Genomic DNA, 87,164 nt, shown 5'->3' on the forward strand with positions numbered 1-87,164 from the left:
CTGGTCGCCGTGGACGTGCGCCTTCCGGTGCAACGGGACCGGAATGTCGCCCCCGCCCCGTAGGGTGGAAGGGCCATGACGAACGACTCCGAACCCCTGCCCGCGACGGACCTCGGCGACGAGGCCGAGGAAGCCGTCGCCGTCCCGCGCTCGCGGATCCCCGAACTGCTGCACGCCGCGGTGGCGGCCGTCGGCGGCGTCGAGCGCCCCGGCCAGATGCGGATGGCCGAGGCCGTCGCCGACGCCGTCGACCACAGCGAGCACCTGCTCGTCCAGGCCGGCACCGGCACCGGCAAGTCCCTGGCCTACCTGGTGCCGGCGCTCGCCCACGGGGACCGCGTGGTGGTCGCCACCGCCACCCTGGCGCTGCAACGCCAGCTGGTGGAGCGGGACTTGCCGCGCACGGTCGAGGCGCTGCACCCGGTGCTGCGCCGCCGCCCGCTGTTCGCGATGCTCAAGGGCCGCTCCAACTACCTGTGCCTGCACCGGGCCAACGAGGGCACCCCGAGCGACGAGGGCGAGGGCCTGTTCGACCCGGTGGACGCGCTCGGCGGGCCCGCCGGCAAGCTCGGGCAGGAGGTGCTGCGGCTGCGCGACTGGGCGGACGAGACCGAGACCGGGGACCGCGACGACATGAGCCCCGGCGTGTCGGACAAGGCCTGGGCGCAGCTGTCGGTCAACTCCAAGGAGTGCCTGGGCGCGACCCGCTGCGCGTACGGGCAGGAGTGCTTCGCGGAGAAGGCGCGGGAGCGGGCCAAGCTGGCGGACGTCGTGGTCACCAACCACGCGATGCTGGCGATCGACGCGATCGAGGGCGCGCCGGTGCTGCCCGAGCACGGGCTGCTGATCGTGGACGAGGCGCACGAGCTGGTCAACCGGGTCACCGGCGCGGCCACCGCCGAGCTGACCGTCGGCGCGGTCAACCGGGCGGTGAAGCGGGCGGCCCGGCTGGCCAACGAGAAGGCCGTGGACGCGCTGCAGGCCGCCGCGGAGAACTACCACGGCCTGATGGAGACCGCCCAGCCCGGCCGGGTCGAGGAGCTGCCCGAGTACCTGGCGTACGCGGTCACCGCGATCCGGGACGCCGCCCGGCAGGTGATCACCTCGCTCGGTGAGACCCGGGACAAGGGGCTCAGCGACGAGGACGCGGTGCGCAAGCAGGCGATGGCCTCGGCCGAGACGCTGCACGAGACCGCCGAGCGGCTGCTGGAGGACTCCGAGTACGACGTGGTCTGGATCGAGCGCAGCGACCGCTACGGGCTGGGCACCGCCTCGCTGCGGGTCGCGCCGCTGAGCGTGTCCGGGCTGCTGCGCGAGGGGCTGTACAAGGAGCGTTCGGTCGTCCTCACCTCGGCCACGCTCAAGCTCGGCGGGGACTTCAACGGCGTGGCCGGCTCGCTCGGCCTGCCCAAGGAGACCCGGCTGCCGGACGAGCGCACGCCCGGCGACAACCCGGAGCCCGGCTTCGGGGAGGATGCCGTCCCGTACTGGCGGGGGATCGACGTCGGCTCGCCGTTCAAGTACCCCAAGCAGGGCATCCTGTACGTCGCCAAGCACCTCGCAGACCCCGGGCGCGACCCCGAACGGCCGGACATGCTGGATGAGTTGGCCGAGCTGATCGGCGCGGCCGGCGGTCGGACGCTGGGCCTGTTCTCCTCGATGCGCGGGGCCCAGGCGGCCGCGGAGGCGATGCGGGAGCGGCTGGACCACCGGATCCTGCTCCAGGGGGAGGACACCCTGGGCGAGTTGATCCGCGAGTTCGCCTCGGACGCGACCACCTGCCTGTTCGGCACGCTCTCGCTCTGGCAGGGCGTGGACGTGCCCGGCTCGGCCTGCCAGCTGGTCGTGATGGACCGCATCCCCTTCCCGCGCCCGGACGACCCGCTGATGAGCGCCCGCCAGAAGGACGTCGAACAGCACGGCGGCAACGGCTTCATGGCCGTCGCGGCGACGCACGCGGCGCTGCTGATGGCGCAGGGCGCCGGCCGGCTGGTGCGGGCGGCGGACGACCGGGGCGTGGTCGCGGTGCTCGACCCGCGGGTGGAGACCAAGCGGTACGGGGGCTTCTTCCGCTCCTCCATGCCGGAGTTCTGGTACACCACGGACCGCAACCAGGTGCGCCGCTCGCTGGCGGCGATCGACGCCTCGGCGGCGCCGGTGCGGCCGGTGGTGAAGCGGGGCTGAGCGCCGCTGCAGCCGCCGCTGCCGTACAACGACGGAGGGGCTCCCCGCTGACGCGGTGGAGCCCCTTCCCGGGTTGCTGCCGCCCGCGGCGCCTCCCGCGGTGTCGGCGGCGGCGCGTCCGTGGTGTCGGAGGCGCCGCGCCCGTGCGGTCAGAGGCGGCGCAGGACCGCGACGACCTTGCCCAGGATGGTCGCGTTGTCGCCGTTGATCGGCTCGTACGCCGGGTTGTGCGGCATCAGCCAGATCCGGCCGTCCTCGCGCTTGAGCCGCTTCACGGTGGCCTCGCCGTCGATCATGGCGGCCACGATGTCGCCGTTCTCGGCGACCGGCTGGCGGCGCACGGTGACCCAGTCGCCGTCGCAGATGGCCGCCTCGATCATCGAGTCGCCGCGCACGGTGAGCGCGAACAGCTCGCCCTCGCCGACCAGCTGGCGGGGCAGCGGGAAGACGTCCTCGACCGTCTGCTCGGCCAGGATCGGACCGCCGGCGGCGATCCGGCCGACCAGCGGCACGTAGGAGGTGGACGGCCGCCCGGCCGTCTCGGCGGTGTTGGGGCGGGCCACCTCGACGCCGCGGACCTCGTAGGCGCGCGGGCGGTGCGGGTCCCGACGGAGGAAGCCCTTGCGCTCCAGGGCCATCAGCTGGTGGGCGACCGAGGAGGTGCTGGACAGGCCGACGGCCTGGCCGATCTCGCGCATGGACGGCGGGTAGCCCCGGCGCTGGACGGAGTCGCGGATGACCTCGATCACCCGGCGCTGGCGCTCGGTGAGGCCGGCCTCGTCGGTTCGGATACCGGGGGGGCGTCCGGGCATCGCGCGGGCGGGGGAGGGGTGGCTGTCGTCCATTGCGGGGGAGTGTTCGATCGGCTGGTCGGGAACGCGGCTCGCGGTGGAAAGGGCCGCGCCGGAGAGGCGGTGGTCTTCGCTACGGTCCATGCTGATGTCCACACTCTGCTGATTCGTGGGGCGCTGCCCCACCTTGAACTGGGAGTGTTCCTGCACCGGGATGGTGTTGGTTTCGATGGTGTTCACGGCGGCCCCTCTCGACGGCTGTCCTCTCCCTTTTCCAGCCCAACGCACCTCCTATCGAAAGGTTGCGCCAAACACACGTTCGAGTGAATTATTCGGGAGTTGGCTGACTCGATCAAGGCTTTGTTGTACATCGAGTAAATGTTCGACCGGATGTCGACTCCGGAAGTCTAATCGGCGCCGACACGCCAGGGGTGTCACTTCCCTCTGAGACCTAGATGTAGTGGCTAGAGTCCTCTCCGTGCCCAGTACTAGTGGTCGCGTCGCATGATCAGCTTGCCGAGGCCGGGGGCGCATCGCTTAGACTCGACTAGTCCGCACGTCCTGCCAGGGAGGGATCCCCAGGTGCACTGCCCCTTCTGCCGGCACTCCGACAGCCGCGTTGTCGACAGCCGGACCACCGAGGACGGCAGCTGCATCCGCCGTCGTCGACAGTGCCCGGACTGCGGCCGCCGTTTCACCACCGTGGAAACGGCCGCGCTCATGGTCGTCAAGCGCAGCGGCGTCACCGAGCCGTTCTCCCGGCAGAAGGTCATCACCGGCGTCCGCAAGGCCTGCCAGGGCCGCCCGGTCACCGAGGACGCCCTCGCGCAGCTCGGCCAGCGGGTCGAGGAGTGCGTGCGCGCCAGCGGCAACGCCGAGCTGACCACCCACGACGTCGGGCTGGCCATACTCGGCCCGCTCAAGGAACTCGACGTGGTCGCGTACCTGCGCTTCGCCAGCGTGTACCAGGCCTACGACGGACTCGAAGACTTCGAGGCCGCCATCGCGCAACTCCGCGCCGAGCGGCCCGTTTCCGAGGCGGACGGCACCCCCGTGCCCGTTCCCGCCGCCGCGCCCTAGGAGGCGCCGGGCCCGCGCGGGCCCGCCTGTCAGTGCCACACGGCCCCACGGGGCCCACGCGTGCCCGAAAACTGGGCACGAAACACTACGAACCATGCGTAAGCAGGCAAGGTCTCCGCCTGCCCGCACACCAGAAGTACGAACCAGCGGTGCCCGGATTTTTCGGGGCACTTCGGGCGTTTGCCCAGGAGGAGGAGCGAGAAGTGACAGACACCACGAGCGGTTCCGCACGCGGGTCGAAGTCCGAGAAGGTCGCGGCCAAGGGCGCCAAGGCCCCGAAGGGCGGCCTCCGGATGGAACGCATCTACACCACCCCTGGCGTGCACCCGTACGACGAGGTCCGCTGGGAGCGGCGTGATGTCGTCATGACCAACTGGCGCGACGGCTCGATCAACTTCGAGCAGCGCGGTGTCGAGTTCCCCGACTTCTGGTCGGTCAACGCCGTCAACATCGTCACGTCCAAGTACTTCCGCGGCGCCGTCGGCGCCCCGCAGCGCGAGTGGAGCCTCAAGCAGATCATCGACCGCGTGGTCCTCACCTACCGCGCGGCCGGCGAGAAGCACGGCTACTTCGCCACCAAGGACGACGCCGAGATCTTCGAGCACGAGCTGACCCACGCCCTCCTCCACCAGGTGTTCAGCTTCAACTCGCCGGTCTGGTTCAACGTCGGCACCAAGCAGCCCCAGCAGGTCAGTGCCTGCTTCATCCTGTCCGTCGACGACTCCATGGAGTCGATCCTCGACTGGTACAAGGAAGAGGGCATGATCTTCAAGGGCGGCTCCGGCGCAGGCCTGAACCTCTCCCGCATCCGCTCCTCCAAGGAGCTGCTCTCCTCCGGCGGCAACGCCTCCGGCCCGGTCTCCTTCATGCGCGGCGCCGACGCCTCGGCCGGCACCATCAAGTCCGGCGGCGCCACCCGCCGCGCGGCCAAGATGGTCGTGCTGGACGTCGACCACCCGGACGTCGAGGCCTTCATCGAGACCAAGGTGAAGGAGGAGGAGAAGATCCGGGCCCTGCGCGACGCGGGCTTCGACATGGACCTCGGCGGCGACGACATCACGTCCGTCCAGTACCAGAACGCCAACAACTCGGTCCGCGTCAACGACGAATTCATGACCGCCGTCGAGAACGGCACCGAATTCGGCCTGCGCGCCCGGATGACCGGCGAGGTCATCGAGACCGTCGACGCCAAGAAGCTGTTCCGCAAGATGGCCGAGGCCGCCTGGGCCTGCGCCGACCCCGGAATCCAGTACGACACCACCATCAACCACTGGCACACCTGCCCGGAGTCCGGCCGCATCAACGCGTCCAACCCGTGCTCCGAGTACATGCACCTGGACAACTCCAGCTGCAACCTCGCCTCGCTGAACCTGATGAAGTTCCTGCGCGAGGACGACTCCTTCGACGCCGCGACCTTCGCCAAGGTCGTCGAGCTGGTCATCACCGCGATGGACATCTCCATCTGCTTCGCCGACTTCCCCACCGAGAAGATCGGCGAGACCACCCGCGCCTTCCGCCAGCTCGGCATCGGCTACGCCAACCTCGGCGCCCTGCTGATGGCCACCGGCCACGCCTACGACAGCGAGGGCGGCCGCGCCCTGGCCGGCGCCATCACCTCGCTGATGACCGGCACCGCCTACCGCCGCGGCGCCGAACTCGCCGGCGTGGTCGGCCCGTACGACGGCTACGCCCGCAACGCGGCCGCGCACCAGCAGGTCATGAAGCAGCACGCGGACGCCTCGCTGGACGCCGTCTCCTTCGACGACCTGGACGCCCCGGTCTGGCTCGCGGCCAACAAGTCCTGGCAGGACGTGCTGCGCATCGGTTCGCAGAACGGTTTCCGCAACGCCCAGGCCTCGGTGCTCGCCCCCACCGGCACCATCGGTCTGATGATGGACTGCGACACCACCGGCGTCGAGCCCGACCTCGCCCTGGTCAAGTTCAAGAAGCTGGTCGGCGGCGGCTCGATGCAGATCGTCAACGGCACCGTCCCGCGCGCCCTCAAGCGCCTCGGCTACCAGGACGAGCGGATCGAGGCGATCGTCGCCCACATCGCCGAGCACGGCAACGTGGTGGACGCGCCGGGCCTGAAGACCGAGCACTACGAGGTCTTCGACTGCGCCATGGGCGAGCGCTCCATCTCGCCGATGGGGCACGTGCGGATGATGTCGGCGATCCAGCCGTGGATCTCCGGCGCCATCTCCAAGACGGTCAACATGCCGGCCAGCGCGACCGTCGAGGACGTCGAGGAGATCTACTTCGAGGCGTGGAAGATGGGCGTCAAGGCGCTCGCCATCTACCGCGAGAACTCGAAGGTCGGCCAGCCGCTCTCGGCCAAGAAGAAGGAATCCGAGGCCAAGGCCGAGGAGACCCCGGCCGCCGTGGTCGAGAAGGTCGTCGAGTACCGCCCGGTCCGCAAGCGCCTGCCCAAGGGCCGCCCGGGCATCACCACCTCCTTCACGGTCGGTGGCGCCGAGGGCTACATGACCGCCAACTCCTACCCGGACGACGGCCTCGGCGAGGTCTTCCTGAAGATGTCCAAGCAGGGCTCGACCCTCGCGGGCATGATGGACGCCTTCTCCATCGCCGTCTCGGTCGGCCTGCAGTACGGCGTGCCGCTGGAGACCTACGTCTCGAAGTTCACCAACATGCGCTTCGAGCCGGCCGGTCTGACCGACGACCCGGACGTGCGGATGGCGCAGTCGATCGTCGACTACATCTTCCGCCGCCTGGCGCTGGACTTCCTGCCGTTCGAGACCCGCTCGGCGCTCGGGATCCACTCCGTCGAGGAGCGCACGCGCCACCTGGAGACGGGCTCGTACGAGCCGCTGGAGACCGAGGAGCTCGACACCGAGTCGCTGGCCCAGTCCGCCCCGGTGGCCGCCGCTAAGCCGGTCGCGGCCGTCGAGGCGCCCAAGGCGGCTCCGAAGCAGGCCCACAACTCCACGGAGCTGATGGAGATCCAGCTCGGCCTCAACGCCGACGCGCCGCTCTGCTTCTCCTGCGGCACCAAGATGCGTCGCGCCGGCAGCTGCTACCTCTGCGAGGGCTGCGGCTCCACCAGCGGCTGCAGCTGACGATCCCGGTGTTCACCTCGGTGAGGTGAATCACTGAAGCGGGGCGAGGACTTCACGGTCCTCGCCCCGCTTTTTCGCGTTCCCGGGGAAGCCGATGTCACGGATGCGGGCGGTGTCCGGTCCGTAGGGGGTGACGGCTTTTCCCGAGAGGAGCGGTGTGGTGACGGGGACGGTGCTGGTGACCGGGGCGGCGGGGACGCTGGGGCGGGAGGTGGTGCGGCTGCTGGTCGCGCGTGGGGTGGCGGTGCGGGGGTTGAGCCGGCGGGCGCGCGGCGGGGGTGACGGGGTCGAGTGGGTGGTCGGGGACCTGGTGACCGGGGCCGGGATCGCGGAGGCGGTCGCCGGGGTCGAGACGGTGGTGGACTGCGCGACCACGCAGGGGAAGCAGGACGTGGCCGGAGTCGAGCGGCTGGTGGCGGAGGCCCGGCAGGCCGGGGTGCGGCACCTGGTGTACGTGTCGATCGTGGGGATCGACCGGGTGCCGATCGCGTACTACAAGGCGAAGCTCGCCTGTGAGCGGGTGGTGCGGGAGTCGGGGCTGGGGTGGACGGTGCTGCGGGCGACGCAGTTCCACGACCTGCTGTTCAAGGCCTTCGGGGTGAGCGCGAAGCTGCCGGTGTTCCCGGTGGTGACCGGCACCCGGATCCAGCCGGTGGACGTCCGGGAGGTGGCGGTGCGCGTCGCGGGGCTGGTGGGGGAGGAGCCGGCCGGGTTCGCGCCGGAGGTGGGTGGGCCGCAGGCGCGGTCGTACCGGGAGCTGGCCGAGGCGTACCTGCGGGCGGCGGGCCGGCGGCGGGTGCTGCTGCCGTTGCGGGTGCCGGGCGCGGTGGGACGGGCGCTGCGGGCGGGCGGGCTCACGGCACCGGAGCGGGCGGTGGGTCGGGGGACCTTCGAGGAGGCGTTGGCGCGGCGGTTCGGGTGAGTTCCGCAGTCGTCAACCAGGGTTGACATCCTCGAAACTGTCAACCAAAGTTGACGACATGAGCGAGAGCGGAGAGCTCGCGGCCGCCGCGAGCAGTCGTGACCCCGCCGTGGGGCTCCGGGCGGTCCGCGCCCTGCGTGACCTGGCGGACCGCCTGGAGTCCCTGCAGGTGGGCAACGCCCGGTCGCAGGGCTGGTCCTGGCAGGACATCGCGGTCTGCCTCGGAGTGACCAGGCAGGCAGTGCACAAGAAGTACGCGAAGCGCGGTACCCGGGGCGACCAGGACGGAGGCTGAGCGATGTTCGAGCGTTTCACCGACGCGGCGCGGCAGGTGGTGGAGGCCGAGCCGGCCCGAGTCCACCCCCGGTGGGGCCTGCGGCGGGGCGTCGATGGTGTCGCCGACCGGTGTACGAGGCGTGAATGAAGGAGATTGACCGTCAACTGGCGGCTTGAGGCCAATGTCTGAATCGATATGATCGGCCGAAAGCGTGAACGGATCAGCCGCCCGGAGACGTTTCACGACGTCGCCGGGCGGTCTCGTATCCGCTCGACCCGCTGTCGGCGGCCGCAACCGTCGCCGACCCGCTGCCCGCGCCGCCGACCGCCGACGTTGCCGAGGACCGCACCGATGAGAGAAGCCACCAGCCCCGACGGTCAGCCGCGCCGCCTCCCCGCGCCGCGCACCGCCGCCGTTACGGCGGCCGCCGTCCTGCTGGCCATGGTCGCCGCACCGGTCGGCATCGACCGGGCCCTGGGCGCGAACCAGCCGCTCACCGCCCTCGCGGTGGGCGCCGTCACGGTGCTCTGGCTGATCGCGGTCGGCGTGGCCGCGACCGGCGTCGAGCGCTCCCGCCGGCTGGCCGAGGCCGTGGAGGAGCAACACCGGGAAACGATGACGGCGCTGGTCGTGGCCGGCAGCGCCCGGCAGGCCGAGACGGCCGCCAAGGAGCGTGCCACGGCCGCGCAGGCCGAACGGGACGCCGCCCGGGCCGAGCAGGCCCGTGCCGAGGCGGACGTGACCGCCGCGCACGCCGAGCTGGCCCGGCTGCGGGCCGAGCTGGCCACCGCGCGGGCCGAGGCCGAGGCCGACCGGGAGCGGGCCGCCGCCGAGCGTGCCGAGCTGGACCGGATCGCCGAGGGCGTGCTGCCCGAGGTGGTGAAGAAGCTGCGTGCGGGCGCCGCCGTGGACAGCGCGCTGGCCGCCCACCGCAAGCACCCCCAGTACGCGCTGCTGCGCGCCGTCGGCGAGGAGATCGGCCGGGGTGAACGGCTGCGGGCCGCCGCGCTCGCGGTCTGCGCGACCGCCGCCGGTCGGGTGCAGGCGCTGGCCACGAGCATGCACGCCGAGCTGCGCGAGATGCAGCACCGGCACGACGAGGAGGTCCTCGGCGACCTGCTGCGCCTGGACCACTCGACCGCCCAGGCGGGCCGGATGGCGGACAGCATCGCGGTGCTCACCGGAGCCCGGTCCGGCCGCCGCTGGGCCAAGCCGATCGCGGTGGAGTCGGTGCTGCGCGGCGCGCTCGGCCGGATCGGTGCCTACCAGCGGGTGCGGCTGCACAACGCCAGCACCGCCGCGGTCGCCGGGTACGCGGCCGAGGGCGTGATGCACGCGCTGGCCGAACTGCTTGACAACGCCACCAACTTCTCCGCCCCGCCGGCCGAGGTGCACGTCTACGTCGAGGAGGTGCCGGCCGGTCTGGCGGTCACCGTCGAGGACAGCGGGCTGGGCCTGAGCGACAGTTGGTTGCGTCGCGCCGAACGGGCGGTCTCCGCCGAGCCGCTGGACCTCACCATGCTCACCGCCGGTACCCGGCTGGGCCTCGCGGTGGTCGGCATGCTGGCGCGCAAGCACGGGCTGCAGATCTCCTTCCGGCCGTCGGCGCGCGGTGGCACCGGGGTGGTGATGCTGATCCCGCAGCAGCTGGTCACCCACCAGGCCCCGGCGCCCGTCCAGACCCCCGCGCCCGTCGTGGAGTCCGCGCGCCCCGCGCTCACCCCGGCCCGCCCGGCGCCCGCCTCGTTGCCGCCCGCGCCCACCGCGCCGAGCGCCGCCCCGACCGCCCCGGCCGCCGTACCGACCGCCACGGCGGTCCCGGCACCCACCGTCCCCACCCAGACCCCGTCCGCGCCCGCCCGGATGACCGACAGCGGCCTGCCGCAGCGCCGCCGCGGGCAGACGCTGTCCACCACCGCCCCCGCGGTGGCCGCGGCCGCGAAGCCCGTACGGACCGACGCGGCGAGCGCCGCCGCCCGGTTCGGCGCCTTCCGTCGGTCCGTCCAGCCGGCGGTGCCCCTCCCGGCCGCCCCGCCCCTACCGGCCGCCGAGCCCGTACCCACGGCGACGCCGACCGCGGACACCGACACCACGCCCGACGCCTCCCCCGTCACCGAGAAGGACACCCCATGAGCAGCGCCACCGACCGCGACCTCGACTGGCTGTTGGAAAACCTGCTGGCGGCAACCCCCGGCACCCGGCACGCCCTGGTTCTCTCCGCCGACGGCCTCAAGCTCTGCCACACCGCCGGGCTGAGCGCGGACCAGGCCGACCAGCTGGCCGCGATCGCCTCAGGTCTGCAGAGCCTGGCGCACGGCGCCTCGATCGAGTTCGGCGACGGCAGCGGCGGGGTGCGGCAGTCGATGACCGAGTTCCACGGCGGCGTCCTGTGCATCGTGGCGGCCGGTGAGGGCGCGCACCTCGCGGTGGTCACGGACGACGACGCGGACGTGGGCGTGGTCGGCCACAACATGCACGGCCTGATCGAGCAGATCGGCGTCTACCTCAGCGCGCCCGCCCGCAGCGGGGAAGCCGACGACGCCGCTCAAGAGAGCGCCGGGATATGAACGCCGGGCCGGTGTCGCCGGTCCGGGACGACGACCCGGACCGCCTCTACACCATCACCGGGGGCCGCAGCCGCGCCCCGGAGAACGCCTTCGACCTGGTCACGCTGATCGTCGCGGAACGGGAGCCGGCGGCCGGGATGCAGTCGGAGCACGCCCGGATCCTGCGGATGTGCGAGGCCCCGACCGCCGTCGTGGAGGTGGCGGCGGAGCTGTCGCTGCCCGTCTCGGTGGTGAAGATCCTGCTCGGCGACCTGCTGGAGTCCGGGGCGGTCACCGCCCGGCACCCCAGGTTCGCGCCGAACAAGGCCCGGCTGCCCGACCTCGACACGCTGAAGCAGGTGCTGCATGGCCTCCAACGGCTCTGACGTCCAGTCCGCGGTGCGCACCCCGCTGCGGGCGACCGCCGACAACGCGCTGAAGATCGTCGTGGTCGGCGGCTTCGGGGTGGGCAAGACCACCCTGGTCGGTTCGGTCAGCGAGATCCGTCCGCTGAACACCGAGGAGGTGATGACCCGGGCCGGGGAGGGCATCGACCCGGCCGGCTCCTGGGGCAAGCGCTCCACCACGGTCGCCTTCGACTTCGGCCGGATCACCCTGTCCGAGCGCCAGGTGCTCTACCTGTTCGGCGCGCCCGGGCAGGAGCGCTTCTGGTTCCTCTGGGACCGCCTGTTCAGCGGCGCCCTGGGGGCGGTCGTCCTGGTGGACACCCGGAGGCTGGAGGAGTCCTGGTACGCGATCGACCGGCTGGAGCACCACGGCACCCCGTTCATCGTCGCCCGCAACAACTTCGGTGAGCCCACCCACACCCTGGAGCAGGTCCGCGAGGCGCTGGACCTGCCGGCCGAGGTGCCGCTGGTGGACTGCGACGCCCGCGACCGCGAGTCCGGCAAGCGGGTGCTGATCGAACTGGTCCACCACCTGGCGGCCCTCGCCGGAGCATCCGACGCGATCTACGAGGAGAGCACCCCGTGACCCAGCCCGCCGCCACCCCGTCCCCGGGCTGCCCGGCGCACGCCGGCGCCACGCCGCTGTACGGGCCGCGCTTCCAGACCGACCCGGCCCAGCTCTACCGCGAGCTGCGCGCCGCGCACGGCCCGGTCGCCCCGGTCGAGCTGGCCGGCGGCGTGCCCGCCTGGCTGGTGATCGGCTACCGCGAGCTGCAGCAGGTCACCGGCCAGCCGCAGCTGTTCGGCCGCGACTCCAGCCGCTGGCACGCCTGGGCGACGCTGCCCGCCGACTGGCCGCTGAAGCCGATGATGGCGCCGGTGCCGTCGATCCTGTACGCGGAGGGCGAGGAGCACGTGCGCCGCTCCCGTGCGGTCACCGACGCGCTGGCCGGCATCGACCCGTACGAGCTGCGCAAGCACGCCGAGGAGATCGCCGACCGGCTGATCGACGAGTTCGCCGGGCGCGGCGAGGCCGACCTGGTCGCCGAGTACGCGCACCGGATGCCGCTGCTGGTGCTGTGCCGGGTGCTCGGGCTGGACGAGGAGCAGGCGCCGCAGCTGATCGCCGCCCTGCTGGCGATGCTGGACGGCGGGGCGGACGCGCCGGCCGGCGCCCAGCGGCTGCTGGAGCTGATGCTCGCGCTGGTGGAGGAGAAGGCCGAGCATCCCGGCGCGGACGTGGCCTCGCGGATGCTGGAGCACCCGGCGGGGCTGACCCACGACGAGGTGATGCGCGACCTGCGGGTGCTGCTGATCGCCGGCCATCAGCCGAACTCGTACTGGATCTCCAACACGCTGCGGCTGATGCTCACCGACGAGCGCTTCGCCGCCTCGCTGGCGGGCGGCCGGCGCAGCATCAGCCAGGCGCTCAACGAGGCGCTCTGGGAGGACACCCCGACGCAGATCTTCGCCGGTCGCTGGGCAGTGCGGGACACCCAGCTCGGCGGTCAGCGGATCGCCGAGGGGGACATGCTGCTGCTCGGCTTCGCCGGGGCCAACGCGGACCCGTCGGTGCGGCAGGCCGACGGCCGCCCGGCCGAGGGGAACCGGGCACACATGAGCTACTCGTACGGCGAGCACGGCTGCCCGTTCCCGGCGCAGGAGGCGGCCGAGGTGATCGCCACCACCGCGATCGAGGTGCTGCTGGACCGGCTGCCGGACCTGCGGCTGGCGGTGGCCGAGCACGCGCTGGTGTGGCGGCCCTCGGCCTGGGTACGCGGGCTGGTCGCCCTGCCGGTCTCGTTCACTCCGGGACATCCGGCCTGAGGGCGTGTCCGCAGCGCGCGTCTTGCGGATCTTCGTCGGGCCAGCCAAGATCCACGGGATGTGCACAATCGTTCGAAGTTCCTTGCCGTTGAAGGAGAGTTGACGCCGATGACCGCCGCCCCGGCCCCGATGGCCCTCGACCCGCTGGCCCGTGACAACGCCGCCGAGGGCGCCCTGCTGCGGGCCGCCGGCCCGGTGGTGCCGGTGGTGCTGCCGGGCGGGGTCGCCGCCTGGGCGGTGACCCGGCACGCGGCCGCGCGCGATCTGCTCACCGATGCCCGGCTGGTGAAGGACGCCAAGCACTGGGCGGCCTACCAGCGCGGCGAGGTGTCGAGGACCTGGCCGCTGATCGGCCTGGCGGTGCCCGGTCCGAGCATGGTGACCACGGACGGCGCCGAGCATCGCCGGCTGCGGGCGCTGGTCGCGCAGGCCTTCACCCCGCGCCGGGTCGAGCTGATGCGCCCGCGCGTGGAGGAGATCACCCACGCGCTGCTGGACGGCCTGGCGGCCGGGGAGCCGGTGGTCGACCTCAAGACCGCCTTCGCCTTCCCGCTGCCGATGACGGTGATCTGCTCGTTGCTGGGCGTGCCGGAGTCGGACCACGGCGTGCTGCGTGACCTGTACGAGCGGTTCTTCGGCATCAAGCCCGACCCGGCCGGCATCCAGGCGACCGTCGCCGGGCTGAACGCCTTCGTCAACGACCTGGTGGCGCAGCGCCGTTCGGCCCCGGGCGAGGATCTGGCGAGCGTGCTGCTGGCGGCGGACACCGAGGGCGGGGCGCTCACCGACGCGGAGGCGGCGGCCACCCTGCGGGTGATCATCGCGGCCGGCCACGAGACCACGGTGAACCTGATCGGCAACGCGGTGCGGGCGCTGTTGACCCACCCGGACCAGCTGGAGCTGGTGCGCGCCGGGAAGGTGTCCTGGGACGCGGTGGTCGAGGAGTCGCTCCGCTGGACCCCGCCGACCAGCAACTTCCTGTTCCGTTTCGCGGCCGAGGACATCGAGGTCGGCGAGGTGGTGATCCCGGCGGGCGAGCCGGTGCTGGTCTCGTACAACGCGATCGGCCGGGACCCGCTGCAGCACGGGGTGACGGCGGAGCTGTTCGACATCACCCGGGACCCGACCCGCCACCTGTCGTTCGGCCACGGCCCGCACGTCTGCCCGGGCTCGCCGTTGGCCCGGATGGAGGCGGGGGTCGCGCTGCCCGCGCTGTTCGAGCGCTTCCCCGCGCTGTCGCTGGCGGTGCCGGACGGCGAGCTGCGGCCGAGCCCGTCGCTGGTGGTGAACAGCCTGCTGGAGCTGCCCGTCCGGCTCTTCTGACGGGACGTCGGAACCGCGTCGGGGCCGCGTCGGAGCCGAGTCGGGGCTGCGTCGGGGTCGCGTCGGAACCATGGCCCCGTCCGGCTTCCGGGCGGGGCCTTCGGTTCCTCGGGGCGTGATCCCCGGTTTTCGTCGGTCACGGTCGGGGCACCGGTCTGTGAAGGTCGACCATGGACCTTGGCGGCGGCCGACGGCTGCGTTAACGTCGTCGAATCGGTTCGGCCGCCCACTCGCCCGCGACCTCTGTACGCCCATCTCCGGTACAGCGCAATGTCGTTCAGCCAACCTTCGGCAGCACGCCCTGGCGAGGAGGACCGCATTGACCCTCAACCCGACAGCGCCGTCCGGGAGTTCCCGCCGCCGCTTGGCCGCCGTGCCCGCCCTGCTGGCGGCGCTGACCCTGACCGCGGCCTGCTCGAACAGCTCCGGCGGTTCGGGTGGCGGCGGTGGAGCGGCCCAGACGCTGACCGGTGACTGTGCCAAGTACCAGCCGTACGCGGGCCATTCGGGGACCACGGTGACGATGTTCGCCTCCATCCTCAGCCCGGAGTCGGACAACCTGGAGAAGTCCTGGTCCGAATTCAGCAAGTGCACCGGGATCAAGATCAGCTACGAGGGGTCCAACGACTTCGAGTCCCAGCTGCCGGTCCGGGTGGCCGGCGGCAACGCCCCGGACTTCGCGATCATCCCGCAGCCGGGCCTGCTGGCGCAGATGGTCAAGAGCGGCAAGGTGGTCAAGCCGCCCGCCCAGACCGTCGCCAACCAGGACAAGTGGAACCCGGTCTGGAAGACCTACGGCTCGGTCGACGGCACCTTCTACGCGGCGCCGATGAGTGCCAACATGAAGTCGCTGGTCTGGTACTCGCCGAAGGCCTTCAAGACAGCCGGCTACGAGGTGCCGAAGACCTGGGCGGACCTGATGGCGCTCAGCGACCGGATCGCCAAGTCGGGCGGCCCCAAGCCCTGGTGCGGCGGCATCGCCTCCGGCACGGCCACCGGCTGGCCGGCCACCGACTGGCTGGAGGAGGTGGTGCTGGGCACGTACGGCGGCGAGGTCTACGACCAGTGGGTCGGCCACCAGATGAAGTTCTCCGACGAGAAGATCGCCACCGCGATGAAGACCGTCGCCGACTGGATGCAGAACCCGGCCTGGGTCAACGGCGGTTACGGCGACGTCAAGTCGATCGCCACCACCACCTTCCAGGACGCGGGCGCGCCGATCCTCACCGGCAAGTGCGCGATGCTCCAACAGGCCTCCTTCTACGAGGCCCAGTGGCCCAAGGGCACCAAGATCGGCCCGGACGGCGACGTGTTCGCCTTCCACCTGCCCGCGGTGAACCCGTCGATCGCCAACCCCGTCGAGGGCGGCGGCGAGTTCCTGGCCGCCTTCTCCGGCAAGCCCGAGGCGCAGGCGGTGCAGAACTACCTGTCCAGCTCGGACTGGGCGAGCAGCCGGGTGAAGACCGCGACCGGCTGGGTCTCGGCCAACCAGGGCGTGGACAGGAGCCTGTACACCGACCCGATCGACAAGCTCTCGGCGGAGGCGCTGACCGACCCGAGCGCGACCTTCCGCTTCGACGGCTCCGACATGATGCCCGCGGCCGTCGGCGCCGGGCAGGAGTGGAAGTCGCTGACCGCCTGGTTCGCCGAGGGGCAGTCGATCCAGAAGACCGCCGCCGACATCGACGCCGCCTGGCCGAAGTAGCCCGCCCGGTCCCCGTCGGACGCGGGCACGAGGACCACCTGTCGAGGGCGGTGCGGGGCCACCCACCCGCACCGCCCGCCCCCTTCCCACCGGACCCGAAGGGACGTGCAGCCATGTCCGTATCCGGCTCCCCGCCTGACACCGGCCCTCTGTCTGACACCGGCCCTCTGTCTGATGTCGGCTCCCTGCCTGGCGTCGGCTCCCTGGCCGACGGCGCCTGGGGCGACGCGGCGGTCAAGTTCGGCAACAGCGTCGGCGCGATCGCGGGCTTCCTCGGGATCCTGCTGCTGGTCTTCCTGGTGGCCGGCCGGGCCCGAGGCCGGTTGGCCCGCCCGCTGGCCGTCCTGGTGTTCCTCGGACCGGCCGTGCTGCTGCTGGCGGTCGGCCTGGTGGTGCCGCTGGTCCGCACCGTCTACCTGAGCCTGCAGAACGCCGACGGCACCGGGTTCGTCGGCGGCGAGAACTTCGGCTGGGCCTTCACCACCGACTCGATCCGCGAGGTGCTGTTCAACACCCTGCTGTGGCTGGTGGTCGCGCCGCTGGTGGCGACCGGGCTGGGCCTGGTGCTGGCGCTGCTGGTGGACCGGATGCGCGGCCAGGCGGTGTACAAGTCGCTGATCTTCATGCCGATGGCGATCTCGCTGGTCGGCGCCTCGATCATCTTCAAATTCGTCTACGAGGCGCGCGGGAAGGACCAGCCGCAGATCGGGCTGCTCAGCCAACTCGCCCACGCGGTGGGTTGGTCGGACCCGCCGAACTGGCTGCTCAGCCAGCCGCTGAACACCTTCCTGCTGATGGCGGTCATGGTCTGGGTGCAGACCGGCTTCGCGATGGTGGTGCTGTCGGCGGCGATCAAGGCGATCCCGGACGAGGTGACGGAGGCGGCCCGGCTGGACGGCGCGACCGGGCTGCGGCTGTTCTGGTCCGTCACCGTGCCGATGATCCGCACCACGGTGATGGTCGTGCTGACCACCGTCATGATCATCACCCTGAAGGCCTTCGACATCGTCCGCACCATGACCGGCGGCAACTTCGGCACCCAGGTGCTGGCCAACGAGATGTACTCGCAGTCCTTCGTGCAGTTCAACGACGGGCGGGGCAGCGCCCTCGCGGTGCTGCTGTTCCTCGCGGTGCTGCCGCTGGTGGCCTACAACATCGTCCAGCTGCGGAGGGAGCGTGAGGTGCGGTGAGCGATCGTGAGGCGAAGGCCGTGAACCCTCGGTCCGTTGGTCGTCGTCCCGGTGATCGTAGGCCCGTTGGCCGTCGTCCCGGTGGCGGCCGGCCCGTCCCGGGGAACCCGGTACGGAAGGCCTTCAGCAGCCCGCTGGCCTCGGTGTTCGTGATCGCGATGACGGTGCTCTGGACGATCCCGACCCTCGGCCTGCTGGTCACCTCGCTGCGTCCCAAGCAGGACGTGACGGCCGACGGCTGGTGGAACGCCTTGCTCCACCCGGACTTCGGGCTCGGCAACTACCACGCGGTGCTGTTCGAGGGCGGCTCCGGCGTCTCCACCGGTCTGATGCCCTTCCTGGTGAACTCGCTGGCGATCAGCATCCCGGCCACCCTCTTCCCGCTGGTGCTGGCGGCGATGGCGGCCTACGCGCTGGCCTGGGTGCGGTTCCGGGGCAGCGACGCGGTGTTCTTCACCGTGTTCGCGCTCCAGGTGGTGCCGCTCCAGATGGCGCTGATCCCGCTGTTGCGACTGTTCTCCGGCGGCGCGCACCTGGGCCCGCTGACGCTGATCCCGGCGGTGGACCTGAAGGGCAGCTACGCGCCGGTCTGGCTGGCGCACACCATGTTCGCGATGCCGCTGGCGGTGTTCCTGCTGCACAACTTCATCGCCCAGCTGCCGCGCGACCTGATGGAGGCGGCGGTGGTGGACGGCGCCTCGCACTTCAAGATCTTCCGCTCGATCGTGCTGCCGCTGTGCGCCCCGGCGCTGGCCTCGTTCGCGATCTTCCAGTTCCTGTGGGTCTGGAACGACCTGCTGGTCGCGCTCACCTTCGCCGGCGGCACACCGGAGGTGGCGCCGATGACGGTGCGGCTGGCCCAGCTGTCCGGCTCCTTCGGCGGGCGGTGGGAGCTGCTCACGGCCGGGGCGTTCCTGTCGATCATCGTGCCGCTGATCGTCTTCTTCAGTCTCCAGCGGTACTTCGTGCGCGGGCTGCTGGCCGGGTCTGTGAAGGGGTAGGCCGCGACTCCAGTGTTCTGAACGCGTTCAGAAGCAACTTTTGAACTTGTTCAGAATGGTCTACAGTCGGCAGCGGCCGCGGCGCCCAGCGCGCCCGCCGGCGGACCGCCCCGAGGGTGGCTTCCGCATGCCCGCCGACCACTGAGGGGGACTCATGTCAGGTCTGTCCATGCCTGCCCCGACCGATCCGCAGCCCGTCGATCCGCCGTCCCGGCCCGCATACGGGTCGTCCGGCCCGCACCGGTCGGTCGGCACGCCCGTGCCGTCGCTCGGCGACCGGCTGCGCCGCACCGACCCCGAGTACCGGGCGGCGGCCACCCCCCGAGTCCTCCTGCTCGCCCTGCTCACCGGTCTGCTGACGGCCTGGTTGTTGTACGACGGCGTGGGTGCCAACCTGCTGATCTGCGGCGCCACCACCACCGCCGGGGCCGGCCTCGTCGCCCGCGCGGCGGGCCGCCGGGTCCGGCCCTGGACGGCGGTCTGGAGCCTGCTCGCCCTCGCCCTGCTCGCCGTTCCGGCCCTCTGGGACGCGGGCTGGCCGACCGTGCTGTCCGTCGGGGGCGCACTCGGCCTGGCCTCGCTCGCCCTGCACGGCGGCCGCCGCTGGCCGGGCGTGCTGCTCGCCCTGCCCGCCGCCGTCTGGCAACTGGTGCCGAGTGTGGGCTGGGTCTGGGACGGCCTGGAGGGCCGGCCGCTGCCCGGCCGCGGCCGGATCGTCCCGGTGCTCAAGGCGCTCGCGGTCGCCGCCGTCCTGCTCACCGTCTTCGGCCTGCTCTTCGCCAGTGCCGACGCCGCCATGGCGGACCTGCTGAGCGGCCTCAACCCGAGCTTCGACCTCCACCAACTGCCACTGCGCGCGATGCTGTTCGTACTCGGCACGCTCACCGCGCTGGGCTTCGCGTACATCGCGGCCGGGCCGCGCCGCTGGGACCGCATGACGGCCCGGCCGGGGCGGGAGCGGCGCCGGCTCGAGTGGGCGCTGCCGCTGGTCGCGCTCAACCTGATGTTCGGCGCCTTCGCGGTGATCCAGGCCGTGGTGGTGCTCGGCGGCGCGGACGCCGTACTGAGCAACACCGGCATGAGCCGCTCCGAGTACGCCCGGCAGGGCTTCTGGCAGCTGAGCGCGATCACCGTGCTGACCCTGGTCGTGGTGGCCATCGCCAAGCGCTGGGCCCCGCGCACCACCCCGGCCGACCGCCGGGTGGCGCGGATCCTGCTGGGGCTGCTCTGCCTGCTCGCGCTGGCCGTGGTCACCTCGGCGCTCGGCCGGATGTGGTTCTACGTGGACGCCTCCGGGCTCACCCGGCTGCGACTGTGGGTGCTGGTGGTGGAGATCTGGCTGGGCGTGGTCTTCCTGCTGCTGATCACCGCCGGGCTCACCCGTAGCGCAGGCTGGCTGCCGCGCGCCGTCGTCCTCAGCGGCATGCTCACCGTCGCGGTGTACGGGCTGGCGGGGCCGGACGCGATCGTCGCGGAGCAGAACGTCGCCCGCTTCGAGCATTCCCGGCAGATCGACCTGCGCAACGTCCGCGAGCTGTCGGCGGACGCGGTGCCCGCCCTGGACCGGCTCCCGGAACCGCAGCGGTCCTGCGCGCTGCAGCTGATCGACACCGACCTGGCGCACCACACCACGGCCTGGTCCGCCACCAGCCGCTCCGTCGACCGGGCCCGCGGGATCCTGGCCGTACGGCCGTTGGTCGACGGCGGGCGGAAGTCGAGTGCCTGCGAGCGGGCGGGGTTGCGCATCGACCCGTACTTCTGACGGGCAGGGCACGCAACGGGCCCGCCGGGAGCGTGCTGCTCCCGGCGGGCCCGTCGGCTGTCGGTGCCTGGGCGCCTTGGTGCCTTGGTGCCTGGGCGCGCTGTCGTCCCTCAGTGCATCGCGACGCCGGCGGAGTCACCGCTCGGCAGGTCGCTGGCCTTCGCCTTGATCACGAAGAGGGCGACCAGCAGCGCGACCCCGGCGAGCGCCGCGCCGACGATGAAGCCGTGCGAAATCCCCTGGGTGAGCACCGAGTTGGCGGGACCGGTACCCGGGATGAACTCGTGGTGCTGTTCGAAGAAGGCCTTCTCCTGCGGACTGGCGCTTTGCATGAACGCCGGAAGCTGAGCGTTGGTCTCGGCGGCGGCGTAGTGCGCGAAGACCGTGGTCAGGATCGACAGGCCGAGCGAACCGCCGATCTGCTGCATCGAGTTGAGCAGGCCGGAGGCGGCGCCGGTCTCCTCGCCCGGCACGCCCGCGACCGAGAGCAGCATCACCGGGACGAAGATCAGGCCCATGCCGAAGCCGAAGACCACCGTGGGGCCGAGCACCCCGTCCACGTAGCCGCTGTCCTTGCCCATCTGGGTCAGCCAGGAGAGGCCGACGGTGACCAGCAGCGCGCCGCCCGCCATGAACGGCTTCGGGCCGTACTTGGCCTGCAGGTTGGACGCGAACTGCGCGGCGATGATGATCGCGACGCTGATCGGCAGGAACGACACACCTGCTTTGAGCGGGCTGTAGCCGAGCGGTCCCTGCACGAACAGGACGACGTAGAAGAAGATGCCGAACATGGCCGCGGCCAGGCAGAGCATCATCACGAGGCCGCCGGTGCGGTTGCGGTCGGCGAACAGGTGCATCGGGGTGATCGGCTGGTCGGTGCGGTTCTCGACCACGAAGAAGGCGGCCATCAGGATCGCGCCGGCCGCGAAGGAGCCGAGCGTGATGCTGTCCGTCCAGCCGTCCGAGGCGGCCCGGATGAACCCGTAGACCAGGCCCACCAGGCCGAGCGTCGAGGTGAGCGCGCCGGGCAGGTCGAAGCGGCCCGGGTGGCGCTCGGACTCGGCGATGTAGCGCGGCGCGGCGATCGCGATCGTGATCGCGATCGGCACGTTGACGAAGAACACCCAGCGCCAGTCCAGGTATTCGGTGAGCAGACCGCCGGCCAGCAGGCCGATCGCGGCGCCCGAGCCGGCCACCGCCGAGAAGACGCCGAACGCCTTGTTGCGTTCCGGCCCTTCGTCGAAGTTGGTGGCGATCAGGGCGAATGCGGTCGGTGAACAGATCGCGCCGCCGATGCCCTGGAGTGCGCGGGCGGCCAGCAGCAGGCCACTGTCCTGCGCGAGGCCGCCCAGCAGTGAGGCCAGGCCGAACAGCAGGGTGCCGAAGATGAACACCCGGCGGCGGCCCAGGATGTCGCCCGCGCGACCGCCGAGCAGCAGCAGCCCGCCGAAGGTCAGCGTGTAGGCGTTGATGACCCAGGACAGGTCGGTGGTCGAGAAGTTCAGCGCGTCCTTGATGTGCGGCAGCGCGATGTTCACGATGGTCGCGTCGAGCACCACCATGAGCTGCGTGGCCGCGATGACGGTCAGGGTGATGCCCTTTCCGTGACCCTGGCGGCCCTTCGGTGGTGAGTTCTTGCTGAGCGTGTCGGAGATAGCCACGAATGTTCCCCCTGCTGGCTACGTGCGAGCTGCTTGGTGCACGGTGCTTGGTGCTGGTGCGCGGTGGTGGTACGTGCCTGGTGCTCGGTACTCGGTGCTCGGTGCGTGGTGTCCGGCTGACCTGCGGGCCCGGAGTGCTGCTACGCGCCGACGTCGACTGTGCGTCGGGGCAGGCTGGGAAGGAACGGTGCCGTTCACTAATCTGGAAGATATCCTGAGCTTGATAGTGAACGCAAGCGTTCCTTAAGGAGGGTGGCGATGGAGCGGTTGGTGCGGCGCCTCACGGCGGATCGGGCATCCGGTCGGGCAGCCGCCCGGCCGGCGGAGGGCGGGGTGTCATCGCCCCGGGTGCCTGCGGTGCTGGTGCCTGCGGTGCCAGTGGACCGCGTGGTGCCGGTGGCACCCGCAGTGCCCGTGGAGCCGGTGGTGTCCGTGGAGCCGGTGGCGTTCGTGGAGTCGTCGGATGGGGAGTCGGAGCCCTGCTGTCCGATACGAGCGGCCCGGGAGGCGCTGGTGCGACCGGTGCGGCGCCGGGGGAAGGAGTTGGAGAACGCGATCTTCGAGGCCGCGCTCGACCAGCTCACCTCCGGCGGTTACGCGCGACTGACGATGGAGGGCGTTGCCGCTGCGGCGCGGACCGGGAAGGCCGCGCTCTACCGGCGCTGGGCGTCCAAGGTCGAACTCGTCATCGACGCCCTGGACTCCACTCTCCCACGCCCTCACGGGGTCCCCGACCTCGGGTCCGCCCGTGCCGAATTGCTGCAGCTCATCGGGCTGTTCACGGATGCGATCGGCTCCAACGCGGGCGCCGCCATGCATGCGCTGATGGCCGAGCTCTCCCAGCAACAGGCCGAGGTGTTCAAGGACTTCATCGTGCAGCGGGTGATCGAGCCGACCAAGGACACCATCCTGGACATCCTCCGCCGCGGCGTCGAACGCGGGGACGTCCGGCCCGGGGCGGTCTCCCCGCTGGTCGCCGATGTGGTCCCGTCGATGCTGATGTTCCAGGTGAAGATCCGCGACCGGGAGCTGGCGCCCGACTTCGCGGTCCGGCTGGTGGACGACGTACTGGTCCCGCTGATCCGGCAGCCGTAGGCCGGGCGGCCGGTGTGGGGCGGGTCGGCCGGTGCGGGGCGGCCGGGGCCCGGGGTGGTCGCCCCGGGCGGGCCCGGGGCGGTCGTGAGACGGGCTTAGGCTGGAGCTAGCCCCACCGGAACGGGCTGCTTTGCCGAACGGAGTCCCCGCGATGCCCATCGTCCCGCCGACGCACTCCGTCGAACGCTCGCTCCGCCGGGCCGGCGCCAAGCTCGTGGTCGGTCTGGACGAGGTCGGGCGCGGCGCCTGGGCCGGACCGGTCACCGTCGGCGCCGCCGTCACCGGACTGCGCAAGGCGCCCGAGGGGCTGACCGACTCCAAGCTGCTCACCGAGCTGCGCCGCCAGGCGCTCGCGCCGGTGCTCGCCGACTGGGTCGCCGCGTACGCGCTCGGGCACGCCTCGCCGCAGGAGTGTGACGAGCTCGGCATGACGGCGGCGCTTCGGCTGGCCGCCGTCCGCGCGCTGGAGGCGCTGCCGGTCGAACCCGACGCGGTGATCCTGGACGGCAAACACGACTACCTCGGCGGCCCCTGGCGGGTGCGCACGGTCATCAAGGGCGACCAGTCCTGTATCTGCGTCGCCGCCGCCTCGGTGCTCGCCAAGGTCCACCGCGACGGGATGATGGCCGAACTGGGCGAGGCGTACCCGGAGTACGGCTTCGCGGACAACGCCGGCTATCCGTCCCCGGTGCACCGCGCCGCGCTGGAGGAGTACGGCCCCACCGACCACCACCGGCTCTCCTGGGCGTACTTGGACGCACTGCCGAAGTGGCGTCATCTCAAGCGTGGACGGGGCGTCGCGGGTGCGGGGCAGGATTCCGCCGACGAACAGTTGACGCTCGGTTTCTGACGGCCCGTCGGAATTTCTCCGGGTGTGAGTGGCGGGCGTCCGGTGCCCAATGGGTGGGGTGCCCGTGCGCGTCCGACCGGCATTTGATAGATATCCGGGTATGCCTGTCTTCCCCGAGGAGCCGGAGATCCACGAGAGCCTCCCGGGCCCCGGCGTTCCCTTCCCCCGCGAGTCGGACGCACAAGCCCTCCACGCGCCTGCCACCGGCGGCGCGCCCGCCACCGCACCCACCACCGTCACCGCCGCACCGGCCCCGGTGCCCGGCCCCCGTCCGGCGCCCCCGCGTCCGGCCCCGCCGCGCGCCGACCGTTCGGGCCCGCCGCGCCTGATCCCCAAGCCGGGGCCGGCTCCGCGCCGCCCGGCCGCCCCCGTGCCGCAGGTCGAGGTCCAGCGGATCGCCGCGACCCCGGCCGAGGCGTTGGAGCGCGCCGATGGCGCGGTCGACCTGCTGCTGGACTCCGGCCGCAACCCGGGCGACATCCTGGTGCTGACCGTCGGCGAGACGCACCCCTGGCAGCAGCACGAACTCTCCTTCGGTGAGGAGCGCTACTGGGCGCAGCTCACCGAGGGCGGAGACGTGTTCTACGCCGACGCCGCGCTGACCCGTCCGGTCCGCCGCGAAGTGGTCGTCCTGGTGGTCAACGGTGGTTCGCCCGCCCGGGCCGCCGAGGCGCACAGCAAGGCGCTCGGCCACGCGACCGCGCTACTGGTGGTCTGCGGAGAGGCCGGCCCGGCTGCGGCCGGTGCGGCTGGTGCCGCACCGGGGCGCCCGGTCAAGGCCTGACAGTCGTTCCCGCTCCGGGTCCGGCGCCGCATGGTGCCGGACCCGGGGTCCGTCCGGAGTGCCGGGCCCCGCTGCCCGCCCCGGTGTGCGCGGGGCCTGCCGTTGCCTTGTCGGCGCGCTCGGAGCCGTTGTCGCTGTCGTTGTCGGTGCCGCTCAGCCGGTGCCGGTGCGGCGACCCGGTTCGACGGCCGTGGCCCGCGCCGGGGTCCACGGGGGCTCGGGCGACAGGGAGCGCTGCGCACCGTCGCCGCGCTTGGCCTGCTCAGCCGCCTGCTGCCTGGCGCGCTGACTGCGCGGGGCGTCGTCGAGTACCGACCGGGGCGGCAGCTCCGTCACGGTGTGCACCGGTCCATCCGCCCACGAACCGGCGTGCGGATTGCGCCCGCCGCGCCCGTCGCCGAGGATCTGCCAGCCCGCCGGGGTGAGCCCGATGTACGAGCCGCAGCGCAGGCCGTGCAGCACGGACGCGTCCCGCAGTGCCCACATCCAGGCGCCGTCCTGCTCCGTCCAGCCGGGCGCGCCCTCGCGGCAGCGCAGCAGCACGGCCGTCCGGGTCGGCTCCGGCCGGCGCAGGTCGTGCGGGATGATCCGGCGCAGGTGCGCCAGTAGGTCGTTCCGGTGCTGCCAGCCGTCGGTGTCGTGCGGCCAGGGCGTGAACGAGGCCGAGGCGGCCAGGTGGTGGAGCACGTCCAGGACTGCGACCACGACCGTGCCCGGCTGGGGCAGATGGCGCTGGTGCAGCTCCAGGACGAACTCGCGCGGATCGCGAAGCAACGGGATCCCCGAGGCGGTCCAGCTCTCCAGGTCGAGCAGCCGTCTGGGCGCCGAACTCCCGGAGAGGGGATGTTGACCTCGGCCGATACCGTTGATCACGATCCTCCTTCCTGGCCCGTGGGCAGGCGGGTGCCTGGGTACGCCGAAGGGCGGGTCCAGCGGACCGGATTTCGGGTACCTCCCAATTCTCGGGGCAACGGGGGCGGACCGGCAACGATGAAATGATGAGCGCCATCCGAAAGCCCATGTTCTGCCGGATATGTTCCACGGTCGTCCGGGTGTCGCCCAGGCGTCGCCCGACCATGATCCACGCTGCGCGAAGGACAGGGTGAACCGTCTTCGGCATGGTGGGCACTCCTTTCCCGGGTCGGTCCGCGGTGTGATCGAAATCGCCCTTGTCGACTCCTTTCGGTTAGGCCATTCGAGTGACGGCAGTTGTGGGCGGAGACGGTCTGCTCGCGGCGGCCGGCCGCCGTCCGCTCAGCCCTGCACGGCCAGGACCAGCGGCAGCACCGCGCTCGCCCCCGCCCGGCGCAGCAGTCGGGCGGCCACGGTGACCGTCCACCCCGAGTCCACGAGGTCGTCCACCAGCAGCACCGGCCCGCCAGCCGCTGCCACCGCCTGCTCCAGCTCCGGTGGCAGCGTCAGCGCCCCGGCCAGCGAGTGCAGCCGTTGGGCGCTGTTGCTGCGGGCCCCGTGCGGCGGCAGCCCGCCGGCGTACTCGATCCGGCCCAGCAGCGGCAGCCGCCCGATCTCGGCGATCCGCGCGCCGAGGCTGCCGACCAGCTGGGGGCGGGTCGAGGAAGCCATCGTCACCACGCCGACCGGCCGCTCCAGCCGGGCGCCCTCCGTCGTCGCCGGCCCGGCCCAGCCGCCCGGACCGCGCGCCCAGTCGGCCAGCACCGCCACCAACGCGTCCACCGCCTCACTGGGCACCGGCACGTCCGGCGCCTGCTCGGCGAGTAGGGTGCGCAGCCGGTTGCCCCAGCCGATGTCCGACAGGCGGCCGAGCGCCCGACCGGTCTCCGCCTGCTCGCCCGCCGGGATCCGGCCCTTGAGCGGCACCCCGAGCGCGTCCATCCCCGTGGGCCAGAGCCGGCGCGGCTCGAAGCTCACGCCCGGGCGGCCGAGCGCCGCCCGGGCTGCGGCCAGCGTCTCGGCCGAGACCTCCGGGGTGTGCAGCGGGCCCGCGCAGTTGTCGCACCGGCCGCACGGCGTGGCCTGTTCGTCGTCCAGCTGGCGGCGCAGGAACTCCATCCGGCATCCGGCGGCCGTCGCATAGTCGCGCATCGCCCGCTGCTCCGCCTCCCGGGAGGCGGCGACCTTGGCGTAGCGGGCGGTGTCGTACTCCCAGCTCTGCCCGGTGGCCGTCCAGCCGCCCTTGACCCGGCGGACGGCGCCGTCCACGTCCAGCACCTTGAGCATGGTCTCCAGCCGGGCGCGGCGCAGGTCCACCCGGGGCTCCAGGGCGGCGGTGGAGAGCGGTCGGCCGGCCTCGGCCAGCGCGTCGATGGTGCGGCGCACCTGCTCCTCCGGCGGGAAGGCCAGCGAGGCGAAGTAGCGCCAGATCGCCTCGTCCTCGCGCCCGGGCAGCAGCAGCACCTCGGCGCGGTCCACCCCGCGCCCGGCCCGGCCGACCTGCTGGTAGTAGGCGATCGGCGAGCTGGGCGAGCCCAGGTGGACGACGAAGCCGAGGTCGGGCTTGTCGAAGCCCATGCCGAGCGCGGAGGTGGCGACCAGTGCCTTGACCCGGTTGGCCAGCAGGTCGGCCTCGGCGGTTCGGCGCTCGGCGTCCTCGGTACGGCCGGAGTAGGAGGCCACCGGGAAGCCGCGCTCGCGCAGGAAGGCCGTCACCTCCTCGGCCGCGGCCACCGTCAGGGTGTAGACGATGCCCGAGCCGGGCAGCCGGTCGAGGTGGTCGGCCAGCCAGGCGAGCCGGTGCGCCGGGTCGGGCAGGGGCAGCACTCCCAGGGTGAGGCTCTCCCGGTCGAGCGGGCCGCGCAGCACCAGGGCGTGCTCGTCGGTGGTGCCGGTGCCGAGCTGCTCGGCGACGTCCGCGGTGACCCGGGCGTTGGCGGTGGCGGTGGTGGCCAGTACCGGGACCCCGGGCGGGAGGTCCGCGAGCATGGTGCGCAGCCGCCGGTAGTCGGGGCGGAAGTCGTGGCCCCAGTCGGAGATGCAGTGGGCCTCGTCGACCACCAGCAGGCCGGTGGAGGCGGCGAGCTTCGGCAGTACCTGGTCGCGGAAGTCCGGGTTGTTCAGCCGCTCGGGGCTGACCAGCAGGATGTCGACCTTCCCGGCGGCGACCTCGGCCTGGATCTCGTCCCACTCCTCGGTGTTGGCCGAGTTGATGGTGCGGGCGTGGATGCCCGCCCGGGCCGCGGACTCGACCTGGTTGCGCATCAGGGCGAGCAGTGGGGAGACGATCACCGTCGGCCCGGCGCCCCGGGCACGGAGCAGGGCGGTGGCGATGAAGTAGACCGCGGACTTCCCCCAGCCCGTGCGCTGGACGACCAGCGCGCGGCGGTGGTCGACCACGAGGGCCTCGATGGCCGTCCACTGGTCCTCGCGCAGGGCGGCGGCGGGGCCGGCCAGCTCTCGGAGAACGGCCTCGGCCCGCGCCCGGACCTCGGCGCGGTCGGCGGTTGCGGTGGTGTGGATGTCGGGCTGCTGCATGGCGTCGATGTAACCCCATGGCGCCGACAAGGGGCGAATGCGGGTGAGGCGGGAAGGCGGAAGGCGGAGTGGATTTCATCCGTTGATCCGCTGAACGGTTGTCAAAATCCACTCGACGGAGTGTGTGTCGCGTCCGCCGAATGGGCGATGAGAAATTCGGGGCTCGAGTTATCCACAGGAAGAAAAGAACTTCGGCGCCGTTGTCGGATTGCGTCCACTGTTGCGGCCATGAACGCGATGAACAACGAACACGTCACCCTGTCCCTCGGCCCGGCTTTCGAGCAGCGGCCGGTCGTCATGCGCGGTCCGGCCGACATGGCCGAGCTGTTGCCCTACCTCCTGGGGTTCTACCCCGACGACAGCATCGTCGCGGTCGGCCTCCAGGGTCCCGACCTGCACCAGGGCGGGGTCATCCGGGCGGACCTCCCGGCCTCGCCCGCGGACTGGCCCGCGGCGGCGGAGGAGACGGCAGCCCTGCTGGTCGCCCTCTCCGAGCGGCACGGCAGTCGTCCGCTCCAGGTGCTCCTCTACCTCTGCCAGGATCCCGTCACCGCGCACGCCCCGCCGGTGGTGGAGGGACTACGGCCGCTGGCCGACCACCTCCGCGCAGCCTTCGGACGCAGGGGAGCGGCGGTCAAGGAGTCGCTCTGCGTTTCCGACGGCCGCTGGTGGTCCTTCCTCTGCCGACGCGAGGGGTGCTGCGATCCGGCCGGCAATCCGGTGCGGCGCGGGCCCGATCCGGGCCCGGCGGCGGCCGCCGCGACGGTGGCAGGCCTGGTGCCGCGCGGCAGCCGGAAGGCGATCATCGGCGGGCTGGCCCCGATCGGTCCGCCGGAGGCCGCATCCCAGCGTGAGGCGCTCACCCGGGCCGAGGCCGCCGTCGGCACCGTCTCCCGGGAGCAGGGCATCGAACTGCTGGAGCAGGCGTTCGCCGAGTTCGCGGCCGGCGCCCGGGAGCTCGACGAGGAGCGGACGGCCCGGCTGCTGTTCGCCCTGCAGGACCGCCTCACCCGCGACCGCGGCGTCGAGTACGTCCGGCCCACCGAGCTCGCCCCAGCCGAGCGGCTCTGGCGCTACCTCGCCCGGCGCGCCGTGCCACCGTACGAGGGCTGTGCGGTGGCCCCGCTCACCCTGTTGGCCTGGACCTCCTGGGTCGCCGGGGACACGGCGACCGCCCGGGTGGTGCTCGGCCATGTGCTGCGGCTCGCCCCGGGCTACCTGCTGGCCGAGCTGCTGTACGAGTCGATGAACGACGGCATGACGCCGGGGGCCCTGATGTCCGCTGTCGAGGCCCAGCGCCGACGGCGCGAGGAGCGGGTGGGCAAGCCCGCGACCGAGCCCGATCCTGGTGGAGAGGGCGAGCCGGGGCCCGCCCCGGCTGCGGGCGAGGCCCCCGAGGGGCGGCCCGGGCGGGCCGGCGGAGGGCACCGGCGCCGACGCGGTGCCCGAGGGAAGGGCGCGTCTGCGGCGTCGGCACCCGCCGATCGCTGCCCCGACAGTCCTGGAAGCCCCGGCGGCTCCGGAGGCCCCCGCAGTCCGGAGCCGGACGGAAGCGGGCCCGGGACGGTGGCCCTGCTCCCTTCGCCCGGGTGCGGCCCGGCGCCAGGGCGGCGGCCCGCCCGGGGTGTGCGGCTCGGCCGGGCGGCGGCCTGCGCGTCGGCCGCCGTCCGGTCCGGCACCGGGCGGCACCGGTGCCGGGGCACCCGACAGACGGCGAGAGCGGCCCGCCGTGCGCAGTGAGCCGCTGGCGCCCGGCCGGGCCGGCAGCCGCTACACCTCGCCGTGGGCCATCTTGATCAGCCGGTCCAGCACCTCGCCGCCGCTCACCCGCAGGCCGTCGTGCTCCCACTCGTTGGTGATCCAGGTCCGCAGACCGCGCACCGCGCGGGCGGTCGCCAGCGAGTCGGCGGTGTCCACGTACATGTCGTCGTGGTACACCGCCGCCACGACCGGCACGGTGTTGGCGACCAGCCGCGCCGGGTCGTACAGGTCGGGCCAGTCAGTGCGGGCGGCGAGCAGGTCAGCGGTCTCCTTCAGCGGGCGCAGTGCCGGGTCGGTGTCGAACATCCAGGGGTAGATCATCTCCCCGGTGAACAGCACCGGGGCGCCGGACTCCAGCGCGGCCCGGGCGTCGAACTGAGGGAACTCCTTGCGGACCCGCTCGGCCGACCAACCGGTGCCGGCCTGATCCACCGAGCGCTGGCCGTAGATCGACTCGTGCAGTACGGCGTACAGCGGGCCCTCGGCGAAGGAGAGCCGGGCCTGGACGCCGGCCAGGAAGGTGTCGGAGAGCTCGGCCCCGGCCGGGCCCTCCACCCAGGCCTCCTCCAACAGGTAGTGCAGGGCACCGGAGCCGCTGCCGCCGCCGAGCATCAGCCCGAGCGCCTGGAAGGCCTCGACGGTGAGCAACCCGCCGCCGGGCAGGGTGGCGGGGGAGTCGGCGAGGTGGGCGGCGATCCGGCGCACGGCCTCGACGTCCTGCGGGAAGCGCGCGTAGTGGTCCGTGTTCTTGCTGACGACGCGCGGGTAGGCGGCGCGATAGACGTCGTCGGCCGAGCTGCCGAGGCCGGACAGGCCGCCGGTGATGAAGGCCTCGGTCAGGCCTTCGGGAGCGAAGGAGAGGTAGGTGAGGGTGCAGAAGCCGCCGAAGCTCTGGCCGAGCACGCTCCAGCGCTTGTCGGCGCCGAGCAGCCGGTGGCGGATCAGTTCGGCGTCCCGCACGATCGAGTCCGCGCGGAAGTGCGCCAGGTAGTCCGCCTGGGCCTGCGGCCCGCCGCGCCGGGCGAGGGTCTGCCGGGTCGCGGGCGTGGACCGCCCGGTGCCGCGCTGATCCAGCAGCAGCACCCGGTAGTCGTCCAGGGCGCGGTCCAGCCAGGCGTCCCGGCCGAGCGGGCGGGCAGCCTTGCCGCCGGGTCCGCCCTGGAGGAACACCAGCCAGGGCAGGTCGTCCTTCTCCCGGCCGCAGGCCACCACCTCGCGGGCGTACACGTCGATCTGCTCGCCCCCGGGGGCGGAGTGGTCGAGGGGGAGCTGGAAGACATGGTCGGTCGCGACAATCCCGGGCAGCCGGCTGATGGTGGACATGCAACTCCTCGGTCTCTGCTGGTCACAGCGATTGCGTCGCGGTTCACGGGGTCACCGGGTGCGGGCGCCGCGACCCCCGCACCGTATCCTGGCGGCGGTCGAGTGCCGGTTCGACCGCCCCCGTCCCCAGGCCGGCCCTCCGGCAGGCGGCGAGCCCCTGGCCTGAGCACCACCGGAGTCAGGCTCACCCCATGGACGGTGACAGGCTCGGCGCGCGGCGGGGTCCAGGGTGACGGCTCGCCGGAGGCGACGCGACGGCTCGGCGGTCCGGGCGCGACCGGGGGAGACGACGGCCGGGCGTGACCTGGTGGCGGTGCGCGGCGTTCACCCCCCAGGGGCCCTGTGCCCGGACGGAGTCCGACCGGCGCCCGGGCTGGCCGAGCGTCACCGGCAGGCCGGGGCGCCGGACCTGACGGTGTGTCGGGCACGATGGCGTGTCCGACCCGAAGGCGCGCCGTACCGGCCCGGTACCGCACGCCGCATGGCACGGCCCACCGCCGGGTACGGCCAGACACGGCATACCGCCGACGGGACAGACCCCGTCGGCCCGCCATCATCAGCACGCGATCGAGCATGCTCGCGGCCCACCGGCCCTGACCGGCCACCGGACCGCCGAGGGGAAGAGAGTCCGGTGACCGCCATGAGGCCACCACAGGCCATGCCGGCCGAGAGCGTGGTCGGCGCGCCCAGACCGGCCGGCCGGCCCGAGCAGATCCCGGCGCCCGGGCCGACGGGCGCACCCGCCGTCCAGGGCCGGCCGGCGGCCCCGCCGCGCCCCCAGCCCCCGGCCGTCCACCACGCGGTGCTCTGCGTCAACGCCCCCGCGATGGCCGCCTCCGGTCCCGACGGCCAGCTGCGCGGCCACGGTCTGCACGGCTTCTACCGCAACGGCGTCCGGGTGCTCGCCCGGATGGAACTGCGGCTGGGCGGCATGGAGCCGCTGCCGCTCCAGGGCACTTCGACCAGCGCCGCCCAGGCCCGTTTCCTCGGCGCCGTCCGCCTCCCCGGCGACCTCGACCCGGACCCGGCACTCACCGTCGAACGGCTGCGCCACGCGGACGGCGTGGAGACGGTCACCGTGCGCAACACCGGCGCCCGGCCCGCCCGGCTGCCGCTGGAGATCGCCCTCGGCACCGACCTCGGCCCGGTCGCCGAGATCGCCGCCGGGCACCGCCCGCCCGACCTGCCGGGCCAGGTGCAGTCCGCCGGGCTGCGCTGGGCCGGCCCGGTGCACAGTGCCGTGGTCAGCGCCAAGCCCTCCCCGCACGCCGTCCTGGCCGGGGCCGGAGTGCTCCGCTGGGACCTGGAGGTCCAGCCCGGTGCCCGCTGGTCGGTCGAGCTGCGCGCCGAACTGGAGAGCGCCCCCGGCGGCCCGCGCCCGCCCGGTGGGCGCGGCACCGGCGTCCCGCTGCCCTGGGCCGAGCCGGAGGTGCGCAGCGACGACTCCCGCGCCGCCCTGCTGGTCGCCCGCTCCCTGGACGCCCTCGGCGGGCTGCTGTTCGCCGACCCGGACCGCCCGACCGACCTCTACCCGGCCTCCGGCGCGCCCTGGCGCTTCGGCCTCGCCCCGGCCGACGCGCTCTGGGCCGCCCGGCTGACCCTCCCGCTCGGCACCCGGCTCGCCGCCGGCACCCTGCGCGCGCTGGCCCGCCGTCAGCAGCTCGCCCCCGCCCCGGGCCGGGTCGAGGGCCTGTTGCCAGGTGCCCTGCGGCACGGCGGCCCAGAGCTGCCGCCCACCTGCACTGCCACCGAGGCCACCCTGCTGTTCGTCACCGTGCTGGCCGAGGCCTGGCGCTGGGGCCTGCCCCGGGCGGAGGTCGTCGAGCTGCTCCCGGCCGCCGAGCGGGCCCTGGCCGCCCTGCGCGACGGCCTGGTGGACGGCTTCGTCACCGACCTGAGCCGCCCGGTGGAGGACCGCGCCGCACACCCGGTGGCCGCCCGCGCCGAGGTCCAGGCGCAGGCCCACCGCGCGGCCCTGCACGGCGCCGAGCTCCTGGAGGGCTTTGGTCGCCCGGGCGCCGAGGACTGGCGGGGCTGGGCCTTCGAGTTGCGCGGCCGCTTCCGTGAGCGGTTCTGGATCGACGACCTCTCCGGCGGGCGCCCCGCCGCCGGGCTGGCCCCGGGTAGCCAGCCGCTGCCCGCTGTCGCCTCCTCCCTGGTGCACCTGCTCGACACCGGGCTCGCCGCCGACGGCGGCCGGCACGACAGCCTGCTGGACCGCGAGCAGACCCGGCTGCTCGCCCAGCGCCTGGTGGCGCCAGAGCTGGACAGCGGCTGGGGCCTGCGCACCCTCAGCGCCAAGTCCCCCCGATTCAACCCGCTGGGCCACCGCGGCGGCGCGGTGCGGATCCACGAGACCGCACTGGCGATCGCCGGACTCGCCGAGGCCGGCCACGAGAACGAGGCCGGCACGCTGCTGGAGGGCCTGCTCGCCGCGTCCGTCCACTTCGAGGGGCGGCTGCCAGAGATGTACGCGGGGGAGCAGCGCACCCCCGGCAGCCCGCCGGTCCCGCACCCCGCCGCCTGCCGCCCGGCGGCGGTCTCCGCGGCCGGAGCCGTGCACGCCGTGTTCGCGCTCGCCGGGGTCCGGCCCGACGTTCCGGGTGGCCGGGTCCTGGTCCGCCCGGCCAGCACTGCCCCGCTCGGCGAACTGGAGCTGACCGGTTTGCGGTTGGCGGGCGAGCCCTTCTCGGTCCGGGTGAGCCGGATCGGGGTGGCGATGGTCGAGGAGGCCTCCGCGGATCTCCAGCTGGTCGCCCGCTGACGCCGGGGCCGTGCTGGGCCTGCCCGCGCCCGCCCGCCGGCATCGCGCCCGCCCGTGCGCGAACCGTACCGGGCGGGTGGGTCACCGGTGCTGGGCACTGCGTGTACGGGCCTGTGCTTATCGTCAGAGAGACGACTATGATCGTCGCCATGTCGCGTTACGATCCGTCGGCCTTCCCCCCGTTCGCTGTCACGGTTGACCTGGTGGTGCTGACGGTGCGCGACCACTCGCTCTGCGCCCTGTTGGTCAGACGAGGCGAGCCGCCCTACCAGGGGTACTGGGCGCTGCCCGGCGGCTTCGTCCGCCCGGACGAGGGCCTGGCCGAGGCCGCCTCCCGAGAGCTGGCCGAGGAGACCGGCCTGCGCGCTCACTCCGCCCCCGGCCACGACGCGGTCGGCCCCGGCGCGGCCGGTGCCCACCTGGAGCAGCTCGCCACCTACGGCCACCCTCAGCGCGACCCCCGGATGCGCGTGGTCAGCGTCGCCTACCTGGTGCTCGCCCCCGACCTCCCGACCCCCCGGGCCGGCGGCGACGCCAGCAGCGCCCGCTGGGCCCCGGTCAGCGAACTCCTCGGCGAGAGCCCGGCCGACGGCGTCCCGCTCGCCTTCGACCACGGCCTGATCCTGGCCGACGGCGTGGAACGCGCCCGCTCCAAGATCGAGTATTCCTCGCTCGCCACCGCCTTCTGCCCGACCGAGTTCACCGTCGGCGAGCTCCGTCGGGTCTACGAGGCCGTCTGGGGCGTCGTCCTCGACCCGCGCAACTTCCACCGCAAGGTCACCGGCACCCCTGGCTTCCTCCTCCCCTCGGGCGGCACGACGACCCGTCAGGGCGGCCGCCCGGCCCAGCTCTTCACCGCCGGCGGCGCCACGGTCCTCAACCCGCCCATGCTCCGCCCGGAGTCCTGAACGCCTCGAAGTTTCGGACCCGCCTGCGCCCGGACCCGCCTGCGCCCGGACCCGCCTGCGCCCGGACCCGCCTGCGCCCGGACCCGCCTGCGGACCGGGGCCGCCGAACGGCCCCGGTCCGCAGGCCAGCGCGGTGACACCGGCGCACAGTGTCGATGGACGCTTCGGTCGCCGGGCCGAAGGCCTTCGGACCCTGGGAGCCCCGTGATGACCGTCGACGACCACTGCGCCAGACAGCGAAGCGGCATCGAGAGCTTGGTGGCGGAACACAAGAGCCTCACCGCGACCACCGCCGGAACCGAGCGGCAGCTGGCCGCCTTGAAGGCCGCGCACGCCGACCCGGCGACGATCGCCTCCGTGCAGGAGACGGTGAGTGCCGAGCAGGAGCAGCTGGCGGAGATCGCCGTCGCGGGCAAGGCCGCCGTCGAGGCGTTCCAGGGGGAGTGCGTCGGAGAGCCGCTCCCGCCGGGTGCCGCGGCCTTCCTGCAGACCGCGGCACCGGCCACTGGCCGGGGTGCCGACGGCCCCGGCGCGGGCACACCCCGTGAATCGCAGGATCGGATTGTCCCCTGATCGGGTGAGGCGGGCGGGCGGTGTGCCCGTGGCGGTTCGGTAATGCCCGGAATCGGCGGTGCTGACCCCTAATGTGCTGGCGTCGAGCAGGTCGGCCGAGGGTATGGGAGCAGCCAGCGATGATCCAGATCACCGAACTGACCAGGGTGTATCGCAAGGGCGCCCCGCCCGCCGTACTCGGTCTGACCTTCGACGTCCGGCCGGGCATGGTGACCGTGCTGCTCGGCGACGAGGGCGCGGGCAAGTCCACCGCGCTGCGGCTGATGCTCGAACTCGAACGCGGCCAGGGCATCACGCTTTTCGACGGCCGCCCCTACCAGCGGATCCGCCGCCCCGAGCGCGAGGTCGGCGTGCTGCTGCCCGGGCCGGAGGAGGGGGCCGGACACCCGGGGCGCAAGGCGCGCGACCACCTGCGGATGCTGGCCGCGGCCGTCGGCGTCCCCGCGCGGCGGGCCGACGAACTGCTGGAGCAGACCCGGCTGGCCACCGTCGCCGGGCAGCGGCTGCGCACCTTCTCGCCCGGCATGCACCGCCGGCTCGCCCTGGCCGCCGCGCTGCTCGGTGACCCCGGCACACTGGTGCTGGATGCGCCGACCGAGGGCCTCTCACCGCGCAACCTCGAGTGGTTCCACTCCTTCCTGCGCTCCTTCACCCTCGTGGGCGGGACGGTCCTGGTGACCACCCGCTCCCCGCAGGAGGCCGCGCAACTCGCGGACCGGGTGGTCACCCTGGACAGCGGCTGCATGGTGGCCGACCAGCCGGTCTCGGAGTTCCGCTGGGCCAGGCTCAGTCCCGAAGTAGCCGTCCGGGGGCCACAGATGGCGCGGCTGGCCGACCTACTGGTCAGTCAGGGCGCCGAGGTGCGCCGGGACGGCGGTGCGGGCCTCGCGGTGGCGGGCATCGGCCGCACCGAGATCGGGGAACTCGCCTACCGCCACGGGATCCTGCTGCACGAGCTGGCCGACCGGGTGGTGGAGCAGCCGGCGCCCCGGGCCGTTCCGCTCGTTCCCCCCGGGCGCTCCGGCCGCCTCCGTCTCCAGCAGCCGCCGGAACCGGCAGCCGGGCCGGCCCCCGAAGCCGAGCCGAGTCCGGAGCTGCGCGTGAACCCGAGTCCGGAGCTGCGCGTGAACCCGAGGCCCGAGCCGGGCTCCGAGCCGAGCCACCAGCCCGTCGCCCCCGACCCCGCCGCGGAGTGCCGCTCCCGGGACGATGTTTCCCTGCCCACCCGCGCGCTGCCCGTCGCCGCCGTGACGGCCGCGCTCCCCGTGCTCGGGGCGGCTGCCGCCCACCAGGGCGACCCCGCGCCGCCCACGGTCGCCGTGGACCGGCTCTTCCGCGACGAACCCGCCCTGGCGGCGACCCCCGCCCCGAAGACCACCCCCGCCCAGGCGGCGACCCCCGTCCCGTCGGGCGGGCCCCTTGGCGCAAGCGAGTCCGTCCGCACCGAGCCCCAGCCCCCGCGGAGCCGCAAGAGCGCCGCCGACCTGCTCACCGACGACACCGTCCGCCTCGGCCGCGTCGCCGCGAGCCAGGCCCCCACCACCCCCGACGACCACCGGAGCGAGTGAACCGTGCGTGTTCTGGCCTACGAGCTGCGCCGCCTGCGCGGCCTGCGTTCCACCTGGCTGCTGCTCGCCGCCGTCCTGCTCTGCGACGCCGTCGTGGCCGCCGTGCTGGCGAGTCAGGCCCCGTCCGGCCCGCTGGCCGCCCGGGCCGGGGTGCGGTTGCTGACCGCCGCCGTCCCGTTGATCCCGCTGCCCTTCGCGGCGCTCGGAGCAGGAGTGCTGGGCGCGCTCTCCTACGGCCACGAGGTGCGCTACCCGGGGCTGGCGGCCTCGCAGGTGGCGTACTCGCGCCGGGTGCGGCTGCTGCTGGCCAAGCTGCTGGTGGTCGGGCCGGTCGCGGCCTTGCTGGCGGTGGCCACCCTGCTGCTCGACACGGTGGCCGTGCACCTCGCGCTGCCGGGCGGGGTGACGGTGGCGGCCTGGTCGAACCCGGCCGCGCTCTCCGACCAGGTGGGCGAGGCACTGGGCGCCGCCGGACTGAACGCGCTCGGCGACCTGCCGGGAGTGTTCGCCCCGTTGGCGCTGGTGGCCGGTCACGGGGCGCCGGCCGCGCTGCTGGTCTTCGTCCTGCTGACCGTGATGGCTGGCTGGACCGGCGTGCTGACCGCCTCGTTGACCCGCAGCGCCGCCGCCGGGGTGTTGCTGCTGTGTGCGCTGCCGGCGCTGCTGGAGTCCGGCGTGGCCCTGCTGCTGCCTCAGCCCGGCCGCCCCTGGCCGAGCCGGGCGGCCGGGCTGCTGCCCTTCCAGTCCGGCATCGAGTGGGCCTACGGCTGGGTGTACGGCGGTGTGCGCGGGGCGGCTGCCGACGGCGCGGTGCTGACGGATCCGGCGCTGCTCGGGGCGGCCGCGGCCCCCGTGGCGGCCCTGCTGGTCGCCGCCCTGCTCGTTCAGGCCCGCCGCCGCGCGCTGTAGCGCCCGCCGCCACCCGCCACGCACCACCCACCCCCCGGACCGTCCCGAACTACCAAGATCGACCAGCAGTGACCGTAATGAGCGGTTCTTCCTGATAAGAAGTCAATTATCCAGTCACGGTCGATCACCCTTTCGTGTGCTTTTCACGAGAATTCTCAAGCTGCGCCTGCCGATCGCCGACAAAGGAGGCGTGAGTACCCTTGCGCACCCCACCATGACCCCCGCCCGTTCCGCCGACGGGCCGATCCACGGCAACGGCGATCTGGACCGCTTCTCGTACGCCGACCGGCCGACGCCACCGGCGCCCCGCTGGGAGGGCGCCGAGACCGACATCGCCCGGGTCGGCCGCAAGACCACCAGCAGCCGAGGTCGCGGCCTGCACGGCCAATTGGTCCAGCAGCTCGGCCAGATGATCGTCTCCGGCGACCTCGGCGCCGACCGTCCGCTCGTTCCCGAGGAGATCGGTCAGCGGTTCGAGGTGTCCAGGACCGTCGTCCGCGAGTCGCTGCGCGTGCTGGAGGCCAAGGGCCTGGTCAGCGCCCGCCCCAACGTCGGCACCCGGGTCCGCCCGGTCGGCGACTGGAACCTGCTGGACCCGGACATCATCGAGTGGCGCGCCTTCGGCCCGCAGCGGGACGAGCAGCGCCGGGAACTGTTCGAGCTCCGCTGGGCGATCGAGCCGCTGGCTGCCCGGCTCGCGGCCGGCCACGGCCGGGAGGACGTCCAGCAGCGGCTGGTCGAGCTGGTCGAGATCATGGGCCACGCCGCCGCCCAGGCCGACCTGTCCACCTACACCCGGGCCGACGCCGAGCTGCACGGCCTGGTCCTGCAGATGGCCGGCAACCGGATGCTGGAGCACCTGTCCGGGATCGTCTCCTGCGCCCTGCAGGTCTCGGGCGGCCCGGCGATCTCCTGCGAGCGACCCTCCGAGTCCTCGGTCGGCCTGCACGCCCGGCTGGTCGACGCGCTGGGCGCCGGCGACGGCGCCGCGGGTGAGGTCGCGATGCGGGCGCTGCTCACCGTCCACCCCGAGATGGAGCCCTCCGTCCCCGCGCCCCGGGAGCACTGAGCGGGCTGTTCTCGGCGAGCGGTCGCGGCCGGTCGCGGCGCGCTCCTCCAGGGCCCTCCGGCCGCACCGCGCGGCGCAGCCGGAGGGTCTCTGCGCACCGGCCGTCGTTCGAACGCGATGGTTGCCCCGTCCATGACAATCGACTTCGGCGCGAGTGCGCGATGATGGATCCAGGCCCCGGGGCCGCGGGCGCCGAGCGGTGTGACCCGCGACACCAAGGCCATGCGTAACACTTGACGAGTAGCAGCGATGTGTCCTGAGCGGGAGCAGCTCCGGAATACCCCAACATGTCAGAATGCTGTGTTGGTCTGCGGCGCTGCTGCCGTCCTGCAAACCCAGTCCTCAAGCCCGAGTCGGTCGGAATCGACACCGCGCGTCCGACGCGCGATTTCCTTCCCCGCCCGCTCGGGCGGCCGGTACGGGTTCGAGTCCACTCATCGTCCGAGAGGTTGTTCGTGTCGGCCAGCACATCCCGTTCGCTTCCCCCCGAGATCGCCGAGTCCGCGGCTCTGCTGGCGCTCATCGAGCGGGGCAAGGCCCAGGGGCAGATCGCCGGTGACGACGTGCGCCAGGCGTTCGAGGCGGACCAGATCCCGGTCACCAAGTGGAAGAACGTCATGCGCAGCCTCAACCAGGTGCTGATTGAGGAGGGGGTGGACCTCATGGTCAGCGCGGCCGAGCCGGCCGGCGCCAAGCGCAAGAGCGTTGCTGCCAAGAGCCCCACCAAGCGCACCGCCACCAAGGCTGTCACCACCCGGACCCCGGCCGCCCCGACCAAGCCGCCCGTGCGGATCGCCCCCGGCGCGCCCGTCGCGGCTCCGGCCGTCGCGGCCGCCGCCGCGGCTCCGGCCCCCACGGTCTCCGCCGAGATCACCGTCGGCGAGACGACCGGCTCGGTCACCGAGGTGAAGGCCGCCCCGGCGAAGAAGGCCGTGCCGGCCAAGAAGGCCGCGGTCAAGAAGACCGCCGCGCCGGCCAAGAAGACCGCCGCGAAGAAGACCGCCACCGCCAAGGCCGCCAAGGGCGGCGACGAGGAGCTGCTCGGCGACGAGGAGCTGCTCGAGGACGTGGCGCTGCCGGGCGACAAGACCGAGACCGAAGGCCCGGAGGAGGAGTCGGAGGGCTTCGTCCTCTCCGACGACGACGAGGACGACGCGCCCGCCCAGCAGGTCGCCGTCGCCGGTGCCACCGCGGACCCGGTCAAGGACTACCTGAAGCAGATCGGCAAGGTCCCGCTGCTCAACGCCGAGCAGGAGGTCGAGCTCGCCAAGCGCATCGAGGCCGGTCTGTTCGCCGAGGACAAGCTCTCGGCCGCCGACAAGCTCGCCCCGAAGCTCAAGCGCGAACTGGAGATCATCGCCGAGGACGGCCGCCGCGCCAAGAACCACCTGCTGGAGGCCAACCTCCGTCTGGTGGTCTCGCTGGCCAAGCGCTACACCGGTCGCGGCATGCTCTTCCTGGACCTGATCCAGGAGGGCAACCTCGGTCTGATCCGCGCGGTCGAGAAGTTCGACTACACCAAGGGCTACAAGTTCTCGACCTACGCCACCTGGTGGATCCGTCAGGCGATCACCCGCGCCATGGCCGACCAGGCCCGCACTATCCGTATCCCGGTGCACATGGTCGAGGTCATCAACAAGCTGGCCCGCGTCCAGCGCCAGATGCTCCAGGACCTGGGCCGCGAGCCCACCCCGGAGGAGCTGGCCAAGGAACTCGACATGACCCCCGAGAAGGTCATCGAGGTCCAGAAGTACGGCCGCGAGCCGATCTCGCTGCACACTCCGCTGGGGGAGGACGGCGACAGCGAGTTCGGTGACCTGATCGAGGACTCCGAGGCGGTCGTCCCGGCCGACGCGGTCTCCTTCACCCTGCTCCAGGAGCAGCTGCACTCGGTGCTGGACACCCTCTCCGAGCGCGAGGCCGGTGTGGTCTCGATGCGCTTCGGCCTGACGGACGGTCAGCCGAAGACGCTCGACGAGATCGGCAAGGTGTACGGGGTCACCCGTGAGCGCATCCGCCAGATCGAGTCCAAGACCATGTCGAAGCTGCGCCACCCGTCGCGTTCCCAGGTGCTGCGCGACTACCTGGACTGATCGACCGCGAACGCGGCCGACCGCAGCAAGCGTGACAAGCGGGCGCCGAAGGCCCGGAACCGTGACGGTTCCGGGCCTTCGGGCTGTTCGGGGCCGGGTTCGTCAGCGTTCGAGTGGTGCTTGTCGCTCGTCCGGGTGGCGACGCAACGGTAAGCGGTCGCGCAGTGTAGCCGATCACCTACGCTGTGCCGGTTGCCTGCTGCCGATCCTTCTGGAGTCACGGTGCTGACCGACCCGGACCGCGCTGATCTGCCGACCCCCGCCCCGCCCCGGGCCGACCCGGCCGCCGCCCGGACGGGCCGTCGCCGCCGACGGGCCGCCGTGCTGGTGCTGCTCGCCGCCGTGCCGCTCCCGTTGGGCGCCCTCGGCGCGGCGGGCCCGGCCGAGGCGCAGCGCCGGGTGGTCGGCGGTAGCACGGTGAGCACCGCGGACCACCCGTGGATCGTGGCGCTGGCAAGCCGCCAGCAGTTCGGCAGCGGGCGCTCCGGTCAGTTCTGCGGGGGAGCACTGGTCACCCCGACCAAGGTGGTGACGGCGGCGCACTGCTTCTACGACGAGGTCAAGGGGCGGGTGGACCGGCCGGGGCTCAAGGTGGTCGTGGGCCGGGACGACATGCGCGGCTCGGCCGGCCGTGAGGTGGCCGTCCGGTCGGTCTGGGTCCACCCCGACTACGACTTCGCGGCGAACCTGAACGACGTCGCGGTGCTCACCCTCGCCGACTCCCAGGGCCCCCGGTCGATGGTCGAGCTGGTCGGCCAGGGCGAGAGCGCGCCGTACGCGGCCGGAACCAGGGCGCGGGTGTACGGCTGGGGAGACACCAGCGGGCGGGGCGACTACTCGCCGGTGCTGCGCGGGGCGGATGTGCCGATCGTCTCGGACCGGACCTGCGCGCGTGCCTACCCGGGCGGGCCGGAGGGCAAGTTCGACGCCCGGGGCATGGTGTGCGCGGGTGAGGAGAAGGGCGGCAAGGACGCCTGCCAGGGCGACAGCGGCGGCCCGCTGATCGTCGGCGGGCGGCTGGTCGGCCTGGTCTCCTGGGGGACGGGCTGCGCCGAGGCGGCCCACCCCGGCGTCTACACCCGGCTGTCCTCGGTCACGGACGCGGTGCGCTCCGCGCTGTGAACGTCGCCGCGCGTGATGGCGCGATGACGTCCTGACGTCGCCTCGGGTCCGGGTGATCGTGAACCAGGTGTCCGGAACAGGTGAGCGCGGGAGGACCGTCCGGAGAACAGCTGAGCCGGGTGGCCGGCCCCCTCGGGGACCGGCCACCCGGCTCACCGGTCGCGCGCGATGTGCGATCGGACACAGCTCGACGCTGGCTGCTGGTTGCGGCGCCTGTGATCAGCGCTCGTCGTCGTCGGCCGTCGCGGTGGTGCTGGTGGTGAGACGGCCGCTCTCGTCCTGTATCTCCACGGCGATCTTCTTGAGCTCGGGCTCGAACTTCCGGCCGTGGTGGGCGCAGAAGAGCAGCTCTCCGCCGCTGGCGAGTACGACGCGCAGGTAGGCCTGGGCGCCGCAGCGGTCGCAGCGGTCAGCCGCGGTGAGCGGGCTCGCAGGTGTCAGAACAGTAGTCACGTCGCCTCTTCTCTAGCTCGACGAGCTGTCGTACCAGGGTCAACATCCAACCAGGCCGAAAACGTTCCCGCTCGTGGCTTTTCTTCTCTGAGGATTCTGCTGTGTTGATGAGGACGTGCCCCGGGCGTCGGTGGTTCATGCGTGCCGAATTCCGGGATCCGCCCATCGCTCGAACGCCCGATCGGGATCGGGTGCGAGGTCCGCGTAGCATAATCCTCTGCCGGGTTGGAGCATAAGCCCCGTCCCGGGCCCCGGTAGCCTGCATAACGGCAGTTCCGGGGCCTGCGCCGGGCCCCACGATCCGCCAGGACCGGTGGTACCGGGAGGAGATGGGTCCCTGGGGCCCACACCCGGGCGCGGTCCTTGTTCGCGCAGCGCGTACAAGCTGCGCGGGGCCGTCCCGTCGTGCTGTGCACCCGGAGCACGGGTGTGAGCACACAGAGCGACGACTGTCGGTGCGGCGTGCTGCACTGGCGGTCGGTCCGGATGCGTCCGGATGTGACCGATGAGACAGAACTTCACCGAGGAGAGTGCCGCGTGAGTGCCGAAACGACCGTGCCGTCCGCGCTGCTGGCCGGCGACGACGGTTCCAACTACACCGCGCGGCACCTGCTCGTCCTGGAGGGCCTGGAGGCCGTCCGCAAGCGCCCCGGCATGTACATCGGCTCGACCGACAGTCGCGGCCTGATGCACTGCCTCTGGGAGATCATCGACAACTCCGTCGACGAGGCGCTGGGCGGCTACTGCGACCGCATCGAGGTCCTGCTGCACCCCGACTCCTCGGTCGAGGTTCGCGACAACGGCCGCGGCATCCCGGTCGATGTCGAGCCCAAGACCGGGCTGTCCGGCGTCGAGGTCGTGATGACCAAGCTGCACGCCGGCGGCAAGTTCGGCGGCGGCTCCTACGCGGCCTCCGGCGGTCTGCACGGCGTCGGCGCCTCGGTCGTCAACGCGCTCTCCGCCCGGCTGGACGTCGAGGTCGACCGCAGCGGCCACACCCACGCGATCAGCTTCCGCCGCGGTACCCCCGGCATCTTCACCGAGGCGAGCCCGGACGCGCCTTTCGAGCCCGCCAACGGCCTCAGTCGGACCCGTAAGGTGCCGAAGACCCGCACCGGCACCCGGATCCGCTACTGGGCCGACCGGCAGATCTTCCTCAAGGACGCCAAGCTCTCCCTGGAGAACCTGCACAACCGCGCCCGGCAGACCGCCTTCCTGGTCCCCGGCCTGACCATCGTCGTGCGTGACGAGCGCCTCACCGAGAGCGAGCAGATCGAGGAGTCGGTCTTCCACTACGACGGCGGCATCGCCGAGTTCTGTGAGTTCCTGGCACCCGACAAGCCGGTCTCCGACGTGCTGCGGCTGCGTGGCGAGGGCACCTTCAAGGAGACCGTGCCCGTCCTGGACGAGCTCGGTCACATGACCCCCACCGAGGTCACCCGCCATCTCGGGGTGGACATCGCACTGCGCTGGGGCACCGGTTACGACACCACCCTGCGCTCCTTCGTCAACATCATCGCCACCCCCAAGGGCGGCACCCACGTCACCGGCTTCGAGCGCTCGCTGGCTAAGACCGTCAACGAGGTGCTGCGCGCCAGCAAGCTGCTGCGCGTCGCCGAGGACGACATCACCAAGGACGACGCCACCGAGGGCCTCACCGCGGTGGTCACCGTCCGGCTCGCCGAGCCGCAGTTCGAGGGCCAGACCAAGGAGGTGCTCGGCACCTCGGCGGCCAACCGGATCGTCGCCGCCGTCGTCGCGAAGGAGCTCAAGGCCTTCCTCACCTCGGCCAAGAAGGACGAGAAGCTGCAGGCCCGGGCCGTGCTGGAGAAGGTGGTCGCGGCCGCCCGCACCCGGGTCGCCGCCCGCCAGCACAAGGAGGCCCAGCGTCGGAAGACCGCGCTGGAGACCAGCTCGCTGCCCGCCAAGCTGGCCGACTGCCGCAGCGACGACGTCGAGCGCAGCGAACTGTTCATCGTCGAGGGTGACTCCGCGCTCGGCACCGCCAAGCTCGCCCGCAACTCCGAGTTCCAGGCGCTGCTGCCGATCCGCGGCAAGATCCTCAACGTCCAGAAGGCCTCGGTGAGCGACATGCTCAAGAACGCCGAGTGCGCCGCGATCATCCAGGTCATAGGAGCCGGCTCGGGCCGTACCTTCGACATCGACCAGGCCCGCTACGGCCGGGTCATCTTCATGGCCGACGCCGATGTCGACGGCTCGCACATCCGTACCCTGCTGCTGACCCTGTTCCACCGCTACATGCGACCGATGGTCGAGCAGGGCCGGGTCTTCGCCGCCGTGCCGCCGCTGCACCGGATCGAGCTCACCAACCCCAAGCGCGGCCAGGAGAAGTACCACTACACCTACTCCGACGCCGAACTGCGCTCCACCCTGCTGGAGTTCCAGCGCAAGGGGATGCGCTGGAAGGAGCCGGTGCAGCGCTACAAGGGCCTGGGTGAGATGGACGCCGACCAGCTGGCCGAGACCACCATGGACCCGCGCCACCGCACGCTGCGCCGGATCAACCTGGGCGACCTGGAGCAGGCCGAGAAGATCTTCGACCTGCTGATGGGCAACGACGTCGCCCCGCGCAAGGAGTTCATCGTGGACTCGGCGGCCACCCTGGACCGCTCGCGCATCGACGCCTGATCCCGGCCGTTTGATCCCGGCCGTTTCGCGAGGGCCCTCCACCCACGGGTGGAGGGCCCTCGCGCTGCCGGTTCCACCCGGGGTCCACCCCGGCTCCGATCAGCGGGAACCGCCGGATCCGTAGCGTCGGAGAGGTCAGCGACAAGCCTCTCCCCGGGACGGAGCAATCCCATGAGCGAGCGCAGCGAGCGAACCATCGAAAGGCGCGTGTGGGCGAACGCCCCTGCCGAGCGCAACGAGGTGGCGGCATGAGTTCCGTGGCCAACCTCCTCGTGATCGCCGCGGTGGTGGTCCTGGTGGTCCAGCGCCAGATGCGCGTCCAACGCCTGGACACCGAGCGCCGCTTCTGGCTGCTGCCGCTCATCCTGGGCGTGCTCGCGCTGCGCGATCCGCAGCTCATCGACCACCAGCACACCGCGCTGTCGGTCGCCCTGCTGGCCGCCGGAATGGTCACCGTGCTCGCGATGGGCACCGTCTGGGGCTGGACCGTCCGGATCTGGCGGGCCTCGGACGGCACCGTTCTGCTCAAGGGCACCAAGGCCACCCTGGCCGCCTGGGGCGCCATGATCGCCATCCGGATCGGGCTCTACGCGATCGGCTCGGCCCTGCACGTCCACCAGGCGGGCAGCGTGCTGATGCTCGGCATGGCGGTCCTGCTGCTGGTCCGCTCGCTCGTGGTGAACTGGAGGGCCCGGACGCTGGAGCCCGCGCAGACCACCCCCGTCCCGCACTGACCCACCGCCGTGAGCACCGAGGAGGCACCCGTGGCCGGGTGGTACTGGACCCGCTGGCCGTCCCGCGAGGGGCTGGAGCGCGAGGCCGAGAGCCGACCGCGGCGGGTCCTCACCGTGCTCGGCCGGATCGTCCTGCTGGCCGTCGTCGGCTGGGGGACCTTCTCCGGCGGGAAGTACGCCGGCTGGGCCGTGGTGGCCGCGGCGGCCGGGTTGGCCGCGGCCGTCGCGCTGTGCACCCTCTACCTCCAGGCCAGCCGGGAACAGCGCCCGACGGCCTCGTACCTGCTGGCCGCCGCCCTGGTCGGCGCCGCCTGGCTGGCCAACTGGGGGCGGGCCTACACGCTCGCCGACCTGCTCTGGATCGGGCTGGCGGTGATCGCCCTGGTCCGGCTGCCGCCCGCGCCGGCGCTGCTCACCGCGACGGCCGCGCTGGGTTCGTACACCGCGGTCTCCTGGGCGAGCTGGCTCAGCGTCGCCGCCACCGTCGGAGGGGTCACCCTGCTCGGCTTCCTGCTGCGGCTGGACACCGAGGCGCGCGGGACCGCCCGCCGGCTGCTCACCCAGGAGCGTGCCGCCCGGGCTGCCGAGGCGGAGAGCGCGGCGCTCGCCGAACGGGCCAGGATCGCCCGGGAGATCCACGACGTGCTCGCCCACAGCCTCTCCGCGCAGCTGGTCCACCTGGAGGCGGCCCGGCTGATGCTGGACGCCGGGACGGACCGCGAGCAGATCCGCGAACGGGTCGTCGCCGCCCGGCGGATGGCGCAGGACGGCCTGGCCGAGACCCGCCAGGCGCTGTCCGCGCTGCGCGGGGAGCTGACCCCGGTCGGGGAGTTCCTGATGGAGCTGACCGAGCGGGAGCGGGCCGTGCTCACCGTCACCGGCACGCCCCGGCCGTTGGCCGCCGAGGCGGGCCTCGCGGTGCGGCGCACCGCGCAGGAGGCGGTGACCAACGTCCGCAAGCACGCGCCGGGTGCCCGGTGCACCGTCGAACTGCGCTACCTGGACGGGGCGGTGGAGCTGGAGGTGCGCAACACCCGGGCGCCGCGCGGCGAGTCCTCCGGGGAGCTGGCCGGCAGCGGCAGCGGGTACGGTCTGCTGGGGATGCGCGAACGCGCGGAACTGCTCGGCGGCACCCTGCTGGCGGGCCCGGAGGACGGAGGGTGGCGCGTGTTGCTACGGGTGCCGGCATGACCGGGGCGGTCACCAGAGTGCTGGTGGCGGACGACCAGACGGTGGTGCGCGAGGGCATCGTGATGCTGCTGGGTTTGCTGCCCGGCATCGAGGTGGTCGGCGCGGCGGCGGACGGTGAGGAGGCCGTCGCCCTGGTGGAGCGTCATCACCCGGACGTGGTGCTGATGGACCTGCGGATGCCGCGGGTGGACGGCGTCGAGGCGACCCGGCGGATCCGGGCCGCCCACCCGGAGACCGAGGTCGTGGTGCTCACCACCTACGCCGACGACGACTCGCTGTTCCCGGCGCTACAGGCCGGGGCGCGCGGCTACCTCACCAAGGACGCCGGCGGCGAGGAGATCGTGAAGGCCATCGCGGACGTCCGGGCGGGCGCGGCCGGTCTCTCGCCGCAGGTCCAACGCCGGCTGCTGGAACGGCTTGCGGAGAAGCCGGTCCAGCCCGCGCCGGTCCAGCCCGCGCCGGTCCAGCCCGCGCCGGCCGCCGAGCGGCCCGCCGCCCGGCCCGGGGGGCTGCCGGACGGGCTGACCGTGCGGGAGGCCGAGGTGCTCGCGCTGATCGCCGAGGGGCTCTCCAACACCGAGATCGCCCAGCGGCTGTTCGTCAGCCAGGCCACCGTGAAGACCCACATCAACAACCTGTTCGCCAAGACCGCGGTGCGGGACCGGGCACAGGCCGTCGCGTACGCCTTTCGACACGGAATCACCGGTATGCAGCAGTAGTCCGATGAGCATCCGTCAGATGATCGATCACCTTATCGAGTGAAGGTATCTGCGATGGTCAGAGGCGGTGTCCGGCGGCCCCCATGATGGTTCGGGTCAGAACGCCCGGCCCGGCCCAGGAGCAGCAGTGCCACAGCAGCAGACCAGCAGTCCCGGCCAGGGACAGCGATTCGACTGGTGGGCCGTTCCGGCCACCGACACCGCGTCCGAGCCTGCTGTCGGATCCCGCCGAACGGCCGTACCGGCTCAGCCGGCGCCGGTCGACACCTCCCCCGTTCAGCCCACAGCCGCCGCGGCCGAGCCGGTGGCCGCGCCAGCCGTCCCGCACCGGCAGGAGCCGGCACCGGAGAGCACCACCGACAGCACCGAGGTCTACCGGACGGTCCAGGCCTGCGCCGCCTTCCAGGACATCCGCCGCAGCTACCGGGCGTTCGTCTTCCCGGTCAGCGGTGCCTTCCTCGGCTGGTACCTGATGTACGTCGCCGCCGAGGCCGTCGCCCCCGCTGTGATGCGCACCGCGGTGGCCGGCCCGCTCAACGTGGCCTGGCTGCTCGGTCTGCTGCAGTTCGCCACCACCTTCCTGCTCACCTGGCTCTACGCCCGCAACGCCCGGACCAAGCGCGACCGCGCCGCCCTGGGCCTGCGCTGGGACACTCAGGACCAACTGCGATGACGACCCTGATGACCGCGGTGACGACCACCGCCACCCCGCCGCCCGTCGCCCCCACCGGCGACCACCACAACCTGGCGATCGTGCTGTTCGCCGTCATCGTCCTGGTCACCCTCGGCATCACCCTCTGGGTCGGCCGCCAGGGCAACGCCGCCGAGGACTTCTACGCCGGCGGCCGCGACTTCACCCCGTTGCAGAACGGCTTCGCCCTCTCCGGCGACTACCTCTCCGCCGCCTCCTTCCTCGGCGTCGCCGGGCTGATCGCCCTGTACGGCTACGACGGCGTGCTCTACAGCATCGGCTTCCTGGTCGCCTGGCTGGTCGTGCTGATGCTGGTCGCAGAACTCGTCCGCAACGCCGGCCGGTACACCCTCGCCGACGTGCTCGCGCTGCGGCTGCGCCATCGCAAGGTGCGCGCGGCGGCCGGCGGCGCCAGCGTCGTGGTCACCCTGCTCTACCTGGTCGCCCAGATGGTCGGCGCCGGCTCGCTGGTCGCCCTGCTGCTCGGCACCAACAGCTCCCAGGCCCGGACCTGGACCATCATCGCGGTCGGCGCCCTGATGATCGTCTACGTCACGGTCGGCGGGATGCGGGCCACCACCTGGATCCAGATCGTCAAGGCCTTCCTGCTGATCGCCGGCTCGGTGCTGCTCACCGTGCTGCTGGTGATCCGCTTCCACGGCGACCTGTTCGAGCTGATGCGCCAGGCCGCCCAGCACAGCGGCGTCGGGCACAGCTACCTCGAACCCGGCCTGAAGTACGGCGCCACCCTCACCAGTCGACTGGACTTCTTCAGCCTGGGCCTGGCCCTGGTGCTGGGCACCGCCGGCCTGCCGCACATCCTGTCCCGCTTCTACACCGTGCCCACCGCGCGGGCCGCCCGCCGCTCCACGATGTGGGCGATCGGGCTGGTCGGCGGCTTCTACCTGATGGCCATCGCGCTCGGTCTCGGCGCCACCGCGCTGGTCGGCTCGGTCGAGGTGCGGCACGCCAACTCGGCGGGCAACACCGCCGTTCCGCTGCTCGCCCTGGTGCTCGGCGGCGGCAACGGCAGCACCGGCGGGGTGGTGCTGTTCGCGCTGATCTCGGCGATCGCCTTCGCCACCATCCTCGCCGTGGTCGCCGGGCTGACCCTGGCCTCCTCGGCGGCCTTCGCCCACGACATCTGGGCCGGGGCCTGGCGCGACCGCCCCCGGCGCGGCCGTCCGGACGAGGTCACGGAGAAGCCCAGCGAGCAGCAGGAGGTGGTGGTCGCCCGGTTCGCCGCCGCCGGGATCGGCGCGGCCGCGATCGTGATCAGCCTGTTCGCCCAGCAGCTGAACGTCGCCTTCCTGGTCGGCCTGGCCTTTGCGGTGGCCGCCTCCGCCAACCTGCCGGTGCTGCTGTACAGCCTGTTCTGGTCGCGGTTCACCGTCCGGGGTGCGGTCTGGTCGGTGTACGGAGGGCTGGTTCCGGCGATCGTGCTGGTGTTCTTCTCCCCGGTGGTCTCCGGCGCCAAGGCGGCGCTGTTCCCAGGCGTCGACTTCCACTGGTTCCCGCTGGAGAACCCCGGCATCATCTCCATCCCGCTCGGCTTCCTGGCCGGCTGGATCGGGACGCTCACCTCGCCCGAGCCCGCCGACGCGGACCGCTTCGCCGAGCTGGAGGTGCGTGCCCTCACCGGTGCGGGCGCGGCCTAGGGGTTGCCCTGAGCGCCGTGCCCCGGGGAACCCCGGCGGTCCTGGGGCCGCCGGGGTTCCCCCATGTCCGCGTCCCCGGCAGGGATCCGGGAGACAGGCCCTACGTCCTGGCGGTCAGCCCGTAGCGGTGTTCCGGGCGGCCGGTGTCGCCGTAACGCAGGGTCAGCCGCAACCGGCTGTCCCGTTCCAACTGCTTGAGGTAACGCTGCGCCGTCGAGCGGCTGAGCCCGGTGGCGTCGGCGACCTCCTGGGCGGACAGCGGCCGGCCCGCCCGGCGCAGTACGCCCAGTACCAGGTCGGTGGTCGGTGCCGAGTGCCCCTTGGGCAGGGCGCCGGCCGGGGCGGAGACGCTGCGCAGGGTCGCGAACAGCCGGTCCACCTCGTCCTGGCCGGCCTCCCGGGCCGGTGCGGCCAGCGCGTGCCGCAGCTGCGCGTAGGAGACCAGCTTCTCCCGCAGTCCGGCGAAGGTGAACGGCTTGACCAGGTACTGCAGGGCGCCGTGCTGCATCGCGGCGTGCACGGTGGAGACGTCCCGGGCGGCGGTCACCATCATCACGTCGCAGGCCACCTGGCGTTCCCGCAGCCGGCGGACCAGGGCCAGGCCGGTCTCGTCCGGCAGGTGGTGGTCGAGCAGCAGCAGGTCCACCGGGCGGCGCTCCAGCGCGGCCAGCGCCTCCCCGGCCGAGTGGGCGGTGCCCGTCACCCGGAAGCCAGGCACCTTGGCCACGTAGGCGGCGTGCACGTCGGCGACCCGGAAGTCGTCGTCCACCACGAGTACGTCGATCATCACGCCTCCACGAGCTGAGTGGTGAGCAGGGCCTCGGGCAGCTCGACGGTGAACCGGGCGCCGCCGAGCGGGCCGGAGTCGAGCACGATCCGGCCGCCGGTCCGTTCGACCAACCGTCGCACCATGGCCAGGCCCAGCCCGCGCGGACGGTGCGCGGGTGCGTCCTTGCTGGTCCACCCCTCCTCGAAGACCTGCTCGCGCAGCTCCTCCGGTACGCCCGGGCCGCTGTCCGCGACCTGCAGCAGCAGGGTGGAGCCGGCCGCGGCCAGCGTCACCTCCACCCGACCGCCCCGGTCCGCCCGCGGCGCCACCGCGTCCACCGCGTTGTCGATCAGATTGCCGAGCACCGTCACCAGCGCCCGGGCGTCCACCACCGCATCCGGCAGGTGGGCCGCCGGGGCCAGCATCAGCCGTACCCCGCGCTCGTCGGCCACCGCCGTCTTGCCCGCCAGCAGGGCCGCCACGTGCGGGTCCTGCACCTGTTCGGTGATCCGGGCGGCGACCGCGGCGTGCGAGCCGGACTGTTCGGAGATGAAGGCCACCGCCTGCTCGTGGCGGCCGAGCTCCAGCAGGCCGAGCAGGGTGTGCATCCGGTTGGCGTGCTCGTGGTCCTGGGCGCGCAGCGCTTCGGTCAGGCTGCGGGTGGTGTCCAGTTCGCGGACCAGCGACTCCAGCTCGGTGCGGTCGCGCAGCGTCACCACCGCGCCGCCCTCGGCGGTGGCCATCCGGTTCACCACGAGGACCCGGTCGTCCCGGACGGCCGGCAGATCGGCACCGGTGATCCGGCCGGTCAGCACGTCGGTCAGCCGGCCCGGTGGCAGCACCTCGGCGATCGGGCGGCCGGTGCAGTCCTCGGGCAGGCCGAGCAGCCGGATCGCCTCGTCGTTGGCCAGCCGGATCCGGCCGCGCTCGTCCAGCGCCACCATGCCCTCGCGGATGCCGTGCAGCATCGCCTCGCGTTCGACCAGCAGCGCGGAGATGTCGGCGAGCGCGATGTTGTGGGTGCGGCGCTTGAGCCGGCGGGCCAGGGCGAGGGTGGCGACCGTACCGGCGGCCAGGCCCGCTCCGGCGCACAGCAGGATGCCGGTGAGCATCTTCAGCAGCCGACGGCGGATCGAGTCGTCGCTGATGCCGACCGACACCTCGCCGACGATCCGGCCGTCCGCCATCCGCAGCGGCACCTTGCCGCGGGCGGTGCGGCCCAGGGTGCCCTGCTGGATGGCGGTGACGCTGCGGCCGTTGAGGGCGGGCTCGGGGTCGGTGCTGACCCGGTGGCCGATCCGGCCCGGGTCGGTGTGCGAGAGGCGGATCCCGTCCAGGTCGGTGACCACCACGAAGCTGGCGCCGGTGGCCAGCCGGATCTGCTCGGCGTTGCGCTGCGCGGTCACCACGTCGCGGGTGTCGGCGGCCCGGGCGATGGTCTCGTCGGTGGCGGTGGCCTGGGCGATGGACAGCGCGCGCTGCATCGCGTCGTGGTCCAGCTCGCTGCTGACCGGGGCCAGGAACAGCCCGGCGGTCACCGTGGTGACACCGAAGGTGACGACGGTCTGGCTCAGCAGTAGTTGCGCGAAGACCCGGCGGGGCCAGCGGGGGAGCTTCATCCGGGCCTCCTCTCGGCGGCTGCGGGGCGGTGCGGGGCGGTGCGGGCGGGGGGTTGGGACACCCTATGTTTCCGCCGTGTTTCTGTCAGCCGCGTCCCCGCAGTTGTAGCGGAAGCAAAACGAGCAGAACACCCCTCAATGCGGAGAAGTCGCACTACGCGAAGAAGGCTCCCGCCGGGGCCGGGCCCGCTCCTACCTTTCCGGGGCAAGCACTGACCCGGGAGGAACGCATGACCGATACCCCGGCGATCGAGCTGACCGGCGCGACGAAACGCTTCCGCACCCCCTCCGGGGCCCTGCACACCGCCGTCCGCGATCTCGATCTGACCGTCGCCCAGGGCGAGTTCGTCGCCGTCGTCGGCCCCACCGGCTGCGGCAAGTCCACCACGCTGACCCTGGTCAGCGGCCTGGAGGAGCCCACCGAGGGCGAGGTCCGGGTGTACGGCGAGCCCGTGCGCGGGATCGACCCCCAAGTCGGGTTCGTCTTCCAGCAGGACGCCGTCTTCCCCTGGCGCACCGTGCTGTCCAACGTGATGGCCGGGCCGCGCTTCCGCGGCGTGCCGGCTGCCGAGGCGAAGGAGCGGGCCCGGGACTGGCTGGGCCGGGTCGGCCTGGCCGCCTTCGAGGACCGCTACCCGCACCAGCTGTCCGGCGGCATGCGCAAGCGGGTCGCGCTCGCCCAGACCTTCGTCAACGACCCGGCGATCCTGCTGATGGACGAGCCGTTCTCGGCGCTGGACGTGCAGACCCGCGCCCTGATGTCCGACCAACTGCTGGAGCTGTGGGCCGGGACCGGTTCTTCCGAAAACGCGGCGTCGGTCGTCTTCGTCACCCACGACCTGGACGAGGCCATCGCGCTCGCCGACCGGGTCGTGGTGATGACCGCCGGGCCGGCCACCGTCAAGGAGGTCTTCACCGTCGACCTGCAACGACCGCGCACCGTGGAGGCCGTCCGGCTGGAACCGAGGTTCGTCGAGCTGTACCGCGAGATCTGGGCCTCGCTCGGCGAAGAGGTGCGCATCACCCGGGAGAGAGGAGCAGGTCGTGCCGCTTGAGACCGCGTCCGAGACCGCGTCGGCCGCGGCGGGAAAGCCCGCGGCCGCCACGACGAGAACCGAGGCCCGTGAACGGGCCGCCCGCAACCGGAGGTTGGGCGTCTACGGGGCCCGGGCCGGGGTGCTGCTGGCCTTCCTCGGGCTGTGGGAGCTGTGCGCCCGGACCAACGTCATCGACCCGTTCAACTTCTCGCAGCCGTCGAGGATCTGGGACCAGATCTGGCAGTGGGTCAGCCACGGCACCGCGCAGGGCTCGCTCGGCGAGCAGATCGGCTACACCCTGTACGAGGCGCTCACCGGCTGGGTGCTCGGCGTCATCGGCGGTGTGCTGCTGGGCATCGCACTCGGCCGGATCCGCTTCCTGGCCGATGTGTTCGGGCCGTACATCAAGGTGCTCAACGCCATCCCGCGCATCGTGCTCGCCCCGATCTTCCTTATCTGGTTCGGCCTCGGCCCGGCCTCCAAGGTCGCCTCCGCGGTGGTGCTGGTGTTCTTCCCGGTGTTCTTCAACGCCTTCCAGGGCGCCCGCGAGGTGGACCGCAACCTCGTCGCCAACGCACGCATCCTCGGCGCCGACAACCGCAGGGTCACCCTGCAGGTGGTCATCCCCGCCGCCACCACCTGGATCTTCACCAGCCTGCACGTCAGCTTCGGCTTCGCGCTGATCGGCGCGATCGTCGGCGAGTACATCGGCGCCACCAAGGGCCTCGGCCTGATGGTCGCCGCCGCCCAGGGCACCTTCAACGCGGCCGGGGTGTACGCGGCCATGACCATCCTCGCGGTCGTCGCGCTGGTGACCGAGGGGCTGCTGACCTATGCCGAGAAGAAGCTGTTCCGCTGGAAGCCCGCGGACGCGGGCGACGGCCGCTGACCCCCTTTCCACGTCCGCCAGAGAGGCACCCCCACCATGCGTAGATCAGTCGCCGCCGCCCTCGCCGCCGTCCTGCTCCTCCCGCTCTCCGCCTGCGCCAACGACGCCGCCACCTCCGCCCACGGCGCCGCCGCCCCGGCCGGCCGGCAGGTCGACGGGCCCAAGGTCAAGATCATGGTCGGTGGCCTGGACAAGGTCATCTACCTGCCCGCGATGCTCACCCAGCGGCTCGGCTACTTCGCCGACGCCGGCGTCAACGTCGAGCTGATGAGCGAGCCGGCCGGCGTCAACGCCACCACCGCGCTGCTGGCCGGCGACGTCCAGGGCGCCGTCGGCTTCTACGACCACACCATCGACCTGCAGGCCAAGGGCAAGCACGTCGAGTCCGTGGTGCAGTTCGCCCAGGCCCCCGGCGAGGTCGAGCTCGTCTCCGCCAAGCAGGCCGACGCGATCAAGTCCGGCGCCGACTTCAAGGGCAAGAAGCTCGGCGTCACCAGCATCGGCTCGTCCACCGACTTCCTCACCAAGTACCTCGCGGTCAAGAACGGCACCGCCGTCAGCGAGTTCAGCCCGATCTCCGTCGGGGCCGGCCAGACCTTCATCGCCGCGCTCCAGCAGGGCAGCATCGACGCCGGGATGACCACCGACCCGACCGTCGCCAACGTCCTCGACAAGGGCCTCGGCAAGATCCTCTACGACATGCGCACCCCCGAGGGCTCGCGCCAGGCGCTCGGCGGGCTCTACCCGTCGTCGTCGCTGTACATGAACACCGAGTGGGTCGAGAAGAACGCGGACACCACCCAGAAGCTCACCAACGCCTTCGTGAAGACCCTCAAGTGGATGTCCACCCACACCCCGGAGGAGATCGCCGCGAAGATGCCCGCCGATTACGCGCAGGGCGGCGCCGAGCAGTACGCGGCGGCGATCAAGTCGACCCTGCCGATGTTCACCACCGACGGGGTGATGCCGGCCGACGGTCCCACGACGGTGCTCGCGGTGCTCGCCGCCTTCCACCCGGACGTCAAGGGCAAGGAAGGGATGATCGACCTGTCCAAGACGTACACCACGGAGTTCGTCGGCAAGGCCGTCGGCTGAGGCCCCGCCGTCGCCGCGGTCCCGCGCTCACCCCCACGGGCGCGGGGCCGTCGTGGCGTCCGGACCCGTTCTTCCGTTCGGACCGCCGTCAGACCCCGCGGACGCTCAGCACGTCCATCCGCGAGGGCGTCCCCGCCGCCTTGCCACAGCTCTCCGGACGCGGCGGCTCGCTCACCGTCTCGATCACGTCGACCTCCCAGGCCCGGCCGTCCCGGTGGATCACCCGGACCAGCCAGCGGCCCTCGCCGTCCGGCCGCTGGGTCAGCGTCAGCGCGTCCACCCCGGTCTCGCCGGTCGCCAGCCGCACCACGTGCTCCGCCGCCTGGCCCGGGCGCTCCCAGCCCGAGCAGCCCCGCGCCCACTCGGGCACCATGTGCCCGGCCGCCGTCGCGGCCAGCACCTCCTTGGCGGTCTCCGGCGTCAGCCGCCCGTACGCGTAGCCGTACGGCAGCACCAGCATCGTGGGGGAGAAGCGGTGCCCGCCCAGGTGCGTCACCTCCCACACCTCGCTGTGTCCGGCCGCCGCCAGCTCCGCCGCGAGCGGACGGCCCAGCAGCGCGCAGCAGCGGTCCCGCCGCCCGTTGGTGCACACCATCGCCAGCGGACCGCCGACGTGCTCCACCCCGAAACCCGTGTGGTCCCCGGCGCCCAGCGCCGCGAAGTCCAGCTCCAGCAGCTCCGCCGGATCCGCCACCTGCGCCCGGCGCACCCAGCAGCGGCCCGGCACCGTGTGCGCCACGACCACCTCGTGCCGCGACGTCGGCAGGCAGTCCGCGTGCCGGCCCGGCCGCCGGATCAGCGCGATCCGCACCCCCGTCCCCGCCGCGGCCGCGTTCAGCGCCCGCCCCACGGCCGCGTCCAGGTGGCTCTCGCCCAGCGCCTTCGCGCCCCAGGGCCCGTTCTGCTCCAGCAGCAGCCAGGTGGTCGCGACCGCGGCCGTGGCCGTCAGCGGCTCCGAAAGTTCACGCGACACGGTCGCACAGGTGCTCACCCGCGTAAGGCTACCCTCAGCGGTTCGGCCCAGCCCGGTGCGCCGGAGGGCGGGGAACCCGCGGGCTCCCCGCCCTCCGTGTGCTCCGTCCCGTTACGCCGGGCCGGCGACCACGGCGATCGGGGTGGCCACCGGGGTGCCCGAGCCGTCGCGGCGCGGGTCGCGCTCCGGCAGGTCGACCGGGGCACCCTTGGCGGTGGCGGCCCGGGCGGGCGCGGCGCCGGCCCAGGCGAAGGCCAGGCCGTCCTCACCGCGCAGGAAGCGCTGGCAACGCACGCCGCCGGTGGCACGGCCCTTACGCGGGTACTGCTCGAACGGGGTGACCTTCCAGCTGGTCTGCTCGCCACCGGACAGCGTGTCCGAGGCCGCCGCCACCGAGACCACCACCGCGTCCGCGGCCGGGTCCACCGCCGTGAACGACAGCACCCGGGCGCCGTCCGACAGCTTGACGCCCGCCATGCCACCCGCCGGACGGCCCTGCGGACGGACCTGGCCCGCCGGGTAGCGCAGCAGCTGGGCGTCCGAGGTGATGAAGACCAAGTCCTCCTCGCCGGTGCGCAGTTCGACCGCGCCCACCAGCTCGTCGCCGTCCTTGAGGGCGATCACCTCGAACTCGTCCTTGTTCGCCGGCCACTCCGGCACCACCCGCTTCACCACACCCTGCACCGTGCCCAGCGCCAGGCCCGGCGAGGACTCGTCCAGCGTGGTCAGCCCGAGCACCCGCTCGTCGGCCTCCAGCCGCAGGAACTCGCCCACCGCCGCACCGCCGGCAAGCGTCGGCGACGGCGTCGGCGGCAGCGCCGGCAGGTCGATCACCGGCAGCCGCAGCACCCGGCCCGCCGAGGTCACCACACCCACGTCCGCGCGCGCCGTCGCGTGCACCGCCGACACGATCACATCGTGCTTGGAGCGCTTCTCCGACACCTCGAACGGCTCGCCGTCCGCCGTCCGCGCCAGCAGCCCCGTCGAGGACAGCAGCACCCGGCACGGGTCGTCGGCGACCTCCAGCGGCACCGCCAGCGCCGCCGACGGAACCGCCCCCGCCTCCAGCAGGACCGTGCGCCGCTCCGTCCCGAACTGCTTGGCCACCGCGCCCAGTTCGGAGGAGACCACGCTGCGCAGCTTGGTGTCCGACTCCAGGATCTCGGTCAGGTCCGCGATCTCCGCGGTCAGCTTCTCCTTCTCCTGCTCCAGCTCCACCCGGTCGAAGCGGGTCAGCCGCCGCAGCGGGGTGTCCAGGATGTAGGCCGTCTGCGTCTCCGACAGCGAGAAGCGCTCCATCAGCCGCTCCTTCGCCTGCTGGGCGTTGTCACTCGACCGGATGATCGCGATGACCTCGTCGATGTCGACGAGCGCCACCAGCAGACCCTCGACCAGGTGCAGCCGCTCCTCGCGCTTGCGCCGACGGAAGTCGCTGCGCCGGCGCACCACGGTGAAGCGGTGGTCGACGTAGACCTCCAGCAGCTCCTTCAGCCCAAGCGTCAGCGGCTGGCCGTCCACCAGCGCCACGTTGTTGATGCCGAAGGTCTCCTCCATCGGCGTCAGCTTGTAGAGCTGCTCCAGCAGCGCCTCCGGCACGAAGCCGTTCTTCACCTCGATCACCAGCCGCAGCCCGTGCTCGCGGTCGGTCAGGTCCTTGACGTCCGCGATGCCCTGCAGCTTCTTCGCGTTGACCAGGTCCTTGATCTTCGAGATGACCTTCTCCGGGCCGACGTTGTACGGCAGCTCGGTCACCACGATGCCCTTGCGGCGGGCCGTCACCGACTCCACCGTCGCCGTCGCCCGGATCTTGAAGGTGCCGCGGCCCGACTCGTACGCGTCCCGGATCCCCGACAGGCCCACGACCCGCCCGCCCGTCGGCAGGTCCGGACCGGGCACGAACCGCATCAGCGTGTCCAGGTCCGCGTTCGGATGCTTGATCAGGTGCCGGGCCGCCGCCACCACCTCGGACAGGTTGTGCGGCGGCATGTTCGTCGCCATACCGACCGCGATGCCCGTCGCGCCGTTCACCAGCAGGTTCGGGAACGCGGCCGGCAGCGCCAGCGGCTCCTGCTCGCTGCCGTCGTAGTTCGGCCCGAAGTCGACGGTGTCCTCGTGGATCGACTCCACCATCGCCATCGAGGCGGCCGTCAGCCGCGACTCGGTGTAGCGCATCGCGGCCGGCGGGTCGTCGTTGCCCAGCGAACCGAAGTTGCCGTGCCCGTCGATCAGCGGCAGCCGCATCGAGAACGGCTGCGCCATGCGCACCACCGAGTCGTAGATCGACGCGTCACCGTGCGGGTGCAGCCGGCCCATCACCTCGCCCACCACACGGGCGCACTTCACGTGCGCGCGGTCCGGACGCAGGCCCATCTCGTTGGCCTGGTAGAGGATCCGGCGGTGCACCGGCTTCAGACCGTCCCGCGCGTCCGGCAGCGCACGCGAGTAGATCACCGAGTAGGCGTACTCCAGGAAGGAGCCCTGCATCTCGTCCACGACGTCGACGTCGAGGATCCGCTCCTCGAAGTCTCCGGGCGGCGGGGTCTGCGAACTGCGGCGGGCCATCGCGGCGGGGCTCCCTTACGTGTCGCTGGCTGTGTCGTCGGTCGGTCGTCGGCCGTCGTCGGTCGGTCGGACAGGCCTTGCCGTCCTGCTTGGCCGCCCTGCCGCCGGACCCGTCAACCGGGCGCCGTCAACAGGGCGCGGCGCCCCCATTGTGGACCCTCCCGCCGACACTCCCGGTCAGCGGCCCTCTTCCGCCCCTGGCGAACGCCCCGTCCGCGCGGACACAAACACACCCTCCACGCGTTGCACCACAATGGGGGACGCCACACGAACCCCGACATCGACGACGGGAAGGACCCGAGCGCATGGCCAACCCGGCCCCCGCCTCCAGCCGAGGCATCGCCATCACCGAGCACCGCCTGGCCAACGGCCTGCGTGTCGTCCTCTCCGAGGACCACCTCACCCCGGTCGCCGCGGTCTGCCTCTGGTACGACGTGGGCTCCCGCCACGAGGTCAAGGGCCGCACCGGCCTCGCCCACCTCTTCGAGCACCTGATGTTCCAGGGCTCCGCCAACGTCTCCAACAACGGCCACTTCGAACTCGTCCAGGGCGCCGGCGGCTCGCTCAACGGCACCACCAGCTTCGAGCGGACCAACTACTTCGAGACCATGCCCGCCCACCAGCTGGAGCTCGCCCTCTGGCTGGAGGCCGACCGGATGGGCTCGCTGCTCGCCGCCCTCGACGAGACGTCCATGGAGAACCAGCGCGACGTCGTCAAGAACGAGCGCCGCCAGCGCTACGACAACGTCCCGTACGGCACCGCCTTCGAGAAGCTCACCGCGCTCTCCTTCCCCGACGGCCACCCGTACCACCACACCCCGATCGGCTCCATGGCCGACCTGGACGCGGCCACCCTGGAGGACGCCCGCGCGTTCTTCCGCACCTACTACGCGCCCAACAACGCCGTGCTGTCGGTCGTCGGCGACATCGACCCCGAGCAGACCGTCGCCTGGGTCGAGAAGTACTTCGGCTCCATCCCCGCCCACGACGGCAAGCAGCCCCCGCGCTCCGGCGAACTCCCCGACACCATCGGCCGCGAACTGCGCGAGGAGATCCGCGAGGACGTCCCCTCCCGCGCCCTGATGGCCGCCTACCGCCTGCCGCACGACGGCACCCGGGAGGCCGACGCCGCCGACCTCGCCCTCACCATCCTCGGCAGCGGCGAGTCCAGCAGGCTCTACAACCGGCTCGTCCGCCGCGACCGCACCGCCGTCGCCGCCGGCTTCGGCCTGCTCCGCCTCGCCGGCGCCCCCAGCCTCGGCTGGCTCGACGTCAAGACCTCCGGCGACGCCACGCTCCAGCAGATCGACACCGCCGTGGACGAGGAACTCGCGCGCTTCGCCGCCGAGGGCCCCACCGCCGAGGAGCTGGAGCGCGCCCAGGCGCAGATCGAGCGCGAGTGGCTCGACCGGCTCACCACCGTCGCCGGCCGCGCCGACGAACTCTGCCGCTACGCCGTCCTGTTCGGCGACCCCAAGCTGCTGAACGACGCCCTCCCCAAGGTCCTCGACGTCACCGCCGAAGAGGTCCAGGCCGTCGCCAAGGCCCGGCTCCACCCCGACAACCGGGCCGTCCTCGTCTACGAGCCGACCGACGCCGCTTCCGACGCCGCTTCCGAAGAGGAGGGTGCCGCCGTATGAGCACCGACTACGTCCCCGCGATGACCTTCCACCCCCAGCCCCAGCCCGGCACCCCCAGCCCCTGGGCCTTCCCCGCTCCCGAGCGCTCCGCCCTCGGCAACGGCATCACCGTCCTGCACTGCCACCGGCCCGGCCAGCAGCTGGTCGCCGTCGAGGTCCTCCTCGACGCCCCGCTCGCCGCCGAGCCCGAGGGCCTCGACGGCATCGCCGCGATCCTCGCCCGCGCGCTCAACGAGGGCACCGACACCCTCACCGCCGAGGAGTTCGCCGGCGAGCTCGAGCGCGCCGGCGCCACCCTGGACGCGCACGCCGACCACCCGTGCATCCGGGTCTCCCTGGAGGTCCCGGCCTCCCGGCTGCAGCGCGGTCTCACCCTGCTCGCCGACGCCCTGCGTGCCCCCGCCCTCCCGGCGGAGGAGATCGAGCGCCTGGTCGCCAACCGCCTGGACGAGATCGTCCACGAGCAGGCCAATCCCGCCCGGCGCGCCGCCAAGGCCCTCTACGCCGAACTCTTCGACGCCGCCGACCGCCTCTCCCGGCCCCGCAGCGGCACCGCCGACACCGTCAAGTCGATCGACCGCGCCGCCGTCAAGGCCTTCTACGAGGCCCACGTGCGCCCGGCCACCAGCACCGTCGTCGTGGTCGGCGACCTCACCGGCGTCGAGCTGCCCGCCCTGCTGGAGAGCACCCTCGGCACCTGGACCGGCTCCGCCGCCGAGCCCTCCACGCACGCCGCCGTCACCGGCGACGACCGCGGCCGCGTCGTCATCGTCGACCGCCCCGGCTCCGTCCAGACCCAGCTGCTCATCGGCCGGATCGGGCCCGACCGCCACGACCCGGTCTGGGCTGCCCAGATCCTCGGCACCTACTGCCTCGGCGGCACCCTCACCTCCCGCCTGGACCGCGTCCTGCGCGAGGAGAAGGGCTACACCTACGGCGTCCGCGCCTTCGCCCAGCCGCTGCGCTCCGCCGCCGACGGCAGCGGGCGCTCGCTGCTCGCCATCAGCGGCTCGGTGGACACCGCCTCCACCGCCCCCGCGCTCGCCGACACCTGGACGATCCTGCGCACCCTCGCCGCCGAGGGCCTCACCGACGCCGAGCGCGACGAGGCCGTGCAGTTCCTGGTCGGCGTCGCGCCGCTGAAGTACGAGACCGCGGGCTCGGTCGCCGGCACCCTGGCCGACCAGGTCGAGCAGCACCTCGCCGACGACTACCAGGCCGAGGTCTACCGCCAGCTCGCCGAACTGCCCACCGCCGCGGCCACCGAGGCCGTGGTCGCGGCGTTCCCGCCGGACCGCCTGGTCACCGTCCTGGTCGGCGACGCCGCCGCGATCGAGGCGGACGTGCGGGCGCTCGGGATCGGCGAGGTCACCGTCGTCAGCTGACGTCCGACGCCGTTTCGTTCGGCCCGGTGGAGCGTCTTCGTTCCGCCGGGCCGGACGTGTTTTTAAATCCCTTGCGGGTCCCTGCGGTTCCGTGGATAGATGTTCCCCGACGCACAACACGTGCGAACTGCGACGAACGAAGGGAGGCGGTCACCATGCGGGTCGAGCGAGAGATACGACGACGCTCCCCAAGGCCGTACCTCCCCTGTTCCGCTCCGGCTGCCTGAGCGCACCCGTTCCTGAACTTCCCCGAGCCACGCCGGGATTGCTTCGCGCGGCATGCCTTCCTTCTGAACCACCCGACCCGTGGAGGTCGTTCAACCATGACGTACACCGAGGTGCCCGGTATCCGGGTGCCGATCCGGATGTGGACCGACCCGGCGACGGTCGAGGGCCAGGCCCTGCAGCAGCTGCGCAACATCAGCTCCCTGCCCTGGCTGCACGGCCTCGCCGTGATGCCCGACGTCCACCTGGGCAAGGGCGCGACCGTCGGCTCCGTCATCGCCATGAAGGGCGCGGTCTGCCCGGCGGCCGTCGGCGTCGACATCGGCTGCGGGATGAGCGCGGTGAAGACCTCCCTCACCGCCAAGGACCTCCCGGACGACCTGTCCCGGCTGCGTTCCAAGATCGAGCAGGCCATCCCGGTCGGCCGCGGCCTCCACACCGACCCGGTCGACCCGACCAAGCTGCACGGCTTCCGTGCGGCGGGCTGGGACGACTTCTGGCAGCGCTTCGACGGCGTGGCGGAGGACGTCAAGTGGCGCCGCGAGCGGGCGATGCAGCAGATGGGAACGCTCGGCGGGGGGAACCATTTTGTGGAGGTTTGTGTCGATACATCCGATTCGGTGTGGCTGATGCTGCACTCCGGATCGCGGAACATCGGCAAGGAGCTGGCGGAGCACCACATGGTCGTGGCCCGCTCGCTGTCGCACAACAAGGGCCTGGTCGACCAGGATCTGGCGGTCTTCCTCGCGAAGACCCCGGAGATGGCTGCCTACCGCCAGGACCTCTTCTGGGCGCAGGAGTACGCCAAGCACAACCGTGCCCTGATGATGGCGCTCTTCCAGGACGTCGTCCGCCGCGAGTTCGCCAAGGCGAAGGTCACCTTCGACGAGGTGATCAGCTGCCACCACAACTACGTGGCGGAGGAGCGGTACGACGGCGTCGACCTGCTCGTGACCCGCAAGGGCGCGATCCGGGCTGGCTCCGGCGACTACGGGATCATCCCCGGTTCGATGGGGACGGGCTCCTACATCGTCCGCGGCCTGGGAAACGAGGCGGCGTTCAATTCGGCCTCGCACGGCGCGGGCCGCAAGATGAGCCGCAATGCGGCGAAGAAGCGGTTCACCACGCGCGACCTGGCCGAGCAGACCAAGGGCGTGGAGTGCCGCAAGGACAGCGGCGTGGTGGACGAGATCCCGGGTGCCTACAAGAACATCGAGAAGGTCATCGAGCAGCAGAAGGACCTGGTCGAGGTGGTCGCCCACCTGAAGCAGGTCGTCTGCGTCAAGGGCTGACAAATAGAGTGAGACCCCCGGGCTCACCCGGGGGTCTCATCTATGACGCTATCGTTCGCGGTTGGCAGCCATTGAGGCGCCATCGAACGGGATGATCGGCGGTGCGATGATCGCGGACTTGCGCCCGGCCGGCAGGCCGAGGGCCTGGACGTCTTCGCGGAACTCGCGAGCACTCACGGTCCACACCACCGAGGTGTGTTCGGCTTTGAAGTTGGTGCTCCGTGTCCGATACCGGATGCTGTTGTGGAGCGGACAGAGTCGCTGGAACTCCTCCAGGATGGGGGCGTCGCGCGCAGAGAGTCCCACGCTCAGGGTGCCCTTGTTGCCGGGGCCCTGCCGGAGGTGTCCGTCCGCCTGGAGGAAGGCGAACATGTAGGCGTGCTTGGGTCGTTCGAGGTCGAAGAACGTCATGCCCCGAGCATCAGCGCGACGCGTCGTTCGAGAGGGTCGAACGGTCACCAGTTCGCTCGATGGTGTGGAAGCGATCGAACCCGCGAACAGAAGCGCCCGGCAGTGCTAGGCACTGCCGGGCGCTTCGTGTGCGCTGCGAGGGCTCAGGCCGCGGCCGGGAGCTCGTCGAGGCCCTCCTGGACGAGCTTGGCGAGGCGGTCGAGGGCCTGGTCGGCGTCGGGGGCGTCGGAGGCGAGGATGACCTCGTCGCCGCCCTGGGCGCCCAGGGCGAGGAGGCCGAGCATGGAGGCGGCGTTGACCGGGTTGCCGCCCGGCTTGGCGATGGTGATCGGCACGCCGGTGGCCGTGACGGCCCGGACGAAGATGGAGGCGGGACGGGCGTGCAGGCCCTCGGCCCAACCGATGGTGACGCGGCGCTCAGCCATGAGACGTGCCTTTCCGGTGAAGCTGGTCACGGCCGTGCTCGGGGAGCGGGGGAAACGACCGCGTTGTCTAGACCAGTGTTGCATGCAGGCAACCCCTTCGAGCCGCCGCGTTCGGGACTTGTGATTGTTTCTTTTCGGGGCATAAAGCCCGGCCAGTGGCCCTGTCCACCCTGCCGAGAGCACACGACTGGCGCCATTCGCCTCACTGCCGGATAACCTGACGAATGTGGAAGACCCCGCGGTGGCGAACCCCGAGCAACCCGATTATCCGCAGCACTGGGAAGCCGACGTCCTGCTGCGTGACGGCGGCACGGCCCGGATCCGGCCGATCACCCCCGCCGACGCCGGGCGGCTGGTGGAGTTCTACGAAGAGGTCTCGGACCAGTCCAAGTACTTCCGCTTCTTCGCCCCCTACCCGCGGCTGTCCGACAAGGACGTCCGCCGTTTCACCCACCACGACTTCGTGAACCGGGTCGGCCTCGCCGTGGTGATCCGGGACCGTTTCATCGCCACCGTCCGCTACGACCGGATCGACGCCGAGGGCCGCCCCTCCGACAACGGCACGGACGCCGAGGTCGCCTTCCTCGTCCAGGACGCCCACCAGGGCCGCGGCGTGGCCTCCGCCCTGCTGGAGCACATCGCCGCCGTCGCCCAAGAGCGCGGCATCCGCCGCTTCCAGGCCGAGGTGCTGCCGGAGAACCGCAAGATGGTGAAGGTCTTCACCGACGCCGGCTACACCCAGCGCCGCAGCTTCGCCGACGGCGTGGTGCACCTGGAGTTCGACCTCGAACAGACCGACCGCTCGCTCGCCGTGATGCGCGCCCGCGAGCACCGCGCCGAGGCCCGCTCGGTGCAGCGGCTGCTCACCCCGCGCTCGGTGGCCGTGGTCGGGGTCTCCCGCAATCCGCAGACCGTCGGCCGGGCCATCCTGCGGGACCTGCTGGGCAGCTTCGACACCGAGTTCGAGAGCCGGTACGAGCCCAAGGACGAGCCGCGCGCCGTCCACGCGGTGAACCGCAACGCCCCGCCCGGCACCGAGCTGGACGGCGTCCCGGTCTACCGTTCGATTCTGGACATTCCCGAGCCGGTCGACCTCGCGGTGATCGCCGTCCCCGAGAGCGCCGTCCCGGTGGCCGTGGCCGAGTGCGGCGCGCGCGGGGTGCAGGGCCTGGTGGTGGTCACCGCCGGCTATGCGGAGACCGGCCCGGAGGGCCGCGGCCGGCAGCGCGCCCTGGTCCGCCAGGCCCGCGCGGCGGGCATGCGGGTGGTCGGCCCGAACGCCTTCGGCCTGATCAACACCGATCCCGAGCGTCCGCTGAACGCCTCACTCGCCCCGCACCTGCCCGACCGCGGCGGCTTCGGGATCTTCTGCCAGTCCGGCGCGATCGGCGTGGCCCTGCTGGAGGCCGCCCACAAGCGCGGCCTCGGCGTCTCCTCCTTCGCCTCGGTCGGCAACCGCTCGGACGTCTCCGGCAACGACTTCCTGCAGTACTGGGCCGAGGACGAGGCCACCGAGGTGGTGCTGCTCTACCTGGAGTCCTTCGGCAACCCCCGCAAGTTCACCCGCATCGCGCGCCGCCTGGCCGCCGTCAAGCCGGTCGTCGTGGTCAAGGGCGCCCGGCACACCGGCAGCCTGCCGCCCGGCCACGCCGTCCCCGCCACCGCCACCGGCCTGCGCGACGCCACCGTGGACGCACTGTTCGAACAGGCCGGTGTGACCAGGGTGGCGACCATCACCGAGCTCTTCGACACCGGCGAACTGCTCGCCCAGCAGCCGCTGCCGCCGGGCGACCGGGTCGCCGTGGTCGGCAACTCCGACTCGCTCGGCCTGCTCACCTACGACGCCTGCCTGAGCGCCGGCCTGCGTCCGCACACGCCCGTCGACCTCACCACGGCCGCGACCGGCGAGAACTTCCGGATCGCGCTGGACGTCGCGCTCAGCGATCCCGCCGTGGACGCCGTGATCGCCGTGGCCATCCCGCCGATCGGCACCTCCGCGCACGCCTTCATGGGCGGCCGGCTGACCGGCCCGGACGATCCCGAGATGGGCTCCGACGACCCGGAGATCGCCACCGCCCTGCTCGAAGCGGGCGTGCGCGCGCGGGAGTTGGGCAAGCCCCTGGTGCTGGCCCACCTGGCCCTGACCGACCTGCCGGTCCGGCTGCGCCCCGGCGGCATCCCGGCCTACGCGGCGCCCGAGCGTGCCGTGCACGCCCTCGCGCACGCCGTGCACTACGCCCAGTGGCGCCGACGCACCGCCGAGGCGGAGGAGACGGCGCGCGTCCCCGAGCTGGACCGGATCGACGAGCCCGGCGCCCGCACCCTGGTGGCGAGGGCGCTGAGCACCCGTGCCGCGGTCGCCGCGCGCACCCAGCCCGGCGGTGCCCGGATCACCCTGGCCGAGGCCGAGGCCCAGGAGCTGCTGGCCCGCTACGGCATCGACGTCTCGGCGACACTGCCCGCCCCGGACGAGGAGAGCGCCGTCCGGGCCGCCGAAGGGCTCGGCTACCCGGTGGCCCTGAAGGCGACCGCCCCGCACCTGCGCCACCGCCCCGACCTGGGCAGCGTCCGGCTCGACCTGACCGGCGAGCCGGGCCTGCGCCGCGCCCACCGCGAGCTGGACGCCCTGCTCGGCGGCGCGGCCGGTGCCCAGCTGGTGGTGCAGCGGCTGGCCCCGCGCGGAGTGGACACCGTGATCGGCGCCACGGTGGATCCGGCCGTCGGCGCGATCCTCTCCTTCGGACTGGCCGGAGCCCCGGCCGAACTGCTGGGCGACGTGGCCCACCGCCTGGTTCCGGCCACCGACCAGGACGTCGCAGGCCTGATCCGGGAGGTCCGGGCGGCGCCGCTGCTGTTCGGCTGGCGCGGGGCCGAGTCGGTGGACACCGGCGCCCTGGAGGAGCTGCTGCTGCGGGTGTCCCAGCTGGTGGACGACGTGCCGGAGATCGCCTCGGTCGATCTCGAACCGGTGGTCGTGGCCCCGCACGGACTGGCGATCCTGGGGGCGCGGGTGCGGGTCGCGCCACTGCCCGTCCGCAGCGATCTGGGCCCGCGCGCGATGAGCACGCTGTAACCTTCCTTGGTTGCGCCTGCCCGTGGGCGCTGATGTCCGAAGCTCGGCGCCGCGCCGCCCGCTTCGTCGGCGGACCATGCCAGGATGGAGTTATGGCGAAGACCGGTACCACCACTCAGGACCTGCGCTCGGCGATCGAGCGCAGCGGCTACTACCCGGCCCTGGTGTCCGAGGCGGTGGAGTCCGCGGTGGGTCCGGAGCCGATCAGCTCCTACCTGGTGCACCAGGAGACGACCTTTGACTCCAACGAGGTGCGCCGCCACGTGACGGTGCTGGTGCTGACCCCGACCCGGTTCGTGGTGAGCCACACCGACGAGCAGTCGGGCGACGCGGGCAGCCCCGCGGTGCCGTTCGCGACGACCTCGACGGAGAGCGTCCGGCTGGACCGGATCGGCTCGGTCGTGGTGAGCCGGATGGTGGCCAATCCGGAGACGTACACCCCGGGGACGCTGCCCCGCGAGGTGGTGCTGACCATCGGCTGGGGCGCCGTGCAGCGCCTGGACCTGGAGCCGGCCGGCTGCTCCGACCCGAACTGTGAGGCCGACCACGGCTACACCGGCTCGGCGACGGCTGACGACCTCTCATTGCGGGTGAGCGAGGCCGGCGACGGCCCGGAGACGGTGGCCCAGGCGCTGGTGTTCGCCCGGGCGCTGTCCGACGCGACGATCAGCAACAGCCCGCGGGTCTGAGCCCCGGCTGAGCTCCGCAGCTTCCGACCGCTACGAATCCGGTTCCATGTCCTTCACACCCTTCGACGGCTACGACGCCTTCGAGATCCTTGACCCGGCCGCGGCCCCCGCGCCCCCGTACGGCAGCGGCTCGCTCTGCGACCTGCTGCCCTCGGTGGCGGCGGGCCTGGGCGTCCCGGGGTTCACCGCGACGCTGCCGATCGCCCCGGCCGACCGGGCGGTGGTGTTCCTGGTGGACGGCCTGGGCTGGGAGCTGCTGCTGCGCCACCCCGAGTACGCGCCGTTCCTGTCCTCGCTGGCCGGGAGCTCGCTGGGCGGCACCGGCCGTCCGCTGACCGCGGGCTTCCCGTCCACCACCGCGACCTCGCTGGCCTCGGTGGGCACCGGCACCCCGCCGGGCCTGCACGGCCTGGCCGGGTACACGGTGGCGGTGCCGGGCGCCGACTACCTGATGAACCAGCTGCGCTGGCAGCCGCACACCGACCCGCAGGCCTGGCAGCCGTACCCGACGGTCTTCGAGCTCACCCATCAGGCGGGGGTGGCGACCGCCCAGGTGTCCTCCCCGTTGTTCGCCCAGACCCCGCTGACCAAGGTGGCGCTGTCCGGCGGCACCTTCCTCGGCCGCACCACGGGCGAGGAACGGATGGACCTGGCCGCCTCCTGGCTGGCCGAGCACGACCGGGCGCTGGTGTACACCTACGTCAGTGAGCTGGACGGCGCGGGCCACCGCTTCGGCGTGGACTCCGACGAGTGGCGGATGACCCTGGACGCGGTGGACCGGCTGGCCCGCCGGCTGGCCGAGCAGCTGCCGCCGCGTTCGGCGATGTACGTGACCGCGGACCACGGCATGATCGACATCGCGCCGGAGGACCGGATCGACTTCGACGAGGACTGGGAGCTCGGCGCGGGCGTCGCCCTGCTCGGCGGCGAGGGCCGGGCCCGGCACGTGTACGCCGTACCGGGCGCCGCGGCCGATGTGCACGCGGTCTGGAGCGAGGTGCTCGGCGACCGGATGTGGGTGGCCACCCGGGACCAGGCGATCGCGGCGGGCTGGTTCGGCCCGAGCGTGGACGAGCGGGTGTACCGGCGGATCGGCGACGTGGTCGCCGCGGCCCGTGACGACATCGCGATCACCGCCTCCCGCAACGAGCCCGGCGAGTCCGCGATGATCGGCCTGCACGGCTCGATGACCCCGGTCGAGCAGTTCGTCCCACTGCTCGAAGTCCGCGGCTGAGCCGGTCCCTTGATTTCCCTGTGCCCGAACCCCCTCGATGTGAAAGGCCCTTGCTCCACCCATGGCTGAACTGGTGTTCTTCTCGGGCACGATGGACTGCGGCAAGTCGACGCTGGCGCTGCAGATGGACCACAACCACACCGCGCGGGGCCGGCAGGGGGTCATCCTGACCCGCAACGACCGCGCGGGCGCGGCGACCATCTCGAGCCGGCTCGGCCTGCGCGCCGAGGCGGTCGAGGTGACGGACGACTTCGACTTCCACGCGCACGTGGTGCAGCGGCTCTCGGCGGGCGGCCGGGTGGACTACCTGATCTGCGACGAAGCGCAGTTCTTCGCCGCCGAGCAGGTCGACCAACTGGCCCGGGTGGTGGACGAGCTGGACATCGACGTCTACACCTTCGGCATCACCACCGACTTCCGCACCCGGCTGTTCCCCGGTTCGCAGCGGCTGATCGAGCTGGCCGACCGGGTGGAGGTGCTCCAGGTCGAGGCCCTGTGCTGGTGCGGCGCGCGGGCGACCCACAACGCCCGGACGGTCGGCGGGGTGATGGTGGTCGAGGGCGCCCAGGTGGTGATCGGCGACATCTCGGTGAACGAGGACGAGGTCGGCTACGAGGTGCTGTGCCGCCGGCACCACCGCCGCCGGCTGACCGCCGCGACCGCCCGCGCCTCGGTGCTCTCCCCGGACGTGCTTCCCTTCGAGGAACAGCAGGCCTGACCGCCCCGGAGGCGAGCGGGCGGGTTACAGCGCCTCGAGCACCGAGAAGTGCCCGCCCTGCGGGTCGGCCAGCCGGGCGGCCCGGCCGCGGGCGGTGTCGTGCGGCTCGACCAGGACGCGGCCGCCGATCTCGACGGCGTGACGGGCGGTCAGGGCGACGTCCCTGACGGCGAAGTGGGTGCGCCAGCGCGGCGGGTGGCCGCGCAGGTCGGCGCGGTGGCGGATGCCCGCGACCGGGCGCCCGTGCACCAGGAGCGCGGACTCGCCGCCGGCCGGCCGGACCGGGCGGTCGAGCACGGCGGCGTAGAAGACGGCGGCGCCGTCCGCGTCCGGGGTGAGCAGTTCGGCCCAGACGGGTGCGCCGGGTTCCGTCCCGGCCTCCCGGCCGAGGTGCTCCTCGCCCTGCCAGAGGCCGAAGACGGCGCCGGAGACGTCGGCGGCGATCGCCATCCGCCCGGCGCGTTCGGCCTGCAGCGGCCCGACGGCGACGGTCCCGCCGCACTCGCGCACCAGCTGGGTGGTGCGGTCGGCGTCGTCCACGGCGAAGTAGGTGGTCCACTGCACCGGGAAGCCGGTGGCGGTGGAGACGCCGAGGCCGGCGACGGGTTCCCCGTCGAGCTCGGCCCGGACGTAGGCGCCGAGTTGGCCCGGCCCGGGGGAGTACGTCCAGCCGAGCAGCTCGCCGTAGAAGGCGCGGGCGCCGGGTAGGTCGTCGGTCAGCAGGCTGACCCAGCAGGGCGTGCCCTGGGCCAGTCGGAGTTCCACCGCGGGCAATGCGGGCCTCCTCGTGGGTGGTTGGAGCACGGAAATCCTCGCGCGTGAGGGTGATGCTTCCACCCTGGCGCGCGCCCAACCCTCGGGCCGCGCGGAAAATCCGGCAAAGAGCGCACAAAGAGGGGTGGCTTGGGCGTGTTGCGCGACAATGGCCGGCATGACCACCTACAACGACGGTTCCCCGCTGATCTCCGCGGCCGAGCTGGCGGAGGCGCTCGACTCCGCGTGCCCGCCGGTGCTGCTGGACGTGCGTTACCAGCTGGTCGGCGCCGCACCGGGCGGCCCGACCGCGGCCGAGGAGTACCGGGCGGGGCACCTGCCCGGTGCCCACTTCGTCGAGCTGGACCGGGACCTCGCCGCCGCGCCCGGCGCCCCCGGCCGGGGTGGGCGCCACCCGCTGCCGGCCCCGGAGGAGTTCGGCGCCGCGATGCGCCGCTTCGGGGTGAGCACCGAGCGCCCGGTCGTGGTGTACGACGGCGCGGCCTCGATGGCGGCGGCCCGGGCCTGGTGGCTGCTGCGCTGGGCCGGGCACCGGGACGTCCGGGTGCTGGACGGCGGCTTCGCGGCGTGGCAGTCGGCCGGGCTGCCGGTGACGGCGGAGCTGCCGGAGCCGACTGAGGGCGACTTCAAGCCGGTTCCCGGGCAGCTGCCGACGGTGGACGGTGACGGCGCGGCGGCCTGGGCGCGCAGCGGTCTGCTGTTGGACGCCCGGTCGGGCGAGCGCTACCGGGGCGAGACCGAGCCGGTGGACCCGCGGGCCGGGCACATCCCGGGTGCGGTGTCGGCGCCGACGGCCGAGAACGTGGGCCCGGACGGCCGGTTCCGGCCGGCCGCCGAACTGGCGGCCCGGTTCCGGGCGCTAGGCGCGGGCGAGCGGGAGACCGCGGTGTACTGCGGCTCGGGTGTGACGGCGGCGCACCAGATCCTGGCGCTGGCGGCTTCGGGCCTGAACGCCACGCTGTACCCGGGTTCGTGGAGCGAGTGGTCGAGTGACGAGCGCCGCCCGGTCGCGGTGACCGACCAGCCGGGCTGAGCCCGGGCCCGTCTCTTGGGTCTTGCCCGACCCGGCGGAACCCGAGGGACAGGTCCTCGGACATGCCGAAGGGGCGGGAGGCCGAGCCTCCCGCCCCTTCGGCGTCGGTCCTAATCCTGCTTCTTGCGCCGGCTGCCGAAGACGATCTCGTCCCAGCTGGGCACGGTGGCCCGGCGTCCGGGCCGGACGCCGTCCGCCTCGGCCTGCCGGTCGGTGGTGCCGACCAGGCGCTCGCGGTGCGGGGCGACCGCGCGCGGCATCAGGATGTCGGCGTAGGCCGAGCCCGCGCCGACCGCCGGGGCGGCGGCCGCGGCCGACTCCTCGCTCTCCTCGGTGACCTCGGCGGGCACCGGTTCGATCGGGGTGGGGCCGCCGACGGCGAGGTCGCCGCGGAAGGCGGGGACCACGTCGAGCAGGCTGGTCAGCGAGTCCCGGGACTCGGCGGTGGCCTCCCGCGACTCGCGGACCTCGCGGGCCGACATGATGCGGTCGGCGGAGGGCCGGTCGATCATCGGGCGGGGCGGCCGGTCCTGGGGGAGCCGGGCGATCCGCGGGATGAACGGGAAGACCGAGTCCTCCTCGCGCTCGACGGTCTCACCGATCAGCGCGCGGGCCTCGTCGTCGTTGGGCTGGACCAGGCGCCGGGGCGGGTCGTACGTCCAGGACGCGCTGCGGCCCTCGCCGTCGGCCCGGTAGGCGAGGATGACCTCCCAGGTGCCGTCGTCGCGCCGCCAGGAGTCCCAGCGCTCGGTGTCCTTCTCGGCGCCGCGCAGCGCGAGCCGCTCGGCCACGGCCTCGCCGAGCTGCGGCCCGGGGGACTCGCCGTTGCGGCGGATGGCGGTCTTGCGGGCGCGCTCGGCCATGAAGGCGCGCTCGGCGAGGACCGGTCCCTCGAAGCGGCGGACCCGGTCGACGGAGATGCCGGCGGCCTGGGCGACCTCCTCGGCGGAGGCACCGGCTCGTATCCGGGCTTGGATATCCCGGGGGCGCAGATGGCTCTCGACCTCGATCTCGATCTGGCCGAGGCGCGGCCGGTCGCCGCGGATGGCGGCGCGCAGCCGCTCGTCGATGGGGAGGGTGTACTCCGTGCTGTCGGCAGCCTTGAGCACCAGCCGTGTGCCGTCGTTGCTGACGGCCACAACCCGCAGTTCGGGCACGGTTACCTCCCGGGTGGTGCCTGCCGACGTCACCTGCGTCGCTGCTCCCGTACTGAGTGTGGCCTGCCCACTCGCGACTGGCCACAACCTTGCTGAGTTCCCCGGCGTGTCGGGCTCACGCCCGGGCTCGCCGCTGTGGCACGGTTGCCTTTTTGCCACGTCATCCGTCGACGTCGCGCCTGGGTGTCCCGGCCGTCCTCGCACGAGCAGAGATCGCGACGATCCGGGACCGGCGTCGCCGTGCGTGCCCGTTCCGTGGCTCTTCGTCAAGCTGCCGGTGTAGGCACAGTCGACAAGTCGACCCAAGGCTCGGGCTTTACGAACAGTACTCCATTCGTGGCATCCGAAGGGGCGGCTCGCCGCTCAAGTCTCCCGCGATTCACGGGAATCTCAAGAGCGCACCCCCCCAATGGCGGACCACCGCCGGGTGAACGGTGATCATCTTCACACAATCCGGGAGCGGAGAACCGCATTTTCGTCCCTTGTGTCCTTCTTTAGGCAAGATGGAGTGACTTGTTCGAAGAGCAGTCGTACGGACCGAGGGATGTCGATGTCGGAGCGGAGCCCCGCCGAGGAGGGCGGCAAGAGAGAGCGCAGGCGGATCGATCTGAGTGTGGCTCAGGTCGTGGCGAGCGCGCTGGCCGCGGTGGTGGGCGCACTGCTCGCCTCCGAACTCGGGGTCTACGGCACGATCATGGGCGCGGCGGTGGTGAGTGTCGGAGCCACCACCGGCGGTGCGGTGTTCCAGCACGTCTTCAGGCGGACCGGCGAGCAGCTGCGCGAGGCGGTGGACCGGGGGCCGAACCAGGCCGCGAACTCGCTGCGCCAGGTGCCGGTGGAGGCGGAGCGGGCGGCGGAGCCGCCGGCCGGACCGCCGGTGATCACTTCGGAGTGGAACGAGCCGCGGGTGGTGCGGGCGCGCCGGCGGTGGACCTGGAAGACCTACGCGGCGGTGTCCGGGCTGGTGTTCCTGCTGGCGATGACGCCGATCGTGGCCTTCGAGCTGGCCACCGGGCAACCCGTGTCGGCGACGGTGAAGGGCGAGTCCGGCAACGGGACGTCCTTCGGCGGCGCGGTGGCGCCGAAGGACTCGACGCCGCAGGACGCCCCGTCGCAGCGGCCGTCCCCCGGTGGCGGCGGGCGCGGCTCGCAGGACCCGCCGTCCGGCGGTGCCTCGGCCCCGGCGACGACCCGGCCGAGCCGGGAGCCGAGCGCCACCCCGAGCGGCGGCAGCGGCGAGCACGGTGAGAGCGCCTCGCCCTCGACGGGTCCGAGCGCGAGCCCGTCGGCCGGTTCCTCCCCGTCGGCGGGCGGTGGCGGGAAGCCCGCCGGCGAGGCCACGCCGCAGTCGCCGGTGCCGAGCAGCGCCCCGGCGAACGCGACGGTGGCCCCGCCGCCCGCCGAGGCCCCCGCGCCCTAGGCGCCCAGCACCCGGCGCAGGTAGTCGTTGCCGAAGACGCGCTGCGGGTCGACCTCGTCGCGCAGCGCGGTGAAGTCGCCGAAGCGGGGGTAGACGCCGGCGAGGTACTCGGCGTCGCGGGTGTGCAGCTTGCCCCAGTGCGGGCGGCCCTGATGGGCGGTCATCAGGGCTTCGACGCCGGTGAAGTAGCCCTGGTCGGCGGTGCCCCGGTAGAGGTGGACGGCGATGTAGGCGCTGTCCCGGCCGGAGGCGGTGGAGAGCCAGAGGTCGTCGGCGGGGGCGAAACGGACCTCGACCGGGAAGCTGACCTTCCAGTCGGAGCGTTCGACCAGGGCCTTCAGTTCGCGCAGCACCTCGGCGACGGCCGCGCGCGGGACGGCGTACTCCATCTCCACGAAGCGGACCTTGCGCGGGCTGGTGAACACCCTGAACGCGGTGTCGGTGTAGCTGCGGTCGGACCAGGCGCGGCTGGCGAGCGCGGCGATCGAGGGGATGGAGCGGGGGAAGCGGCGGCCGACCCGGCAGGCGCCCTCCCAGACGGTGTTGGAGAGGAAGTCGTCCTCCAGCCACTCCTTGAACCGGGGCAGCGGGGCGGCCGGGCCCTGGCTGCGGTTGTTGCGCTTGGTGGAGCAGCGGTCGGTGTGCGGGAACCAGTAGAACTCGAAGTGCTCGTTGATGGCGGTGAGGTCGTCGAGGCGTTCCAGCACCTCGTCGAAGTCCATCGGCTGCTCGTGCGCGCTCAGCAGGAAGGCCGGTTCGACGCCGAAGGTGAGCGCGGTGATCACGCCGAGGGCGCCGAGGCCGAGCCGGGCGCCCTGGAAGAGCCGGGGGTTCTCGGTGGGGGAGCAGCGCTTGAGGGTGCCGTCGGCGAGGACGATCTCCAGGGCACGGATCTGGGCGGCGAGTGAGCCGGAGTCGCGGCCGGTGCCGTGGGTGCCGGTACTGGTGGCGCCGGCGACGGTCTGGACCTCGATGTCGCCCATGTTGGTGAGGGAGAGGCCCTCGGCGGCGAGGATCCGGTTGAGGCGGTTCAGCGGGAGGCCGGACTCGACGGTGACGGTGCCGGCCGTGCGGTCGATCTCGCGGACGGCGGTGAGCGCGTGCGGGCGGATCAGCAGGCCGTCGCCGGCCGAGGCGATGGCGGTGAAGGAGTGGCCTGAGCCGACGGCCTTGACGGTGCGGCCCTGGTCGGCGGCGCGCAGGATCTCCTTGGCCAGTTCCTCCGCGGTGCCGGGGGTGGCGGTCCGGGCGGGGAGGGCGCTCTGGTTCCCGGCCCAGTTGGTCCACCGGGTGCGGGTCGCGGTACTGGCCTGGGGCATGCTGTTGCCTCCTGCTCCGTGGCCGAACGGGTCGGCGCGGTCCGGGGCGGCCTGGCCCGGCGACTCCCAGGAGACAGGCCCTACCCGTGGGTAGGGCCACGGGTAGGGCGAGATTAGTCAGTTCACCGTTCGACGTCTACGGGTCGTCCGACCCCTTCGGCGGCCACCTCGGACGGTTGTTCGGCGGCGAGTCCGGCACGCAGGCGGCCGAGTCCTGCGAGAGCGGCGAGCACTCCGAGCAGGCCGGCGGCGAGCGGCACCCAGTAGCCCGAGGCGGCGCCGGAGGCGTCGACCACCCAGCCGCCGGCGGAGGATCCGAAGGCGACGCCGAGGGCGAGCCCGGTGGTGGTCCAGGCCATGCCCTCGGTGAGCTGGGCGGCCGGGACGAGCCGTTCGACCAGGGCCATCGCGGAGATCAGGGTGGGGGAGATGGCCAGGCCGGCGATCAACAGGGCGGCGCCGGCCGCCACCAGGGCGCCGATGCCGTGCATGGTGGAGGCGACGAGCAGGATCGGGACCATGCTGAGCGCCATCATCACCACGCCGACGAAGAAGCGGGTGGACAGCGGGCTCTTGAGCCTGAGCGCCCCGTAGACGATGCCGGCCAGGCCCGAGCCGACCGCCCACACGGCGAGGACGACGCTGGAGAGCCCCTTGTGGCCCTGGGCGTCGGCGAAGGCGACGGTGACGATCTCGACCGAGCCGAAGATCGCGCCGGTGGCGATGAAGGTGAGCACCAGGACGACCAGGCCGCCGTTGAGGATGGCGCTCCCGCCGGTGCGGGCGGTGGCCGGGTGGACGGGCGGCTCGGTGTCGCGCTGGGTGGTGAACAGGGCGATGCCGACGGCGAGCGCGATGACGGCGACCAGCAGGCCGGACTCGGGGAAGAGGTTGGTGGCCAGGCCGATGGCGACGATCGGGCCGACGATGAAGCAGACCTCGTCGACGACGGCCTCGAAGGAGTACGCCGTGTGCAGCTTGGCGGCGTCGTCGCGGTAGAGGTGGGCCCAGCGGGCGCGGACCATGGCGCCGGCGCTGGGCATCACGCCCAGGCCGACGGCGAAGAGGAAGAGCGTCCAGGACGGTGCGTGGAAATGGGCGCTGAGCAGCAGTCCGGCCGCCGCGGCGACGGTCAGCGCGGTGGCCGGGAGGGCGACACGGCGCTGTCCGTGTCGGTCGACCAGCCAGGAGACCGCCGGGCCGAGGGCCCCGGCGGCGGTCGCCGTCGTCGCCTGGACCGCGCCCGCCAGTCCGTACGACCCGGTCAGCTGGGAGAGCATGGTCACGATGCCGATGCCGGCCATGGAGATCGGCAGGCGGGCTATGAACCCGGACGAGGAGAAGGCCACGGTGCCGGGGGAGGCGAATATTCGGCGGTAGCTGGACAGCACGGGAGCTCCGGACAGGGGGTAAGGAACAAGGCTGGCCAACACAGATTACGTGCGTTGGCAAACGGTATTTTCCGGACACCCGCGCGGCCCCGGCGCCGAGCCCCGGCCCCTCAGTGGCAGGATCGGTGCCATGTCCGACGCGCGCAAACCCTCCCCCTCCGGCGCCGCCCCGTACGACGCCCTGCTGCTGCTCTCCTTCGGCGGGCCCGAGGCCCCCGAGGAGGTCGTCCCCTTCCTGGAGAACGTCACCCGCGGCCGCGGCATCCCCAAGGAACGCCTGAAGGAGGTGGGCAAGCACTACTTCATGTTCGACGGGGTCAGCCCGATCAACGAGCAGAACCGCGAACTGCTCGCCGCCCTGCGGAAGGACTTCGCCGAGCACGGGCTGGACCTGCCGGTGTACTGGGGCAACCGGAACTGGGCGCCCTACCTGGTGGACACCCTGCGGGAGCTGGCCGCCGACGGCCACCGCCGGATCGCCGTCCTCGCCACCAGCGCCTACGCCGGCTACTCGGGCTGTCGCCAGTACCGGGAGAACCTGGCCGACGCGCTCGCCGCCCTCGCCGAGGAGGGAGGGCCGGCGCTGACCGTCGACAAGCTGCGGCACTTCTACAACCACCCCGGCTTCGTCGAGCCGATGATCGACGCCACCCTGGCCGCCCTGGAACAACTGCCCGAGGCCGTCCGCCCCGGCGCCCGGCTGGCGTTCACCACCCACTCCATCCCGGACGCGATGGCCGAGACCTCCGGCGCCCCGGACGACCCGGCCCGCGGCACCCCCGGCGGCGCGTACGTCGCCCAGCACCTGGACGTGGCCCGGCTGATCACCGCGGCCGTCGCCGAGCGCACCGGCGTGGCCGACCGGCCGTGGCGGCTGGTGTTCCAGAGCCGCAGCGGCGCCCCGCACATCCCGTGGCTGGAACCCGACATCTGCGACCACCTGGAGGCCCAGCACGCCGACGGCGCGCCGGCCGTGGTGATGGTCCCGATCGGCTTCGTCTCCGATCACATGGAGGTCAAGTACGACCTCGACACCGAGGCCGTCGCCAAGGCCGCCGAACTCGGCCTGCCGGTGGCCCGCGCCGCCACCGTCGGCGCCGACCCGCGGTTCACCGCCGCCGTGCGCGAACTGGTCCTGGAACGGGCCGCCGTCGAGCGCGGCGGGAACGTGACCCGCCGGGCCCTGGGCACGCTCGGCCCCAGCCACGACGTGTGCGCCGTGGCCTGCTGCCCCAACCCCCGCGCCCCCCGCCCGGCCGCCGCCGAGCGCTGACCCCTTCCGGAGGAGAATCCCGTGTCCACCCCCGCCCTGCCCGACGACCGGCTCCTCGACGACCTGCTGGACGTCGCCCTGGACGCGGCCCGGCAGGCCGGCGCCCTGCTGCGCGACGGCCGCCCCGCCGACCTCGGCGTGGCCGGCACCAAGAGCAGCCCGGTCGACGTGGTGACCGAGATGGACCTCGCCTCCGAGAAGCTCCTCCTGGAGCTCATCGCCGACCGCCGCCCCGAAGACGGCTACCTCGGCGAGGAGGGCGCCGAGCGCCCCGGCACCAGCGGGGTGCGCTGGGTCGTCGACCCGCTCGACGGCACGGTCAACTACCTCTACGGACTGCCCTCCTGGGCGGTCAGCGTGGCCGCCGAGGTGGACGGCCGCGCCGTCGTCGGGGTGGTTCACGCCCCGGCGCGCGGCGAGCTGTTCCACGCCGTCCTCGGCCGCGGCGCCCGCCTCGACGGCCGGCCGGTCTCCGCCCGCCCAGCCCCGCCCTGGGGCCAGGCGCTGATCGGCACCGGCTTCAACTACGTCCAGTCGGTGCGGGTGCGCCAGGCCGAGGTGCTGCTCGCCCTGATGCCCGAGGTGCGGGACATCCGCCGGGGCGGGGCGGCCGCGGTGGACCTGTGCGACGTGGCCGCCGGGCGGCTGGACGGCTACTACGAGCGCGGCCTCGCCCCCTGGGACCGCGCGGCCGGCTGCCTGATCGCCACCGAGGCCGGCGCCCTGGTCGGCGGCCGCCCCGGGCACGGCCCGGACGGTGAGCTGACCGTGGCCGCCGCCCCGGGCGTGTACGAGCCGCTGCAGGAGCGCCTGGCCGCGCTGCGCGCCTGGGCGGACTGACCGGGCGCCCCCGGACATGCGAAGAGCCCTGGCATACGGGGGATGCCAGGGCCTTGGGGTTTCGCACGGCCCCCGCAGGGCCGCAGGTGCCGGAAGACCGGCGTCGGGTCAGGCGGCGGTGCGGTGGCGCCCGAGCACGGTGTCCACACCGTGCTCGGCGGCCAGACGACGCAGGTCGTCCAGCTCGGACTGCTCCACCTCGGCGAGGAACTCGTCCCCGGCCTCGATCGCACGGTGCAGGTCCTGCTCGGCGTTGGCTATGCGCTGCAGGATTCCGGCCTTGAAGGCGTCCATACGGGCCCCCTTACTGTGTCGGACGTGCACGGTCGTACGTTCTCCGCCCCGAGGAGGTCATGCCAGCGAAAGCGTCCGGGCCGGCAGGTGGTGGATCTCCGGTCGGGCGCGGAGACGGCCTTCGGCCGCTCCCGGTGACGTCCCAGCCCCAGGGCCGGCGCGGATGAACGCACGGCGGGTGGGTGCGATCGGCCAACAGCCAGATCGCGGGTGTGCAGCTCTACTCCCCGCCCGGAAGCCGGGGAAACCTCCCGCCGGAAGAAAGTTGCCCGTGTCACAGTCCAAGCGGAGCGGTCCCGGTACGAACGGTCACCGGCGTGGGGCCCCGTTCCGTGCCTGAGCGGCAGCTTATCGCTGCTTTACCGCAGGACCAGGCAGGATGGAGGCACCGTCGGAGCCGCGCGTCCGCTTCCGGGGCCGGCCTGGAGAAGGGACAACGACCGTGCGGGTTCTCGTCGTCGAGGACGAGCAGCTGCTTGCCGAGGCCGTCGCGACCGGCCTGCGCCGCGAGGCGATGGCCGTGGACGTGGTGTACGACGGGGAGGCCGCGCTCCAGCGCATCGCGGTCAACGACTACGACGTGGTCGTCCTGGACCGCGACCTCCCGCTGGTGCACGGCGACGACGTGTGCCGCAAGGTGGTCGAGCAGGGCCTGGCCACCCGGGTGATCATGCTGACCGCCTCCGGCGACATCAGCGACCGGGTCGAGGGCCTGGAGATCGGCGCGGACGACTACCTTCCGAAGCCGTTCGCCTTCAGCGAACTCGTCGCCCGGGTCCGGGCGCTGGGCCGCCGCGCGACCATCCCGCTGCCCCCGGTGCTGGAGCGGGCCGGCATCTCGCTCGACCCTGGCCGGCGCGAGGTGATCCGCGACGGACGCACCGTCCAGCTCGCCCCCAAGGAATTCGCCGTCCTGGAGGTGCTGATGCGGGCCGGCGGCGCCGTGGTCTCCGCCGAGCAGCTGCTGGAGAAGGCCTGGGACGAGCACACCGACCCATTCACCAACGTCGTGCGCGTCACCGTGATGACGCTGCGCCGCAAGCTCGGCGACCCGCCGGTGATCGTCACCGTGCCCGGTTCCGGCTACCGGATCTGACCACCGGAATCCGCCTCGGCGGATTCCGCATCGAAGCGGGACCAGCCCCGGCGGATCCCCTCGGAGGGGTATGCCCCCGAGGGTTCCCCGCCGTACCCCGCGCCCGCCCCCGGCGGACGCCCCGAGAGGACCCATCATGACCACCCCGCCCCCGGCCGGCGGGCCCTTCGGCGCGCCCGCCGGCGGCCCGCGCGCCGTGCCGCCCAAGCCCGTCCACCCGCCGCGCCCGGCCCGGCCGCACCAGAACGAGACCTACGTCCCCGGCGACGGCCTGCTCGCCTGGCTGCCCTTCCGCCCGACCATCCGGATGCGGCTCACCCTGCTCTACGGCGGCATGTTCCTGATGGCCGGCGTGGTCCTGCTGCTGGTGATGTACTTCTTCGTCCAGCAGGCGCTCCAGGAGGTCGGCCAGCCGCACCTGTTGCTCCCCGGGCAGGGCATCTCGGTACGGACGCCGGACGGCTTGACCATCACCAGCCAGTCCGCGCTGGACCAGTGGCTGAACGACAACAAGTCCATCCAGGCCGCCGCCGCGCTCAACACCCTGCTGCGCAAGCTGCTCACCGTCCTGATCTGCCTCGCCGTGATCGCCTTCGCGGCCGGCTACGCGATGGCCGGCCGGGTGCTGCGCCCGCTCGGCCGGATCACCCGCACCGCCCGCGACGTCGCCTCCTCCGACCTGCACCGCCGGATCGAGCTGGACGGGCCGGACGACGAGCTCAAGGAGCTCGCCGACACCTTCGACGGCATGCTGGACCGGCTGGACCGCTCCTTCGACTCCCAGCGCCGCTTCGTCGCCAACGCCTCGCACGAGCTGCGCACCCCGTTGGCGATCAACCGCACCCTGCTGGAGGTCCAGCTCTCCGACCCGGCCGCCTCGCCCGACCTCCAACAGCTCGGCAAGACCCTGCTGGCCACCAACGAGCGCAGCGAGCAGCTGGTCGAGGGCCTGCTGCTGCTCGCCCGTAGCGAGAACGAGCTGACCGACCGCCGCCCGGTGGAGCTGTCCGAGGTGGCCACCCGGGCGCTGGAGCAGACCCGGGGCGAGGCCGACAAGCGCGAGGTCGAGCTGCGCTCGAAGCTCGATCCGGCCGTGGTCGCGGGCAACGGCGTGCTGTTGGAGCGGCTCGCGCTCAACCTGCTGCAGAACGCCGTCCGCTACAACACCCCCGGTGGCTGGGTCGAGCTGGCCACCGCAGAGGTGCCGGGCGGCGGCGAGCTGGTGGTCTCCAACACCGGCCCGATGGTGCCCGGGTACGAGCTGGAGCACATCTTCGAGCCGTTCCGCCGGATCAAGGGCGCCGACCGCACCCGCAGCGACAAGGGGGTCGGGCTCGGCCTGTCCATCGTCCGCTCGGTGGTGCGAGCCCACGGCGGCACCATCGAGGCCACCCCGCGCGCCGGCGGCGGCCTCACCATGCGGGTGCGCATTCCCGCGCCGTAACGGATCCCCGGGGTCGTCACGTTCCGTGGGCGACCGTTTCCAGCCGCCCCCGTCAGGCCTGTCAAGACGACGTAAGGCCTGACGGGGGCGGCTTGTCATTTCCGGCCCGGGCAACTTACGGTGTCGTAACCTACGCAACCGTAAGTGCGTCCGCCGGTGTGCCCCGCCGACGGCTCCGTACCGCGTGTGCCCGCCCTACGCGCCCGCCCCGCGCGTGCCCGTCCCCCAGGAGCAAGACCGTGACCATCGCCCCTGTGCAGAGCAGCACCTCGCTCGGATCGAGCGGCTGGACCGACACGCGGCTGATCCTGGCCCTCGAAGAGGTCGTGGAGAACGAGCTCAACCGCCACCTGGGCGTGGCCAAGGAGTGGATGCCGCACGAGTTCGTCCCGTGGAGCCAGGGCCGCGACTTCGACGGCGTGCTGGGCGGCGAGGCCTGGAACATCGAGCAGTCCAAGGTGACCCCGCTCGGCCGGGTGTCGCTGGTGGTGAACCTGCTGACCGAGGACAACCTCCCCAGCTACCACCACGAGATCGCGACCATGTTCGGCCGCGAGGGCGCCTGGGGCACCTGGGTGCACCGCTGGACCGCCGAGGAGGGTCGGCACGGGATAGCCATTCGTGACTTCCTGCTCGCCACCCGGGCCGTCGACCCGGTGGAGCTGGAGCGGGCCCGGATGAACCACATGTCGGAGGGCTTCGAGTCCGACAACGCGCACAGCATGCTGCACTCGGTCGCGTACGTGGCCTTCCAGGAGCTGGCCACCCGCATCGCGCACCGCAACACCGGCAAGTTCGCCGGGGACCCGCTGTGCGAGCAGCTGCTGGCGAAGATCGCCAACGACGAGAACCTGCACATGGTCTTCTACCGGAACCTGCTGAAGGCCGCCCTGGAGATCGCCCCCGACCAGGCCATGCGCGCCATCGCCGACGTGGTCATCGACTTCCGGATGCCCGGCCACGGCATCCCCGGCTTCGAGCGCGCCGCCGCGCAGATCGCCCTCGGCGGGGTGTACAACCTCCGTATCCACCACGACGACGTGCTGCAGCCGGTGCTGCGCAACCTGCGCGTGATGGAGATCGGCGGCCTCGGCCCCGAGGGCACGGTGGCCCAGAACGAGCTGGGCGTGTTCCTGGACGGGCTGGACGCGCAGGCGCGCAAGTTCGAGGAGCGCCAGGCCGCCATGCTGGCGCGCCGGGCGGCCCGCCGCGCCGCCGAGTAAGGGGGCGCCGGCGACCCTTCGCCGGGAGGTCGGAGTGGGTGGATTTTCCGTAATTTGCCCCGGAAGATTCTGAACGTGATCAAGCTCACACCGTGTCGCTCCGTGACATCGGATAACCCCGGAGAGTGATCGCCCTGCTGGGGGTGCCGATCGCCGTCCGTGACCGGATTCCGGCCTGCGGGCGGTCCGAAGGATTGGTCGGCATCCCTGGTGGGCAAGGGATTCGCCGGACACCAGTACGGTCTTCGCTCACTGAGCGTCGCTGCCCCGGCGGGCGTGCGGAGGGTCGGTGATGGCCCAGCGTGAGGCCTCCCGCGCCCCGAGGGATCACCCCAACGGAGCCCTGGCTGAGTGTCGATTGAGTAACAGGGCTTGAAGTAAGGCAAAATCTCCGCCTCGGGTCGGGCACAAGACCGACCTCCCATGCGTTACGTGCGCTGGAGATACCGCACACACCGCACAACCCGGAGGGGGAGAGCGAAAAATGGCAACGGACTACGACACCCCACGCAAGACCGACGACGAGCTCAACGAGGACAGCATCGAGGAACTCAAGGCTCGGCGGAACGACAAGGGCGGTAGCTCTGTCGACGTCGACGAGTTCGAGGCTGCCGAGGGCATGGAGCTCCCTGGTGCCGACCTCTCGAACGAGGAGCTCGCCGTCCGGGTGCTGCCGAAGCAGGCCGACGAGTTCACCTGCATGAGCTGCTTCCTGGTGCACCACCGCAGTCAGCTCTACAGCGAGAAGAACGGCAACCCGATCTGCCGGGACTGCGGCGCCTGAGCGCCGTAGCGGACAGCGCCCGGTGCCCGCGGCTCCCGCGGGACCGGCACAACGCCCCTTCCGGCCCCGGGCAGCGGGGCCGGACGGCAGGTCCGCGGACCGTCCACAGGGACGGGCCCGGGAGGACGGAGTCGTTCGGCGGCGCACAGGCACTCAAGGCCTCGACCGGTACAGCACCGGCCAATAGGGCGTCGGCCAGGACAAAGTCGTAGGGACGGTCCCGCAGCAGCGGAACCGTCCCTCTCGGTTTTCTCGGCCTTCTCGCCCCGGGGCGCGCCCGTTACGTCCGGGCGCCGCGGCGGGCCTCCTCCAGCGCGTCGGCCAGCTTCATCGGCGAGCGGGTCGACAGGTAGAGGTAGGGCGTCGGGTCGGCCGGGTCGTCCACCTCGACCCGCAGCGCCGTCGGGACGTAGCTGCGCAGCAGCATGAAGGCGCGGGGGTCGGCCTTCGGACCGCGCCAGGCCGTGGCCTCGGCGGGGCTCAGCGCGTGCGCGGCGCCCAGCGCTTCCACCGGGATCCGGGCCGGTCCGGCCACCAGCGAGCCCTGCACCACGCGGATGCGGGCCGAGCCGTAGCTGCTGATCGCCACCGCGCCGACGGCGATGCCGGCCACCAGGCCGATCAACGCGGCCGGGCCGCTGACCCGGATCAGGATCAGTGCGAGGGTGAGGCCGACTGCGACCGGGAGCAGCCACCAGGAGCGCGGCACCGTGAGGCGTTCGTCGTACATGCCCTCCATTGTGGGCGCCCTGACGCCAGGGGCGGGACGCCACCCCCACCGGAGGCCTTGCTACCCCTGGGTAGGGTGGGTCGGCGTGACCGGTACGACACCCCCCACCATCCCCACCGACCGGCCGGCGCCCACGCTGCCGCCGACCCCGACCCCGACCCCGACCACCCCGCCGCCGGACGCCGTCCTGCCGGCGCGCGCCCCCGAGGCGCCCGCCCCCGGTACCCGGCTCGGCTCCCACTACGAGCACTGCTTCGGCTGCGGCCCGCAGCACCCCGGCGGCCTGCGGATCGACGCGGTCGCCGGCGAGGGGCTCGACGTCACCGCCCAGTTCACCGTCCGGGACGTCCACCAGGGCGGCCCCGGGTTGGCCCACGGCGGCGTGCTGACAACAGCCATGGACGAGACCCTCGGCACGCTCAACTGGCTGCTGCACGCCCCCGCGGTGACCGGCCGGCTGGAGACCGACTTCCTCTGCCCGGTGCCCGTCGACTCGGTGCTGCACCTGCGCGCCTGGATCACCGGCGTGCACGGCCGCAAGATCTACAGCGCCGCCGAGGCACGGATCGGCGGGCCGGACGGACCGGTCGCCGTGCGTGCTCAGGCGCTCTTCATCCAGGTGAAGCTGGAACACTTCACCACGCACGGTCGACCCGAGGACATCGAGAAGGTCCTCGACGACCCGGATCTGATGAAGCGCGCACGAGCCTTTGAGGTGAACCCTTGAGCGAGACCCCCCGCCCGCCGCTGGACGTCCTGATCAGGCGCGTCGACCCCGAGCTGCCGCTGCCCGAGTACGCGCAGCCCGGGGACGCCGGTGCCGATCTGCGCACCACCGTCGACGCCGAGCTGGCCCCCGGTGAGCGGGCCGTGCTCCCCACCGGCGTCGCCATCGCGCTCCCGGACGGCTACGCGGCCTTCGTCCACCCCCGCTCCGGGCTCGCAGCTCGTTGCGGAGTTGCGCTCGTGAACGCCCCGGGGACGGTCGATGCCGGGTACCGTGGAGAGATCAAGGTGATCGTCGTCAATCTGGACCCGCGCGAGGGGGTCAGCTTCCGCCGAGGGGACCGGATCGCCCAGCTGGTCATCCAGCAGGTCGAGAAGGCCCGCTTCCACGAGGTGGCCGAGCTGCCCGGGTCGGCACGCGCTGAGGGCGGGTTCGGGTCGACCGGTGGCCACGCCGCGGTCTAGCATTCCCGCGGCCTCGCAGGAAGCCGAGCAGGTATTCGCATCGGTCTTGGACCGGGAAGGACAGTGACCGTGTTCCGTCGTCGCCAGAAGAGCGAGGACGCTGTCGAGCAGCTCGCCGACGACGCCATCAGCGCCGACGAGACGGCCGATGACGTCGAAGGTTCCGCCGAGAGCGAGAACGTGACCGAGCTGGACCCGGCCGACAAGGTCGGCCTGCCGCCGGCCCCGCGGCCGGACGGCCCGTGGGACCACTCCGAGCTGGAGAACCCCGAGGAGGGCCGCGTCGACCTCGGGGGCCTGCTGGTCCCCGGTGTCGAGGGCATGGAGCTGCGCGTCGAAGTCGCCGGTGACGCGATCGTCGCCGCCACCCTCGTGCTCGGCAACAGCGCCATCCAGCTCCAGGCCTTCGCGGCCCCGAAGTCGGAGGGCATCTGGGGGGAGGTCCGCGAGGAGATCGCCAACGGCATCACCTCGCAGGGCGGCATCGTGGACGAGGAGGAGGGCCCGCTCGGCTGGCACCTCCGCGCCCAGGTCCCGGTGCAGCTCCCGGACGGCACCCAGGGTGTGCAGCTGGTGCGCTTCGTCGGCTGCGACGGCCCGCGCTGGTTCCTGCGTGGTGTGATCTCGGGCCAGGCCGCCGTGCAGCCCGAGATGGCCGGCATCCTGGAGCAGGTCTTCCGCCAGACCGTCGTCGTGCGCGGTGAGAGCCCGATGGCGCCCCGCGACCCGATCGTGCTGAAGCTTCCCGAGGACGCCCAGATGGTTGCCGACGGTGGCGGGGCTGCTGCCACCGCCGGCGAGGGCGAGAGCCGCTTCGGTGGTACCGCGCTCGACCCGTTCGCGCGTGGCCCGGAGATCACCGAGGTTCGTTGATCCGGGGCCGTTGATCCGGTCCGCCGGATCTGATCGCCGTCGCATCGCCCCCGCCCGGAACCCCCGGGCGGGGGCGATTTGCATGTGGCGGGTCGGCCCCCGTACAGTTCCGGAGTCGCCGCGGGAGACCGGGGCGGCAAAGCGGAAAGCGAATCCGATGAATGAAACT

73 protein-coding genes (1 of these 73 only partly in view) are annotated in these 87,164 nt (G+C 72.7%); 55 read left to right on the forward strand and 18 right to left on the reverse strand.

Annotated features, from left to right (window positions below):
- Positions 1 to 63: the 3' portion of an IucA/IucC family protein gene (locus ACH4E7_RS28810; protein WP_396251978.1), read on the forward strand. 1,761 nt of this gene lie to the left of the window's left edge; only the last 63 of its 1,824 coding nucleotides appear in the window; the start codon falls outside the window, past its left edge; the stop codon is at positions 61 to 63.
- 12 nt (positions 64 to 75) lie between these two features.
- Positions 76 to 2,184, forward strand: a complete 2,109-nt coding sequence (locus ACH4E7_RS28815) for an ATP-dependent DNA helicase (RefSeq protein WP_396251979.1) — start codon at positions 76 to 78, stop codon at positions 2,182 to 2,184.
- Between the two features lie 149 nt (positions 2,185 to 2,333).
- On the opposite strand, the gene lexA is transcribed toward ACH4E7_RS28815, so the two are convergent.
- Positions 2,334 to 3,119: a transcriptional repressor LexA gene (gene lexA, locus ACH4E7_RS28820; protein WP_396252045.1), complete on the reverse strand. Its 786-nt coding sequence runs from the start codon at positions 3,117 to 3,119 to the stop codon at positions 2,334 to 2,336.
- 438 nt (positions 3,120 to 3,557) lie between these two features.
- Here lexA and nrdR point away from each other — a divergent pair, with 438 nt between their 5' ends.
- From nrdR to ACH4E7_RS28890, 14 genes are all read left to right on the forward strand, one after another.
- Positions 3,558 to 4,055 (forward strand): transcriptional regulator NrdR, encoded by a 498-nt coding sequence (nrdR, locus tag ACH4E7_RS28825; RefSeq protein ID WP_396251980.1) that lies wholly within the window; start codon positions 3,558 to 3,560, stop codon positions 4,053 to 4,055.
- Positions 4,056 to 4,258: 203 nt separating this feature from the next.
- Positions 4,259 to 7,132: a vitamin B12-dependent ribonucleotide reductase gene (locus tag ACH4E7_RS28830; RefSeq protein ID WP_396251981.1), complete on the forward strand. Its 2,874-nt coding sequence runs from the start codon at positions 4,259 to 4,261 to the stop codon at positions 7,130 to 7,132.
- A 160-nt stretch (positions 7,133 to 7,292) separates the two neighbouring features.
- Positions 7,293 to 8,054, forward strand: coding sequence for an SDR family oxidoreductase (locus ACH4E7_RS28835; RefSeq protein WP_396251982.1), 762 nt, complete (start codon positions 7,293 to 7,295; stop codon positions 8,052 to 8,054).
- A 58-nt stretch (positions 8,055 to 8,112) separates the two neighbouring features.
- Positions 8,113 to 8,349: an RNA polymerase subunit sigma-70 gene (locus tag ACH4E7_RS28840; RefSeq protein WP_387759491.1), complete on the forward strand. Its 237-nt coding sequence runs from the start codon at positions 8,113 to 8,115 to the stop codon at positions 8,347 to 8,349.
- Positions 8,350 to 8,682: 333 nt separating this feature from the next.
- Positions 8,683 to 10,464 carry a sensor histidine kinase gene (locus ACH4E7_RS28845; protein WP_396251983.1) on the forward strand — a complete coding sequence of 594 codons (1,782 nt, stop codon included), beginning with the start codon at positions 8,683 to 8,685 and terminating at the stop codon, positions 10,462 to 10,464.
- Positions 10,461 to 10,898 carry a roadblock/LC7 domain-containing protein gene (locus ACH4E7_RS28850; protein WP_396251984.1) on the forward strand — a complete coding sequence of 146 codons (438 nt, stop codon included), beginning with the start codon at positions 10,461 to 10,463 and terminating at the stop codon, positions 10,896 to 10,898. Before ACH4E7_RS28845 ends, ACH4E7_RS28850 begins: the two co-directional genes overlap by 4 nt.
- Positions 10,895 to 11,263, forward strand: a complete 369-nt coding sequence (locus tag ACH4E7_RS28855) for a DUF742 domain-containing protein (RefSeq protein WP_396251985.1) — start codon at positions 10,895 to 10,897, stop codon at positions 11,261 to 11,263. Before ACH4E7_RS28850 ends, ACH4E7_RS28855 begins: the two co-directional genes overlap by 4 nt.
- A complete protein-coding gene (locus ACH4E7_RS28860; protein ID WP_396251986.1) occupies positions 11,244 to 11,870 on the forward strand; it encodes a GTP-binding protein in 627 nt (208 codons plus the stop codon). Before ACH4E7_RS28855 ends, ACH4E7_RS28860 begins: the two co-directional genes overlap by 20 nt.
- Positions 11,867 to 13,111 (forward strand): cytochrome P450, encoded by a 1,245-nt coding sequence (locus ACH4E7_RS28865; RefSeq protein WP_396251987.1) that lies wholly within the window; start codon positions 11,867 to 11,869, stop codon positions 13,109 to 13,111. Before ACH4E7_RS28860 ends, ACH4E7_RS28865 begins: the two co-directional genes overlap by 4 nt.
- 108 nt (positions 13,112 to 13,219) lie before the next feature.
- Positions 13,220 to 14,434, forward strand: a complete 1,215-nt coding sequence (locus ACH4E7_RS28870; RefSeq protein ID WP_396251988.1) for a cytochrome P450 — start codon at positions 13,220 to 13,222, stop codon at positions 14,432 to 14,434.
- 319 nt (positions 14,435 to 14,753) lie between these two features.
- Entirely contained in the window at positions 14,754 to 16,139 is a 1,386-nt protein-coding gene (locus ACH4E7_RS28875) for an ABC transporter substrate-binding protein (protein WP_396251989.1), read from the forward strand.
- Positions 16,140 to 16,252: 113 nt separating this feature from the next.
- The gene (locus tag ACH4E7_RS28880; protein WP_396251990.1) at positions 16,253 to 17,329 is read left to right on the forward strand and encodes a carbohydrate ABC transporter permease; all 1,077 of its coding nucleotides are present in this window, start codon (positions 16,253 to 16,255) and stop codon (positions 17,327 to 17,329) included.
- A 143-nt stretch (positions 17,330 to 17,472) separates the two neighbouring features.
- A complete protein-coding gene (locus ACH4E7_RS28885; protein ID WP_396251991.1) occupies positions 17,473 to 18,330 on the forward strand; it encodes a carbohydrate ABC transporter permease in 858 nt (285 codons plus the stop codon).
- A gap of 169 nt (positions 18,331 to 18,499) precedes the next feature.
- Positions 18,500 to 20,092: a DUF4153 domain-containing protein gene (locus tag ACH4E7_RS28890; RefSeq protein ID WP_396251992.1), complete on the forward strand. Its 1,593-nt coding sequence runs from the start codon at positions 18,500 to 18,502 to the stop codon at positions 20,090 to 20,092.
- A 110-nt stretch (positions 20,093 to 20,202) separates the two neighbouring features.
- Here the strand turns inward: ACH4E7_RS28890 and ACH4E7_RS28895 are convergent, their stop codons facing one another.
- Positions 20,203 to 21,753, reverse strand: a complete 1,551-nt coding sequence (locus ACH4E7_RS28895; protein WP_396251993.1) for an MFS transporter — start codon at positions 21,751 to 21,753, stop codon at positions 20,203 to 20,205.
- Positions 21,754 to 22,266: 513 nt separating this feature from the next.
- Here ACH4E7_RS28895 and ACH4E7_RS28900 point away from each other — a divergent pair.
- The 3 genes from ACH4E7_RS28900 (at position 22,267) to ACH4E7_RS28910 (ending at position 24,482) form a co-directional block, all read left to right on the forward strand.
- Positions 22,267 to 22,848: a TetR-like C-terminal domain-containing protein gene (locus ACH4E7_RS28900; protein ID WP_396251994.1), complete on the forward strand. Its 582-nt coding sequence runs from the start codon at positions 22,267 to 22,269 to the stop codon at positions 22,846 to 22,848.
- 151 nt (positions 22,849 to 22,999) lie between these two features.
- Positions 23,000 to 23,698: a ribonuclease HII gene (locus tag ACH4E7_RS28905; RefSeq protein WP_396251995.1), complete on the forward strand. Its 699-nt coding sequence runs from the start codon at positions 23,000 to 23,002 to the stop codon at positions 23,696 to 23,698.
- 100 nt (positions 23,699 to 23,798) lie between these two features.
- A complete protein-coding gene (locus ACH4E7_RS28910; RefSeq protein WP_396251996.1) occupies positions 23,799 to 24,482 on the forward strand; it encodes a hypothetical protein in 684 nt (227 codons plus the stop codon).
- 153 nt (positions 24,483 to 24,635) lie between these two features.
- Here ACH4E7_RS28910 and ACH4E7_RS28915 read toward each other — a convergent pair whose 3' ends face one another.
- Both ACH4E7_RS28915 and ACH4E7_RS28920 read right to left on the reverse strand, forming a co-directional pair.
- Positions 24,636 to 25,355 (reverse strand): hypothetical protein, encoded by a 720-nt coding sequence (locus ACH4E7_RS28915; RefSeq protein ID WP_396251997.1) that lies wholly within the window; start codon positions 25,353 to 25,355, stop codon positions 24,636 to 24,638.
- A 381-nt stretch (positions 25,356 to 25,736) separates the two neighbouring features.
- Positions 25,737 to 27,932, reverse strand: coding sequence for a RecQ family ATP-dependent DNA helicase (locus ACH4E7_RS28920; RefSeq protein WP_396251998.1), 2,196 nt, complete (start codon positions 27,930 to 27,932; stop codon positions 25,737 to 25,739).
- A gap of 228 nt (positions 27,933 to 28,160) precedes the next feature.
- Here ACH4E7_RS28920 and ACH4E7_RS28925 point away from each other — a divergent pair, with 228 nt between their 5' ends.
- On the forward strand, positions 28,161 to 29,672 hold the full coding sequence (locus ACH4E7_RS28925) for a DUF4192 domain-containing protein (RefSeq protein WP_396251999.1): 1,512 nt from the start codon (positions 28,161 to 28,163) through the stop codon (positions 29,670 to 29,672).
- A gap of 30 nt (positions 29,673 to 29,702) precedes the next feature.
- On the opposite strand, the gene ACH4E7_RS28930 is transcribed toward ACH4E7_RS28925, so the two are convergent.
- A complete protein-coding gene (locus tag ACH4E7_RS28930; RefSeq protein WP_396252000.1) occupies positions 29,703 to 31,016 on the reverse strand; it encodes an alpha/beta fold hydrolase in 1,314 nt (437 codons plus the stop codon).
- A 640-nt stretch (positions 31,017 to 31,656) separates the two neighbouring features.
- Here ACH4E7_RS28930 and ACH4E7_RS28935 point away from each other — a divergent pair.
- From ACH4E7_RS28935 to ACH4E7_RS28970, 8 genes are all read left to right on the forward strand, one after another.
- Positions 31,657 to 33,780 (forward strand): glycogen debranching N-terminal domain-containing protein, encoded by a 2,124-nt coding sequence (locus ACH4E7_RS28935; RefSeq protein ID WP_396252001.1) that lies wholly within the window; start codon positions 31,657 to 31,659, stop codon positions 33,778 to 33,780.
- Between the two features lie 149 nt (positions 33,781 to 33,929).
- Complete coding sequence (locus ACH4E7_RS28940) at positions 33,930 to 34,688, forward strand: NUDIX domain-containing protein (protein ID WP_350737961.1); 759 nt, start codon at positions 33,930 to 33,932, stop codon at positions 34,686 to 34,688.
- Between the two features lie 207 nt (positions 34,689 to 34,895).
- Entirely contained in the window at positions 34,896 to 35,261 is a 366-nt protein-coding gene (locus tag ACH4E7_RS28945) for a hypothetical protein (protein WP_396252002.1), read from the forward strand.
- A 119-nt stretch (positions 35,262 to 35,380) separates the two neighbouring features.
- Positions 35,381 to 36,829 carry an ATP-binding cassette domain-containing protein gene (locus tag ACH4E7_RS28950; RefSeq protein WP_396252003.1) on the forward strand — a complete coding sequence of 483 codons (1,449 nt, stop codon included), beginning with the start codon at positions 35,381 to 35,383 and terminating at the stop codon, positions 36,827 to 36,829.
- 3 nt (positions 36,830 to 36,832) lie between these two features.
- Positions 36,833 to 37,738 (forward strand): hypothetical protein, encoded by a 906-nt coding sequence (locus ACH4E7_RS28955; protein WP_396252004.1) that lies wholly within the window; start codon positions 36,833 to 36,835, stop codon positions 37,736 to 37,738.
- Between the two features lie 136 nt (positions 37,739 to 37,874).
- Entirely contained in the window at positions 37,875 to 38,807 is a 933-nt protein-coding gene (locus ACH4E7_RS28960; protein ID WP_396252005.1) for a FadR/GntR family transcriptional regulator, read from the forward strand.
- A gap of 455 nt (positions 38,808 to 39,262) precedes the next feature.
- Complete coding sequence (locus tag ACH4E7_RS28965; RefSeq protein ID WP_396252006.1) at positions 39,263 to 40,900, forward strand: RNA polymerase sigma factor; 1,638 nt, start codon at positions 39,263 to 39,265, stop codon at positions 40,898 to 40,900.
- A 222-nt stretch (positions 40,901 to 41,122) separates the two neighbouring features.
- Complete coding sequence (locus ACH4E7_RS28970; protein ID WP_396252007.1) at positions 41,123 to 42,022, forward strand: S1 family peptidase; 900 nt, start codon at positions 41,123 to 41,125, stop codon at positions 42,020 to 42,022.
- Between the two features lie 219 nt (positions 42,023 to 42,241).
- On the opposite strand, the gene ACH4E7_RS28975 is transcribed toward ACH4E7_RS28970, so the two are convergent.
- Positions 42,242 to 42,475 (reverse strand): hypothetical protein, encoded by a 234-nt coding sequence (locus tag ACH4E7_RS28975; protein WP_396252008.1) that lies wholly within the window; start codon positions 42,473 to 42,475, stop codon positions 42,242 to 42,244.
- Between the two features lie 537 nt (positions 42,476 to 43,012).
- On the opposite strand from ACH4E7_RS28975, the gene ACH4E7_RS28980 reads away from it, so the two are divergent.
- The 6 genes from ACH4E7_RS28980 to ACH4E7_RS29005 all read left to right on the forward strand — a co-directional run bounded on the left by ACH4E7_RS28980 (position 43,013) and on the right by ACH4E7_RS29005 (position 50,117).
- Positions 43,013 to 45,124, forward strand: a complete 2,112-nt coding sequence (locus ACH4E7_RS28980) for a type IIA DNA topoisomerase subunit B (RefSeq protein WP_396252009.1) — start codon at positions 43,013 to 43,015, stop codon at positions 45,122 to 45,124.
- Between the two features lie 248 nt (positions 45,125 to 45,372).
- Positions 45,373 to 45,858, forward strand: a complete 486-nt coding sequence (locus ACH4E7_RS28985) for a DUF1453 domain-containing protein (protein WP_396252010.1) — start codon at positions 45,373 to 45,375, stop codon at positions 45,856 to 45,858.
- 30 nt (positions 45,859 to 45,888) lie between these two features.
- Positions 45,889 to 47,049: a sensor histidine kinase gene (locus ACH4E7_RS28990; protein WP_396252011.1), complete on the forward strand. Its 1,161-nt coding sequence runs from the start codon at positions 45,889 to 45,891 to the stop codon at positions 47,047 to 47,049.
- Positions 47,046 to 47,768, forward strand: coding sequence for a response regulator (locus ACH4E7_RS28995; RefSeq protein ID WP_396252012.1), 723 nt, complete (start codon positions 47,046 to 47,048; stop codon positions 47,766 to 47,768). The genes ACH4E7_RS28990 and ACH4E7_RS28995 overlap by 4 nt, the downstream gene beginning before the upstream one ends.
- A gap of 127 nt (positions 47,769 to 47,895) precedes the next feature.
- The gene (locus tag ACH4E7_RS29000; protein ID WP_396252013.1) at positions 47,896 to 48,441 is read left to right on the forward strand and encodes a DUF485 domain-containing protein; all 546 of its coding nucleotides are present in this window, start codon (positions 47,896 to 47,898) and stop codon (positions 48,439 to 48,441) included.
- Positions 48,438 to 50,117: a cation acetate symporter gene (locus tag ACH4E7_RS29005; protein WP_396252014.1), complete on the forward strand. Its 1,680-nt coding sequence runs from the start codon at positions 48,438 to 48,440 to the stop codon at positions 50,115 to 50,117. Before ACH4E7_RS29000 ends, ACH4E7_RS29005 begins: the two co-directional genes overlap by 4 nt.
- Positions 50,118 to 50,217: 100 nt before the next feature.
- Here the strand turns inward: ACH4E7_RS29005 and ACH4E7_RS29010 are convergent, their stop codons facing one another.
- Both ACH4E7_RS29010 and ACH4E7_RS29015 read right to left on the reverse strand, forming a co-directional pair.
- Positions 50,218 to 50,904: a response regulator gene (locus tag ACH4E7_RS29010; protein WP_396252015.1), complete on the reverse strand. Its 687-nt coding sequence runs from the start codon at positions 50,902 to 50,904 to the stop codon at positions 50,218 to 50,220.
- Positions 50,904 to 52,505, reverse strand: coding sequence for an ATP-binding protein (locus ACH4E7_RS29015; protein ID WP_396252016.1), 1,602 nt, complete (start codon positions 52,503 to 52,505; stop codon positions 50,904 to 50,906). Before ACH4E7_RS29015 ends, ACH4E7_RS29010 begins: the two co-directional genes overlap by 1 nt.
- Before the next feature lie 230 nt (positions 52,506 to 52,735).
- Here ACH4E7_RS29015 and ACH4E7_RS29020 point away from each other — a divergent pair, with 230 nt between their 5' ends.
- Genes ACH4E7_RS29020 through ACH4E7_RS29030 form a run of 3 tightly spaced genes read left to right on the forward strand, consistent with a single transcriptional unit; the run spans position 52,736 to position 55,526 of the window.
- Positions 52,736 to 53,560 (forward strand): ABC transporter ATP-binding protein, encoded by an 825-nt coding sequence (locus ACH4E7_RS29020; RefSeq protein ID WP_396252017.1) that lies wholly within the window; start codon positions 52,736 to 52,738, stop codon positions 53,558 to 53,560.
- The gene (locus ACH4E7_RS29025) at positions 53,550 to 54,431 is read left to right on the forward strand and encodes an ABC transporter permease (RefSeq protein WP_396252018.1); all 882 of its coding nucleotides are present in this window, start codon (positions 53,550 to 53,552) and stop codon (positions 54,429 to 54,431) included. The genes ACH4E7_RS29020 and ACH4E7_RS29025 overlap by 11 nt, the downstream gene beginning before the upstream one ends.
- 36 nt (positions 54,432 to 54,467) lie before the next feature.
- Entirely contained in the window at positions 54,468 to 55,526 is a 1,059-nt protein-coding gene (locus ACH4E7_RS29030; protein WP_396252019.1) for an ABC transporter substrate-binding protein, read from the forward strand.
- A gap of 88 nt (positions 55,527 to 55,614) precedes the next feature.
- Here the strand turns inward: ACH4E7_RS29030 and ACH4E7_RS29035 are convergent, their stop codons facing one another.
- Positions 55,615 to 56,517: a sucrase ferredoxin gene (locus ACH4E7_RS29035; protein WP_396252020.1), complete on the reverse strand. Its 903-nt coding sequence runs from the start codon at positions 56,515 to 56,517 to the stop codon at positions 55,615 to 55,617.
- A gap of 93 nt (positions 56,518 to 56,610) precedes the next feature.
- On the reverse strand, positions 56,611 to 59,061 hold the full coding sequence (locus tag ACH4E7_RS29040) for a DNA topoisomerase (ATP-hydrolyzing) subunit A (RefSeq protein WP_396252021.1): 2,451 nt from the start codon (positions 59,059 to 59,061) through the stop codon (positions 56,611 to 56,613).
- Positions 59,062 to 59,366: 305 nt separating this feature from the next.
- On the opposite strand from ACH4E7_RS29040, the gene ACH4E7_RS29045 reads away from it, so the two are divergent.
- From ACH4E7_RS29045 to ACH4E7_RS29055, 3 genes are all read left to right on the forward strand, one after another.
- Positions 59,367 to 60,701 (forward strand): M16 family metallopeptidase, encoded by a 1,335-nt coding sequence (locus ACH4E7_RS29045; protein ID WP_396252022.1) that lies wholly within the window; start codon positions 59,367 to 59,369, stop codon positions 60,699 to 60,701.
- Positions 60,698 to 62,086, forward strand: a complete 1,389-nt coding sequence (locus ACH4E7_RS29050) for a M16 family metallopeptidase (RefSeq protein ID WP_396252023.1) — start codon at positions 60,698 to 60,700, stop codon at positions 62,084 to 62,086. The genes ACH4E7_RS29045 and ACH4E7_RS29050 overlap by 4 nt, the downstream gene beginning before the upstream one ends.
- A 323-nt stretch (positions 62,087 to 62,409) precedes the next feature.
- A complete protein-coding gene (locus ACH4E7_RS29055; RefSeq protein ID WP_396252024.1) occupies positions 62,410 to 63,603 on the forward strand; it encodes an RtcB family protein in 1,194 nt (397 codons plus the stop codon).
- 48 nt (positions 63,604 to 63,651) lie between these two features.
- Here ACH4E7_RS29055 and ACH4E7_RS29060 read toward each other — a convergent pair whose 3' ends face one another.
- Together ACH4E7_RS29060 and ACH4E7_RS29065 are read right to left on the reverse strand one after the other, a co-directional pair.
- The gene (locus ACH4E7_RS29060) at positions 63,652 to 64,014 is read right to left on the reverse strand and encodes a hypothetical protein (protein ID WP_396252025.1); all 363 of its coding nucleotides are present in this window, start codon (positions 64,012 to 64,014) and stop codon (positions 63,652 to 63,654) included.
- A 143-nt stretch (positions 64,015 to 64,157) separates the two neighbouring features.
- Complete coding sequence (locus ACH4E7_RS29065) at positions 64,158 to 64,439, reverse strand: HPr family phosphocarrier protein (protein WP_396252026.1); 282 nt, start codon at positions 64,437 to 64,439, stop codon at positions 64,158 to 64,160.
- A 226-nt stretch (positions 64,440 to 64,665) separates the two neighbouring features.
- Between ACH4E7_RS29065 and ACH4E7_RS29070 the strand changes: the two genes are divergently transcribed.
- From ACH4E7_RS29070 to ACH4E7_RS29085, 4 genes are all read left to right on the forward strand, one after another.
- Positions 64,666 to 67,512, forward strand: a complete 2,847-nt coding sequence (locus tag ACH4E7_RS29070) for a GNAT family N-acetyltransferase (protein ID WP_396252027.1) — start codon at positions 64,666 to 64,668, stop codon at positions 67,510 to 67,512.
- A 92-nt stretch (positions 67,513 to 67,604) separates the two neighbouring features.
- Positions 67,605 to 68,201, forward strand: a complete 597-nt coding sequence (locus ACH4E7_RS29075) for a DUF5998 family protein (RefSeq protein ID WP_396252028.1) — start codon at positions 67,605 to 67,607, stop codon at positions 68,199 to 68,201.
- A gap of 46 nt (positions 68,202 to 68,247) precedes the next feature.
- A complete protein-coding gene (locus tag ACH4E7_RS29080) occupies positions 68,248 to 69,435 on the forward strand; it encodes an alkaline phosphatase family protein (protein ID WP_396252029.1) in 1,188 nt (395 codons plus the stop codon).
- Positions 69,436 to 69,496: 61 nt separating this feature from the next.
- The gene (locus tag ACH4E7_RS29085; protein ID WP_396252030.1) at positions 69,497 to 70,153 is read left to right on the forward strand and encodes a thymidine kinase; all 657 of its coding nucleotides are present in this window, start codon (positions 69,497 to 69,499) and stop codon (positions 70,151 to 70,153) included.
- Positions 70,154 to 70,177: 24 nt separating this feature from the next.
- Here ACH4E7_RS29085 and ACH4E7_RS29090 read toward each other — a convergent pair whose 3' ends face one another.
- Complete coding sequence (locus ACH4E7_RS29090) at positions 70,178 to 70,918, reverse strand: VOC family protein (RefSeq protein ID WP_396252046.1); 741 nt, start codon at positions 70,916 to 70,918, stop codon at positions 70,178 to 70,180.
- 166 nt (positions 70,919 to 71,084) lie between these two features.
- On the opposite strand from ACH4E7_RS29090, the gene ACH4E7_RS29095 reads away from it, so the two are divergent.
- The gene (locus tag ACH4E7_RS29095; RefSeq protein ID WP_396252031.1) at positions 71,085 to 71,960 is read left to right on the forward strand and encodes a sulfurtransferase; all 876 of its coding nucleotides are present in this window, start codon (positions 71,085 to 71,087) and stop codon (positions 71,958 to 71,960) included.
- A 110-nt stretch (positions 71,961 to 72,070) separates the two neighbouring features.
- Here ACH4E7_RS29095 and sepH read toward each other — a convergent pair whose 3' ends face one another.
- Positions 72,071 to 73,150: a septation protein SepH gene (gene sepH, locus ACH4E7_RS29100; RefSeq protein ID WP_396252032.1), complete on the reverse strand. Its 1,080-nt coding sequence runs from the start codon at positions 73,148 to 73,150 to the stop codon at positions 72,071 to 72,073.
- 517 nt (positions 73,151 to 73,667) lie between these two features.
- Here sepH and ACH4E7_RS29105 point away from each other — a divergent pair.
- A complete protein-coding gene (locus ACH4E7_RS29105) occupies positions 73,668 to 74,537 on the forward strand; it encodes a hypothetical protein (RefSeq protein WP_396252033.1) in 870 nt (289 codons plus the stop codon).
- Here the strand turns inward: ACH4E7_RS29105 and ACH4E7_RS29110 are convergent.
- Complete coding sequence (locus ACH4E7_RS29110) at positions 74,534 to 75,856, reverse strand: D-arabinono-1,4-lactone oxidase (protein WP_396252034.1); 1,323 nt, start codon at positions 75,854 to 75,856, stop codon at positions 74,534 to 74,536. The two genes, ACH4E7_RS29105 and ACH4E7_RS29110, sit on opposite strands and share 4 nt — an antisense overlap.
- 122 nt (positions 75,857 to 75,978) lie before the next feature.
- Positions 75,979 to 77,247, reverse strand: coding sequence for an MFS transporter (locus tag ACH4E7_RS29115; protein WP_396252035.1), 1,269 nt, complete (start codon positions 77,245 to 77,247; stop codon positions 75,979 to 75,981).
- A 130-nt stretch (positions 77,248 to 77,377) separates the two neighbouring features.
- Between ACH4E7_RS29115 and ACH4E7_RS29120 the strand changes: the two genes are divergently transcribed.
- Complete coding sequence (locus ACH4E7_RS29120; protein WP_396252036.1) at positions 77,378 to 78,520, forward strand: ferrochelatase; 1,143 nt, start codon at positions 77,378 to 77,380, stop codon at positions 78,518 to 78,520.
- Between the two features lie 21 nt (positions 78,521 to 78,541).
- Positions 78,542 to 79,360: an inositol monophosphatase family protein gene (locus ACH4E7_RS29125; RefSeq protein ID WP_355673000.1), complete on the forward strand. Its 819-nt coding sequence runs from the start codon at positions 78,542 to 78,544 to the stop codon at positions 79,358 to 79,360.
- A gap of 108 nt (positions 79,361 to 79,468) precedes the next feature.
- Here the strand turns inward: ACH4E7_RS29125 and ACH4E7_RS29130 are convergent, their stop codons facing one another.
- Complete coding sequence (locus ACH4E7_RS29130) at positions 79,469 to 79,654, reverse strand: hypothetical protein (protein ID WP_355673001.1); 186 nt, start codon at positions 79,652 to 79,654, stop codon at positions 79,469 to 79,471.
- A 442-nt stretch (positions 79,655 to 80,096) separates the two neighbouring features.
- Between ACH4E7_RS29130 and ACH4E7_RS29135 the strand changes: the two genes are divergently transcribed.
- The 4 genes from ACH4E7_RS29135 (at position 80,097) to ACH4E7_RS29150 (ending at position 84,201) form a co-directional block, all read left to right on the forward strand.
- A complete protein-coding gene (locus ACH4E7_RS29135) occupies positions 80,097 to 80,750 on the forward strand; it encodes a response regulator transcription factor (protein WP_030057689.1) in 654 nt (217 codons plus the stop codon).
- Positions 80,751 to 80,886: 136 nt separating this feature from the next.
- Complete coding sequence (locus tag ACH4E7_RS29140; protein WP_396252037.1) at positions 80,887 to 82,194, forward strand: sensor histidine kinase; 1,308 nt, start codon at positions 80,887 to 80,889, stop codon at positions 82,192 to 82,194.
- A gap of 239 nt (positions 82,195 to 82,433) precedes the next feature.
- A complete protein-coding gene (locus tag ACH4E7_RS29145) occupies positions 82,434 to 83,417 on the forward strand; it encodes an acyl-ACP desaturase (protein WP_396252038.1) in 984 nt (327 codons plus the stop codon).
- Between the two features lie 484 nt (positions 83,418 to 83,901).
- Complete coding sequence (locus ACH4E7_RS29150) at positions 83,902 to 84,201, forward strand: DUF4193 domain-containing protein (protein WP_189922429.1); 300 nt, start codon at positions 83,902 to 83,904, stop codon at positions 84,199 to 84,201.
- Positions 84,202 to 84,481: 280 nt separating this feature from the next.
- Here ACH4E7_RS29150 and ACH4E7_RS29155 read toward each other — a convergent pair whose 3' ends face one another.
- A complete protein-coding gene (locus tag ACH4E7_RS29155; RefSeq protein WP_396252039.1) occupies positions 84,482 to 84,931 on the reverse strand; it encodes a DUF3093 domain-containing protein in 450 nt (149 codons plus the stop codon).
- Between the two features lie 136 nt (positions 84,932 to 85,067).
- Between ACH4E7_RS29155 and ACH4E7_RS29160 the strand changes: the two genes are divergently transcribed.
- The 3 genes from ACH4E7_RS29160 (at position 85,068) to ACH4E7_RS29170 (ending at position 86,995) form a co-directional block, all read left to right on the forward strand.
- A complete protein-coding gene (locus tag ACH4E7_RS29160) occupies positions 85,068 to 85,658 on the forward strand; it encodes a PaaI family thioesterase (RefSeq protein WP_396252047.1) in 591 nt (196 codons plus the stop codon).
- Entirely contained in the window at positions 85,655 to 86,122 is a 468-nt protein-coding gene (gene dut, locus ACH4E7_RS29165; protein WP_396252040.1) for a dUTP diphosphatase, read from the forward strand. Before ACH4E7_RS29160 ends, dut begins: the two co-directional genes overlap by 4 nt.
- A gap of 69 nt (positions 86,123 to 86,191) precedes the next feature.
- Entirely contained in the window at positions 86,192 to 86,995 is an 804-nt protein-coding gene (locus ACH4E7_RS29170; protein WP_396252041.1) for a DUF3710 domain-containing protein, read from the forward strand.
- The last annotated feature ends 169 nt before the right edge of the window (positions 86,996 to 87,164 follow it).

The organism is Kitasatospora sp. NPDC018058, assembly GCF_044327205.1.
GTDB lineage: Bacteria > Actinomycetota > Actinomycetes > Streptomycetales > Streptomycetaceae > Kitasatospora.

Coding starts and splice junctions, on each gene's coding strand:
- ACH4E7_RS29040 (WP_396252021.1), bottom strand. CDS start 59,061: ATGGCCCGCCGCAGTTCGCAGACCCCGCCGCCCGGAGACTTCGAGGAG.
- ACH4E7_RS28985 (WP_396252010.1), top strand. CDS start 45,373: ATGAGTTCCGTGGCCAACCTCCTCGTGATCGCCGCGGTGGTGGTCCTG.
- ACH4E7_RS29105 (WP_396252033.1), top strand. CDS start 73,668: ATGTCGGAGCGGAGCCCCGCCGAGGAGGGCGGCAAGAGAGAGCGCAGG.
- ACH4E7_RS29075 (WP_396252028.1), top strand. CDS start 67,605: ATGGCGAAGACCGGTACCACCACTCAGGACCTGCGCTCGGCGATCGAG.
- ACH4E7_RS29140 (WP_396252037.1), top strand. CDS start 80,887: ATGACCACCCCGCCCCCGGCCGGCGGGCCCTTCGGCGCGCCCGCCGGC.
- ACH4E7_RS28920 (WP_396251998.1), bottom strand. CDS start 27,932: ATGCAGCAGCCCGACATCCACACCACCGCAACCGCCGACCGCGCCGAG.
- ACH4E7_RS29015 (WP_396252016.1), bottom strand. CDS start 52,505: ATGAAGCTCCCCCGCTGGCCCCGCCGGGTCTTCGCGCAACTACTGCTG.
- ACH4E7_RS28840 (WP_387759491.1), top strand. CDS start 8,113: ATGAGCGAGAGCGGAGAGCTCGCGGCCGCCGCGAGCAGTCGTGACCCC.
- ACH4E7_RS28880 (WP_396251990.1), top strand. CDS start 16,253: ATGTCCGTATCCGGCTCCCCGCCTGACACCGGCCCTCTGTCTGACACC.
- ACH4E7_RS29095 (WP_396252031.1), top strand. CDS start 71,085: ATGACCACCTACAACGACGGTTCCCCGCTGATCTCCGCGGCCGAGCTG.
- ACH4E7_RS29120 (WP_396252036.1), top strand. CDS start 77,378: ATGTCCGACGCGCGCAAACCCTCCCCCTCCGGCGCCGCCCCGTACGAC.
- ACH4E7_RS28905 (WP_396251995.1), top strand. CDS start 23,000: ATGCCCATCGTCCCGCCGACGCACTCCGTCGAACGCTCGCTCCGCCGG.
- ACH4E7_RS28940 (WP_350737961.1), top strand. CDS start 33,930: ATGTCGCGTTACGATCCGTCGGCCTTCCCCCCGTTCGCTGTCACGGTT.
- ACH4E7_RS29065 (WP_396252026.1), bottom strand. CDS start 64,439: ATGGCTGAGCGCCGCGTCACCATCGGTTGGGCCGAGGGCCTGCACGCC.
- ACH4E7_RS28845 (WP_396251983.1), top strand. CDS start 8,683: ATGAGAGAAGCCACCAGCCCCGACGGTCAGCCGCGCCGCCTCCCCGCG.
- ACH4E7_RS29080 (WP_396252029.1), top strand. CDS start 68,248: ATGTCCTTCACACCCTTCGACGGCTACGACGCCTTCGAGATCCTTGAC.
- ACH4E7_RS28860 (WP_396251986.1), top strand. CDS start 11,244: ATGGCCTCCAACGGCTCTGACGTCCAGTCCGCGGTGCGCACCCCGCTG.
- ACH4E7_RS29010 (WP_396252015.1), bottom strand. CDS start 50,904: ATGATCGACGTACTCGTGGTGGACGACGACTTCCGGGTCGCCGACGTG.
- ACH4E7_RS28945 (WP_396252002.1), top strand. CDS start 34,896: ATGACCGTCGACGACCACTGCGCCAGACAGCGAAGCGGCATCGAGAGC.
- ACH4E7_RS29110 (WP_396252034.1), bottom strand. CDS start 75,856: ATGCCCCAGGCCAGTACCGCGACCCGCACCCGGTGGACCAACTGGGCC.
- ACH4E7_RS28910 (WP_396251996.1), top strand. CDS start 23,799: ATGCCTGTCTTCCCCGAGGAGCCGGAGATCCACGAGAGCCTCCCGGGC.
- ACH4E7_RS29150 (WP_189922429.1), top strand. CDS start 83,902: ATGGCAACGGACTACGACACCCCACGCAAGACCGACGACGAGCTCAAC.
- ACH4E7_RS28870 (WP_396251988.1), top strand. CDS start 13,220: ATGACCGCCGCCCCGGCCCCGATGGCCCTCGACCCGCTGGCCCGTGAC.
- ACH4E7_RS29155 (WP_396252039.1), bottom strand. CDS start 84,931: ATGTACGACGAACGCCTCACGGTGCCGCGCTCCTGGTGGCTGCTCCCG.
- ACH4E7_RS29005 (WP_396252014.1), top strand. CDS start 48,438: ATGACGACCCTGATGACCGCGGTGACGACCACCGCCACCCCGCCGCCC.
- ACH4E7_RS28950 (WP_396252003.1), top strand. CDS start 35,381: ATGATCCAGATCACCGAACTGACCAGGGTGTATCGCAAGGGCGCCCCG.
- ACH4E7_RS28935 (WP_396252001.1), top strand. CDS start 31,657: ATGAGGCCACCACAGGCCATGCCGGCCGAGAGCGTGGTCGGCGCGCCC.
- ACH4E7_RS29085 (WP_396252030.1), top strand. CDS start 69,497: ATGGCTGAACTGGTGTTCTTCTCGGGCACGATGGACTGCGGCAAGTCG.
- ACH4E7_RS29055 (WP_396252024.1), top strand. CDS start 62,410: ATGACGTACACCGAGGTGCCCGGTATCCGGGTGCCGATCCGGATGTGG.
- ACH4E7_RS28930 (WP_396252000.1), bottom strand. CDS start 31,016: ATGTCCACCATCAGCCGGCTGCCCGGGATTGTCGCGACCGACCATGTC.
- ACH4E7_RS29060 (WP_396252025.1), bottom strand. CDS start 64,014: ATGACGTTCTTCGACCTCGAACGACCCAAGCACGCCTACATGTTCGCC.
- ACH4E7_RS28995 (WP_396252012.1), top strand. CDS start 47,046: ATGACCGGGGCGGTCACCAGAGTGCTGGTGGCGGACGACCAGACGGTG.
- ACH4E7_RS28850 (WP_396251984.1), top strand. CDS start 10,461: ATGAGCAGCGCCACCGACCGCGACCTCGACTGGCTGTTGGAAAACCTG.
- ACH4E7_RS29020 (WP_396252017.1), top strand. CDS start 52,736: ATGACCGATACCCCGGCGATCGAGCTGACCGGCGCGACGAAACGCTTC.
- ACH4E7_RS29130 (WP_355673001.1), bottom strand. CDS start 79,654: ATGGACGCCTTCAAGGCCGGAATCCTGCAGCGCATAGCCAACGCCGAG.
- ACH4E7_RS29030 (WP_396252019.1), top strand. CDS start 54,468: ATGCGTAGATCAGTCGCCGCCGCCCTCGCCGCCGTCCTGCTCCTCCCG.
- ACH4E7_RS28815 (WP_396251979.1), top strand. CDS start 76: ATGACGAACGACTCCGAACCCCTGCCCGCGACGGACCTCGGCGACGAG.
- ACH4E7_RS28855 (WP_396251985.1), top strand. CDS start 10,895: ATGAACGCCGGGCCGGTGTCGCCGGTCCGGGACGACGACCCGGACCGC.
- ACH4E7_RS28925 (WP_396251999.1), top strand. CDS start 28,161: ATGAACGCGATGAACAACGAACACGTCACCCTGTCCCTCGGCCCGGCT.
- ACH4E7_RS28890 (WP_396251992.1), top strand. CDS start 18,500: ATGCCTGCCCCGACCGATCCGCAGCCCGTCGATCCGCCGTCCCGGCCC.
- ACH4E7_RS29050 (WP_396252023.1), top strand. CDS start 60,698: ATGAGCACCGACTACGTCCCCGCGATGACCTTCCACCCCCAGCCCCAG.
- ACH4E7_RS29045 (WP_396252022.1), top strand. CDS start 59,367: ATGGCCAACCCGGCCCCCGCCTCCAGCCGAGGCATCGCCATCACCGAG.
- lexA (WP_396252045.1), bottom strand. CDS start 3,119: ATGGACCGTAGCGAAGACCACCGCCTCTCCGGCGCGGCCCTTTCCACC.